The 113,539-nt window shown below is 69.5% G+C and carries 114 protein-coding genes and 2 pseudogenes (1 of these 116 running past the window's edge); 65 read left to right on the top strand and 51 right to left on the bottom strand.

The features are described from left to right. Positions 1-709 precede the first annotated feature (709 nt). Positions 710-985, top strand: a complete 276-nt coding sequence (locus ACFU95_RS18545; RefSeq protein ID WP_383828448.1) for a hypothetical protein — start codon at positions 710-712, stop codon at positions 983-985. A gap of 69 nt (positions 986-1,054) precedes the next feature. On the opposite strand, the gene ACFU95_RS18540 is transcribed toward ACFU95_RS18545, so the two are convergent. Next, the gene (locus ACFU95_RS18540; RefSeq protein ID WP_383828446.1) at positions 1,055-1,303 is read right to left on the bottom strand and encodes a hypothetical protein; all 249 of its coding nucleotides are present in this window, start codon (positions 1,301-1,303) and stop codon (positions 1,055-1,057) included. Between the two features lie 626 nt (positions 1,304-1,929). On the opposite strand from ACFU95_RS18540, the gene ACFU95_RS18535 reads away from it, so the two are divergent. After that, the gene (locus ACFU95_RS18535; protein ID WP_383828486.1) at positions 1,930-2,718 is read left to right on the top strand and encodes an SAM-dependent methyltransferase; all 789 of its coding nucleotides are present in this window, start codon (positions 1,930-1,932) and stop codon (positions 2,716-2,718) included. Positions 2,719-2,731: 13 nt separating this feature from the next. Here the strand turns inward: ACFU95_RS18535 and ACFU95_RS18530 are convergent, their stop codons facing one another. The 3 genes from ACFU95_RS18530 to ACFU95_RS18520 form a co-directional block, all read right to left on the bottom strand. Next, complete coding sequence (locus ACFU95_RS18530; protein WP_383828444.1) at positions 2,732-3,676, bottom strand: helix-turn-helix transcriptional regulator; 945 nt, start codon at positions 3,674-3,676, stop codon at positions 2,732-2,734. A 93-nt stretch (positions 3,677-3,769) separates the two neighbouring features. After that, positions 3,770-4,006 carry a DUF397 domain-containing protein gene (locus tag ACFU95_RS18525; RefSeq protein ID WP_383828442.1) on the bottom strand — a complete coding sequence of 79 codons (237 nt, stop codon included), beginning with the start codon at positions 4,004-4,006 and terminating at the stop codon, positions 3,770-3,772. 592 nt (positions 4,007-4,598) lie between these two features. Continuing rightward, a complete protein-coding gene (locus tag ACFU95_RS18520) occupies positions 4,599-4,829 on the bottom strand; it encodes a hypothetical protein (RefSeq protein WP_383828440.1) in 231 nt (76 codons plus the stop codon). Positions 4,830-4,890: 61 nt separating this feature from the next. Here ACFU95_RS18520 and ACFU95_RS18515 point away from each other — a divergent pair, with 61 nt between their 5' ends. Beyond that, positions 4,891-6,000, top strand: a complete 1,110-nt coding sequence (locus ACFU95_RS18515) for a zinc-ribbon domain-containing protein (RefSeq protein WP_383828438.1) — start codon at positions 4,891-4,893, stop codon at positions 5,998-6,000. Between the two features lie 53 nt (positions 6,001-6,053). Here the strand turns inward: ACFU95_RS18515 and ACFU95_RS18510 are convergent, their stop codons facing one another. Next, on the bottom strand, positions 6,054-6,794 hold the full coding sequence (locus tag ACFU95_RS18510) for a hypothetical protein (protein ID WP_383828436.1): 741 nt from the start codon (positions 6,792-6,794) through the stop codon (positions 6,054-6,056). 207 nt (positions 6,795-7,001) lie between these two features. Further along, positions 7,002-7,073: pseudogene (locus ACFU95_RS18505) on the bottom strand (hypothetical protein); the annotation flags it as partial. 501 nt (positions 7,074-7,574) lie between these two features. Here ACFU95_RS18505 and ACFU95_RS18500 point away from each other — a divergent pair. Continuing rightward, positions 7,575-8,456 (top strand): 6-carboxytetrahydropterin synthase, encoded by an 882-nt coding sequence (locus tag ACFU95_RS18500; protein ID WP_383828434.1) that lies wholly within the window; start codon positions 7,575-7,577, stop codon positions 8,454-8,456. Between the two features lie 131 nt (positions 8,457-8,587). On the opposite strand, the gene ACFU95_RS18495 is transcribed toward ACFU95_RS18500, so the two are convergent. Beyond that, a complete protein-coding gene (locus ACFU95_RS18495) occupies positions 8,588-9,418 on the bottom strand; it encodes a hypothetical protein (RefSeq protein WP_383828432.1) in 831 nt (276 codons plus the stop codon). Positions 9,419-9,884: 466 nt separating this feature from the next. Then, positions 9,885-10,517, bottom strand: coding sequence for a DUF6417 family protein (locus ACFU95_RS18490; RefSeq protein WP_383828430.1), 633 nt, complete (start codon positions 10,515-10,517; stop codon positions 9,885-9,887). 340 nt (positions 10,518-10,857) lie between these two features. Between ACFU95_RS18490 and ACFU95_RS18485 the strand changes: the two genes are divergently transcribed. From ACFU95_RS18485 to ACFU95_RS18465, 5 genes are all read left to right on the top strand, one after another. After that, complete coding sequence (locus tag ACFU95_RS18485) at positions 10,858-12,615, top strand: hypothetical protein (RefSeq protein WP_383828428.1); 1,758 nt, start codon at positions 10,858-10,860, stop codon at positions 12,613-12,615. Positions 12,616-12,750: 135 nt separating this feature from the next. Beyond that, positions 12,751-13,560, top strand: a complete 810-nt coding sequence (locus tag ACFU95_RS18480) for a hypothetical protein (protein WP_383828426.1) — start codon at positions 12,751-12,753, stop codon at positions 13,558-13,560. Between the two features lie 275 nt (positions 13,561-13,835). Then, entirely contained in the window at positions 13,836-14,651 is an 816-nt protein-coding gene (locus ACFU95_RS18475) for an NUDIX hydrolase (RefSeq protein ID WP_383828424.1), read from the top strand. A gap of 363 nt (positions 14,652-15,014) precedes the next feature. Beyond that, positions 15,015-16,550, top strand: coding sequence for a restriction endonuclease fold toxin-2 domain-containing protein (locus ACFU95_RS18470; RefSeq protein ID WP_383828423.1), 1,536 nt, complete (start codon positions 15,015-15,017; stop codon positions 16,548-16,550). A gap of 73 nt (positions 16,551-16,623) precedes the next feature. After that, the gene (locus tag ACFU95_RS18465; protein WP_383828421.1) at positions 16,624-17,031 is read left to right on the top strand and encodes a hypothetical protein; all 408 of its coding nucleotides are present in this window, start codon (positions 16,624-16,626) and stop codon (positions 17,029-17,031) included. A 144-nt stretch (positions 17,032-17,175) separates the two neighbouring features. Here ACFU95_RS18465 and ACFU95_RS18460 read toward each other — a convergent pair whose 3' ends face one another. From ACFU95_RS18460 to ACFU95_RS18445, 4 genes are read right to left on the bottom strand one after another with little or no spacing between them, the layout of a single operon-like run. Further along, positions 17,176-18,588, bottom strand: a complete 1,413-nt coding sequence (locus tag ACFU95_RS18460) for an amidase family protein (RefSeq protein ID WP_383828419.1) — start codon at positions 18,586-18,588, stop codon at positions 17,176-17,178. Continuing rightward, positions 18,585-19,847: an MAB_1171c family putative transporter gene (locus ACFU95_RS18455; protein ID WP_383828417.1), complete on the bottom strand. Its 1,263-nt coding sequence runs from the start codon at positions 19,845-19,847 to the stop codon at positions 18,585-18,587. The genes ACFU95_RS18460 and ACFU95_RS18455 overlap by 4 nt, the downstream gene beginning before the upstream one ends. Then, complete coding sequence (locus tag ACFU95_RS18450) at positions 19,844-20,353, bottom strand: hypothetical protein (RefSeq protein ID WP_383828415.1); 510 nt, start codon at positions 20,351-20,353, stop codon at positions 19,844-19,846. Before ACFU95_RS18450 ends, ACFU95_RS18455 begins: the two co-directional genes overlap by 4 nt. A gap of 41 nt (positions 20,354-20,394) precedes the next feature. Next, positions 20,395-20,835: an XRE family transcriptional regulator gene (locus ACFU95_RS18445; protein WP_383828413.1), complete on the bottom strand. Its 441-nt coding sequence runs from the start codon at positions 20,833-20,835 to the stop codon at positions 20,395-20,397. Positions 20,836-21,827: 992 nt separating this feature from the next. On the opposite strand from ACFU95_RS18445, the gene ACFU95_RS18440 reads away from it, so the two are divergent. The 9 genes from ACFU95_RS18440 (at position 21,828) to ACFU95_RS18400 (ending at position 29,009) form a co-directional block, all read left to right on the top strand. After that, on the top strand, positions 21,828-21,977 hold the full coding sequence (locus tag ACFU95_RS18440) for a hypothetical protein (protein WP_383828411.1): 150 nt from the start codon (positions 21,828-21,830) through the stop codon (positions 21,975-21,977). Further along, positions 21,974-22,897: a helix-turn-helix domain-containing protein gene (locus tag ACFU95_RS18435; protein ID WP_383828409.1), complete on the top strand. Its 924-nt coding sequence runs from the start codon at positions 21,974-21,976 to the stop codon at positions 22,895-22,897. Before ACFU95_RS18440 ends, ACFU95_RS18435 begins: the two co-directional genes overlap by 4 nt. 5 nt (positions 22,898-22,902) lie before the next feature. Further along, complete coding sequence (locus ACFU95_RS18430) at positions 22,903-23,592, top strand: hypothetical protein (protein ID WP_383828407.1); 690 nt, start codon at positions 22,903-22,905, stop codon at positions 23,590-23,592. A 146-nt stretch (positions 23,593-23,738) separates the two neighbouring features. Next, complete coding sequence (locus tag ACFU95_RS18425; RefSeq protein ID WP_383828405.1) at positions 23,739-24,362, top strand: WhiB family transcriptional regulator; 624 nt, start codon at positions 23,739-23,741, stop codon at positions 24,360-24,362. Beyond that, entirely contained in the window at positions 24,359-26,092 is a 1,734-nt protein-coding gene (locus ACFU95_RS18420; protein WP_383828403.1) for a hypothetical protein, read from the top strand. Before ACFU95_RS18425 ends, ACFU95_RS18420 begins: the two co-directional genes overlap by 4 nt. Next, positions 26,089-26,280, top strand: a complete 192-nt coding sequence (locus tag ACFU95_RS18415; protein WP_383828401.1) for a hypothetical protein — start codon at positions 26,089-26,091, stop codon at positions 26,278-26,280. Before ACFU95_RS18420 ends, ACFU95_RS18415 begins: the two co-directional genes overlap by 4 nt. A gap of 43 nt (positions 26,281-26,323) precedes the next feature. Next, positions 26,324-26,611 (top strand): hypothetical protein, encoded by a 288-nt coding sequence (locus tag ACFU95_RS18410; protein WP_383828399.1) that lies wholly within the window; start codon positions 26,324-26,326, stop codon positions 26,609-26,611. A gap of 128 nt (positions 26,612-26,739) precedes the next feature. Continuing rightward, entirely contained in the window at positions 26,740-27,279 is a 540-nt protein-coding gene (locus ACFU95_RS18405) for a plasmid mobilization relaxosome protein MobC (protein ID WP_383828397.1), read from the top strand. Continuing rightward, on the top strand, positions 27,276-29,009 hold the full coding sequence (locus ACFU95_RS18400) for a relaxase/mobilization nuclease domain-containing protein (protein ID WP_383828395.1): 1,734 nt from the start codon (positions 27,276-27,278) through the stop codon (positions 29,007-29,009). Before ACFU95_RS18405 ends, ACFU95_RS18400 begins: the two co-directional genes overlap by 4 nt. Before the next feature lie 365 nt (positions 29,010-29,374). Here the strand turns inward: ACFU95_RS18400 and ACFU95_RS18395 are convergent, their stop codons facing one another. Next, positions 29,375-30,715 carry a tol-pal system YbgF family protein gene (locus ACFU95_RS18395; RefSeq protein WP_383828393.1) on the bottom strand — a complete coding sequence of 447 codons (1,341 nt, stop codon included), beginning with the start codon at positions 30,713-30,715 and terminating at the stop codon, positions 29,375-29,377. 1,006 nt (positions 30,716-31,721) lie between these two features. Between ACFU95_RS18395 and ACFU95_RS18390 the strand changes: the two genes are divergently transcribed. The 7 genes from ACFU95_RS18390 (at position 31,722) to ACFU95_RS18360 (ending at position 39,783) form a co-directional block, all read left to right on the top strand. Further along, positions 31,722-33,512: a 1-deoxy-D-xylulose-5-phosphate synthase gene (locus ACFU95_RS18390; protein WP_383828391.1), complete on the top strand. Its 1,791-nt coding sequence runs from the start codon at positions 31,722-31,724 to the stop codon at positions 33,510-33,512. Next, positions 33,512-34,648 carry a flavodoxin-dependent (E)-4-hydroxy-3-methylbut-2-enyl-diphosphate synthase gene (gene ispG / locus ACFU95_RS18385; protein ID WP_383828389.1) on the top strand — a complete coding sequence of 379 codons (1,137 nt, stop codon included), beginning with the start codon at positions 33,512-33,514 and terminating at the stop codon, positions 34,646-34,648. Before ACFU95_RS18390 ends, ispG begins: the two co-directional genes overlap by 1 nt. After that, positions 34,645-35,709 (top strand): polyprenyl synthetase family protein, encoded by a 1,065-nt coding sequence (locus ACFU95_RS18380; protein WP_383828387.1) that lies wholly within the window; start codon positions 34,645-34,647, stop codon positions 35,707-35,709. The genes ispG and ACFU95_RS18380 overlap by 4 nt, the downstream gene beginning before the upstream one ends. Next, entirely contained in the window at positions 35,706-36,692 is a 987-nt protein-coding gene (locus ACFU95_RS18375; protein ID WP_383828385.1) for a 4-hydroxy-3-methylbut-2-enyl diphosphate reductase, read from the top strand. Before ACFU95_RS18380 ends, ACFU95_RS18375 begins: the two co-directional genes overlap by 4 nt. Beyond that, a complete protein-coding gene (locus tag ACFU95_RS18370) occupies positions 36,689-37,837 on the top strand; it encodes a terpene synthase family protein (protein ID WP_383828383.1) in 1,149 nt (382 codons plus the stop codon). Before ACFU95_RS18375 ends, ACFU95_RS18370 begins: the two co-directional genes overlap by 4 nt. A 93-nt stretch (positions 37,838-37,930) precedes the next feature. Continuing rightward, entirely contained in the window at positions 37,931-38,227 is a 297-nt protein-coding gene (locus ACFU95_RS18365) for a hypothetical protein (RefSeq protein WP_383828382.1), read from the top strand. Next, positions 38,224-39,783 carry a prenyltransferase/squalene oxidase repeat-containing protein gene (locus tag ACFU95_RS18360; RefSeq protein ID WP_383828380.1) on the top strand — a complete coding sequence of 520 codons (1,560 nt, stop codon included), beginning with the start codon at positions 38,224-38,226 and terminating at the stop codon, positions 39,781-39,783. Before ACFU95_RS18365 ends, ACFU95_RS18360 begins: the two co-directional genes overlap by 4 nt. Positions 39,784-39,902: 119 nt before the next feature. On the opposite strand, the gene ACFU95_RS18355 is transcribed toward ACFU95_RS18360, so the two are convergent. The 5 genes from ACFU95_RS18355 to ACFU95_RS18335 are packed head-to-tail and all read right to left on the bottom strand — an operon-like array spanning position 39,903 to position 45,730. Continuing rightward, positions 39,903-40,955: an ImmA/IrrE family metallo-endopeptidase gene (locus ACFU95_RS18355; RefSeq protein WP_383828378.1), complete on the bottom strand. Its 1,053-nt coding sequence runs from the start codon at positions 40,953-40,955 to the stop codon at positions 39,903-39,905. Then, positions 40,952-41,857 (bottom strand): TniQ family protein, encoded by a 906-nt coding sequence (locus ACFU95_RS18350; protein WP_383828376.1) that lies wholly within the window; start codon positions 41,855-41,857, stop codon positions 40,952-40,954. The genes ACFU95_RS18355 and ACFU95_RS18350 overlap by 4 nt, the downstream gene beginning before the upstream one ends. After that, on the bottom strand, positions 41,854-42,894 hold the full coding sequence (locus tag ACFU95_RS18345) for an ATP-binding protein (protein WP_383828484.1): 1,041 nt from the start codon (positions 42,892-42,894) through the stop codon (positions 41,854-41,856). The genes ACFU95_RS18350 and ACFU95_RS18345 overlap by 4 nt, the downstream gene beginning before the upstream one ends. Continuing rightward, a complete protein-coding gene (locus tag ACFU95_RS18340) occupies positions 42,888-44,975 on the bottom strand; it encodes a Mu transposase C-terminal domain-containing protein (RefSeq protein ID WP_383828482.1) in 2,088 nt (695 codons plus the stop codon). Before ACFU95_RS18340 ends, ACFU95_RS18345 begins: the two co-directional genes overlap by 7 nt. Beyond that, positions 44,975-45,730 carry a TnsA-like heteromeric transposase endonuclease subunit gene (locus ACFU95_RS18335; RefSeq protein WP_383828374.1) on the bottom strand — a complete coding sequence of 252 codons (756 nt, stop codon included), beginning with the start codon at positions 45,728-45,730 and terminating at the stop codon, positions 44,975-44,977. Before ACFU95_RS18335 ends, ACFU95_RS18340 begins: the two co-directional genes overlap by 1 nt. A 388-nt stretch (positions 45,731-46,118) precedes the next feature. Between ACFU95_RS18335 and ACFU95_RS18330 the strand changes: the two genes are divergently transcribed. Further along, positions 46,119-46,559, top strand: a complete 441-nt coding sequence (locus tag ACFU95_RS18330; RefSeq protein WP_383828372.1) for a hypothetical protein — start codon at positions 46,119-46,121, stop codon at positions 46,557-46,559. Between the two features lie 96 nt (positions 46,560-46,655). After that, a complete protein-coding gene (locus ACFU95_RS18325; protein ID WP_383828370.1) occupies positions 46,656-47,342 on the top strand; it encodes a hypothetical protein in 687 nt (228 codons plus the stop codon). A 79-nt stretch (positions 47,343-47,421) separates the two neighbouring features. Here the strand turns inward: ACFU95_RS18325 and ACFU95_RS18320 are convergent, their stop codons facing one another. From ACFU95_RS18320 to ACFU95_RS18305, 4 genes are all read right to left on the bottom strand, one after another. Further along, the gene (locus ACFU95_RS18320; protein WP_383828368.1) at positions 47,422-48,495 is read right to left on the bottom strand and encodes a hypothetical protein; all 1,074 of its coding nucleotides are present in this window, start codon (positions 48,493-48,495) and stop codon (positions 47,422-47,424) included. Between the two features lie 177 nt (positions 48,496-48,672). Continuing rightward, a complete protein-coding gene (locus tag ACFU95_RS18315; protein WP_383828480.1) occupies positions 48,673-49,374 on the bottom strand; it encodes a DUF317 domain-containing protein in 702 nt (233 codons plus the stop codon). Between the two features lie 63 nt (positions 49,375-49,437). After that, positions 49,438-49,719, bottom strand: a complete 282-nt coding sequence (locus tag ACFU95_RS18310) for a hypothetical protein (RefSeq protein ID WP_383828478.1) — start codon at positions 49,717-49,719, stop codon at positions 49,438-49,440. A 107-nt stretch (positions 49,720-49,826) separates the two neighbouring features. Beyond that, on the bottom strand, positions 49,827-50,198 hold the full coding sequence (locus ACFU95_RS18305; RefSeq protein WP_383828366.1) for a DUF317 domain-containing protein: 372 nt from the start codon (positions 50,196-50,198) through the stop codon (positions 49,827-49,829). A 178-nt stretch (positions 50,199-50,376) separates the two neighbouring features. Between ACFU95_RS18305 and ACFU95_RS18300 the strand changes: the two genes are divergently transcribed. Continuing rightward, complete coding sequence (locus ACFU95_RS18300) at positions 50,377-50,715, top strand: hypothetical protein (protein WP_383828364.1); 339 nt, start codon at positions 50,377-50,379, stop codon at positions 50,713-50,715. On the opposite strand, the gene ACFU95_RS18295 is transcribed toward ACFU95_RS18300, so the two are convergent. Beyond that, a complete protein-coding gene (locus tag ACFU95_RS18295) occupies positions 50,710-51,441 on the bottom strand; it encodes a hypothetical protein (protein ID WP_383828362.1) in 732 nt (243 codons plus the stop codon). The two genes, ACFU95_RS18300 and ACFU95_RS18295, sit on opposite strands and share 6 nt — an antisense overlap. A 242-nt stretch (positions 51,442-51,683) precedes the next feature. Here ACFU95_RS18295 and ACFU95_RS18290 point away from each other — a divergent pair, with 242 nt between their 5' ends. The 4 genes from ACFU95_RS18290 to ACFU95_RS18275 all read left to right on the top strand — a co-directional run bounded on the left by ACFU95_RS18290 (position 51,684) and on the right by ACFU95_RS18275 (position 58,134). After that, complete coding sequence (locus ACFU95_RS18290; protein WP_383828360.1) at positions 51,684-52,343, top strand: hypothetical protein; 660 nt, start codon at positions 51,684-51,686, stop codon at positions 52,341-52,343. Positions 52,344-52,350: 7 nt separating this feature from the next. Next, entirely contained in the window at positions 52,351-53,871 is a 1,521-nt protein-coding gene (locus ACFU95_RS18285) for a DNA polymerase Y family protein (protein WP_383828358.1), read from the top strand. Beyond that, positions 53,864-57,010, top strand: a complete 3,147-nt coding sequence (locus ACFU95_RS18280; RefSeq protein ID WP_383828356.1) for an error-prone DNA polymerase — start codon at positions 53,864-53,866, stop codon at positions 57,008-57,010. The genes ACFU95_RS18285 and ACFU95_RS18280 overlap by 8 nt, the downstream gene beginning before the upstream one ends. A 176-nt stretch (positions 57,011-57,186) precedes the next feature. Next, the gene (locus tag ACFU95_RS18275) at positions 57,187-58,134 is read left to right on the top strand and encodes a hypothetical protein (protein WP_383828354.1); all 948 of its coding nucleotides are present in this window, start codon (positions 57,187-57,189) and stop codon (positions 58,132-58,134) included. A gap of 176 nt (positions 58,135-58,310) precedes the next feature. On the opposite strand, the gene ACFU95_RS18270 is transcribed toward ACFU95_RS18275, so the two are convergent. After that, complete coding sequence (locus tag ACFU95_RS18270) at positions 58,311-59,297, bottom strand: ATP-dependent DNA ligase (protein WP_383828352.1); 987 nt, start codon at positions 59,295-59,297, stop codon at positions 58,311-58,313. 350 nt (positions 59,298-59,647) lie between these two features. Between ACFU95_RS18270 and ACFU95_RS18265 the strand changes: the two genes are divergently transcribed. The 3 genes from ACFU95_RS18265 to ACFU95_RS18255 all read left to right on the top strand — a co-directional run bounded on the left by ACFU95_RS18265 (position 59,648) and on the right by ACFU95_RS18255 (position 64,084). Beyond that, the gene (locus tag ACFU95_RS18265) at positions 59,648-59,890 is read left to right on the top strand and encodes a hypothetical protein (RefSeq protein WP_216586389.1); all 243 of its coding nucleotides are present in this window, start codon (positions 59,648-59,650) and stop codon (positions 59,888-59,890) included. A 307-nt stretch (positions 59,891-60,197) separates the two neighbouring features. Further along, on the top strand, positions 60,198-62,156 hold the full coding sequence (locus ACFU95_RS18260) for an ATP-dependent endonuclease (protein WP_383828350.1): 1,959 nt from the start codon (positions 60,198-60,200) through the stop codon (positions 62,154-62,156). Further along, positions 62,153-64,084: a UvrD-helicase domain-containing protein gene (locus ACFU95_RS18255; RefSeq protein ID WP_383828348.1), complete on the top strand. Its 1,932-nt coding sequence runs from the start codon at positions 62,153-62,155 to the stop codon at positions 64,082-64,084. Before ACFU95_RS18260 ends, ACFU95_RS18255 begins: the two co-directional genes overlap by 4 nt. A gap of 168 nt (positions 64,085-64,252) precedes the next feature. On the opposite strand, the gene ACFU95_RS18250 is transcribed toward ACFU95_RS18255, so the two are convergent. The 4 genes and pseudogenes from ACFU95_RS18250 to ACFU95_RS18235 all read right to left on the bottom strand — a co-directional run bounded on the left by ACFU95_RS18250 (position 64,253) and on the right by ACFU95_RS18235 (position 68,647). Then, positions 64,253-66,199: a pentapeptide repeat-containing protein gene (locus ACFU95_RS18250; protein WP_383828346.1), complete on the bottom strand. Its 1,947-nt coding sequence runs from the start codon at positions 66,197-66,199 to the stop codon at positions 64,253-64,255. A 362-nt stretch (positions 66,200-66,561) separates the two neighbouring features. Then, positions 66,562-67,597 (bottom strand): annotated as a pseudogene (locus tag ACFU95_RS18245) (SpaA isopeptide-forming pilin-related protein). 59 nt (positions 67,598-67,656) lie between these two features. Further along, positions 67,657-68,148: a hypothetical protein gene (locus ACFU95_RS18240; protein ID WP_383828344.1), complete on the bottom strand. Its 492-nt coding sequence runs from the start codon at positions 68,146-68,148 to the stop codon at positions 67,657-67,659. A gap of 25 nt (positions 68,149-68,173) precedes the next feature. Further along, positions 68,174-68,647 (bottom strand): hypothetical protein, encoded by a 474-nt coding sequence (locus tag ACFU95_RS18235; protein WP_383828342.1) that lies wholly within the window; start codon positions 68,645-68,647, stop codon positions 68,174-68,176. An 85-nt stretch (positions 68,648-68,732) separates the two neighbouring features. Between ACFU95_RS18235 and ACFU95_RS18230 the strand changes: the two genes are divergently transcribed. Next, positions 68,733-68,978 (top strand): hypothetical protein, encoded by a 246-nt coding sequence (locus tag ACFU95_RS18230; protein ID WP_383828340.1) that lies wholly within the window; start codon positions 68,733-68,735, stop codon positions 68,976-68,978. On the opposite strand, the gene ACFU95_RS18225 is transcribed toward ACFU95_RS18230, so the two are convergent. The 23 genes from ACFU95_RS18225 to ACFU95_RS18115 all read right to left on the bottom strand — a co-directional run bounded on the left by ACFU95_RS18225 (position 68,975) and on the right by ACFU95_RS18115 (position 87,579). Continuing rightward, complete coding sequence (locus ACFU95_RS18225; RefSeq protein ID WP_383828338.1) at positions 68,975-69,556, bottom strand: DUF317 domain-containing protein; 582 nt, start codon at positions 69,554-69,556, stop codon at positions 68,975-68,977. The two genes, ACFU95_RS18230 and ACFU95_RS18225, sit on opposite strands and share 4 nt — an antisense overlap. A 54-nt stretch (positions 69,557-69,610) precedes the next feature. Further along, positions 69,611-70,264, bottom strand: coding sequence for an HAD family hydrolase (locus tag ACFU95_RS18220; RefSeq protein WP_383828336.1), 654 nt, complete (start codon positions 70,262-70,264; stop codon positions 69,611-69,613). Then, positions 70,261-71,424, bottom strand: coding sequence for an MFS transporter (locus ACFU95_RS18215; RefSeq protein WP_383828334.1), 1,164 nt, complete (start codon positions 71,422-71,424; stop codon positions 70,261-70,263). The genes ACFU95_RS18220 and ACFU95_RS18215 overlap by 4 nt, the downstream gene beginning before the upstream one ends. After that, a complete protein-coding gene (locus tag ACFU95_RS18210) occupies positions 71,421-72,641 on the bottom strand; it encodes an ATP-grasp domain-containing protein (protein WP_383828476.1) in 1,221 nt (406 codons plus the stop codon). Before ACFU95_RS18210 ends, ACFU95_RS18215 begins: the two co-directional genes overlap by 4 nt. A gap of 94 nt (positions 72,642-72,735) precedes the next feature. Further along, on the bottom strand, positions 72,736-73,074 hold the full coding sequence (locus tag ACFU95_RS18205; RefSeq protein WP_383828332.1) for a hypothetical protein: 339 nt from the start codon (positions 73,072-73,074) through the stop codon (positions 72,736-72,738). A gap of 41 nt (positions 73,075-73,115) precedes the next feature. Further along, positions 73,116-74,357: an MFS transporter gene (locus ACFU95_RS18200; protein WP_383828330.1), complete on the bottom strand. Its 1,242-nt coding sequence runs from the start codon at positions 74,355-74,357 to the stop codon at positions 73,116-73,118. Then, entirely contained in the window at positions 74,354-74,869 is a 516-nt protein-coding gene (locus tag ACFU95_RS18195) for a hypothetical protein (protein ID WP_383828328.1), read from the bottom strand. The genes ACFU95_RS18200 and ACFU95_RS18195 overlap by 4 nt, the downstream gene beginning before the upstream one ends. Beyond that, positions 74,866-75,708, bottom strand: coding sequence for a winged helix-turn-helix transcriptional regulator (locus ACFU95_RS18190; protein ID WP_383828326.1), 843 nt, complete (start codon positions 75,706-75,708; stop codon positions 74,866-74,868). The genes ACFU95_RS18195 and ACFU95_RS18190 overlap by 4 nt, the downstream gene beginning before the upstream one ends. A gap of 31 nt (positions 75,709-75,739) precedes the next feature. Beyond that, positions 75,740-76,162, bottom strand: coding sequence for a hypothetical protein (locus tag ACFU95_RS18185; protein WP_383828324.1), 423 nt, complete (start codon positions 76,160-76,162; stop codon positions 75,740-75,742). A gap of 11 nt (positions 76,163-76,173) precedes the next feature. After that, the gene (locus ACFU95_RS18180) at positions 76,174-76,614 is read right to left on the bottom strand and encodes a hypothetical protein (RefSeq protein ID WP_383828322.1); all 441 of its coding nucleotides are present in this window, start codon (positions 76,612-76,614) and stop codon (positions 76,174-76,176) included. Further along, complete coding sequence (locus ACFU95_RS18175) at positions 76,611-77,069, bottom strand: hypothetical protein (protein ID WP_383828320.1); 459 nt, start codon at positions 77,067-77,069, stop codon at positions 76,611-76,613. Before ACFU95_RS18175 ends, ACFU95_RS18180 begins: the two co-directional genes overlap by 4 nt. Positions 77,070-77,130: 61 nt before the next feature. Further along, entirely contained in the window at positions 77,131-77,475 is a 345-nt protein-coding gene (locus ACFU95_RS18170; protein WP_383828318.1) for an SH3 domain-containing protein, read from the bottom strand. A gap of 201 nt (positions 77,476-77,676) precedes the next feature. Next, positions 77,677-78,237, bottom strand: coding sequence for a hypothetical protein (locus ACFU95_RS18165; RefSeq protein WP_383828316.1), 561 nt, complete (start codon positions 78,235-78,237; stop codon positions 77,677-77,679). A gap of 275 nt (positions 78,238-78,512) precedes the next feature. Beyond that, a complete protein-coding gene (locus ACFU95_RS18160; RefSeq protein WP_383828314.1) occupies positions 78,513-79,526 on the bottom strand; it encodes a terpene synthase family protein in 1,014 nt (337 codons plus the stop codon). A 128-nt stretch (positions 79,527-79,654) separates the two neighbouring features. After that, entirely contained in the window at positions 79,655-80,632 is a 978-nt protein-coding gene (locus ACFU95_RS18155; protein WP_383828474.1) for a tyrosine-type recombinase/integrase, read from the bottom strand. A 1,477-nt stretch (positions 80,633-82,109) separates the two neighbouring features. Beyond that, the gene (locus ACFU95_RS18150; RefSeq protein WP_383828312.1) at positions 82,110-83,309 is read right to left on the bottom strand and encodes a tyrosine-type recombinase/integrase; all 1,200 of its coding nucleotides are present in this window, start codon (positions 83,307-83,309) and stop codon (positions 82,110-82,112) included. 17 nt (positions 83,310-83,326) lie between these two features. Beyond that, entirely contained in the window at positions 83,327-83,521 is a 195-nt protein-coding gene (locus tag ACFU95_RS18145; protein WP_383828310.1) for a hypothetical protein, read from the bottom strand. A 54-nt stretch (positions 83,522-83,575) separates the two neighbouring features. Continuing rightward, positions 83,576-84,256: a hypothetical protein gene (locus ACFU95_RS18140; RefSeq protein WP_383828308.1), complete on the bottom strand. Its 681-nt coding sequence runs from the start codon at positions 84,254-84,256 to the stop codon at positions 83,576-83,578. Further along, positions 84,253-84,714: a GNAT family N-acetyltransferase gene (locus tag ACFU95_RS18135; protein ID WP_383828306.1), complete on the bottom strand. Its 462-nt coding sequence runs from the start codon at positions 84,712-84,714 to the stop codon at positions 84,253-84,255. Before ACFU95_RS18135 ends, ACFU95_RS18140 begins: the two co-directional genes overlap by 4 nt. A gap of 29 nt (positions 84,715-84,743) precedes the next feature. Beyond that, on the bottom strand, positions 84,744-85,463 hold the full coding sequence (locus ACFU95_RS18130) for a DUF3631 domain-containing protein (protein WP_383828304.1): 720 nt from the start codon (positions 85,461-85,463) through the stop codon (positions 84,744-84,746). Then, a complete protein-coding gene (locus ACFU95_RS18125; RefSeq protein WP_216586369.1) occupies positions 85,460-85,948 on the bottom strand; it encodes a hypothetical protein in 489 nt (162 codons plus the stop codon). Before ACFU95_RS18125 ends, ACFU95_RS18130 begins: the two co-directional genes overlap by 4 nt. Next, positions 85,945-86,568, bottom strand: coding sequence for a DUF4913 domain-containing protein (locus ACFU95_RS18120; protein ID WP_383828472.1), 624 nt, complete (start codon positions 86,566-86,568; stop codon positions 85,945-85,947). The genes ACFU95_RS18125 and ACFU95_RS18120 overlap by 4 nt, the downstream gene beginning before the upstream one ends. A 255-nt stretch (positions 86,569-86,823) precedes the next feature. After that, positions 86,824-87,579 (bottom strand): DNA-methyltransferase, encoded by a 756-nt coding sequence (locus ACFU95_RS18115; RefSeq protein ID WP_383828302.1) that lies wholly within the window; start codon positions 87,577-87,579, stop codon positions 86,824-86,826. A 523-nt stretch (positions 87,580-88,102) separates the two neighbouring features. On the opposite strand from ACFU95_RS18115, the gene ACFU95_RS18110 reads away from it, so the two are divergent. The 29 genes from ACFU95_RS18110 to ACFU95_RS17970 form a co-directional block, all read left to right on the top strand. After that, the gene (locus ACFU95_RS18110; RefSeq protein ID WP_383828300.1) at positions 88,103-89,233 is read left to right on the top strand and encodes a C40 family peptidase; all 1,131 of its coding nucleotides are present in this window, start codon (positions 88,103-88,105) and stop codon (positions 89,231-89,233) included. A 141-nt stretch (positions 89,234-89,374) separates the two neighbouring features. After that, positions 89,375-89,692, top strand: coding sequence for a DUF6112 family protein (locus ACFU95_RS18105; RefSeq protein WP_015662377.1), 318 nt, complete (start codon positions 89,375-89,377; stop codon positions 89,690-89,692). After that, the gene (locus ACFU95_RS18100) at positions 89,692-90,372 is read left to right on the top strand and encodes a hypothetical protein (protein WP_383828298.1); all 681 of its coding nucleotides are present in this window, start codon (positions 89,692-89,694) and stop codon (positions 90,370-90,372) included. Before ACFU95_RS18105 ends, ACFU95_RS18100 begins: the two co-directional genes overlap by 1 nt. Positions 90,373-90,407: 35 nt before the next feature. Continuing rightward, a complete protein-coding gene (locus ACFU95_RS18095) occupies positions 90,408-91,766 on the top strand; it encodes an ATP-binding protein (RefSeq protein WP_383828296.1) in 1,359 nt (452 codons plus the stop codon). A gap of 89 nt (positions 91,767-91,855) precedes the next feature. Then, a complete protein-coding gene (locus tag ACFU95_RS18090; protein WP_383828294.1) occupies positions 91,856-93,328 on the top strand; it encodes an SCO6880 family protein in 1,473 nt (490 codons plus the stop codon). Between the two features lie 59 nt (positions 93,329-93,387). Continuing rightward, positions 93,388-93,858 carry a DUF6238 family protein gene (locus tag ACFU95_RS18085; protein WP_383828292.1) on the top strand — a complete coding sequence of 157 codons (471 nt, stop codon included), beginning with the start codon at positions 93,388-93,390 and terminating at the stop codon, positions 93,856-93,858. Between the two features lie 23 nt (positions 93,859-93,881). Further along, positions 93,882-94,424 (top strand): hypothetical protein, encoded by a 543-nt coding sequence (locus ACFU95_RS18080; protein WP_383828290.1) that lies wholly within the window; start codon positions 93,882-93,884, stop codon positions 94,422-94,424. Between the two features lie 46 nt (positions 94,425-94,470). After that, complete coding sequence (locus ACFU95_RS18075; RefSeq protein WP_383828288.1) at positions 94,471-95,985, top strand: ATP-binding protein; 1,515 nt, start codon at positions 94,471-94,473, stop codon at positions 95,983-95,985. Positions 95,986-96,049: 64 nt separating this feature from the next. Further along, positions 96,050-96,817: a hypothetical protein gene (locus ACFU95_RS18070; RefSeq protein ID WP_383828286.1), complete on the top strand. Its 768-nt coding sequence runs from the start codon at positions 96,050-96,052 to the stop codon at positions 96,815-96,817. Between the two features lie 200 nt (positions 96,818-97,017). Further along, the gene (locus ACFU95_RS18065) at positions 97,018-97,791 is read left to right on the top strand and encodes a hypothetical protein (RefSeq protein ID WP_383828284.1); all 774 of its coding nucleotides are present in this window, start codon (positions 97,018-97,020) and stop codon (positions 97,789-97,791) included. A gap of 127 nt (positions 97,792-97,918) precedes the next feature. Beyond that, positions 97,919-98,386, top strand: coding sequence for a hypothetical protein (locus tag ACFU95_RS18060; protein WP_383828282.1), 468 nt, complete (start codon positions 97,919-97,921; stop codon positions 98,384-98,386). A 164-nt stretch (positions 98,387-98,550) separates the two neighbouring features. Next, positions 98,551-99,474, top strand: a complete 924-nt coding sequence (locus ACFU95_RS18055; RefSeq protein ID WP_383828280.1) for a hypothetical protein — start codon at positions 98,551-98,553, stop codon at positions 99,472-99,474. A gap of 17 nt (positions 99,475-99,491) precedes the next feature. Beyond that, complete coding sequence (locus ACFU95_RS18050; RefSeq protein ID WP_383828278.1) at positions 99,492-100,010, top strand: hypothetical protein; 519 nt, start codon at positions 99,492-99,494, stop codon at positions 100,008-100,010. 171 nt (positions 100,011-100,181) lie between these two features. Continuing rightward, on the top strand, positions 100,182-100,604 hold the full coding sequence (locus ACFU95_RS18045) for a hypothetical protein (protein WP_383828276.1): 423 nt from the start codon (positions 100,182-100,184) through the stop codon (positions 100,602-100,604). A 74-nt stretch (positions 100,605-100,678) separates the two neighbouring features. Next, positions 100,679-101,200 (top strand): hypothetical protein, encoded by a 522-nt coding sequence (locus ACFU95_RS18040; protein ID WP_383828470.1) that lies wholly within the window; start codon positions 100,679-100,681, stop codon positions 101,198-101,200. Between the two features lie 79 nt (positions 101,201-101,279). After that, the gene (locus ACFU95_RS18035; protein WP_383828274.1) at positions 101,280-102,020 is read left to right on the top strand and encodes a glycosyltransferase family 2 protein; all 741 of its coding nucleotides are present in this window, start codon (positions 101,280-101,282) and stop codon (positions 102,018-102,020) included. A gap of 43 nt (positions 102,021-102,063) precedes the next feature. After that, entirely contained in the window at positions 102,064-102,870 is an 807-nt protein-coding gene (locus tag ACFU95_RS18030; protein ID WP_383828272.1) for a DUF317 domain-containing protein, read from the top strand. A 52-nt stretch (positions 102,871-102,922) separates the two neighbouring features. Next, positions 102,923-104,110: a hypothetical protein gene (locus ACFU95_RS18025; protein WP_383828270.1), complete on the top strand. Its 1,188-nt coding sequence runs from the start codon at positions 102,923-102,925 to the stop codon at positions 104,108-104,110. 67 nt (positions 104,111-104,177) lie between these two features. After that, the gene (locus tag ACFU95_RS18020; protein WP_383828268.1) at positions 104,178-104,579 is read left to right on the top strand and encodes a hypothetical protein; all 402 of its coding nucleotides are present in this window, start codon (positions 104,178-104,180) and stop codon (positions 104,577-104,579) included. After that, a complete protein-coding gene (locus ACFU95_RS18015) occupies positions 104,576-104,878 on the top strand; it encodes a hypothetical protein (protein ID WP_383828266.1) in 303 nt (100 codons plus the stop codon). The genes ACFU95_RS18020 and ACFU95_RS18015 overlap by 4 nt, the downstream gene beginning before the upstream one ends. Before the next feature lie 178 nt (positions 104,879-105,056). Beyond that, complete coding sequence (locus ACFU95_RS18010; protein WP_383828264.1) at positions 105,057-105,848, top strand: hypothetical protein; 792 nt, start codon at positions 105,057-105,059, stop codon at positions 105,846-105,848. 183 nt (positions 105,849-106,031) lie between these two features. Next, complete coding sequence (locus ACFU95_RS18005; RefSeq protein ID WP_383828262.1) at positions 106,032-107,288, top strand: MFS transporter; 1,257 nt, start codon at positions 106,032-106,034, stop codon at positions 107,286-107,288. 324 nt (positions 107,289-107,612) lie between these two features. Further along, a complete protein-coding gene (locus ACFU95_RS18000; RefSeq protein WP_383828468.1) occupies positions 107,613-107,834 on the top strand; it encodes a hypothetical protein in 222 nt (73 codons plus the stop codon). Between the two features lie 194 nt (positions 107,835-108,028). After that, positions 108,029-109,171 (top strand): AAA family ATPase, encoded by a 1,143-nt coding sequence (locus ACFU95_RS17995; RefSeq protein WP_383828466.1) that lies wholly within the window; start codon positions 108,029-108,031, stop codon positions 109,169-109,171. Further along, positions 109,168-110,967, top strand: coding sequence for a hypothetical protein (locus ACFU95_RS17990; protein WP_383828260.1), 1,800 nt, complete (start codon positions 109,168-109,170; stop codon positions 110,965-110,967). Before ACFU95_RS17995 ends, ACFU95_RS17990 begins: the two co-directional genes overlap by 4 nt. A 120-nt stretch (positions 110,968-111,087) precedes the next feature. Further along, positions 111,088-111,585, top strand: coding sequence for a hypothetical protein (locus ACFU95_RS17985; protein ID WP_383828258.1), 498 nt, complete (start codon positions 111,088-111,090; stop codon positions 111,583-111,585). Positions 111,586-111,692: 107 nt separating this feature from the next. Beyond that, positions 111,693-112,109 carry a hypothetical protein gene (locus ACFU95_RS17980; protein WP_383828256.1) on the top strand — a complete coding sequence of 139 codons (417 nt, stop codon included), beginning with the start codon at positions 111,693-111,695 and terminating at the stop codon, positions 112,107-112,109. Beyond that, the gene (locus ACFU95_RS17975; protein WP_383828254.1) at positions 112,106-112,879 is read left to right on the top strand and encodes a hypothetical protein; all 774 of its coding nucleotides are present in this window, start codon (positions 112,106-112,108) and stop codon (positions 112,877-112,879) included. Before ACFU95_RS17980 ends, ACFU95_RS17975 begins: the two co-directional genes overlap by 4 nt. After that, positions 112,876-113,539, top strand: the 5' portion of a protein-coding gene (locus ACFU95_RS17970; protein ID WP_383828252.1) for a hypothetical protein. Its footprint extends 245 nt past the window's final position; 664 of the gene's 909 nt are visible here — the first part of the coding sequence; it begins with the start codon at positions 112,876-112,878; the stop codon falls past the right edge of the window. Before ACFU95_RS17975 ends, ACFU95_RS17970 begins: the two co-directional genes overlap by 4 nt.

The raw sequence follows: 113,539 nt of genomic DNA, 5'->3' as shown, positions 1-113,539 counted from the left end.
AAGACGGCCGCCTGTCCCCCGTAGGCGCAGTGGCCGATTGGCCTGCAAGAGGGTCAGTCCGGCTGGTCGGGCAGAGCTATCAAGGGCGTCGGCGACCATCTCGATCGACGTGCAGTTCCCAATGGCACGAGCTGGTCGGGCACCTCCGGTAACCGCCCGGACGAACAGCGGGCCCTGGTCGACGCCCTGCCCGGGGAGCTGGCCGACATGGGCGCCGCTTGAGACCGAAGTAGGCCGCCGATCGGCAGCCGCGCAGGAGCAGTCATGGACGTGTGGCCCGACGCCCAAGCCGTCACGGTCCGAAGGCCGGTACGCGACATGCCAACGCATTCCCGTCTGGTCATCCATCGGTGCATTTGCATGAGCGGTCGGGAATCGCACACCCACACCTCACCTGAACGAGTGGCGTTGGCGCTGTGGCTATAGGTCGACTTTCAGGTGATGGTGTCGGTATCTGACCGCCCAGGAGCATTCCGGGGCGGAAGGTGGCACTTTTTGGCATTAGGTGTGCGTGGTGGTTGCTTGCGGTGACCTTCGACGGCGCCTGCTGGGTGAGTTCCGGGTTCCGTTTGCAATTTTGTAGGACGGTGCGAACGGCTGTTGGCCGGACTACGGTTTCGGTCCGGGCATGGGAAAGGGCTTCGAGTCGATTGGTCGTCTGCCTCGAAGCCCTTCGTGCCCGTCTCAACCGAACTGATAGGAGCCCGAATTGATTCAGCACGTCTGCCGGAAGTTGGCGAACCTCCTGCCAGCATCTTCCGACGTTAGCATTCCGCTCCACGCGATTGTTCAAACCGCCCTGTCGAGCGTCTTCATGGTGACGCTGCGCTTCAGTTCCCTGCTGGTCGGAGCGGCCCTTGCCGTGGCGGCCGCGCGCTCCGAGCCGCTGCAGTCGGAGGCGTTGTTGATGCTGACGGCGACGGCTTGGTCGGATCGAAGTGCCGTGTCCTACCTGCGCGTTCGCCGGCACACACCCGGCATGTGAGAAGGCGCGGTGCCTGTTGAGCCGGCCGGCGCGGCCGTATGGCTGAGTGGCCTGCCTCACCGTGCCGGCTCACCGGATGAAGATCCACGCCTCCGGCTGTGAGAGCCGCAAGGGAGCACGCCCGCCGCTCGGGGTGCTCCCTTGTGGCCCCTGCTGCGCGGATCGCAGACGAAAGGCCGCGCCGACCGTCGTCCGGGAGGCCCGGCAGGAGGAGTGCAGCGTGAGGACGATTTCGAGACAGGCGACGCCTGTTGCGGCGGCGAGCACGGTGCCGGCCGGGTCGCGGTCCCGGGCGCGTGATGATGTGATGCTGAGCATGCCGCTGGCGTACGCCGCCTTTTGCAGTGACCGCTGGAGCGTGTACTGCCGCTATGCCGCGGCCAGCGTCGGATCGGCGCATGAGGGAGTCGAGTTGGTCCGGGCGGCTCTGGGGGATCTGGCGCTGGCCTGGTCGCAGGCGCTGCAGAGCCGCTCACCCGCTGCCGTGGCGTGGGAGCTGCTGGGGGCGTGGACGAGTGCGCACCGGACGGAGGGCGTTCACCATCTGCACCATGTCCTGTCGCGGCAGGAGGCGGACGCGTGGTTGCTGAGCTACAAGCTGGGATTGTCCCCGCAGCAGGCCGCTGATGCGATGGGGCTGGACGCCACGGACGTATGTCTTTTACGGAAGCAGGCGCTGGACAAGCTGACTGCCCCTGCCGTCACGCTGGACTGGCATATGCGTCGCGCATCCTCAAGGCGGTCAGTGTCGGTCAGAAGTGCGCCGGTTGTATTCGGGGAGCGACGGCGGCGGGTGTTGTGCGCAGGAGATGTTTCCCCCGTTGGTGGACGTGGGTAGCCCTTGTGGGCTGGCAACTTCTAACATGGGCTACCTACTCGACCAAGGGGCCTGCGCCGTCCGCGGGGAGGGGCGCAGCTGCGAGCGTGGGGAGCAGCTCATTCCTATTAACGTCAGTACACCCAGCGTTGCCAGAATGTACGATTTTCTGCTCGGCGGGACTGACAATTACGTTGCTGATCGCGAGGCATGCGCCGAGCTCCTTCGGATGGCTCCGAGCAGCAGAGAACTCGCGTTGATTAATCGGGCGTTTCTTGTCCGTGCGGTGCGGTATCTCGCGGCCGAGTGCGGTGTGCGCCGTTTCATCGATTACGGATCCGGCTTGCCGACCAGGCCGAATGTGCACCAGGTGGCTCAAGAGGCCGACCCGTCCAGTGAGGTCGTGTACATCGACAACGACCCGATTGTGGTGGCGCACGGCCTGATGATGCTGGCCGAGGATCCCACCACCACTGCGGTGTTACAGGCTGACCTGCGTCACATCGACACCATCTTCGCCAGCCGTGAGGTCAGGCATCTGCTGCGGGATCGGCGGCCGGTGGCGGCGTTGTTCGTCTCGGTGCTGCACTGCATTCCCGACCGCGACGACCCGTGGGCTCTGATTCGCCGGGTGGCCGGCCGCCTGCCGCCGGGCAGCTATATGGTCATCTCGCAGCTCGCCAGTAACGACGCCGAACTGCGTGAGAAGATCACTGCCTTCATGAAGGACATCACGCACGGCGCCTGGGGCAGAGTGCGTTCGCTGCGTGAAGTCAACCGGTTCTTCGACGGACTGGAGCTCCTGGAGACCGACGAACCGGTCGAGGTGTCGCGCTGGAGACCCGACAGCGATCTCGGTCCCCGGCAGGCGACCCAGGAATGGATCGAATACGGGGGTGTCGCCCGCATCCCCTGACCAGCCTGTGACGCTAGTCGGCCAGCTTGTCGATGTACGTCTGCAGCATTCCGAGCGTGTCATCCTTGGTGCCGGCCAGCGTCAACAGCTCCTCCATGGACGCTCTGTGCGCCTCCACCTCATCGGTGTCGGTCAGGTAGGTGCCAGCCTGCGGCCGGTTGGTCGTCTCGACGTAGACCATGTCGCCCCCGTACTCGGCGGGAAGCTTGAAGATGGTCATCGCCGACGTCAGGGGCGTGGCCTGCTCGGCCGCCGCGAACGGCAGGATGCGGATGTGGATGCGTGTCTTGTTCTCGGCCTGGTTGTACAGACTGCGCAACTGGCCGCGCATCACCGCCCGTCCACCGGTCGGCTTGTTCAGCACGGCCTCGTCGATCAACGCGCAGTACTCGGGGGCATGCGGCTGATCCAGCAGATGCTGGCGCTGCATCCGCACATGCAGCCTCCTGCGGACCTGCTCCTCGCTCTCCCGCTGCGCGTGTGCGTCGACAAGCTTGCGATGGGGTGCGCGCATCACCGCCCGGGCGTAGTCCGCCGTCTGCAACAGCCCGGGCACATGAAACGCCTGGTAGGTATGGATGTCGGTCGCGACGGACTCCAGAGCGAACAGGCGGCTCAGCGCGGTGGGCACCACATCCTGATAGGGCGCCCACCACTCCTGCTTCCGCGACTGCTTCACCAAGGCGCGGGCCTCGGCCAGGGAGGCGGTGTCGATAGTGCCGTAGAAGCGGAACAGCCCGACGACGGTGTCCTCATTCAGCTTCGTACGTCCGGTCTCGTACCGGCTCAGCGTCGAGACCGAATTGATCCCCGGCACCTGCCCCACGACATCGGCCAGGCGCAGCCCCCGCTCGACACGGTGCTGCCGCAGCACGGCCCCGACGAGGCGTGCTGCGGCATGCGGATCGGACGGCAGCTCATCGCCGCCGCCCACAAGGCCAAGGGCTCGACCGGCCACAGTGACTACTCCTTGCGCGCGTGCGGCGCACTCCACGCCGCGCGCCAAGCATGAACAGTCACCCCTGCCGCCACAACCCGTAGCCAACCCATTTCAGACAGTCAAGGTATCGAACTCGCCACCGGCGGCACCACTGAGAAACGCCCGCAATTCCGAACACGTGAACACCAGCGCCGGCCCGCCAGGAAAGCGTGAATTGCGCATGGCGACTTCATTTTCACCTAGCCGCGCAACCTCGACACAGTCGGCATACGCGTCACTCGCCGACGCCTTCACCCAGTCCGCCCCGTCAATGCTGTCCGCCGCCACTCCGTTGACGTAGCCGCCCATTGAACACCTTCCCTTCACCGCTGACCAGCGCCGACGCAGCGGCCACAAGCCCCTCGCACCCGACACACAACACCGCCCCCCAACCGGTCGCAGCCACCCCTGCAATTGCACCAGCCGACGGAAGTGATCGAGATATTAGCGGCACCACAGCGCCCGCACCGTCCCTCGAAAGGGCGTACTCATGAAAAGAGAAAGCAGTCGTATGATTTTCCGCTGATCACCTCACGAAGATCAACAAGGCATGTGAGGTTGGCCGAAGTCCCCCCGTTGCGAATGGCGGAATGTTCGAGTATTCGTTCCCATCCGGGCCTGGTCGGGGCCTCCTGGCAGGCGGCGACCATCCGGGCAGGTACGAAACGGGTCCCGGCGGTACCTGAGCACAGCGCCACCGGTAGGTCCCGGCGCGGGCAAGGGCGGCATGGGCACGCTGTGAACGGGAAGCAGGTCGAAGGACGCCCCCCTGACGTTGCGAGGACAAGCGATGTCCCTCACCGTCGGGGAAGTTGGGCCGAGGGCCGGGCCCTTCGGGTCACGGCAGCTCGGGGTTGAGGGCTGCTCGTGCAGCAGCCTGGAAGTCCTCGTCCGGCCGGCGCTAGGAACCGGGCATCGCTCTCTCCAGACGCCCGTGCCCGGCTTCTCGTACGACGGGCAGCCAGTCCATGGCGGCATTTTGAATGTCGGCAGTGCGCAGGACATCGGCGGCGTCGGCCGTGGCGCGCGGTCCGGCGACCGTGACCGCTGCGGCGGCCGTACTGAACTCGGCCCAGGCGTTGTGGATTTCGCAGGAGCGTTGTCGGTGGCGGCTGCTATACCCCGGGGACATGAGCGATAGACCCGTACCGAGGCCCGGAGGGCTCCTCCCGTGCCCCCGAAACGCCAGTGACGTGCCTGAACAGGACGATCCGCAGCGCCGCGCGGCGATTCGGTGGCTACACGACCAGGAGCAGGCCCTGACCGAGGTCTTCCTGCGTGAAGGGGCGCGCGAGCTTCCCGTGGACGGCAACTACCTTCTGTGGCGGCAGGCTCAGCAGCGGCGCCTGGGCCGTGCCCGTCAGGGCTGGGTGACCATGCTGATCGAAGCAGGGTGGACCGGGCTAGCTCCGAGCAGCCGGTCGCTGGCCTACCTGCGCCCCGACCTGCTGGCCGAATACGACGTCGAGCACGAGGAGAACACTCCAGGGGTGGACCTCACCGGCCCGCTCACAACCGTGCAGAGCGTGTGGTGGCGGTGCGCGCGCGACGACAGCCACCGGTGGAAGACCTCGGTCAACAACCGGCACGTGGCAGGCACGGGGTGCCCCCGGTGCGGGAAGAGGGGCATTTCGCGGCGGGAACAGGAGATCTTCACGGCCCTGCGCCGGCGGCTGCCCGCCCTCATCAGCCCAGGCACCGCAATCCGCCATGCCTCTCCCGAAGGGAGCAGACGGCGTCACCGGTCATGGAGGGTCGACATGCTGCTGCCGGGACCCACGCCAGTCGCGGTGGAGTACGACGGCGCCTACTGGCACCGGGACGCCGTCCAACGCGACCTGGACAAGACGGCCGACCTGACCGCCTCGGGCCACCACGTCATCCGCATCCGTGAACAGCCGCTGCCCACGCTGACCCCCAACGACATCGTCTGCACCGCAGACCAGCTGGCCGAGGAGATCGCCGAAACGGTGCACGAGACGATCCTCCGACTCACCGGATCGACCCTCTGCGAGCCCTTCACGGAACCCGACGCCCGTGACGCCACCCAGCTCGGCCTCTTGGGCGACACCGCCGAAACCGCACTGCCAGGCCGGAGCGGTGCCGCGACGCGCGCCGTGGGCATCTTGCTGACGCAGATGGTGCGGGAGGTGCACCGCGGGGACGTTGCCGCGGATCTGGCGTCGGCCCAGCACCTCGTATGGGGTCTGCCGCTGGATGCAGCGCGCACGGCCGCGCAGCAGCAGGCGGGGGCCCTCCGCGCGCTGGCGTCGACCGCCGCGCTGTTGATCGACCAGCCCTGATCCGTCCGACCATCCACGTGCTTGGGAGCAGGCTTACCGCCGTACGCGGGAGGTCAGGGCAACGAGGGTTCGTGGGCTTCGGGTTGCCGTCCTAGCCAGAACGCAGCGACGGATGGCTCGGCCGAGTCCACGGTGGATCCGTCGTGCGGAAGCAGTTCCGTGGGGGCTATGCAGCCGTCGCCCGGTTCGAAGCGTATGCGCAGGCAGCGAAGGCGGTGGCCGGCAGCAACGTAGCGGCGCACATCATCGGTGTGGGGGTAGTGGTGGTCCAGGTCGCGGTAGAGGGTACGGCAGATGTATTGCACGTCGCGGTCGCCGATGAGCAGGTAGCGGGTGCCGGGGCCCAGGTTGAGGCACAGCCGTCGTCGGCCGATGCGGCGTAGGGCGTACGGGAGCCGGTCAAAGTTGTCGACGTGGAGGCCGATGCGGCGACCGATGGTGGAATCTTCGGTGGTCGTGGTCCAGTTGCCGGGGCTCGCGGTGCATCCCAGGAGAGTCGTAGGCCAGCCGCCGTTGAGGGGATCAAGGGTGGCGGCGGCTTCGAGGCGGCCGGTGAGGTCGTCGGGGTCGAGGTTCGGGAGCGGCCGGTGGACGAGTTCGATCAGCGTCTGGTCCGGGGTCGTGTCGTTGGGGCGCAGGTTCTCCGCCTCGGCGGCGGTGAGGGGCTCCCAGTCGTCGCAGGGGATGAGGGCGCCGGGGTCGTAGCCGGGTTCGCTGCCGGTGAGCCGGACGGAGGCGACGTCGCATCGCCGGCGGAGGTCGCTGACGGTCCCAAAGAGCAGTCGTGGTCCCATGGCCGTGCCTTCCGGAGGGAGGGATGTGGGCTACTGGTCGTCGAGGTCTTCGCCGTAGGTGACCTCCAGCTGCGTGGCGAGCGCCTCGGCCAGCTGCAGCGTCTGTGCCCGGTCGGTGATCACGTGCTTGAGCGAGGTGACGCCGGTCAGCCGGGACAGGTCGTTGCCTCGCAGGTCTAGGCCGCGATAGGTACCGCCCTCGAATTCGGCCTGGCGCAGATCACAGTCGTCGAGCAGGGAGTCGGCGAGGTCGGTCGCGGTGAACGTCGCTTCCCGCAGGGAGCATGTTCATCATCGCGGCGCCCGCCCAGACGGGAGCGGTATGCCGCCGACCGGCAACTGGCATCCGGGACTTATGGGTACGCATCCTCACACGCAACTACCCGACGGGCACGGCCGTTCCGTCGCAGACGAGGACATGTCGCCTGATCCGGTGCAACCACACAGGCGGCCGTCGATGCGCTGGGCATCACGGCGCTCCGTGTGCACCGTGCGGCGCACGGCTCCGTACCCAGCCTCCTGGATCGGCCTCCGGCGCGTGTCAACGTACTCCGGGCACTGATCAGCGGCCGACGGTGCTGCCAGGTGACACCACCAGTCACCACTGCGGTCTGACATAAGCATCAGGAAACCTCCGGCGTCCGGTCACCGCGGCGCCTCCTGATCGTCTACCGTCTGGAGCAAGGGAGTTGACGAGCCGCACCCCCGGGATGCCCACACCACGGGCCCTGCGGCGGCTCGTTCAGGCGGGCTGGTTGTGACGGGTGTAGGGAGAAGCTGATGATGACGTTGACCCGCGAAGGCGACTTCGACGCGGTCCATACCCGGCCGACTCTGCCGTCCTGGCACATGTGCCATCCACCGCACCAGCATCGGTGGACGGTGCGGCTGGAGATCGTCGCCGACGACAACCTGACCGACGACGAGTCGGTCACGGTGCACACCGCGTTCGCCGAGTTCGACGCCTGGATCGACGCGTACCTACACCTGCACAACCTGAACACGCTGGACGACTCGCTGGCGCAGGACTGCGGGGCCTGGCACCTGGGCAAGTGGATCTTCGATACCTGGGCGAGCCGGGTCCCGCATCTCGCCGCGGTGCACGTCCAGGGCCCGACGCGTGACCACCCGTTCGACCACCACGAGCGGTCGGTCGTCACCTACCGCCCCGAGGACGATCCGTCCTACGGCCGCTTTCGGCTGGACAACGACGACATCCAGACCGCCGGAGTCGACGTGTCCTGGGAGGAGTACTGGTTCGGGCCCGACGGGGCCCGGACCGGGGAGATGGTCAAACACGTCACGGTGCGCTTCACCGACGGCCATCACCCCTACACCCGCTGGCGTCCGGCCAACATCCTGTCCGAGTGCACCGCCCCGGACGACCAACTGCTGCGCGTGGAGCAGCTCACCATCGAATACCGCTACGCCGCCGAGCAAACGCTCTACGGCACACGGCTCCCTGCGGAGTGGTGGGCCTACGCTACCCACGCCACGACCGTACACGCGGGCGAGTCCGGCCAGGTCATCGAGCCGCGCCGCGAGCAGACGCTGTACACGCTGGGCTCCGAGAACCTTCCCGCGTGGGTGGCGTCGCTGCAGCGGACCCACCTGCCTGCCCCGGACGAGTTGGCGCCACCGCCCGCGACCGCCCGCTCCTGAACACGGTGTGCCTCCTCGGGCGCGATGCCGGGCAGCGGCCCGGCGTCCGGCGGGGCTGTTGCGCCGGGTGAGCACTCAGCTCAGGGGTGTCTGCGCGGTGACGCCGGCGCCCGTGAGCGTCGCGCGGTGTGTCACGCCAGCATGCCAGCGGTAAATCGAGACAGATGGCGCGGGTCGGACCGTTCGTCGTAGGCACTGCTGGGGACGGGGAGGTTGCCCTCGACGGCCACCGCAGCACCGATGGGCACTCCGGCGTACGCGAGGGCGTTGCGTACGCGCCGGACCTCCAGCTGATGGTGGGCCGTGGTGTGTCCCTCGGCGCACACGAAGGTGACCGCGGGGCCGTCCACCCGCAGCACCCCGCCCTCGCACCCGGCGCAGGTATCGCATTTGACCGGTCGGATGGCACTGGCAGTGACGATCTGGACGTAGCGGCCGACCAGGATGGTCAGGGCTCCGAGGGATGACAGCGGTACCGGCGTCTGCCGGATGACAGCTTCGCCCAGTGGGCTGATCACGTCGTGCAGCCCGCGCACGGCCGCCCACAGCACCGGGGGGTGCCCCGGTACGTCGCTCATCGGCTCGCCCGGCGCCTCCAGCCAGCTGCTCATGTCCCTCCACAGGGTGTCCAGCGGGCCGGGACCGTCACCCGCGCCCAGGACGCCGGCGGTTACTCCCGCCGCCTCGATCCGCCGGCTCAGCTCCTCCGGTTCCCCGCCCTGGGCACGCAGGTTCTCGACCGTGACGGCCAGGGGGATGGACTGTGGGGACTGCTCACGCTCGACCGACAGCGTGAGCAGAATGAAGGAGAGCGCCCCGATGTTGCCGGGGTGCTCATCCCAGGTGGGTGCGAGAAGTTGGGCGGCGCGCGCCACGGCGGCCCGCCACACGTCCGGCGCCGTGGTGGGCAGCAGGTAGGCCATCTCGTCCGGCAGCGTCCGTGAAGGCAGGACACCCGTCATACGGTGACTCCAAGCAGGTCGGAGGAAAGGTCAACGAGGCGCGGGGCTCTGCGGGTTCGCCGACCGGTCGAAGCTACCGCGTGAACGCGCGCCCGCGCTGTGCTTCATGGCCACAACCGTGCCCAGCACCATGCCCTCCGACACCTCCGTCCTCCCGGCCCCGGCAGAAGACCGATCGAACTGTCGCCCCGGCCATACGCGGGCTAGGTTCGCAGGCGGCGGTGGCCATGGTGACGCGAACGCCCAAACCGTTCGGCCCGTGGAGACCGCTGACCTGATCATCCCTGGCTCGCACTCCACACTCGTCTACGAGCTTCGCCTCTGATCCCGCTGCCGGATACCGCACACAGCTGGACGGCTCATCGTCGGCATCCGGCGGCGCCGGACGCGCCAACCCGATGGAGAGTCGAGCCTAGCCGTACAGGCGGTGACCGGAGACGGGCCGGACATCGTGGGGTCGAAGCGCTCACCCGCGGCCCACGCTGCTGGTGCACTGGCCCAGGGTGACCGGGACCGGGGTTCCGGTCGTCGGGGAGGGCCGGTAGACGACGCCGTAGTCGCGGGCGAAGCAGTTGGCCTCGGCCTCCGAGTTACTCAGCCGGTGCAGGTAGAGCGCGTAGGCGACCGAGGTGGTCTGCTCCTCGGTCAGGCACAGCCGCCAGCGGTTGTCGGTACGGCTGAACGGCGCGGTGCGCACTCGCTCGGCGAGCCCCTCGGCCGGCCCCGTGGCCAGGTCACGGGCGAGACGGACGAAGACCCGTACCGCGTCCATCTGGGCCGGGCGCAACTCCACGAGCTGTTCTCCGGGCCCTGGTTCGGGCTCACCGAAAGTCTGCGGCGGGCGGGCATGCGCGTAGGTGCGAACGTCACGGCCGCTGGAGGTCAGCCGCGCTGCCCAGCGCACGGGCCGGGACAAGCGCGCGGACAGTTCCGCGCGCATCTCTCGGTCCGCCAGTTCCACCAGCCCCTCGCTCACCAGCGCCTCCACACGCCGCTGGTCCTGTACGGGCACACCGTCCACAACCCACGCCTCGCGCGCGACCTGCTCGCGCTCCCACAGCATGTCCAGCAGGGCGATCCGCTTCTCGGAGTGCCTCAAGACGTCCCCCTGTTCGGTCTCGATCGGCGGCGGGCGAGTCCATCGTCTCTGGCCATGGCTCGTGTTGCGCTGTTTCCCCTTCGCCGTCACTCCGGTGAGCGAGCACCAGGCGGTACGCCGTCGCTCCGGGGCAGGGGCCGATGACACGCTGAGGGGTCCCTTGCCGTCGGCGATCGGCACGCCAGCCGACGACGGCGGCAGCGTTGCCGGCCATAGCTCCGCCGACCGTGGAGGGCGAGGGCCGTCGTCGGCCGGACCGTGGTCTGCCCTGCTGTCCGGGCCGCGTGGGAGCATGCGGCAGGAAGACAGCGTGAACTCGTCGGCTTGAGGAAGGCGCGGCATGACAGGGCAGTGGGGTCTGGCGGTCACCAGGGCGCAGCAACTGGCGTCCGCCGCCTTGACCGTCAGCGACAACAACTGGGAGTACACCGGCACCCGCGACGTGCTGGCCATCTCCCTTGCTGCGCTGGGCCGCCAGAATGCTGGCGGTGTGGAGGCGGTGACGCTCGGGTCGCTGCTGTGGCATCTGTCGCGCCTGGACGGCGGTGTCCGGCAACTTGCCGCCTCTCTGGTCGGCGAGGACCTGGCCCTGTCCACGGATACGGATCCCGCGACGGTGGACGACAGCAGCGATCCGGTGATCGCGACCTGGCTGTGGCTGACCCGTACCTGGCCCGCCGACCCCCACCAGCCCCTTTCGAAGGAGCGGTGGGACGGAATGACGCGTGGTCTCGCCCGCGGTTCTGCGGAACCGGCCATCGTGGTCTGCCATCAGCTTGCCGTGGACGCGGTCTGCCACGCTCTGGAAGAGGAGCTGCACCGTCCCCTGGCTGCCGGCACCGAAGTACAGGGTGTCGGAGGGGACTTCGCCGGCAGCATCGGCACGGTGATCGCCCCCGCCTGGTACTTCGACGACGAACGGCAAGATCTGTCGTGCGGCCCTCTGCCGCACGGCTACGAGGTGCAACTGTCCCAGCCCTCTGCCGACAACACGGTGAACGTCATCTGGCGCACAGCGGCGCTGCAGGTCGTCCTGGACGAAGAGGCGTGGGAGGAGACCCACCGCAGCGCCTACGGTCTGGATTCATGGACGCGGGCCGAACGCCAGGCATGGGTCCTGACCCAACGACACATCGGCTACCACGCGGACGACCTCGACCTGTACGCCTCCGGCGCCTCCTCCACTCCCGAGGCGGTCAGCGAGCGCGACGAGAGGTGGCTGCCCGCGAGCCGGCTTCTGGCGCTGGCCGTGTGGCGTGCGGCCCGACACGAGGGGGTGCTGATCGACGACGTGGATCTGGCCCGGCCGCTGTGGTGGCTGGGCGGCGCCCTCCACGAGCGCCTGTTCGCCGACCCGCTGCCCGCCTGGGATCCCGCTCCCGTTCTCGGCTCCTGGGAGGAGCTGCGGGAGCGGGAGGACGAACTGCTGGAGGCGGCCCGGCGGATCGCGACGTGGCATCAGCTCCGCGACCTGCACGACAACCATGCCCTGCGCGACACGAAGGGCGTCTGCAGCCTTCAACCTCCGCCGCTGCTGCTGGGCGACCGCTGCCGGGACCTGGCGTCCGGACCTTTCCGTGACGGGCAGCCGCCACGCTGGCAGCCCGCCGTCGAGTACGCCACCAAGGCCGTCGCCAGCGCCCTGCACCAGCTGCACGACGGAGAGTGGAATCCCCAGGCCCAGGCCCGGCAAGCTGCGGCCGAACTGCTGCCCACCCTCCAGGCGCCCCCCGACCTGCCCGAAGTGCCCGCCCATATCAGCGAGCCGGCCTGGATCCAGCGGGCCCTGCGGATCGGACACCTCCGCGCCACACTCCGGACCGTCCAGGACCATCACAAGGGTGAGACCGAACTCGACGTCCACCCGGCACAACCCCTCGGCCTAGCGATCGGTCTGGTCTGGAATGCCTTGGACGACAGCGCCCCGGCCCTGTCCGGTCTTGAAGAGCTGTGGGTACAGAGGCAACACGACGTGGCGCGGTGGGAACGCACCCACCTTCCCCACGCACTGCGCACGTACATCCGCGCCCTGGAAGAGCTCGCCTCCACCCTGGGCACTCTGTGCTTCGACCTGAACACCGGCCATTCCAGCCACTAGACACACCACCCGACCAGGCAACTCGATGGTGACGGGCGCCAAGGTTCTCAACCTCCCCAAGGACTCACCCGTCCCGGGAGCACGCCAGGGCGGCCATACAGTGGAGAACACCAACCGCGAAGGGGGCCAGTGCACTTGGACGTCGAGTACGAGTACAGCGAACCGGAACCGTCCGAGCCTGTCCCGGCCCGAACCGCTGCCCAGACCGAGTGGCGCTTTGCCGCTCCGGGCCTGATCCTCGTCGAATGGCATGACAGCCATGCCGACTGGCACAACAGGGTCATGGCCGACGAGTTGTTCGCATCACCGTCCTATCTCCCCAAGGAAGGGGTCGAGGCACTCGCCTGCCCCTGCGGCAACTACAAACAGCTCACCGTCATCGGCACCTGGGGAGGGCCGCTGACCCTGCAATGCCCCTGCGCCAGTCCATTCCGTGCGACCTCCGACGCGCCCTGGGCCGTGAACCTGCTCAAGCGGCTTATCCTGTGGCACGCCGACGCCACCTCGGAACTGCGCCAACTCAACGACCTCATCATCGAACACCACACGGCCCACCAGATCTACCGCGACCGGGTCACCGACCTCGTCGAGAACAGCGCCGCCACCAGCACGGCACACGACCTGCGGGCCCTGATCCACGCGCCGATCCCAGACACCAGCCTTGCGCCCCTGGCCCGCGCGGTAGTACGACGCGAAGAGCGGGAAACACGCGACACGCGACTGCGGCGGGCACTCAGGGAAGTGCGCCTCACACCCGACGGTAAACGCCCCCGCTACGCCGGCGGGCCCCTGACCGGCTACTTGATCCGCGCGATGACCGTACTCGCCAGCTCGGGCAGTCGCGACCTGTGGTACACGGAGGAGGGCCGCCGTCTACTGGAGACCATCGACCGCGTGACCACGGATATCCAGCAACACGATCCGGGTCCCACGACGCATCGGTGACGGCTGAGTCACCCGCCTGCCTCGTTACTCGAAGGCGTGAACCAAGGACGCGAGTTGGTCCGTCGCGGCGAGCAGAACGCGGTCAGCGCAGGGCCGGCCGATATTCCCATAGGCAGCCCCTGGGTGATCGTGACTACCGGCACGACCAAGCTGGGCAGGCCGATGTGGCTGGTGAGGTTGGCCCAGTCGGCCTGGTCGAAAATCTCCACCCCCTGGCACCCGCAGGGTGGCCCGCGCCAACTCCCTGACCGCAGCGGGCAGTAGGGTTCCTCGACATGAATAGCGACGGCCGATGGATCAAGCAGGACAGTCGAGTCCTCTTCGCCGGCGGGCCCGACGATCGCATCCACCTCACCGTGGACCACGCAGTGCGGCCCGACGGCGTCACCGTCGCCTACCCTCACGTAGACGCCCCGGACTCGGTCAGGGTTCTCGCCGTCCGTCACGGTCAGGTGGCGATGGTCACCCAGCACCACTACCTTCACGGCTCGATCACCGATCTGCCCGGCGGGCTCGTCGACCAGGACGAGGAACCAGCCGACGCCGCCCGCCGTGAACTGGCCGAGGAGACCGGGCTGCAGGCCGCATGGCTGTTTTCAGTCGGTGCGGTGGCCACCGCACGCGCTACGAGCACCGAGAAGGCCCATCTCTATCTCGCCCACGGCTGCACCCCGGGCCCCACCTCCCAGGACGCCGGGGAGTCGGTACAACTGCACTGGCGTTCCTGGCACGAGCTGAACGAACCTGATGTCACCGCCTTGCAGGCCGTCATGCCCTTTCCCCTCGGCGACGCAGCGTCGCTCGCCGCAGTGCAGCGCAACGGGATGGCCTTGCGTGCGGTCGGCGGGGCGCTTCCGGCGCGCGGCGACGACCTGGTTGCCGCAGCTTGGGCGGCCTACACGGTCGCTGCGCTGCGTGACCCGATCGCCGACGACCGGCTGAGCCTGGTCTGGCTAGACCTCGCCGTCGGCCGCTTCGCCGAAGGCGGGGCGATCCTGGTCGAGTTGGAGTCGGGATACGAAGGGCCGGATGCCGAAGCCTCCTGGGCCCGAGCCGCTCAGCGCCTCTGGCGGATTGCCCAGCAGCAATAGACCTGGCGGTGTCTCTGGCCGAACATCTCCGTCGGCACGCTCGTGTGGGCGACGGCGCCAAAGCGCACCGAGTAGGAGTCTGCAGGACGGTGCTCGCGCGCCCCATCACGGCCGGGGCGACGCCGAGCTGTTCCGAAACGGAACGCGCGCTGTGTTCCGAGCCGGAGCAGCCGCCTTGTTCCGAAACGGAACGGGCCTTGACGGTGATCATCACGGACTATCCTGACGCCGCTGTCCGAAAAACACCGCCGAGGCCCGCACAGCAGCCCCTCATGTGGCGCACGGGCATCGACTACACCACAGCCTCTGTTCGCAACCGTGTACGGTTTCCCTGAGTGCATGTCAGGGCCACGGGGAGGGGCGTTGGATCTTCAGCATCAGACCTCGAACTTCGTCAACGCGTCCTGGTCGCTGGTGGATCTGCGTGACCTGATCTACAACATGCTGAGCCTGCTCTCCACTGAACTCAGCGAGAACGGGGGCATGGCCGGCGACGACGAGGCGGGCCGCGCCTTCGCCACTGTGTACAAGGAGGCCGTGAAGACGGTCTTCGACCAGTCCGCCTTCGCCCACCAGGTGATGGCCAACGGCGCGGGCGCGCTGCTCAAGTCTGCCGAGGCATACCTGAGGCAGGAAAGCCGTATCGCGGCCGAGCTTCTCGGTCAGAGCCCTCAAGGTCCGGACATCGGTGTACAGCCGTCGGGGCCTGACTGCTCCCCGCGCGGCAGTCACCACGCCGAGGACCTTCCCGAGGTCGTCGGCGAGACCAGCGGTGTCGACCAGTTCCTTTTCAACGAGCGTTTCCTCGGGCACCCAGGCAAGCTCCGTGCCGTGGCGCTGACCTGGCGCAGCGCGGCCAAGATCCTCGAAGGCGCGTACTGGGACTCCGAAGCCGCATGGCAGCGTGCAACGCTCGACGAGGTCGGCCAGACCGCCGACCGGGTCGAGGAGTTCTTCAGGAAGTTCGTCGGCAAGAGCCATCCGCCCAGTGAGGTGAGCGAAGACGAGACCCTCATGGCGAACCTGCCCACCGCCTGCAAGATGATCGCCAATGCCTGCGACGCCTACGCCGATCACATAGAGACCGCCAAGCAGCGGCTACCGATCGAGGAGACCTCCCCCGACGAGGCTCTCTGGCCGTGGGAGCAGCCGCGGTTCGGAGGGGACGGCCACGACGGCGGACTGCACGAACTCGTCACGAGTGACATGCGGATCGCCGCCCTCGGCAAGATCCCGCCAGCTCTGGACAGCTCGAAGGCGAAGGTGAAGATGCCGCGGCCGGACAACGACAGCCCTGTGCCCGGGCTGCCTCCGTTCCTGGCACCGATTCTTCGGGTCCCGCTCCTGGTTCCTGTCGCCTACCGCCCGGCCAACGGCCCGCGCGTACAGCCCATCCCCCCGGCCACGCCGCCCAACCCCCGCTTTCCCCCACTCACGGCCGGGCAGCGGAACAACTTCCAGATGTGGCTGAACTCCCTGCGCCAAGGCGATTTCTCCGGGGGGAGGCCAGCCGAGGTCGCCTACCAGCGGCGCGTCGCTGGCTATCCCGAGTACGAAGTCCACATTCCTCCGGGGATCAGCGCCAACAGCACGCTGATGGTGGACGGATTCCGCGACGTCGACGGGATGGCCGTCGAGGCGAAGTACGTGAACAAGCCGGACCAGCGCTGCTACCGCTCCTTGGAAGATCTCCGCAAGAACCATGCCAGCGGGGACCGAGACTTCCTCTACGACAAGGACCGAGTAGAGCTCCGCAAGTACGCCGCGGCCCTGAATGACCCGCGGAACACGGAGATGCGGGGCGTCGAAACCGTCACCAACAACCAGGAAGCAGTCCAGTACTGGCGCATCATGATGGCCGCGTACGGCGTCAGCGGGCACGCCCGCTACGTTCCCTGACACCGCCAGCACACCGCCGCACAGGAAGCACCAGACCACGATGGAACCCGAAGAGGTCGCGGAACTCCGCACGATGTACGTCTTCACCCCGCCGAAGGGCCAGAGCTGGGGCCTGACGTTCGAGGGCCTCGAAGTCAGACTGCGCGAGCGGAACCCCGACGAGTTCGTCCGTATCGAAGCCGGCGGGCCGGTCAGAGGTTCGTCCATGCATTTCGGCATCACCCTGGGCGACGAACAACTGGAGGGCCTGGCCCGGCTGTCATCGGAAGGGGTGGCGGTTCTGGACTGCAACGCCGACCTGGCGGCCGAGTTCGTCCTCTGGCTCAGGGACCGCGTGGTCCCGACCGGCATGACGGTCATGTTCAACACCGAGTGGGGGCTGGAGGAGGACATGCCGCCAACGCCGGTTCCCGATGCGTCTCGGCCGGATATTGTTGCCGCCTTTGTCGCGCACATCGAGGAGACCGGGGGCCTCGACTGAACTCGCACTTGGTTCGTTGCGTGGAAGCGATCACTGAGCGAGCCGAGCCCTGTTGGCCTCCGGCCCGCCTCACATGCCGTGCAGCGACACAGACGTGCCTTCTGTTTTCCCCGCGGGGGCGCCACGGGAGCGGTGACCGTGTCCTTACTCGAAGGCACCAAGCGGCGTCGTGAGCCGTTCCGCCACTGCGAGCAGAGTGCGGTCCGCGTACGGCCGGCCGATGATCTGGACGCCGATGGGGAGCCCGTGGGTGGTCGTGGCTACTGGTACCACCAGGCTCGGGAGGCCGATGTGGCTGGTGAGGTTGGCCCAGCCGGTCTGGTCGTAGAAGCTCCGCTCCTGGCCGTCGACCACGAGGGTGCGGCTGCCCGCTGGAATCGCGGGTGTGGGTGCGGCTGGCGTGATCAGGATGTCGTGTTCCGTGAAGAACTGTTGCCAGTCCGATCGGAGTCGGGCACGTTCTTCGTTCGCTCGGAGCCAGGTGCGGTGGGATTGAGTCCGGTGGCGGAGGAAGGTCGCACGGGGGCTGGAGTCGTCGTCTTGCAGTTGTCGTGCGGCAGCGGCTTCAGCGGCAGCGGCGCTGTCGTCGGTGGTGGCCGTTGTAGTGGCGTACAGGAGTTGTTCGAAGAGACGCGTGGAGTATGCGAAGCGGACTGGTCCGGGTGTGTGTCGGACCGGGGCTCCGGCTGTGGTCAGGGCCTTCTCAAGGGTGGCGAGGGCCTGGGCCGTGTCGTGGTCGACGGGGCAGTCCGCGTCCTCGGCCCAGATCGCGAAGCGCAGCTGCTCGATGCCCCTGCCGGCCGGCGGGAGATCTACGCGCCAGGGCGTGCCCTCAGCCGGTGCCGGGGTGATGAGTGCGGTGAGCAGCAGGTCGAGGTCGCGGGGGCGGCGGGCCAGTGGGCCCGGGGTGACCATGTCGCTGCTGGTGAGCCAGCCCGGTGGCCGGGGGATGTGGCCGCGGGCGGGGACGAGTCCGTGTGTCGGCCGTAGTCCGTATACCCCGCAGTAGTGGGCGGGCAGGCGGAGTGAGCCCGCGAGGTCGCTGCCGAGGTCAGCGGGGGTGAGGTGGGCGGCGACCGCTGCTGCGGGTCCCCCAGACGAGCCACCGACCGTCCGCGCTGGATCGTGCGGGTTGAGCGTGGGGCCGAAGAGGGCGTTGTCGGTATGGAGGTCCTGGCAGTAGGCGGGGGTGTTGGTCTTGCCCATGATCACCGCGCCCTGGTGGCGGAGCCGTGCGACAGCGTGGGCGTCCTGGTCAGGAAGGTGGTCCGCCAGTTCCTCGGCTCCGCTGGTGGTACGGAGGCCGGCCGTTTCGAAGCTGTCCTTGATGGTGACGGGGAGACCGTCGAGGACCCCAACGGCCTCACCGAGAGCACGGCGCTCGTCGGCGGTGTGAGCGGCTTGCCGGGCCGCGTCGTCGTCACGGGTGACGACGGCATTGAGGGTGGTGGCGTCGATCCGGTCGAGGTGGAGGTCGAGCAGCTCGCGGCTGGAGATCTCGCGGCGGTCCAGGGCGCGCAGTTGGACGTGGGCGGGCTGGCGGGTCAGGTCGGTCATGCGGAGGCTCGCTCGGGGTGGGGGGCGCGGGCACGTTGGCGGGGAAGGTGGCGTGCGACGGCGAGGAGCGCGTCGATGTCGTCCATGGGCTGGCTGGTCTCGGTGGCGGTATCGGCGACAGCGTCGATGTCGCCCATGGGCTGGCTGGCCTTGGGGGCGGTATCGGCGAAGTCGGTGAGCCGGTCGGGCTGGGGGCGCTCGCCCCTCTTGCGGGCGGCGATGCCGGCGACTATTTGGTCGGCGGTGACAGCTGCGTTCAGATCTTCGCCAGAGAGGCCGCGCGCGCTGTGGTGGGCTTCGCTTCTTTCGCGGACGCTCGTCTCGATGTACTGACGGATCACGAAGCGGCCGTCGCGGATCTCCACCGCCCGCCGGTAGAGCTTGAACCCGATCGTGCGGGAGCGGCGACGCTGTGCGGGGTCGCTCCGGTCGATGGGGAGGCGGATCTCGGGCGCCTCGCTGTAGAAGGTCATCCACAGGCGGCGCAGGCGGTAGTAGCTGAGGTGCTGCTTGAACCGGTACCGGATGCTCTGGGCCTGGTCGGTGATCGTGGGCACCAGCCAGCCGATGAGGGTGAGCATGGCGCCGACGTCGCCGCACGTCCAGGCGAAGTTCTCCCAGCCCGCGAGGGAGGCGCCGAAGGCGCTGGCGATGACGTTGCCGATTCGCACGGCGCTGTATCCGAGGGTGATGGTGGCGCCCAGGGCGACGACCCGCAGACCGACCCAGACGGAGGTCTGCTTATGACTCCGCGCAAAGCGCCAGCAGGCCCGGGCGAGGAGCACCTCGCCGATCGTGTACGCGGTCACGTACAGGGTCAGGTACGCGGCGTACATGTTGTCGTGCGCGTAGTACAGCGTGAAGTCGATCGGCCTGGGAGCGCTCGGGGTCAGCAGGGCGAAAAGCACCAGCAGCCCGGCTATCACTGCGAGGCCGGCGCCGAGCCAGGCCCGTGCTCGCCTGCGGGCGATCTCCGGGGGTGACCCCCAGTAGGTAAGGACCACCTGCTGGCAGGCGATCAGAGCGATCACGCACCCCTGCGCCAGCGGGACGGATAGGTTCACGGTGCCCAGGACGCGGTCGATCTGGTTCCACATCGGGGTGATGGAGAACAGGAACGACAAGCCCGAGAGCAGGAAGACGGCGACCAGGGCCATGGTGGCGGGGTCACGTCGACGGGCAGGGACATCCCGCAGGAGGCAGAGGAATCCCAGGACCGCGACCACAAGGCTGATCGGGTGGAGCAGGTCCTTCATCATCGGGCCTCCCGCCTGCGCAGCAGGGTGTGCGCGACCCTGTCCTGGACCTCGTCGCCGGAAGGCTCGTCGCTGCGCAGCCGCCGGTCGATGATCCGGTGCTGGAGGAGCGAGGCGCGAAGTTCGGCATCGCGTTCCTCGGCCTCGTCGTACTTGGTCCGCCCCAGCATCACCTGCACGGTGGCCGGGTCCACGCTGGTGAAGAGCGTGGGCGCCAGGGCGGACAGCGGGCGGGTCTCGTGGTGCTTGAGCAGGAGATGCATGAACTCGTGGGCAATGATCTGATCTTGATGCCAGAGGCTGGTACGGGGGTCGTAGGACACGTAAATCGCACGCTCAAGGACGGCACACGCCCCGCAGACCGCCGGTGCCTGCTCCAGCGGCATCAGGATCACCTCACGGCCCGTGCGACGCGAGACCTCGTCCCGTAGGTCGCGGATGCTCGTGACGTCGGGGAGATTCAGCTCGGCCAGGAGGTCACCCTGGCGCGGGCTAAGTGCGGACCACATTTCCACTCCTTGATCATTTTCTAACTGCCCCCGTAATTCACCTAGTTGGAGGGCGGAAGACCCTCCATCTTCCGCACCCCCTCCACGAGACCAAGCACCGCGTCCTTTCCGTCCGCCGAGACATCGGACAGACGAAGGAGGACGTTCTGCATCTTCGAATCGCGGAGCAATGCCAGCAACTTCAGTTCCTGCGCGGTCTTTTCGGCGACCTCATCGTCGAACCAATAGGCGGGCGACACCCCGAAAAAGGCAGCCAGGGCTTCAAGATGACGCTTCGTCGGATTGTCGCGCTTCCCCGTACGCAGCATCCAAAGATAGGTGTCACTCACCGTTTCCAGCCCTCGCTCTGCCATGAGCTCAGCGACCTCAGCATTGCTGAACGGGCCGCGATCAGGCGGGTGCACCGCGTCAAACAGCTGGTTGAGCCGGTCCTTGAGCTCCCGCGGACGCGGGCCCGTCGGCTCCTCTGGTAGCTCTTTCATGATCCTTTCCTGGATGGGATTCACAGCGGTTCAGTCACTGTATCCCGCCATCAACAAGAGTTGACGCACCGATCTTGCGTATGGAAAGTTCTACCTTGCAAATGCTTTCCGCGTTTGCGCGTCCACCCTTCGGGATGGTCTGCCCGCTTCTACCGATAGGCGCACCCGGCATGCGTGACACGTGTCACTTTCCTTAGCAGCGTTAGTTGCATCTGTGATTGCAGGGCGCATTTGATCTTCGAATGAAGGGGTACGGAGGCATGGCGGGAACGCTCGATCCCGTTCACGATGCCCACGCGGGTAATTCCGTGAGATTCGGCGCTGTGGTGCGCTGCCGGTCCTCGCCATACTCGCGGACGGACGGCTGGCCGTGCGCCGCTGCGCCGCACCGGAACGGCGCGGCCTCTGCGCTGGCAGTGTGGGTTGCTTCACTCCTCCCATCACCTGCGGCGCCAATGCCAGTCGGCGACCCTCCCACGGGCTACCTCGACATGACGGGTACCGCCGAGCGCGCCACCATGATCGGCGCCGCCAACCTGGCGCCGTTCGCCAGTGCACGGCGTCGCGGCATGAGACACGAGGGGGCCCAGTGAAGATCATCTCCGAGTGCGCCGGAGCGATCAGCCTGCTGCCTGTGTCTCGGCCAGCTGCCTCCACTCGCAGACGCAGGTGCCGCCGCCCTCCACTGCGACTTGTAGAGAGTCCTTTAGCAAGGTCTGGATCTTGCCGCAGGGCCTGCATATGTTCGTCGTCCCTCGCCGGGCACCCGCCCGACGGCAGATGACGCCAGGAGACGTATGCGGCAACGCACGATCCAGCCGGGTGAGATAGCCCCGCAAACAGCGACGGCGCCCAGGGAGCGGTAACTCCCGGACGCCGAACGCCACATGGCACTCCTGCCCCGGCAAGGGCGGAGATTACCCACCTTCACCGCGCCGGTCCTTTCCTACGAGGCACACCGGTGCGGGCTTCACTGCAGAGGAGAGTCTTACATGCCGCCTGCCCTGCGCAAAAGGCCGGTCTCCCCGGCCAGCGCGGCAGCCACCCACCTGACCCACCACTCGTCGACCGACCTGCTGCCGGCCACCGTCGCGCCGCAGCCCTCGACGGACACGCGCCTGAAGACGGCGGTGTCCCGATGAGCGGGCAGGCACGCAAGTGGGTGTGGAAGAGCAGCACCAGCCGTGGCACGGCCCGCCTGGTCCTGCTGTCGATCGCCGACCGGATCCCCGACGCGCAGTGCGTCGCCTACGCGTCCGTCGCCGAGCTGATGGAACGGACGAACGCCAGCCGCAACGCTGTGCGCAACTCACTGGACTTGTTGGAGGACGCCGGCGAGCTGGAGATCCTCAACGACTACGAGGGCCCGCAGCACAGCACGGTCTACCGCATGCCACGCCCAGCCGCCTGGCTCGCGAAGGTCGCGGCTGCGCAGAAGGGCGACCCCGACCTGGGCGTCGAGGACGTCCCGCCCCTGACGGACGCCGATCCCGCCCCCGCCCTGAAGGACCTGGACGAGGAGCGGCTGCGCAAGCACCGCATCTGGCGCAAGGCAGGGTCAGAATCCGGCCCCCGTCGTCAGAATCTGGCCGGGTCAAAATCTGCACCCCCTCGTCAGAATCTGACCCCTGGCCGGGTCAGAAACCGACCCCCCTCCGGGTCAAAATCTGACCCCCAGAACTGTAGTGAACCGAAGGTGAACCGTAGGTACAGCAGCAGTAGTGCTGCCGACCTCACCTCGGCCACCGACTGGCAGGTCGACGACGCGAGCCTGTCCTGGGCCCAGCAGCAGGGACACCTGGCACGCCTCGGCGAGCAGGGCCTGCAGGCCGCCGACGCGAAGTGGCGCCACTACCGCGCCGCCTGGAGCGCTCGCCCCACCAGCGCCTGGGCTGCCGACTGGCGGTCCTGGATCGCCCGGGAGCACAGCCCCACACCCCAGCGCCCGAACCTCTACGCCCTGCCCGGCGGCACCCCCGCGCCGCAGGCCGGCATGACCAAAGCCGACCTGCACATGGCCGCCCTGAAGGCCGCACTCGACGAACCGACTGGAACGGAGTAACTACCTTGGACCGCCGCGAAGTTGCTGCCGTGCTCACCTACGTCGGCCGCCTGGACCCGCGCACCATCCGCACCGACGCGGGCGAAGCCCGCGACCAGCTCGCCATGTGGCACGAGCTGCTCGGCGACGTGCCCATGACCACCGGTCAGGGCTGGGACGTGCGCGAGACCGTCCGCAAGCGCATCGTGACCTCGCCGTACCCGATCCTGCCCGCCGACGTGGCCCGCGAATGGCACGCACACCGCCGCGAGCGCCTGGCCCGGCACACCGACCCGACGCCGATGGCCGACCCGGACAACCCGCAAGCCTGGCGGGCGGAGCTGCTGGCGGCGCGCGACGCCGTGGCCGCCGGGCACACCGCGCCTTCGGCGCACCGCGGGATCACCGCCGGGCGCCACCGGCCGGGCCTGAAGGACCAGCTGGCCGCCGTCGGCTCCTACATCCCGGCCGCTGTCCGCGCCGAGCTGGCCCCCTACCGCCCGGCCCGCGCCGCCCGCGAAGCCCGCATCGCCGCCGGAGGCCCCGACGTCCTCGCCGTGCCGTGCGAGTGGTGTCACGCCGACAAGGGCGAGCCCTGCCGCCGCCGACGCATCACCCTCGACGGTGCCGCCCGGGGCAACGCACCGCGCGCCACCGCCCACCCCGGCCGCATCGACCGCGCCCTGGCGGCGCAGGCCCAGGCGCCCGCCGCCTGACCGCAGCCCGCTTCTCCACAGAAACGTTCCGCCTTGCGTACGGCTCACCGCCGTACCCCGAGCCCGCCTCGCAGCGCCCCGCCGCACCCCAGCGACCACCGGTGCCGAGCGGCCCCTGCCGACCGAGGCGACTTCCGGAGACTGCCTTGCGCCACATCACCACCAACGACACCCCGCCCCCGACCATCCGGGGCATCGCTGACCACAGCTGGCAGGCCCGCGGTCTGTGCCACAACATGCCGGCCAAGGACATCGACGAGCTGTTCTTCCACGCCGCCCGCGACCGCGCGGCGATCGACGAGGCCAAGTCGATCTGCGGCCGGTGCCCGGTGAAGAAGGCGTGCTTCGACTACGCCCTCGACAACGAGATCCGCCACGGCATGTGGGGCGGGCTCACCGAGGACGAGCGCCGCCCCTGGCACGCCAAGGTCAACAAGCGTCTGGACTACAGCCGGGTGAAGGCCGCCTTCGAGGGGCGCGACATCCACCTCAGCGACGCCGAGCGCGAGGCCGTCACCCGCCACGCCTACGTCCGCGGCTGGAGCCCTGAGCGCCTCGCGCACACGCTGCGCCTCGACCTCGACTGGGCGCGCGACCTGATGCGCAACGCCGCCCACGCTGTCGCCGACCGCGACCGCTACTGGGACCAGGCCGACGAGACCGAGCCGGCCGACGAGACCACGGAGGACGACGACGTCGCCTCGCCGGTGCAGGTCCCTCGCCAGGTGCAGACCGACTCCCTGATCGCCGCCCTCCGAAAGGCCGCATGACAAACGCCATCGCCATGTCCCTGCCCTACGGCATCGAGCCCGTCTACGTGGTCGCGGCCATCGGGCTGCTCGCCCTCGCGCTTGCCGGCTGGTCGATCCGGCGTAACCGGAACCGGGCTGACGGCAAGCGCGTCGGCACCCCCGCGGTCTGGGTCTCGGCCCTCGCCGCCCTCAACTGCACCGTCTACTCCGGCGACACCAGCTGGCGGTTCGCCGCCGACTACCTCGACATGGCCGGCACCGTCGAGCGGGCCATGATGTTCAGCGCGGGTGAGGCGGCGCTGTTCGCGACCGCGCTGATGGCCCGGCAGAACCTGAAGACCCAGGGAGCGCCCGGCCTGCCCGGCGCCCTGGTGTGGGTGATCACCGGGGTGCAGATCATCCCGGCGTACGCCGAGTCGGGCACGGTGGGCGGCACCGTGCGGGCCTTCGTCGGCCCGGTCATGGCAGCCGTGCTCTGGCACCTGGCCATGGGCATCGAGCTGCGGCTGCACAAGCCGGACGCCACCTCGCAGGGGCTCCTGGCCACGCTCGGACGCGAAGCACGAGAACGGCTCCTGTCCCGCCTGTGCATCGCCACCCGCAACCGCGACGCCGCACAGATCACCAAGGACCGCGCGACTCAGCGGGCAGTGGCCCTGGCCTCCCAACTGGCGTCGATGTCGGCAGCGGATCGCGAGAAGGACACCAGGATCACCCGTCGGCTCCAGTCGGCTCTCAGCCGAGCCGGGGTCGGCAACGATCCTCAGCAGCGTCAGGCTCTCCTGGAGCAGTTGGCCGCCCGCCGGCACGCGGTAGCCCTCGCCACCGTCGAACTGCCGTCGCCCTGGGTGCAGGACATGCACGGCCAGGACGCCGATCGAGAGGAGCGGTCCCCTCTCGGCCCGTCCCCGGTGACCCTGCCGCCGGACGAGAAGCAGGTCGGTCGGCGGCTGAGCGCGGTCCCCAACGACGGTCCCCAAACCGCCGGGGACGGGGACCGTGCGGAATCGGGGACGGGGACGGAGAGCGAGGGGGACCGTCCCCACACCGTCCCCAACACCAACGGGGACCGCGAACACCCCGACACCGAAACGGGGACGGAGACCGAAGGGGACCGTCCCCACACCGTCCCCAACGCCGACGGGGACCGCGTCCACAAGGCCGGCTCAAGCCTGCTGAGCAAGGGCACAGCGGCGCCGATCGGGGACCGAGACGACGTGCCCGCCAGGGCCGAAGCGGCTGATGCCGACGGGGACGGTAGTGCCGCGGACGCCCACGAAGGTGCTGCTCAGGGCGGTACAGGACCGTCCCCGGCAGCCGTCCCCAATGGCGACGAGGGCCGGGAGCACCCGGACACCGAGACGGGGACGGGGACCGAAGGGGACCGTCCCCACACCGTCCCCAACACCAACGGGGACCGCGAACACCCCGACACCGAAACGGGGACGGAAGCCGAAGGGGACCGTCCCCACACCGTCCCCGGACGCCGGAAGACGAAGGCACAGCGGAGTCGGCCGGGTGGCGGGAAGTCCAAGCGCCCTCGGCGGAACCAGATGAGCGTCGAGGAGCGGGTCAAGATCGTCCGTCCTCACGTCCTCGAAAAGCTGGAGCGGGACGGCAACGCCTCCATCACCCGTCCCCAACTGCGCGAGATCTATCGCGACCTGGGGCTGCCGGGCGGCCGGAACGAGAGCCTGACGCCCGTCCTGGAGCGGCTGCGCGCCGAGGCAAGAAGTACGACCCGATGAAAACCTGCCGCAGGTTCGCCACCATCAAGGCCGATTTCGAGCGGGACGTCAGCTTCCTGCGCGGCCACGCCGAGCGCCACCAGGGATCCGCGCCGGCGAAGACCAGCGCGAAGAACGCCGTCTCGGTGAAGCGCAACATGGCGCGGGCCCTCAACACGCACCTCGACCGCTGTCGCGAGTGCGGCTGACACCTGCAAAGCAGCAGGTCACGCCCCTGAATCCACATTCTCCATGGTGGCCCGGCCATGGTCGGGCCACCGCTCCTGCCACGAAGGGATCGCCATTCCTACCCGCCACCCGCGTACGCATATCCCGTCGACCGCCGAGGCCGGCGCCTGGGCGGACGTGCTCGTGCGCCACCAGCTGCTGCACACCGCCGTACTGGCCCCCACCGGCCAGTGGCTCGTCCAGCACGACCCCGACGCGCCCGTCCGCGTGCTTGCCGGCGCGACCGCCATGGTCGACCTGGTCGCCGAGATCCAGCACCGCATCCGCACCACGAGGAACCACACCCGATGACGAACCCGACAACAAACCCGGCTCCCACGCCCGATGAGCCGGAAGCCAACTCGACCTCAGCGCAAGCAAGTTGGTGCGAGAGTAATACTCCCGTTGGGAGTATTACTCTCGCGTCCTCCGCCCCGGGGGTGGCGGAGGCGGTCCAGCGCCGGGGGGCACTGGACCGGGGGGATGCGACCGAGGGCGGCTCGCATCCCGAGGAGGAGACGACTCACCCGTGTCACAACCCGCACTGTGCCCAGCACGCGAGTGCGCCGCCGAGCCAGCCTCCCGCGCGTAATCGAAAGCCGAAGACCAAATCCAGCAAGCGCAAGCACCTGATCGCCAGCCGATTCAACGACGTTGAAAGGCAGTCCGTGCTCGACGCCGCGGCAGCCTGTGCCATGACGCCGTCCGGCTTCCTCGCCCATGCCGCGCTAAGCGCCGCCCGCGATCTCACCCGTACAGAAGCCGAGGTCGCCGGCGAACGCGAAATGAAGCGGCACCTGTTTGCCCTGGGCCCCGCGCTGAGCCGGATCGGCAACAACCTCAACCAGGTTGCGGCAGCCCTGAACAACGACGATCCGGCGCCGCAGGCCCGAGCAGTGCTCGATGGTGTCAACCAGGTTCGCCTGGAGGTGCACGCGTTCATCCAGCGCTACCTCAACAGCGAGCGTCCAGCAGCATGATCCCCTCAGTCAACGACATGGGTGACGACACCTACGGCCTGCTGCATTACCTGTACAGCCCCGGCAAGGCCGAGGAGCACGTCGACCCCCACCTCGTCGCCGCGTGGGACAGCCTGGCCCCCGATCCCGGCCGCAGCCCCGACCTCAAGGCGACACTGCGGGACCTGCAGATCCTGCTCGACCAGCCCGTCATGGCCCTGCCCGAGGACGAGAGGCCCGCCGAGCACGTATGGCACTTGTCCGTACGCGCCGCCCCCGAAGACCCGATTCTCACCGACGAGCAGTGGGCGACCATCGCCCGCCGCATGGTCTCCGCCACCGGCATCGCCCCCGATGGCGACGACGCCGCCTGCCGCTGGGCGGCCGTCCGCCATGCCGACGACCACATCCACATCATCGCCACCGTCGTCCGCCACGACGGCCGTCAGGCCCGCATCCGCCGTGATGGCGCCCGCGCCCAGGCGGAAGCCCGGAAGATCGAAATCGACTACGGACTACGGCGGGTGAACGTCGGCGACGGAACCGCCGCCAAACGCCCGAGCAGCGCCGAACGCCATAAGGCGAACCGCCAGGGCAAGAAGCGCACGCCACGCGAGGAGCTGCGCGAGACGGTGCGCCGCGCCGCCGCCGGCGTCGCCAGCGAGGAGGAGTTCTTCGACCGTCTGACCGCCGCCGGCCTTCTGGTCCATCAGCGCGTCGCGCCCTCCGGTGACCTGCTCGGCTACAAGGTCGCACTGTCCGGCGACCTGAACGAGGACCAGGAGCCGATCTACTATTCGGGCTCCACCCTCGCGCCCGACCTCTCCCTGCCTCGCATCCGGGAACGCTGGGCGGGCAACGCTTCCGAACCCGACCAGGACGCCACCACGGACCGCTCCTCCGGGTCGGGTCGCATCAGGCCCTCGGACGCGCGCCGCCAAGCGACGACGGCGTCCTGGCAGGCCGTGCTCATCATCGACCAGGGTGAGGACGGGCAGATTTCTGCTCTGATCGCCGCGGGCGGCGAGGTCCTCGACGCGCTCGCCAAGACGTCGGCCGCGAACACCCGGCGTGAACTGCGAGACGCCGCCTTCGTGTTCGAACGGGCCACCCGCTCCCATATCCGGGCCGAACGCGAGCACGCCCGCGGTCTGCGGAAGGCTGCCCGCGACCTCGTCCGGGGCGGGCCGGCACTCGGGCGTGTGGAGGACGGTGCCACCACCGCCATGCTGATCGACATGGTGTTCTTCCTGGTCACGGCCGCCGCCCAGTGGCACGCGATGAAGGGGCACGCCCAGCAGGCCGCTGCTGCCCGCCAGGCCGCCGAACACCTGCGCGCCGCCTACCAGGCCGCAGCGCCGATGTATCTGGGCGTCATGCGCGACCGTGGCCGGCGCATGTCCCTGCCTCTGCAGCGCAAGCAGACGGCCTACTTGCGCCAGGCGGTGCCGGAGCTGGCCGAGCAGGTCCTCGCCGAGCCGGGCTGGTACGCACTGGCCTCCACCCTCGCCGACGTCGAGCGTGCCGGGCACGACCCGGCCGCGCTCCTGGCCGAGGCCGCCGAACGACGGGAACTGGGCACCGCCGAGTCGATCAGCGATGTCCTCGTGTGGCGGCTGCGACGCATGGCCGACCTGCCCGCCGACGCATCCCGCCTGCCCGAGCACACGACCGCCGCGCCCAGCGCAACCCGGCCTGCTGTCCCGTCCCGTTTCACCTTCCCTCCGGGCACCTCGCTGACCAGGGGATAGGCAAGACGCGGTGAGCACGACGGCTGACGGAATCCCAGGCTGCGTTGCCGCCGAAAGCGGTTCGGGTGAAGTCGTCCCAGCTCGCATTGTCGGTGAGACGCGATGATGCAGGGTGGGGCCCGAGTAGGAACGGGACAGAGTACCGGTGCAGCTGTCAAATCGGGGTCGGTGAGGGACGTGGCGCTGTCCGCGTGAACCTGCCGCCCGGTCCGGCGAGTCCGCCTCGGCATACCTCTGGTTCCGTCACATTGTCGATCATGCAGGATCCGTTTGATCGTTCTCTTGTTCAGTCGATTCCTGTCCGCCCTGCGGTGCGTGGCGGCGCACACGGTCCGGGGATTGAGGAGCCGCCGAGCGACGCCTGTTCACCGGGGCGTGCTGGTGAGTTCTGTGATGCGGTCGAGGAGGTCGGCGACGTCGGTACGGCGTCGGTGGGGGCGCAGGTGCAGGGCGGCGGCGGTCAGGCGTTGGTCGGCGCGATGGGAGTGGAGGGTGGGGTAGGCGTCGAGGAGGGCGTGCCAGTGGGTGAGGGCGGGTTCGAGGTGGCCGAGGCGTAGGTGGGTTTCGGCGAGGCGGGCGTGAGTGAGCGCGGCGGGCAGGCGTTCGGTCTCGGTGCGCAGGCGCAGGGAGGTGGTCAGTGCGGTCAGAGCGCCGGTGTGGTCGCCCAGGGTGGCGAGGGTCTGGCTGCGCTGGTAGTGCAGGGCGCCAGCCGGGTAGCTGCTGAAGGGGCCTGGTTCGGCGTCGGCCTGGGCGTGGAGGTGTTCGGCGCGGGCAAGGGCGGCCACAGCGGCGTGCCGGTTGTCGTGGGCATTGAGGACAGCCAGGTGGATGTGGGTGTAGGCGCGGACGGCGGGCGGGGCGTTGCGGGCGTGCTGGTCGGCTTGTTCGGCGAGGTTCAGAACGCCCGAGGTGTGCCGGCCGAGGTCGTGGGCGTGGGTGGCCATGGTGCGCAGCGCGATGGCGAGGGTGGTGTGGTCGTCGGCGTCGGTGGCGAGGCGTGCGGCGATCTGGTGGTAGTGCTGGGCCAGGGGGTGGTGGCCGCTGTCGGCGCACATCGAGCCCAGCAGCAGGGCGAGCCGGGCGGTGGCGGACAGCAGGCCGCGGTGCACCTGGGTGGGGGCCGGGCGGTGCAGGAGGGGCTCGACCTCGTGGGTGAGGTAGGCGGCCAGGGTGGCGCGCATGCGCTGGCCGCCGTATCGGTCGGCCCGGGTGGCGAACACCTTGGCCATGTCGCCCAGTTGCTCCACGTCGCTCTCTGTGGCGCGGCGGCCGGGGCGTGCCGGGTCCGCGAACTTGGCCGGGACCCGAACCTCGGCGGGCAGGGCGAGCGCGGTGGCGGTGAGGGCGCCCGCGCCGAGCAGGGCGCGTCGGTGGGGGTCGAGTTCGGCGCGGGTGAGGTGGAAGAGTTTGCGCATGGGGTCGGCCTCCCAGGCGGGATCCACGAGTTGGGCCGGGGCTCGGGTGAGGCCAGCTTCGTGGGCCGTGATGCGCCTGTCCAGACGGCGGGAGAGGCATTCCAGGATCAGCGCGGGCAGCGGGGGCCGGGGCTGGGCGCCCTCCAGCCAGCGCCGCACGGTAGTGAGATAGACGGTCACCGTTAGGCCCCGCTCGGCGGCGACGCCTCGGAGTGCGGCGGCGAACTGGGCAGGGCCCCAGTTCGCCGCCGCTAATAAGGATGTGAGCTGCGTGTTGGAGGTGCGCGGCATCGGTGTCTCCCGAGCGGGCGAGCAGGCGGTGCTCATGCCGGTGTCTCAAGACGGGGTGTGTCCTGCGGCCGTGCGTCATTGCAGGCGGTCGCCGTGCGCTGGGCGCGTGTACGGGAACACGACGCGCGCGGTGGTTATATGCCGCAGGAATCGCCCGGCGAACCCGCACATCGCGCGATCACCGGGCTGCGCGCGGTGTGAGGCGTCGGATGCGGCGATCCCGGTCTGCGTCGGCCGAAGCGGCGCTGATCGCCTCTGCCCTGCTGTCTGGTGGTGCGCGCCGGTCTGATGCCGGGTGACATGCCGCGGCAGTAAAGGAGGGGGGCGTCGAGTCCCGTACCTCGGGCCGGTGACTGCCGGATGCCCTTGCGGTGGTGATGACTTCGGCGCTTAAGAAAGGATCTTGCACGGCGGGTTCCCCTTCCGCTCGCGCGCTGGGTCCGGAAGTGCGTGCGCTGGGCTCAGTACGGCAGTCAAGCGAAGGGGGTGGGCGGAGGTAAGCGTGTGCGACAGGCATGTGCGAATCGCCAGTTCCCACCCCAAGCGCGCTGTGCACACCCCTGGTGAACCCGCACACACGGGTGGGCGACCGGTCGGTGCGGAGGAGTCCGCAGGATGCCCGGAGTGCCGCCGGCACCGGCCGGGCGGCCGCCGGCCCCGCGTTCACACCATCGGCACCATGTGCACCACGGCGCACGGCGCGGACGCGGCGCTCTAGGGAGGCTGGATCCCACATCCGCGTTTCACAAATTCACTAAATTGCGAGTTGTGCTGCTAATCCGTGGCCGCCGCCTCTGGTGTAGTGCGACAGGACGGTGCTGAACTGGCCTTTCACGGCGGCATGTTGGCGTGAGGCCGGCCCAGCAGGGGCTTGCTTCGCCGTGCCCGTGCCGTACTGCTTGCCGCTCATCAGGCGGAAGGACCAGCCGAAATGGCGCACCTACCGGCCCCACCCGGTCGCGCAGAAGTCTCCTCTCCATTCCCGGATCCGGCGCAGCTGAAGGACATGTCCGAGCCGGAGCTCGGCCGGCTCACGACCCGACTCCGGTCGTTTCTGATCAAGCACGTATGCGCGACGGGCGGGCACCTGGGCCCGAATCTCGGCGCGGTGGAACTGACCCTCGCCCTGCACCGCGTCTTCGATTCCCCCCGCGACAGCCTGATCTTCGACACCGGCCACCAGGCGTACGTGCACAAGCTGCTGACCGGCCGCGGCGACCGGTTCGCCTCGCTGCGGCAGGCCGGCGGCCTGTCCGGTTATCCCTCACGGGCCGAGTCGGCGCACGACCTGGTGGAGAACTCGCACGCCTCCACCGCCCTCTCGTACGCGGACGGCCTGGCCAAGGCCCGGGCGTTGAACGGCGAGCAGGACCGCGCAGTGGTGGCGGTCATCGGCGACGGGGCGCTCACCGGCGGCATGGCGTGGGAGGCGCTGAACAACCTGGGCGCCGCCGAGGACCGGCGGGTGATCGTGGTGCTTAACGACAACGGCCGCTCCTACGCCCCCACCACCGGCGCCCTCGCCAAGCATCTGGCCACGCTCAGGCAGGGTGCGGGCGAGGCGGTGTGCCGCAACCTGTTCACCGACCTCGGCTTCGCCTACTTCGGCCCGGTCGACGGACACGACACCGAAGGAATCGAAGAGGCCCTGCGCCGGGCCTGCGCTCTGTCCCGTCCAGTCGTCGTGCACGTGGTGACCGTCAAGGGCAAGGGCTACAACCCGGCCGAACAGGATGCGGCGGACTGCCTGCACGCGGTGGGCACCGTCGATCCTGCCACCGGCCGTCCCGCCACCACACGTTCAAACGGGACACGCTCGTGGACCAGCGTGTTCGGCCAGGTCCTCGCGGAGGTGGCGGCCGAGCGGGAGGACGTCGTCGCAATCACCGCGGCGATGCTACGGCCCACCGGCCTGCACCCCATGGCCCAGCAGTTCCCCGAGCGGGTCTTCGACGTCGGCATCGCCGAACAGCACGCCGTCACCAGTGCGGCCGGTCTGGCGATGGGCGGCTTCCACCCCGTCGTCGCCATCTACGCGACCTTCTTGAACCGGGCCTTCGACCAAGTGCTGATGGATGTTGCCCTGCACCGGCTGCCGGTCACGTTCGTGCTGGACCGGGCGGGCATCACCGGCCCCGACGGGCCCTCCCATCACGGCATGTGGGACCTGTCCCTGCTCCCCGCCGTGCCTGGCCTGCGGATCGCCGCTCCCCGCGACGCCTCCCGCCTGCGCTCCCTGCTGCGCGCAGCGATCGACACGCAGGACGGGCCCACCCTGCTGCGCCTGCCCAAAGCTGACACCGGACCCGACATCGAGACCCTGGCCCGCATCGACGGCCTGGACATCCTGCACCGCTCAACCCGCCGCCCCCTCGACGTCCTCCTGATAGCGGTCGGCCCGATGGCCGGGGCCGCCCTCGATGCCGCCGCCTCGTTGGAGAGGCAGGGTCTCGGTGTCACGGTCGTCGATCCACGCTGGGTCATACCGGTCAATCCGGCCCTGCCCGCGCTGGCCGCCCGTCACCGGCTGGCTGTCACCATCGAGGACAACTCCCGCACCGGCGGCGCGGGTTCGGCCATCGCCCAGGCATGCCGCGACGCACGCGTGGACACCCCGGTGACTGTGCTGGGCCTGCCGCGCGCCTTCATCCCCCACGGCCCGCGAAAAGCCCTGCTCGCCGAAGCGGGACTGGACGCGGCCAGCATCACCCGAGCCGTACGACAGCTGATCACGATTCCCGCCGCCGGGTTCCCCTCCGAATGCCCTGCCCTCTCGCATCCTGCCCGGAGGCCCTGATGGCGGCCATTGACCTCGGCCTGCCCGCCCTGCCCGCGCACACGCCGGTGCGCCGCCGCACACGGCAGATCCATGTCGGCGATGTCCCCGTCGGCGGCGGCGCACCCATCAGCGTGCAGACCATGACCACCACATTGACCGCGGACGTGGACGCCACGCTGCGCCAGATCGCCGAAGTCACCGCCGCAGGCTGCGACATCATCCGTATCGCCGTCCCCTCCCAGGACGACGCCGACGCCCTGCCCGCCATCGCCGCCAAGTCACCGATCCCGGTCATCGCCGACATCCACTTCCAGCCCCGCTACGTCTTCGCCGCCATCGACGCCGGCTGCGCGGGCGTGCGCGTCAATCCCGGCAACATCAAGAAGTTCGACGACAAGGTCGGCGAGATCGCCAAAGCAGCCTCGGCCGCCGGGGTGCCCATTCGTATCGGAGTCAACGCCGGATCGCTCGACCCCCGCCTGCTGGCCAAGCACGGATCCGCGACGCCCGAGGCACTCGTCGAATCCGCGCTGTGGGAGGCATCCCTCTTCGAGGAGCACGGCTTCACCGATCTGAAGATCGCCGTCAAGCACCACGATCCGCTCACGATGATCGCTGCGAACCGGCTGCTCGCCGCCGCCTGCGACTACCCGCTGCACCTCGGCGTCACCGAGGCCGGCACCGCCATGCAGGGCGCGATCAAGTCCGCGACGGCTTTCGCGATCCTCCTTGCCGAGGGCATCGGTGACACCATCCGGGTCTCGATCTCCGACCACCCCGTGCAGCAGGTCAAGGCCGGCAACCACATCCTGCAGTCCCTCGGGCTGCGTCCGCGCAAGCTAGAGATCGTCTCCTGCCCCGGCTGCGGCCGCCTCCAAGTAGACATCCACCGCCTCGCCACCCAGGTCGAAGCGGCCTTCGACGGCTTCCCCCACCCCCTGCGCATCGCCGTCATGGGCTGCGTCGTCAACGGCCCCGGCGAATCCCGCGAAGCCGACCTCGGCGTCTCCTGCGGCAACGGCAAAGGTCAGATCTTCGCACGCGGCCAGGTCGTACGCACCGTCCCCGAGTCCCGCGTGGTCGAGGCCCTCCTGGACGAAGCCCTGCGCCTGACCCGCGAAGCACCCACCGAGCCCGCAGGTGAAACCTCATGACCGCCCCGTCCCTGGACGCCGAACCCATCGACCTCGCTCATGTGCAGAGCCGGATCGACCAGGCACTGCACAACTTCCTCGACGCCAAGACGCGTGCCGCTAGGAACCGGTCCCTGCCCCTGGACGTGCCCACGGCACTGCGGGACTTCCTTGACGCGGGCGGTAAGCGGCTGCGTCCCCTGCTCTGCGTGCTGGGCTGGCATGCCGCCGGAGGCCACGGCGACGATGAGGCCGTGATCCAGACGGCGGCGGCCCTGGAGATGTTCCACGCCTTCTGCCTCATCCACGACGACATCATGGACAACAGCGCCACCCGCCGCGGCCGGCCCACCGTGCACCGTACGCTCGCCGTCCGGCACGGCCACGACCAACTCGGCGCCAGCGCCGCCATCCTGATCGGCGACATGGCCCTGGCCTGGTCCGACGAACTCATGCACAGCGCCGGCCACTCGCCCCACCGCCTCACCGCGCTGCGCCGGATCATCGACGTCATGCGCCAAGAGGTCATCTACGGCCAGTACCTGGACCTCATAACGCCGCTCGGACCGATCACCGACCATCAAGCAGCCCTGCGGGTCATCGAGTTTAAGACCGCCAAGTACACCGTGGAACGGCCCCTGCACTGCGGAGCGACCCTCGCCGACGCCGACCCGGACCTGCTCACCGTCCTGTCGCGCTACGCCCTTCCTCTCGGCGAAGCCTTCCAGCTCCGCGATGACCTCCTCGGCGTCTACGGCCGCCCCGACGACACCGGCAAACCCGTCCTGGACGACCTGCGCGAGGGCAAGCACACCGTCCTGATCGCCCTCGCCGCCCAGCGCGCCGACGCCACGCAGCGGAGACTCCTCGACACCCTGGTCGGCAGCCCGGACCTGGACCTCGACGGCGCCGCACGCATCCGCACCGTCCTGGACGCCACCGGTGCCCGCGCCACCGTCGAGGACATGATCGCCACCCGGCGCGCACAGGCCCTCACCGCCCTCGACGCCGTCCCGTACCCGCAACCGGCCGCCGCCGCACTGGGGCACATCGCCGCCCGAGCCGTGGAGCGCACCTCATGAACCCCCGCAAGCGTGTACTGCTCGCCGCCCCCCGCGGCTGCTGCGCCGGGGTCGACCGCGCCATCGCCACCGTCGAGAAGGCCCTGGAACTGTACGGACCCCCGGTCTACGTCCGCCACGAAATCGTCCACAACACCCACGTCATCAACACCCTCAAAGCCAAAGGCGCCATCTTCGTCGAAGAGACCGACGACGTGCCCGAAGGCAGCACCGTCATCTTTTCCGCCCACGGCGTCGCCCCCACCGTCCGCCAAGAGGCAGCCGCACGCGGCCTGAGGACCATCGACGCGACCTGCCCCCTGGTCACCAAGGTCCACAGAGAAGCCGCCCGCTTTGCCGAGCAGGATTACGACATCCTCCTCATCGGCCACGAAGGACACGAGGAAGTCATCGGCACCAGCGGCGAGGCCCCCGACCACATCCAACTCGTCGACGGCCCCCTCGACGTGGCACACGTCCAGCTCCGCGACCCGGACAAGGTGGTGTGGCTTTCCCAGACCACCCTCTCCGTCGACGAGACCACCGAGACGGTCACCGCCCTCAAGGACCGCTTTCCCGCCCTCAAGTCCCCGCCCGGCGACGACATCTGCTACGCCACCCAGAACCGCCAACAGGCCATCAAACAGATCGCGGCTGAATCAGACCTGGTCATCGTCGTCGGCTCCAAGAACTCCTCCAACTCCGTGCGTCTCGTCGAGGTGGCCCGCGGCGCGGGAGCCGGACAGACGCATCTCATCGACCACGCCGCCCAGATACAGCCCGACTGGCTGACCGGCGTGACCACCATCGGTGTCAGCTCCGGGGCCTCCGTCCCCGACATCCTCGTCCGCGGCGTCCTCACCTGGCTCGCCGAGCACGGCTACGGCGACGTACAGACCGTCACCTACACCAAAGAACAACAGCACTTCGCCCTGCCCAGGGAATTCCAGCGGCCCGGGAAAATGCCGAGTACCACGGAAAGCATCGCAGGGAGGCGGCCATGAGCGCTATAGGGCCCGGCAAGGAACAGCACGCCTCGGATCAGTCCGCGCTACCGCATATCCCTCCCCTGTATTGCCCGATTTCCCTGGCAATACATCCGGAGGCGAAAGCTATCGACGATGCGACTGTCGCTTTCATGGAACGCCACGGCCTGAGCAGCCCCCATCAGCGTGTTCGACTTGCCGCCGTGCTGAACGGCATGGCGGGTCGCCTGGCGCCCCATGGCTCCCGGGAAAAGGTCCAGTTGCTGAGCGACCTCCTTCTGTGGTTCCTCAATTTTGACGACCTGGCGGACGAAGGAGCCCTCGCCGGCCGGCCAGACGAACTGCTGGGCCTCATGCTGCGGCTGCAGCGGACCCTTGATGCTCCCGGGCTACCGATCGACCAGCGGCCCCACACGCTCGCCCTGCATGAAATTCGTCTGCGCCTGGACGAAATCATGCCTGCACAGGTGGAGCACTGGGTCACCGAAATGCGCGGCTTCTTCCTCGCCGAAGCACACAGAGCCGTTGCCAACACTGATACGAACTCCCGCCGTTACGACGTGAGTGACCATGTCCTGAATCGCCTCTACGCTGGCGGGGCACTCGCTGTCGTCGCTCTGCTGCCCGGGGTGGAGGGCATAGTCCTCCCACCCTGGGCTCGCGGTAACCCGCGCTTTCAAGCGCTCGCCGAGATAGCGGCCTGCATCTCCGTGTGGGACAGCGACCTGTTCTCCTACCCCAAGGAACTGCAGAACGATACTAAAATCAACAACATCGTCCATGTCCTTCTCCGCGCCCGCGAGGTCACCGAACAAGAGGCCGTCACTGCGGCGGTTGCCATGAGGAACCAGCTCATGGACCGATTCTTCTCGTTGAGCAGTGCGGCGGCCGACGATGAAACTCTGCCCGTCGCCCGCTACGCACGATGCCTGGCCCAATATCTACGAGGCGCATTGGACTGGTACTTGCTCACCACTCGCTACCAGGCCCCCGCCGGACGCAGCACTCTCCTCCCTGACGTATGCGATTCACCTGCCCCGCCAACGGACTTGAGGACGCCGATGGGAATCCCGTCGATCGCGTGGTGGTGGGACGACGACATCACCTCCGGGCACAGGCCACCGCAACCGGGCGTCCCCACCGACAGAGCCCATCAAGAATGATTGGAGTTCCTCGTGCGAGTCACGCAGTATACACACCAACGCCCTTGGGACCCGTCGGGTTCCCCAATGGAATTACCCCAGGTAGCTGTTGCAATGCGTGATCGAATCATGTGTCGCTTTCTCCTTTTGCGCGAGGAAGTCACAGCTGAGGGCGGCCCGTTGATCAATCGATATGTGCAGCGGCTGGGCCACCATGCCCACGGCCTGTTGGAATGGGCAATGATCACCGACCGGTACGTGTATCTCGACGGGCTCAGCGACGGCAGTCTCGCGTTCCACGGCGCAGGATTTTGCGACACCCCCAGCGACAGCTCCGCTGAGCCGTTGCCAATCCCGTCGATCGCCTGGTGGTGGGCTGTTGGCGCCACGGAGGAGGCGTCGCGGTCATGACCACGACTTCACAGTCCGAGGTATCCCCGGCCGTGATCGCTCGATGCCGCACGATCCAGCGCCAGCTGATCGCTCATCACGTGGGCCTGCTCGACGAGGCAGGCTCTATCCGCGACCAGTGCGGCAGCCGGATCCTGGAATCCGCGCTCCTGCTCGCCCTCCTGCGCAAGGACAGGACGCGCCCAGACCTCCAGGAACGGCTGCTGTCCTACCTCCGCGCCGCCCGCGCCGCCACCCTCCTCGACGCACACGCCCGAGCGACCATGCTCGGCGAGCCCACCGACCACCAACAGCTCGAGACCTATCTGCGCCGATTCCAGCACTTCACCGGCCACCGCAAACACCTGCTGCTGTCCACCCTGCTCACGCTCCTGGGCGCCCTGCCCTCCAACGCCCACCAGCACACCGACCCCGCCCAGTTCCGCTATGGCGGCCAAGCACGCTGGACCGACCTCCTCCTCTGCGCAATGAAGATCCTCCACACCAGTGCCCACGACGGCATCCCCGACGACACCGACCTGACCTACTTGACCGACCAACTACGCAACCACGGCCATGGCCAGCCGGGCGTATGGGAAGGACACCTGCTCGTCCACCTGATCGCCCTGCACGCCCTGCACCCCCATCGCCCCCACAGCGACCTCATCGGCGACGGCATCACCAACCTGGCTGGAACCCTCAACCCCGACGGAGGAATCCCCTTCTGTACCGCCCAGGAAGTCTGGGGCACCGCTGTGGCCGGAGCAGCCATCGCCGACGCCACCCACGGCAAGCACCCAGCCCTCGATCGCATGGCGGTATTCATCACCCAGACCCAGCAAAGCGACGGCGGCTGGGGCTACACCCGCACGACCACCCAAACCGACGTAGATGACACCAGCAAGTGCATCGCCTTCCTCCGGCTGACGGACCGCGGGCACCACCAGCAAGCCCTTCACCGCGCCGAAAGCTACCTCGAACACATGGCCGACCCCGCCGGCGGCTTCCCGACCTACATCAAAGGACACACCCCCGAAGCCGAACTCACAGCCGAAGCCATCATCGCGCTCACCCCGTCCTGGCCGCACCACACCCCGGCCCTGAACCACTCGCTCGACTACCTCCTCGATGCCCAACACGACGACGGGAGCTTCCCCCTCAGCTGGACCCTCAGCAAGTCCGCCGTCATCCTCCACGCCATCGACGCACTCGACACCGCGCGCACCGCAGCATTTCCCAACCCCAGCCGCATGAACCGCATCAACGACGCGATCGCCGCTGCCACCGCGTTCCTGGAAAACACCCAAAACCTCGACGGAGGCTGGGGCCACGGACCAGGCGACCCCAGCGACCTGCTCTCCACCGCCCAAGCACTCCCCGTCATCATCCGCCACACCCAACAACCCCACCTCCTCGCTCGCGCCGTGCACTACCTCATCGACCAACAACACGACCACGGCACCTTCACCTCCCCACCCGACCAAGTCGGCCCCCGCCCGATCCCCTACGACTTCCCAGAACTCGCCAACACCCACACCCTCATCGCCATCAACCAACTCCTCCAACACCACCCATAGGCACCACACCCACCCCACACCAGTCTCAGTGCCGGTCGCGCTGGAGTCGGTCCGGGCCATGCTCCGTAACGAGGGCGCCTGGTGCCGGCTGGAGCAGCAGGGCACGTTCACCGTCCTTCCTACTCGTCGGCAGACGCGGGAGCCGCTGGCACCGTCGCCACCGGCCAGCGAGGAGGTTCGTCGATGTGGAGGGCGGTCAACTCGGCGGCGGAATCGATGGGAAGCCCGCTGGTTCGAAGACAAGCCACGGCTTTGGGCAGCAGCTGACTGTGTTCGTCGGGGCCGGGTCCGGCCGGGCCGTAGGGGGTGGTCTTGTCCCCGAGTCTCTGGATCGTAGATCGGTGGGACCACTCAGGCAGCAATTCCAGGTCGTGCAGGCGGTGGAGGACGCTGGCTGTGGTGACGCCCCATGTGCTGGCTGCTGCCGCTAAGCGGTCCGGAGTGGCGGTGCGGAGCATCGCGGCGATGACGGCGGTGCGGGGCATGAGGAAGGCGGAGGCGAACTGGACGGCCGCGGCGTGAGAGTCGCGGTGGCCGGGCCGACTTTGGCCCAGGACGAGTTGGCCGAGTTCGTACGCGAGGTGCTCCCGTGCCTGTTCGCCGGTCAGATGCGGTGGGAGGAAGACGAACGGTGTGCCGGTGTGGCGTGTGGAGAACGTTCCGACGTCGGCGCAGTCGAGTGGGAGTGCGAAGATGCGGACGCCGTTGGCTTCGAGGAGCGGGGTCAGCGGTCCACTGGGGGCGTCGCCCATCTGCCAGTGTGTCCGTAGCGCCTCGGCGGCGTGCTCTGGGTCATGTTGTGGCCATAGGGGGAGATTGGGGCACGGCAGCCACAGGTGCGTTTCCATCCAGGCAACGAGAGCGACGGTGAGTTCGGCGACGGCAACGGCGCTGTACTTGTTGCGGGCGCTGAGTCTGGTCGGGCTTCTCAGGCTCATCGCCTCGGGCGGAATCCGCCTGGGCGCAGGGGCCAAGAGGAATTCAGGGGTGACGTCCAAGGCGCTGGACAGCCGGTCCAGGGAATGCGGTGACGGATACTTCAGGCGGTTCTCGAAGTGAGTGAGGCTGTGTGTCGTCAGCTTCGAGGCGCGGGCGAGAGCCGCCAGCGTCATTCTGCGGCGGTGCCGCGCGAGGACGAGGCGTTCTCCGGTGAACGCGGGGATCACCGTCACCGGCGTACGGTCATCGGATCGGGGAGCGTGCGCCGACGGCGCTCTTTCGCGATCCAGCGCACCAGCGGGTCACTCTGGTCGTCGTAGTCGTAGTGGTAGTCGGGCAGGACGCGCGTGCGGACCTCGCCGATGAAGCGGCGCATGTCCGCCGGATCGCCGGTGAACGGGAGGTCTCCCAGGCCGGGTGCGGCCAGCAGCCCGGTCAGGGCGACCGTCTCGGGATAGGCACTGGCGATGACTCTGGGATCGTCGTCGTAAGCCGTCCAGCCGGGACCGCACAAAGCGGTCATCCGAATGTGCCGGGTCTGCGCGGGGACGTCGTACTCCCACCAGCCACGCATCATCTCAGTGGCCGCGCGCAGGGCGAGGACGACCGGTCGCCATCCGAGCCGGCGGCTCAAACGGTGATGGCGCCGCTGGGCATGGATGACCTCCGGAAACGTGTGGAGAGCAAATTGCGTAGCCCGGTCGTCCGTCCACCGGCGGTGCCGCACGCAGAGCCGGGTGCTGGCCGGGGCCCAGTGCAAGGGCCGGGGAAGTATCTCCGTGATGCCCTTGCGCCTCAGGCAGCTGCCGCAGGCGGGATGGAGCTTCCAGCCGCTGGCGGCTAGGCGGGCGCTGGCAGGCCCGGCCGGCTCGGTGCCGTCAGGAGGCTGCAGATCGGGGATGGCGCGCATCAGCCGGTCGGGTGGCTGGCCCGACAGGTCGCAGAGAGCATCCAGCAGGCTCCTGGGTTCGGGGGTGATCCGATGGGGATCGTCGAGGTGCTCCAGCAGGACCATCGGGGACAGGCGGTTCGCTCTGGCCAACCGTTTCAGGTAGGCGTCCCAGGACTCCCGGTGCAGTGGGGCGACGGTTCGGGGCAGCGCCGGGAGCCGGCGAGCCCCGAGGAGCCCAGTCATGCCGCGTCCCCGAGATCGCCGTGCCGCTGCTGCGGCCGGGGGTTGTCAGACTGGGTGTTGTGGTCGACCGGGACGGTGTGCAGCAGACGGCGGGTGATCTGCTCACTGCCGTCGGCGATGGCGCTGATCGCGCCAGCACGGATCAGGTGGGACACGCTGCTGATGCTGCCGCCGGTGCGCTGGTGCAGATACTTCGCCTGGCGGGCCAACGCCCCGGGCTCGTGTCGGTGCAGGCGGAGCGCGTGCTCCATGGTGGCGATCATCGAAGCCCATTGACTGCCGTACGGGAAGTTCGCGGTGTGCTGCATGACGCAGCGGGCGGCGATCTGCTTGCCGCGGACCCCGGTGAACAGACCTTCGCGCTCGACGTTGATGCCTGCGTAGACGAAGGTGGCCGGGATGTGCTCGGCGAAGTACTTCAGATGGTCGGACATGTCCTTCCCGGTGGAGGTGGCCATCTGGATGTTGTGGATCTCGTCGACCAGGACCAGGTCGCACTTGGCGTCGGTGAGGATCTCGCAGACCGCGTCGGCGATGTCCATCTCGTTGTGGCGGGACTTCAGCGGCAGTCCGAGGAAGTGCGCGAACCGGGTGGCGAGCTTGCGCGGCGATCCGTTGGGCGGGGCGGATACATAGAGCACCGGGATGCGGTCGTGGTCGGGGTAGCGCTGCCGCACTCGCAGTTCGTGGGCCCGGCCGAGCTGCTTGATAGCCGTGGACTTTCCCGTCGCCCACGGTCCCGAGACGATCAGACCGCGGCGGGCGCTGATCTCCCGCCGGTTCACCAAGGTCAGCAGGCGCCCCTGCCGCATGGTCTCCCGGATAGCCGGGGTCTCCACGATGATCAGCTCGGAGTGATAGTCGACGCGCGTCTCGTCGTACGCGTCCCGTTCCGGGCCTTTCAGCGACGCCCAGTCCTGCTCGGCCAGCAGCTCGAACTCCGGAGGGTCCTCGTTGACGAAACACCGCCAGTTCGGCAGCGTCGTGGTAGGCATCCGCCGTTTGTCGGGCATGCCGAAGTGCTCGGGTACTACCACCAACTCTTCGCCTCCTTGCGGGCATCGAAGACACGTAGCGGCACGACGTCTGCGACTCCCTCGTCGTCGTCAGCCTCCTCCGCTTGAGGTGCAGGCCGGGACACAGACTCCGGATCAGGCCGTGGCCAGGACGGCTCGGAAGCAGCACGGGTGCGGGCAGCTGCCCGCTCGGTCCGGCGGTTCCGGGACCGGCTGCGGCCCGACGCCGCCTCATCCGCATCTGCCGGACCGGTGCCCGCCCGTTCCAAGAGATCGCCCACGGCCTCAGTGATCGCCTCTTCGGTCACCGTGCCACCCTGCCGTTCACGCACATCCCTGGCAGAGTGATCCCAGGCCATCTCCCCGAACGGAACCGGCTGGGACGACAACAGCCTCCAGGGAACCGTGATCCAGGCGCCATCGCGGTGATCGTGCACCCAGACCACCCGGACGTCGTAGGGGTCGTGGCGTACTTCCCAGCGGTCCTTGTGATCGACTAGCCCGGACTTCTCCCGCCGCAGTCCGTCGAGCTCGTCACAGTTGTAGATGCGATGCTTGATCTTGATCCCGTAGGAGTTGACCGCCTGCCACCGCGTCGGCAGCAACTTCAGGTAGTCCTCGCCCGACAACGCCAGCGGCAGGTAACCGGCCGTCTCCACTAGCGCGGCGTACTTCTCGTTCGGTGAGAACGCTCGCCCCGGGGCGAGCGGGTCCCTCAGACCGTCGTGCGGCCGGTTCTGCCACCTTGCAGTGATCCACTCCTCCAGCAGTTCCTGCAACTGCGGCAGCGACCACAACGGCTCGTCCTCGACCCGCCGCCCGCGGTGCTCGGCGGAACGGCCGGTGTGGCCGGCGACGAACTGCGCGAACATCGTGGCCACCGACCCCAGCGTCCGCTCGATGTGAGGCTTGTGCGTCGGCGTCCTGAGCGGCGCATGAATCACCTCGGTGCCGAACGCGTCGCAGGCCAGGTGGAAGTTCTTCGACAAGAACGCCTTGCCGCCGTCCACCACGATCGCCTCCGGGATGATCAGCGGAACCGCCGCCGCGTGCCGCAGCCGCTCGTCCAGCGCGAGCAACCGCCGGTAGGGCAGCACCGACCGCTCCAGCCGCAGAGCTTCTGCCCACCCAGGGCGCATGGGCGCCGGTGTCACAGAGCGCGCCAGAAGCAAGGCCGCGTCGACCGACTTGGTCGTCGGTCGCAGCACCGCCGCGGTGACCGTGCGCGTAGCGACATCGACCAGCCCGGTCAGCTCGACCCTGCCGACCACGCCCTTGTCCAGCCGCACCAACGCGTCGAACGGGGTGGAGTCGATTTCCATCAGCTCACCCGGCCGGCAGACCGCAGCCTGGTCGAAAACCCCCTCGGGCTGGTTCGCCAGGGACCGGCGCGTGCGCGCCGAACCAGTGGTGTGCCGACCGCGTTCCAGACGCTGGAACAGCCGGTAGAACGCCGACCGCTTCGGCACCGCCTGCGGCCCGTACGTGTCCTTGACCGTCTTGCTGACGCGCTCGAAGTAGTAGCTGACCGTCCGGGTCGAGCTGTCCGTGGCCTGGCTCATCAGCTGCTGCAATTCGTTAACGACTTCGGGCCGGAGCTGACCGTGCACCGGCCGACGTGGCGCGTGCCGCCCGTCGACCATGCCCGCGATGCCCCGCTCCTGATGACGGCGCCGCCGCCAGCGCACCGTATGCGCACTGACCGGCCGCCCGAACTCCACCGACAACTCGGCGGCTTTCGCTGCCTCGCGCTCGGCCAGCGTCCGCATGGCCGGGTCGTACTCAGGCCGCGGCAAGGCGCCCTGCGGGGCGTCCGGCGGCAGTCCCGTACGCAGCTCGACCATGTGCCGGTGCCACCGCAAGGCGTCCTTGGCCTGCTCCTCCGGGACATGGTCCAGCAGCCCTGTGGGCATCACCCTCCGGCTACCCGAGCCGAGCACCTGGAAGCCGGGCAACATCATCAGCGTCGGCAGATGCATCGCGCTGGTGCCGCCGGCCTCATCCGCCAGACGTACCAACATGCCCGACAGTCCGGCGATCGTCTGCACCTTGCCGTCGAACCAGACCCGGTCGCCGGGCCGGACCACCAGCGGATTGCGCATCACCACGGCTCGTCACCCGCCTGTGATCGCCGGACCACGCAGGCGGGCCCCAGGACTTGGGACTCCACATCCGTGACCAACATCCCCCGCCAGAGCAGGTGATAGAGCACCGGCAGCACCGCGATCCGGTCCCCGGCCTCCTCCGCCCCGGCGAACAGCCGCCTCGGCTCGGCGAACACCTCCAGCAGCCGTCCGGCCGTCTCCTGCCGCCAGCACCGGGGATGGCCGTAACCCCGCAGCCAGCGCACGTTCGCCAACAAGACCGGACTGATCACCCCCACCCGCCGAAACGACCAGCCCGCCAGTGCACAGACCCGTTCGGTCGCCGCGAACGCCTGGGCGTCGTCCGGTTCGATCCGGTCGTCCGGACGGACGTCGACCACCACCGCGGCGCCACCGGCAAGACGGGCGAAGAAGTCCGGGACGTGTCCCAGCCGCCCCCGGCGCGTGGGCCAGATCAACCGGAACGGCTGCGACACCAGCCCAACCACCTGCGGATCGAAGTCCATCAGCATCGCGTGATCACGCTCCAGCCGGGACTCACACGCCAGCGACTTCCGCATCGTCGTCGACCAGTACTCCCGTGTCACCGACCGTTGCCTGCCGTACGTACGCACCTTCCGCACCGGCCCCAGCGACTCGAACCTCTCCGTCCACACCGCCGACAGAGCCTCACGACGGCGTACGCGCTCCCCATCGACGAACTCGACCTCGAAAGCCCCGTGCCCGACGTCCGCGAACGCCTCGACAGCCACCCAGCCCCCTCAACAGAGCGAACGACACAAGCCCTGATCAAGAGAGAGCCACGCCCGCCTTCCGGTCAGCAATGGATCAGCGTGCAAACCGCCCCTGAGAGCGAATACACGGCGGGACAAGCCGCGACGAGCGACAAGACACCGCGGGACGCCGAGCTCCGCCGTACCCGGCGAACGGCAATATGCCGCGGGACAAACAGGAATCTGAACAACTTCACCTGGGATAACGACAAGGTGACGAGGGACGGGACACCTGCCGCGAAGCGTCCGACGAAGAGCAAGGAGCGTCCCGCCAACTCCCGTTGAATTCAACAATCTTAGAGTTGCAGCAGGTCAGGGACTTGCGGCACTCTCCTTGTGCAGGCGAGACGACAGAGATGGAGACGGCATGTTCCGACGCAACCGAGCGGACCGAGAGTTCCGTGAAGCCCAGCGTGCCGGCCAGGCGCTGCTGGCCATGCACACCGAGTGGCCCGAGGCTCCCGCCCCGGTTGCTGCGCCGACCCCGGCCGCGCCGACCGACGCCACGGTGGTGCCCGACTTCCTGCCGCCGGAGTTCCGGGCACCGTGCCGCCAGGACGTCTCGGGCTTCATGATGCGCTGGGACCTGCCGCTCGTCATCGACGGCGAAGTCCACGCCTGTCACTGCGGTGCGTACCGGAACTGGATCGTCTTCAACATGCGCGACGACTCGGTGTGGCTGCGCTGCGAGGCCGGACACGAAGCGGAGGAGACCCGGCTGGACACCGCCTGGTACAACCGCAACTCCGGTCCGGTCGACCACTTCCACCCCACCCTCGAAGACGGCCTGCGCCACCTCGGCCACTGAAAACGCGAAACCCCTTCCCTCACCCCTGCGTTCGTCGGCACCCGGAGGGCCGACCCGGTCAGACCATCCGTCTCGCATCACCAAAGGGGTTTCCGTATGCGCCGCTCCACCACGACCGCCCTCGGCCTGAGCGCCGTCTGCATCACCTTCGCCCTGACCGGCTGCGCCGGCCATGCCGACTCGGCCGACTCCTCCGCCTCCGCACACCGGGGCGGCAGCACGCCCTCGGCATCCGCGCCGCTGTCGTCGGCCAAGCTGAACCAGCGGCTGCTGAACGAGAGCGACCTGGGCGAGGGCTACACCCGCAAGCCCGAGACCCCTCGGCACAACGACGACGTGACCGTCATCGGCTGCCCGGCGCTGGAGAAGCTCGGCGGCGACTCAGCCACCGGCTCCGGTCTCGACTTCGCCCGCAAGGCGAAGGTGTCCTTCGCCTACACCGGCAGCAGCTCCTCCGAGGTGAGCGAGGAGCTGTTCAGCGACAGCGCCTCGAAGCTGTCCACCGGCATCGGGAAGGTCTTCGACGCGATGCTCTCCTGCCCCTCGTACCAGGTGGCTTCGGGGAGCACGGTCGTCGACATGGGCACCGAGAAGTCGGCCGCGCCGGACCTCGGCGACGAGCAGTGGAGCCAGCTGCTCACCTTCTCCGCCGGCGGGCAGCGCAGCGTCGTCAAGCAGACGGCGATCCGCACCGGCAACGTCCTGGTGATCGTCTCCGGCTCGCCGGGCCTCGTGGACACGCACCTGGACAAGGCGCTCGCCAAGGTGCGCACCGTCCGCTGACCTGCTCCTCCACCTGCCCCGGTGTTCGGGCCTGTCTTTCCGACAGGCCCGGACGCCGGGGCTTTGTCGTACGCGGAGATCAGCCGTCGAGACGCAGTTCGCCTGGCTCGTAACGGAGTTGGAAGGTCTGCGCGTGCTCCCCGTCCATCCAGTACAGGGTCATGGTCGACAGCATGCTGCGCTTGACGTACCGGGTTCGCGCCGGCATTCCTTCGTCCTGCGCGACAATCCAGGCTTCCACCCGCTCTGGCAGACCGAACCGCAACGCATAGGCGTCGGGATGCTCCGCGGAGCGCAGCTCCCAAACAGGGTGTGACGCTGCCTGATTGATACGGCGCAGGCGGACCGCATGCGTGGGGTGCTCTCTCGCGTAGTCCACGAAGCCGTACAGGTCGTCCGAGGCCAGGCCCAGGACAAAGGGCGCGGCAGGAAAGGCCAGTACAAGGCCCAACTGGGAACGGCTGTACAGGGCCTGCGCGAGGTAGTCGAGTGGGCCGCGAATCGCATCGGGCAGTTCCACATCGCCCGAGTCCATTTCCAGCAGCGGGCCACGAAGATACGTCCGTATCTCGCGCACCTTCGGCCGCTCGGTGGGCGGAGTGGCTTCGAGTACCGCGTGAATTGTGTCGGCGGTGTTCTTGACGAGATTCCGCAGCACGTCGAAGTCCGGGGCGGAGAGGTCGATCAGGGATATCTGGTGAGCCAGCGCGTAGTCCTGCGCCTCCGGGCTGAAGCCGGACGTGGAGAAGATCGCGTAGCTGTAGCGGTAACGCGTCCGTGGCCGGCCGGTGCCCGGAGCAGTGAGCGTGGTGGTCTCACCCTCGTTGACGTCGTGGATCACACCGTGGCCGTTGCGGACGGTGGGCAGACCGACCGGGGCAGTGGTCAGGTACTTCGCCTCGACGAACAGGCGGACCGGGAGGGAGAACGGCGGGACATACCGGAACTGTCCGAGCGCGTCGACCTGGTGCCAGGCCCCGCGTCCTCGAACCAGCAGGCCGTTCTTGTCCTCCTTCAGGACCTTCCACGGCTCTTTGTCCTTGTCGTCGTCGGCCGTGAGGACTTCGAAGCCGCTGGAGCGCAACAGCCAGGCCAGCACCTCCTCCAGGAGGTAGCCGCGCAAGGGTCCTTTGCCGATCACTTTGCCTGCCACGGCGGTGATCCTACGTACAGCCTTGATCTTGGTTCCAGAGGGCCGTTCAGTGCGCCGATGCCGGTACGGCGAAGGCCCGGTGATGCCGCCCTCGTGAGGAGAGCGGCACCACCGGGCCTGGAAGAAGGGGCATCACGCCCGTCGATCTCCGCCGCGGTCGGCGGCTATGTACATCTGCTATCCGCGGCGGACGACGGTGAGACGGTCCTCTGCCCCCTCGGGCAGCACCCGGCGCGGTACCGGGCCAGGTGCTGCGAGCGAGGAGGCAAAGGCCGCGACCAGCTCGTGCGGGGCGCTCGCGCTGAAGCTCGCACACCACAGGTACGGAGCCCCCAGTACGGGCTCCGCCCATGCCTGCCACCCCAGAAGGTCATCGCGGGGGTCGGCGTCGTGGATGAGCGGCGGCAGAATCTCCAGCGAGACGTTCGTGGAGAAGCCCGGGTCCGTGGCGGTCGTACGCGGGCGGTCCATGTCGCGCAGCCACCCGCGGGCGGTGAGCGCGGTGAGTACCGCCTCGGCGTTCTCGAGCCCGGCATCGGGGGTCTCGCTCGCGTCGAGCGCGAGCAGGAAATCAGTGAGCGCCTCGTGCGGTACGCCGGCGGTGAAGTACGCGTTCCACTCGGTGAGCGCCGAGTCCGGGTGCGGGCGGGCCGACATCTGCCAGGCGACCGGGAGGCCGCCCAGCTCGAACGGGTAGGAGGCGAGGATCCACTCGGCGCCGCGCAGGCCGTCGGGGCTCACGTACAGCAGGGAGTTGCGGGACGTCGGCCACATGCACCAGCCGAGGTCGGTCAGGGTGTCGCCGATCCGCTCGGCGAGGACGCCGTCATCGCCGGCCAGGTGGCGCGGGACGACCCAAAACCTCGGGTCGGGCGAGATGGGGTGAGAAGGATCGATGGGGTGGTGCGGGTGCAGGGGCGCCTCCGTCAGTTCGAGGGTGGGTCAGTGGCCGTCGTTCGGCCGGGTGGCGCCGCGTCGGCGGCGCGGGGGTGCCTCGACCGGCCCCTGCCAGGCCAGGGCGACGGCCACGGCGGGCGGCAGGGGGCCGAACTGCTCGGCCTCCGGCGACTCGGCGATGTAGACCATCGGTCGGCCGTGCTCGTCCACCGACTTCTCCACGCCGCCCAGGCGGTGGGCCATGGGGAAGAAGGGGTTGATGGCGAGGCGGGCGGGTGTGTCACGGTCGAAGGCTGACAGTGCGTCGATGATGTCGCCGACGGTCATCTCGGGCGAGTGCGGGTCCAAAGCGTTCTCCTAGCAGTAGCGGACGAATCCGCGCGAGCAGGGGCAGGGTACGCGGGGTGCATATATAGGGAGGGCGGACGTGCCCGTCACAGGGGCCGGGAGGTGGACAGGATCCGGGCCGCGGCGTCGGCGACGATCTCCGCCGGCGTGTCCGTGGAGAAGGCGATCCGGTAGCCGGGGACGTTCGCGGTGCCGGTGACCGCGATGACCCAGCCCTCGCCGGTCACCCAGTCCTCGTCGGCGCCGCCTGGCCGGCCGTTCGGGAAGTAGCCGAGGTAGAACCGGCCGTCGCGCGAGCTGATGTGCACGTCGGCGCGGTCATCGACGATGTGGGTGAAATCGGCCTGCGAGAACTGGTCGATCACATCCATCGCCTGGCCGGCACCGAGCCTCCAGGAGCGGAGCCGCAAAGCGGAGACCGTGGTGGCGAATCCGGGTTGCGACGCATCCAATGCCACAGCATCACCTCTCTGACCTGGGATTTTCCGGAAGGTCGTTCAGGTTGGCATGCCGTTGCGACGTCCACCAGTCCTTTGGGGATCTTCCTCGTCTGCCACCGGCGAACTGCCACCCTTCGCGCCCGTCGACCACGGCGCGGGCTACTCGGTGAGACGGGCCCGTTACTCTCTGGCTGCTATGGAGATCCCGGAACCTGCCGGACCGCCGTACATCGATCCGGACCGCGAAGACCCGAGCCGCCCCGTCTGCGGGATCTGCCCAGCCACCCGGTACCCACGCGCGCAGTTCCTGGTCTACAACAGGCCGTCCTGGGAGTGCCCGTTCCATCCGGAGAACGGCCACCGCTACACCCACGACGAGACCGTGCCCGCCTGCGTCCACCCGGACAAGATCGGCCTGGAGCCCGACAGGATCGCCTCGCCGCCGAAGGCGCCGCCAGACCCGGGCGAGGCACCGACCGGCCGCCGGGGCTGGAGCTTTCCCTGGAGCGCCTCGCGGCGGCGCCGTTCCTCATGACGCCCCGGTCCGCCAGGAGGCACCGAGGGCCGCGAGCCGTCCTCGCAGCGCCCCGCGCTGCTCCTCCAGATCCTGCGAGGCAGGGGAGAGCAGATAGACGTTGTCCCGGTAGAGGCGGAACCCGAGGCTCTCCCACCCTTGGGCGATCTTGGCGTTCACGCGGTCCCACTCGGCCTGGTCCGTCAGCCGTCGACTGCTGAGGTCGGTAACGCCGGGCGAGCAGGCAACTGCCCGGCAGCCGGGCATGAGCCGATGGATCACCTCGCTGCCGAGTACGGCGGCGAGTCCGTGTCCACGCCACGCAGGATCCAGCGTCACCCGGTCCATGACGAGCAGCGCGGAGCCGACGTACTCCAGCAGCTCGCTGACCTCTCTGGTGAATGAGCCCGTCTCGGGATCGAGGAGGACCTGAGCGGTCTCGTACAGCTCCTCCGACTCCTCCTCCATGGCCCAGTAGGCGTTCCGGCCGCGGTCAAGGTGCACCCGGTAGAACGTCATCGACCCCACGGCGGCGTCCTCGACCGTGCACGAAGGGCACTCCGCGGTGGTGCAGTTGCTCGTGGCCGCCGACTCCTGGCCCGCGTCGTGCACACGCCGACGGTGGAGGACGGCCACGCTCCATCGCTCCAACGTGTCTGCCTGCGGGGTGTCCCAGAGTCCGTCGTCATAGGAGATGCGCAGGTACAGCTCGGTGGGATCGCCGGGCAGCGAGGAGGACTCGATCACTGCGGCAGCGTAGCGAGGCACGCTCGACTCGCCCGTCCCTCGGCGAGACCGCACGAGCTGCCACCGGCGGGCATACGCCGAGCGATTTCGGACGACGCGAGGCGAAAGGGCGTAAGCGGCTTGGCCGTTCGCAACCAGCGCTCCCCTCGACGGAGCCGTCGTGCAGCCGGCCGCGAGGCTCGTGCGAGCGGTGGGGCGTTCACCCGCTTGCATTTCTCGCACAAGGAATCGAACATGTGTTCATGCACGTCGTTTCGCCTGGTGAGCCAGGGACTCCGGAGGCGACCGGAGCCAAGTCCGGCACGCTCTCCAGCCTGCTCCCCGGCGGGAAGCTGCCCCACGGCGCGGTGGTGAGCGCCGGGGGCGACCTGCCCCTGCTGATCGCGTTGGCCGCGGAGGCCGCCGCAGACGGCGGGGCATGGGCAGCGGTCGGTCTGCCGCAGCTCGGCGGGCTGGCTGCGGCGGATGCCGGTCTGGACCTGGCGTGCGGGCTCGCCGTACCCGAGCCGGGACGGCGGTGGCCCGAGGTACTGGCGACAGTGTGCGAGGCGGCACCGGTGGTCTTGCTCGGCCCCGTGGGGCAGGTGGCTCTGCGGACCAGCCGTCGCTTTGCGGCCCGCCTGCGGCGTTCCGGCACGACGTTGCTGACCTGGCAGGACTGGCCGGAGGCGCAGCTGCGGCTGCGGGTGGCCGAGGCCCGCTGGGACGGGCTCGGGGACGGCTTTGGACTGCTCGCCGGCCGACGTGCCCGTCTGGTGGTGGCCGGCCGGGGTGTTGCGACGCAGCCGCGGCACGCCGAGGTGTGGCTGCCCGGGCCGGACGGCTCGGTGGAGCTGATCGCCGAGCCCGCTGCCCTCGCCGGCGCGGATGTGGTGCCGCTGCGGCCCGTCACCGCGGGGTGAGCCGAAGGTGCGTGCACTAGCGGTCTGGATGATGGACTGGCCCGTGGTGGCCGCGGGCGCGGATCACGACGAACCCGTGGCGGTCATCGCGCGGGAGCGGGTGCTGGCCTGTTCGAGGGAAGCCCGCCGACAGGGCGTACGGCGCGGGATGCGGGTACGCCAGGCATCCGGACGCTGCCCCCAGCTCAGGCTGCTCGACCGGGACCCCGAAGCAGAGACGCGGGCCTTCGAACCGGTGCTGCGGCTGCTGGAGAAGCGCGTCGCTCCGCACATGGAAGTCCTGCGGCCCGGCCTGATCGCCGTGCCCGCTCGCGGACCCGCCCGCTATTTCGGCGGCGAGCCGGCCCTGGTGGAACACCTCACATGCGTGCTCACCGGTGCCGGGGTCGAATCACGTACGGGAGCTGCGGACACCGTGTTCGCTGCCGCCCTGGCGGTGCGGGCCGGGCAGGTCGGGGTCCTGGTGCCGGCCGGGCAGACCGCGGACTTTCTGGCCCCGTATCCGGTGGGGGTGCTGGGCCGCCCGCGGCTGTCGCAGCTGCTGCCCCGCCTGGGCATCACCACCTTGGGGGCGTTCGCGGCGCTACCGGGTGACCGAGTGCTGGCCCGGTTCGGACACGACGGCGCCGCGGCACAACGCACCGCCCGCGGCCAGGAGGCCCGGCCGCTCAACACCTCCGGGGTGGAGAGTGACTACAGCGTGGCCGAGGCGTTCGAGCCGCCCGAGGACAATCTTGAGCCGGTCACGTTCCTCGCCAAAGCCCTCGCCGAACAGCTTCACTCCCGCCTCGCGCAGGCCGGCGCGGTGTGCGCCAGGCTGCAGGTCGAAGTGAGCCTCACGAGCGGGCTGCGCCTGTCGCGGCTTTGGCGACACGAGGGCCGGCTGTCGGCGCTGGCGGTGGCCGAACGGGTGCGCTGGCAGATCGCCGCCTGGGCCGAGACCCGGCAGCTCAACGACGCCGCGGCAGGGATCAGCACACTGCGGCTGGTCCCGGAGGGACTGTCGGCGGCGACCGGGCGGCAGTCGTTGTTGTTCGGGCCACGGATTGCGCCGGAGGAGTTGGAGCACGCCGCGGGGCAACTGCAAGCAATGCTCGGACACCGCGCGGTGGTACGTCAGGAATTCGCCGGAGGCCGCGGTCCGGGCGAGCGCATCGTGGACATCCCGTACGGCGATGCGCGTCCGCGCCCGTTGGTCGAGGGGACGTGGCCGGGACGGCTGCCGGCCCCGCATCCGGCGGTCGTCTACCCCACCCCGCGCCCTGCTCAGCTGGTCGGGGCGGATGGCGGCCCGGTCGGGGTGAGTGGACGCACCCTGCTCACCCAGGCACCGGCCGCGCTGTCCGTCGACGGCGCCGCGCCGGTGGCGGTGACCGGGTGGACCGGACCGTGGCCAGTGCTGGAGGACTGGTGGATCCCCGCCCAGGCCCGCCGCCTTGCGCGTCTTCAGGTCGCCTGCGCGGACGGCCGTGCCTGGTTGCTCCACATCCTGGACGGCCGATGGGCGGTGGAGGCCCTCTATGGCTGACCGTCGCGGGAGGGTACTGAACTTCCCCACCACGCGCACCCTGCCGACGCCCGGCCGGGCTTGGACGGAATTGCACGTCCACTCCGCCGGCTCGTTCCTCTTCGGCGCCAACCACGTGCAGGAGCTGGTCGCCGAAGCCGACCGCCTGGGCATCGAGGCCCTGGCGATCACCGACACCAACGGGCTCTACGGCGCGAGACGTCTGGCTGAGGCCGCGAGCGACTACGGCATCGGCACCATCTACGGCGCCGAACTCACCCTCGACCAGGGCCTCGGGTCGATCGTGGTGATCGCCCGCAGCCTGCTGGGCTTCACCCGCCTGTCTGCGGCCATCAGCGCCGGGCAGCTGGCCGGCGCCAAGGGCGCCCCGCTCTACGACCTGGACGCGCTCTCGGCTGCCGCGTACGAAGGAGAGTGGGCGATCCTCACCGGCTGCCCCGTCATCGGCGAGGCGGCGTACGACACCGACGCCATCCATGCCCGGATGGACCGGCTGGTGGACCTCTTCGGCCGCACCCACCTGCACGCCGAACTCGTCGATCACCGGCTGCCCGAAGACGGCCCGCGCAACGCCGCCGTGCACGCGGTGGCGCAGCGATGGCGACTGCCGGTGGTGGCCACGAACGCGGTCCGGTACGCGGCCCCGCGTTCTGCGCGGCTGGCGGCGGCGCTGACCGCGCTGCACCGCCGCGAGAACCTCGACACCGCGATCGGGGAGTTGCCGCTGGCCCCGACGGCGCATCTGCGCACCGCCGAGGAGATGCGCATCCTCATGGCCCGCTACCCGCAGGCCATCGCATCCGCCGTCGACCTCGCCCGCAGCAGCGTCATCGACCTGAGCAAACTGCGCCCGCAGCTGCCGGACTTCGAGGTGCCCGCCGGGCACACCCCCGACAGTTATCTGCGCCACCTCGCGGAAGAAGGCTGCGCCCGCCGGTACGGGCCGCGCACCGACCCGGCAGCCGGGGCGGCGTGGAAACAGCTCGACTACGAACTGTCCGTGATCACCGACATGGGCATGCAGGGCTACTTCTTGATCTGCTGGGACATCACGCGGTACGCGGCCGAGCAGGGGATCTGGTGCCAGGGGCGCGGCAGCGCCGCCTCCTCGGTGGTCTGCTACGCGCTGGGCATCACCTCCGTCGATGCACTCAAACACGGACTGCTCTTTGAGAGATTTCTGCACGCAGAAAAGACCGACCCGGACATCGACATCGATTTCGAGAACGACCGCCGGGAGGAGGTGATCCAGTACCTGTATGCCAAATACGGCCGGTCGCACTGCGCACAGGTGGCGAACCTCATCACCTACCAACCCCGCCTGAGTGTGCGGGATTCAGCACGCGCCCTCGGCTACCCCATGGCACGGATCAACGAGATGACCCGCCATATTCACCACGAGCCACCCGGACCCGAGGCCGACATCCCCGACGACGTGCGCTCCCTCGCGGGGCAACTGCATACTCTGCCGCGACATTTGGGTATCCATGTCGGAGGGATGGTGCTGACCCGCCAGCCCATCGGGGAAATCATGCCGGTCGAATGGGCCACCCGAGAAGGCCGCTCGGTACTGCAAGGCGATAAAGACGATGTGGCCGCCGCCCATCTTCTGAAAATTGACATCCTGGGCTTGGGCATGCTGGCCGCCTTGCACACCGCATGCGACCTCATTGCCGAACACCACGGAATCAGCCTGGACATGGCCTCGATCCCGCAGGACGACCCGGACGTGTACGCCATGATTGCCGCAGGCCGGACCATAGGCGTGTTCCAGGCCGAGTCGAGGGCGCAGGTCTCGACCCTGCCGCAGCTTCAGCCACGGTGTTTCGAGGACCTTGCGGTGGCCGCCTCCATCATTAGGCCGGGCCCCATTCAGGCCGGATCGAAGCATCCGTATTTGCGGCGGCGGGCCGGCCTGGAGCCCGTCACCTATCCGCATCCGCTCGCCGAACCAGCGCTAGCCAAGACTCTCGGGGTCGCTTTGTGGCAGGAGCAGGCCATGGCCCTGGCCGTCGACTGTGCTGATTTCACCCCGGGCGAGGCGGACCGTCTCCGTAAGGCGATGGCCGCCAAGCACTCTCCCGAAAAGGTGGCACAGCTGCGCGGACGACTGCTTGCCGGGATGGCCGCCAAGGGAATCAGCCAGGCCGCCGCCGAGCGCATTGTGGGCATAATTGAAGCGTTTTCGGATTATGGATTTCCGCAGTCTCACGCCCAGTCGATGGCGGGCATCATTTATGCCAGCGCCTGGGTGAAGTACCACTTTCCGCACGCCATGCTGGCGGGGATCATGGCGCATCTCCCGATGGGGTTCTACGACTCCCAGACCCTCATTCAGGATGCCAAGCAGCACGGCATCGAGGTCCGGGGTGTCGACATTCAGTGCTCCGGTGTGCACGCCACGCTTGAGCTCCACGCCGATCAGCCGGAGCGGCGGCCGGCGATCCGCCGCGGACTGACCTCCGTGACCGGGGTCAGCGAGGAGATCGCCGAGCGGATCCTGACCGCGCGCGGCGCCGTGACGTTCCGCTCGGTGGCCGACGTCGCCCGCCGTACGCGGCTGTCGGCGAAGCTGATGGAGCAGCTGGCCACCGCCGGGGCGTTCGATGGCCTCGGCGTGGACCGGCGCACCGCCCTGTGGTCGACCGGCGCCTATACGGGCGAGATCCAGGACGTCCTTCCCGGGTTGGACAATCTGGCGCCCGCGCCGCAATTGCCGGTCATGACCGCGGCCGAGGCCACTGCTGCCGACCTCGATGCCTCGGGCGCCAGCGCCACCGCCCACCCGGCGCAGCACCTGCGTGCTCTGCTGGCCTCGCACGGGGCGCTGCCTGCGTGCGAGGCCCGTGACCTGGCCGATCAGACCCGGGTGCGGGTCGGCGGACTGGCCAAGTACATCCAACGGCCCCCGACCGCCAAGGGAGTTGCGTTCGGCGCCCTGGAAGATGAGACCGGCATGATCAACCTGGTCTTTTCTCCCCCGGTCTGGGAACGCACGCGAGAGGTGGTCCTCGGCGCCCCTGCGGTGCTGCTGGAGGGCCATATCGAACGTGATCGTGGCTCTGTCAACATGATCGTGCACCGCGCGCACGCCGTGACGGGCCCTGCTCGTGCTCATCAGCCAGGGCGCTTCAGGTGACCATCCATGGGAAGCAGCGGTTCGCCCGCTGCGCCCCACCGGATCTGTGCGACATCCCGGGAGTTCTCCTGAGCCAAATCAGCGCGCTGGCACTGGGCGCGCAGACCTACCTTCGTTCGGATCCTCCAGTCGGTACAGCAGGGCGATGGGCGCGGCCGACAGGCCATCATCAGGGTGTGACCTCCGAGATGACGCCGCACGCCGCGAGCGATGCCGCGGCCACCCGCCTCCTTGCCGCGCACGCCGCCCCGCGCTCGCGCACCGTGGACGACCACATGTTCTGCGGCAGCGAACAGCATCCGGCGCCCGGTACCTTCCGACTGCAGCTGTTCACCGCAGCCGACGTTCGGCCCGTCGCACTCGTCGTCCAGACCCTGGAGAGCGGGCCGAGCCTGGTCAACAGGGCAGAGGAGTACGCCCTTTCAGTCTGGCGATGCCACCGGCCCGACGACGTCGAGCCGCCCCTGTGGATCCAGCGGCAGCTCGACGATCTCGACGATGACACCAGCCCCTTCCAGCTGGTGACCTTCGAGGTCACCAGCGACCACGAGCTCGCCGCCCCCCGCTGGCACCGGCTTACAGACGCGCAGGTCGAACAGCTCCTGGGGCAAAGGGCCGATGGTGGTCGTGGCGACGGCTACCGGCCGCCGGCTGCCGAACCTGAGGAGATCCCGGTCTACGAGATCACGCCCCTCGCCGCACTGCCTCAGCCCCGCCCTTTCCGCCAGCCCTCCTGCATGCCCGGTACGCGCAGCTGGCGCCGCCTGCTGTTCTGGCGCACTTACCCGGCCCGGCCAGCACTGTGTTGCTGGTACCACCAACAGGACTGGACAAGGCTCTCCGACACGGCCACTGCGCTGGTCGAGGCCGCCCAGAATGACGGCGTCACCGGACCCGACATCGCGTCTTACGTGCTGGACAAGGCCCAGGCCGCCGGTCTCAGCGACGGCGATGTCGACGCGCTGCACACTCTGTTCTCCCCCGCCCTGGGCATCTGTGCGACCAGCGGCTTCACCAACGGCCAGCACCGCGTCCAGGCCATGCGCGACCAAGGAGTAAGCCGCACCGTCACCGTCCGCTGGCACACACCCGAACCCCCGCCCTCCGAATCAGAGCCCTGCTGATCCGTGTCGCTCCTCCCGGGCTCCAGCTGGCCCACGCGCGCCGTTCGGTGCAGCTCAAAGAGTGGGCCAGGGGGCGACGCCGTACAGCTGATCCACGACCGCCGGTGACCAGCGGGTGCGCACGTTGTTCGACGGGCTGGGATTTCCGGTCCCTGCGTGACCGCCGCCCGGGGCCATCAGGTGCCGAAGGGCGGAACCTGCTGCACGGCGAGATCGTCGCGCAGCCGCAGAAATCGCACGGGATGGCGGTAGACACCGTCGTCGACTGCGGTGTCGGCCCCGAACTCCGCCACCAGGTCGAGGCGTACGGTGTGGTACTCCAGCTCGCCGCGAGCACCCCAGCCGGCACTGAAGCGGCGCCCGTGCCAGGGGTGATCGAGGTCGGCTGGGTGCAGCCGCCGAGCAAGCTCGCGTCGTACGACGGTGGGCAACGCGGTCGTGCGGGCGATCATCCGCAGACGGCCCACGGCGTCGTACCGGGCCAGCAGCAGCGTGGACGGGGCCGTCAGTGCCCCGGTGACTCCGGCGACCAGCGCCTCGGAGGTGGTGCGAGAACGGATCTTGATCCAGGCACGCTTGCCAGGGAGGTACGGCTGCTCGCCGCCCTTGATCACGACGCCCTCGATCCCGGCCGTCCCCCAGGCCGGGTCCAGCCAGTCCGACGCGGTCGCCCAGTCGTCGGTGGCGGGGCACAAGGCGAAAGGAGCGACAAGCTCGTCTCGGGCAAAAAGGTCCTCCAAGATCGCGCGTCGTTCGCGGTAGGGCCGGGCGAGCAGCTCGGTACCCCCGGTTTCCAGGACATCGAAAACGATCAGGTAGGCGGGGCGTTCGGCTGCGGCTTCGACGGCGCTGCGGCCACGGCGGCGGGCACGGCGCTGCAACTCCGCGAAGTGCAGCCGCCCCTCGTGCGGCACGACGAGCTCACCGTCCAGTACCAGCGCCTCGCTCAACTCAGTGGCCGCGGCGGCGATGTCGGGAAAGGCTCCGGTGAGGTCCGCACCCTGGCGGGACTGGAGCATGATCAGGCCGGGACGAGCGAAGAGAATCACCCGGAAGCCGTCCGCCTTCTGTTCCGCGGTCCAGTTCCGCGGCAGCGCCTGCTCCGGGGGCAGCTGCCGCCGGGCCTCGGCGAGCATCGGCTCGATCGGGGGAATCAGGGCCACACCGTCACATCTACGCGAAACCGCCCCGGCTCGCGCGTTGGCGGACCCGAATGAGCCCAGGCCAGGACCGTGATGATGGGGAGGTGCGCCTGCGGGCCGGTAGGAGACGGCGACGCTGCGCAGGGCATGGCTTTCGAGGGTGAGCTGACCGATGACCTCCCCGTACGGGGTGAGGTTCCGGCACAGGCCGGCGGTCTCCTTCCGTAGCTGGCGGAGCTGCTCCCGCTTCCTCTCGTCGACCTTCGAAAACCCCTTGAACAGGCCCTGACAGAAGTTATCCACAGGGTGGTGCACGGGTGTGGACTAAGTCGTACGGTGCTGAGAAATGATCACGAGCACGGGGGTGTGCGATGCGGTACGGCGTGGTGGTGGAGGAGCTGGCGTCCGACGTGATGGGAGAGCTGCCCTCAGAAGCACGACGCGAGGTCCTGGAACTCGTCGAACGTGTGCGCGCGGCCCCGAGAGCATGGCCGGACGTACGCGACCCCGGCAGCAACGAAGAGATCCGTGAGGCGTTCGGACACCGTTGCTGGATTCAGTACATGCCCCATGACGGGGCCATCGAGGTCCGCGAGATCGGCTGGGCTGGATAGAGGCGCCAGGCCGCTCATGCGTCCGGACATCGTGGGCCCTCCCCATCTGCGACTGCGGGAATCCACTCGCGACACGGCTCCTGAAGGGCCGCCCAGGAGCGTCGATCACGTCCACGAGCCAGACGGGACAAGGCAATCAGCTCGTTCTCCAACCGCCAGTGTGCCGACCGGCCGCGTCCCCGCACGAAGGGATCGCCGGTCAGGTGCCCGATGGTTTTGATCGAACTGGCCCGGAGGCCGCGCGGTTCCGATACCGTCATCCGCGCGGTATTGCCGCTCATGACATCGTTGGACCGGAAAGTGACGAATGTTCATCGAAAAGCTCGTGCTGAAGAACTTCAAGTGCTTCGGACCGGACGGCACCTGCGTCAGTCTGGATCCAGGAATCACTGCGCTCATCGGCGCCAACGGCTCGGGCAAGACCGCGGCATGCGAGGCGCTGCTGCGGCTGTTCGGGATATCCGCGAAGGAGCGGGCCGTACGCGTGGACGATTTCCACGTGCCCCTCGACGAGGCCGCCGTGCCTCCCACCCGCGAGCTGACGATCGAAGCAGTGCTGGCTTTCCCCGAACTCGACGACGCGGGCACGGAGGGCGAGAACCGTGAGGGTCAGGACGAAGTGCCCCGGCTCGTCCCGGAGTTCTTCAGGCGCATGGCCGCCACGGAGGATGGCGACCTGAAGGTTCGGGTGGTGCTCCGGGCTGAATGGGTCGATGACGGCACGGTGGAGGGCGCCATCACCGAGACGCGGCTGATCGTCAGCACCCTTGCCGAGGAGTACGGCGAGGAGGACTACGCTCCGCTCACTCCGGTGGAGCGCAGCCGTATCCAGATGGTCTACATTCCGGCGTCCCGCGACGGCGTACGCCAGGTGACCTCTTTCCTCCGCAGTCGGCTCTGGCGAGCCGCGCAGTGGTCAAGCGGCCTGCGTGACCTCGTCAGTGAGCACGCGGCAGAGGTCGCCGAGAAATTCACCGACGAACCCGTCGTCCGGGCGGTGGAGGTGGCGCTGACCGCACGATGGCAGCAACTCCATGATGCAGGCGTGCACTCGGACCCGAAGCTGCGACTCCTCGACGGCGACTTCGACCAGTTGGTCCGTGATTCCGAACTCGTCTTCGAGCCCGACCACAACGGCCGCCCGCGCCCCGCCCGCACACTGAGTGACGGGCAGCGATCGTTGCTGCACCTCGCCCTGGTGGCAGCTGCCCTCGACGTCGAGGGCGCGATCAACGACGGTCAGCACGCCGAGGACTTCGCGCTGGACGGCGCCCACCTGCCAAACCTGACCCTGATCGCGGTTGAGGAGCCCGAGAACAGCCTCTCCCCCTTCTTCCTGTCCCGGATCATCACCCAACTGCAGGAGTTGAGCGGCAGCCCGGCGACGCAGACGGTGCTCTCCAGCCACTCCGCCAGCGTCATGGCCCGCATCCGCCCCGAAGACGTCCGGTACCTTCGCACGGAGCCCTCCACCGGGACCGCATCGGTCCGCGAGATCACCCTCCCGGACAACACGACGGATGCCGGCAAGTATGTGCGCGAGGCAGTGCGCGCTCACCCAGAGCTGTACTTCGCCAAGTTCGTGGTGCTCGGCGAAGGCGACTCCGAGGAACTCGTGATCCCCCGCATCGCCCAGGCACACGGCGTCCAGCTGGATCCGTCGTTCATCGCCATGGTGCCGCTCGGCGGCCGACACACCAACCACATGTGGACGCTGCTGAACGATCTGGACATCCCGCACGCCACCCTGCTGGACCTCGACTACGGCAAGGACGGCGCCGGGCCGGGCCGGCTGCGCGACGCCTGCAAGCGCCTTGCCGACAGCGGTCTGAAGCCGCTGGAAGGGCTCATCGGCTACGACGAGATCGACGACATCACCGACGACCTCGAAGCCGATGCCATTCTCCCGATCTTGAAGCACCTGCGTACGTTCGGCGTCTTCTACGCCACGCCCCTCGACCTCGACTACGCCATGCTCAGGGCGTTCGAGGACGCCTACACGCACCTCGAAGCGGGCGAGCGCGGACCGGGTGCTGGCGATCCCGTCATCACGGTCATGGGCGAGAACGGGACCAGGGAGGACTACTGGAGGAACGCCGAGCGCCTTGAGTTGCTGGGCTGGTACCGCTACCTGTTCGTGAACCGGTCCAAGCCAAGCTCCCACATGAGCGCGCTCGGCCGCCTGAGCGACGCGGAGCTGAAGGCGGACGCGCCCAACGTGCTCAAGGCCCTCGTGCGTCACATCCAGGAGAAGATCTCCCTGTGAGCGTCCCAAGCCAGCCGGGCCCCACGATCCCGCCGACTGCGCGCGCCACCACATTGATTCCTGCCGAGGAATGGCGGCCGATCGGCATCTCGGACCTCGAACCGGCCGCGTGGGAAGCCCTGCGGGACACCGGCAATGTCGCCGTCGTGGCAGGTCCGGGCGCGGGCAAGACCGAGTTCCTCGCGCAGCGCGCCGCCTACCTCCTGCAAACCGGCATCTGCCCGTGGCCCCAGCGCATCCTCGCCATCTCGTTCAAGAAGGATGCCGCAGCCAACCTCGGCCGCAGGGTCGCTTCCCGGGTCCCGGAACACGCCGGCCGATTCGCGTCCATGACGTTCGACGCGTTCACGAAGAGCCTGGTCGACCGGTTCGCTGCGGCGCTGCCGGCGGACTGGCGGATGAACGACGGGTACGACATCCGCTACACGACCGATTCCGAGGTAAGCCAGTTCCTCAACGGCGTCGCCTTCTCGGCACCGCCGGCCCTGTCCGGGAAACTCGGCTTCCAGCCCCGGCGCTTCGTCCCCGACGTCGTGGGCGGCTGGCAGCTGCCCGAGAGCCTGCCGCCGGAGGACGAAGTCGACGCCGTCTCCTACGCCGTACGCGAGTGGTGGCGCGCACGCTATCTACGGTCAGGAACAGCGGAAGTCGATTTCGTCATGCTCAACCGACTCGCCGAGTTGCTCGTCCGCGCGGTGCCGAAGCTCAGACGCGCCCTGCGCATGACGTACCCCATGGTCTTCGTCGACGAGTTCCAGGACACGACCAGCGCACAATTCTCCTTCCTCACCTCCGTGTTCGGCGAGGAGACCACAGTCACCGCGGTCGGAGACAGCAAGCAGCGGATCATGGGCTGGGCCGGCGCTCTGCCCGAGGCACTCCAGCGTTTCACCGACGCCTTCGACGCCACTTCCTACGCGCTGGCGTGGAACTTCCGATCCAGCGACGGCCTCGTAGAACTGCAGCACGTCATCGCGAGCAAACTGGACCCGGCCACGGTACGGGCCACCTCGAAGGCGACCGCCGAAGTGGGGCACGAGCCAGCCGTCTTGTGGACGTTCTCGAACAGCGACCGGGAGGCGACCTTCATCGCCGACTGGATCGCCCGGGACATCGCCGCCTCGGACCGTACGCCGTCGGATTTCGCGCTTATCGCTCGGCAGACGATCAAAGACTTCGAGCCGCTGTTCCGTGCCCGCCTCGCCGCCCACGGCATCAGGGTCCGCAACGACGACGCCCGGCTCGGCAAGATGACCCTGCAAGACCTCCTGAAGAGCGAGACCGCCCGCCTCCTACTGAGTCTGCTCCGCTTGGCCAACGAACCTCATGGCCTCGCCAAGGTCTGGCGGGACGTAGCGGCAACCATGGAACGCCTCCACGGAGTAACCGAGGACGACACAGCCCAACGCCGCGTCGGCGAGGACCTGGCCGAACTGACCACCCAGCTCCGCACCTGGCTCCGTGCACACCCACCGACGTCCACGTCGGCCGCCGACACCGTCAACCAGGTCGTCGGCCTCCTCGACGGCGCCGCCCTCCGCCGCTACGTGAAGTCGGCAGTCCCTGGGGAGGATTTCGATACCGTCCTTGGCGCATTCGAGGCACGCCTTCAGACCGCGATCGACGGCACTAATGACTGGGGGCACGCGCTCGACGAGTTCGAGGGCGCTGATGCCGTCGTCCTGCTCACCGCACACCGCAGCAAGGGCCTCGAATACCACACAGTGTTCTTCCTCGGCATCCACGCGAAACAGTGGTGGGCGTACGGGAACGACCGGCGCGAAGGAACATCAACCTTCTTCGTAGGCTTGTCCCGGGCTGCTCATCGACTGATCTTCACCACGGACCAGACTGACCGCACCGGCCCCATCGGCGACCTCTTCACGATGCTCGCCGAGGCGGGCGTGCCCGAGGTCCACCAAGAATGACGACGGATTCCGACCGATTCGCCGCCATCCGAGACGACAACGCGTCCGGGACTCGGAATGAACTCCCGGGCCCGGTATCAGCATCGGTGCAATAGCGGCACCGCTCACCCGGCAAAGTGCGCTCACCATCGCGCCGGTGCGTCGGCCCGGCGCTATCGGCATGTTCGGTCACCGCTTGATGCGGCCTCGGATGGCGAGCAGGCCGAGTCCGAGCAGTACTGGTTCCGCTAGGCGAGAGGTCATCTCGGTGTAGGTGCCGGTGGTGGTCAGATCCTGACCGGATGATCGGAAGATCACCGAATTGACAACCACCTGCAAGGACTTGTCGAACCTCTCGCCCGACAGCCGCTCCTTATACGGTCCCTCCGGGTTGACCGGGTCGGGGATGTCGGTGGTCATCGAGATCGTGTGGCCGGTGAGCGTGCCGGTGCTCTGGGTCGTCGGGTCCTGGTGGGGCAGCCCCCACAGCATCATGACGAACACGGTCGTGGCCATGGCCCCCAGCAGCCAGCCGAAGGCCCGGGAGGCACGCATGCCGTAGCCGGACAGTGCCCAGTAGGCGGTCAACAGGCTTCGCTCGCCGCGGGGGATGTCGTCAGCGTGGCGGCGCATCTCCATCTCGCCGTAGTAGAAGTCGGCGGCACCGGGCTCGTGTTTGTTGTCTTCGAGCGACTTGCGCAGCGCCCGGTACACCGGTGCCAGCTCGGCCGGCTCCAGCACGTCCACCTGGGGAGGGGCGGGCGTCCACCCGTTGGCGTCCGGGGTGCGGCTGGCTCGCCAGTGGTGCTCTTCGATCAGGACTCGGCGGGGTGTCCAGTGCACCGGCCTCACGACCCGCCACCGCAGTCCCGGCGGGACGGTGTCCAGGCGGTATCGCCCTTCCAGCCGCACCTGGTCGAGATGGACCGCTCCGGCGAACAAGCAGGCTGAAAGATCCACGCCGTTCAGTACGAGATGCGCCGCGTCCACTCCCCGCAGCGAAACCACCTGCACACGGGAGTCAGCGAGACCGGGTTCGGCCATCTCCCTGCGACCGAGGGCGAAGGGCCGGGGCAGGGCGGCGACGGTCAACGGGTACTCCACCACCGCGTCGCTCAGATCCACCGACGCGTACCTCAGCCGCAGCGTCGCCGACGACATCCACCGTGTCCGCCGGCAGCACACCGCACTGGCCGACGCCTCGATGATCACGGCGTTGTTGAACACCGCCTCCGAGAGATCCAGTGTCCCCGTACAGGCCAGCGGTCCCATACTCATGGCCCGTTCGAACACGGTCTTGCGGAAAGTGATGTCGGTGCCGAACTGAGCCCCGCGGAACCAGACGTCACCACCAATCTCGGTATCGTCGAAGAAGGCACCGCCACCCACGTCGGCCCTTTCGAAGCGGACCTGGCCGCTGATCTTCGCCCCGTCGAAGACGGCTCCCTCGTTGATCGTCACATCGTCAAACAGGACATCTCCACCGATTCGTGTATCGCGGAATGCGACGCCCGCGCAATGTACGGTCGCTGCGGCGAATGAGACGTCGCCCTTCTCGATCTGTGCCTGATCGAAGTACACGTCACCGTAGAGCTGGGCCGTACCGAAATACGCGCCCTCCCGGATCTTCACAAGGTCGAACTGGCAGTCACCCCGGATCTCCGCCTCGGCGAACCAGGCTTCACCCGTGATCTCTGCGCTGGTGAAGTACGCAGCACCACCGATCCTGGCCTTCTGGAACGTCAGGTCGCCGCCGACTGTCGCTCCTTGGAACGAGGCGTGGCCCGTGATCCTCACTCTCTGGAATAGCGCCCTGTCCTTGATCTTCGCCGTGCCGAACTCGGCAGCGCCTTCGATCTCGGCCCCGGTAAATAGAACGGCGCCGCCGAACTCCGTCCCGGTGAACACGGCATCGCCGCTGATCTTCGCCCTGCTGAAGTCGGCATCGACGTCAAACTGAGCCGCGCTGAACTGCGCCTGCCCCACAGCCGGTCGTCCTGTGGCGGGTGCCGTGACGGCGGCGAGGAGTGCTCTCAGCAGCTCTGCCGAAAAAAGGGTGCCGCGGTGGTCGAGATCCACGCCGGGCTGCAGGCTGGCCAGGTAGGCCGAGCGGTCCGCGTCCGGCAGGTGCGCCAAGCAGCGGTCGTACGGCTCGACCTGACGACCGGTACAGCCGCCACGTGAGGAACCAGAGCCGTGGGCGCACCGAGGCCAGGAGGATGCCGCGTTGAGTGGTGAGGAAGCCGTCACATTGCCCAGGACGGCCGACTGCGGCAGGTGGTTGCAGCCTTCAGCGCCTGCAGCGGGCCAGGGGATGCCCGCGGTGCACGCTCGGAGACCGCGCATGCCGCTCGACGGGCCGTCGGGTCACAGACGACGGCAGCCGGGCCGGCTACGTGATCGCTACGCTCCACGTGCGCTGGCCTGGTGAAACGACAACGAGCCCGGGAACCGTTAGGGGGTTCCCGGGCCTTGGTATCAGGGTGTGTGCAGTTGTGTCAGTCTTCACCGGACAGCGTGGTCGCGTCGCTGCCGCTGCGGCGGGCGCGGGCGGCCACGATCGTTCCGATACCGCTGGCGACAAGCAGTCCTGCACCGCCGACGAGCCACGGGCTGACATCGGCCCCAGTGTGAGCGAGGGAGCCGACCGCCGCGGCCTTGGAGGTAGCTCGGTCGGACGCGTCAGCCGTCGGCGAAGAGCCGGTGCCCGTCGTCGGGGAGCCCGCCGAACTTGCCGCCGTGCCGCCACCCGCCGTGTCGCCCGGCGCGGTCGCCGTGTTGGTCGGCTTCTCGGAGGACGTGGGGGCAGGAGTCGTGCCGCTGGTCTTCTTGGCGTTGGTGATGGTCACGGTCACCGGGTCGCCCGGCTTGGCCTTGAACGTCTTCGCGGACGTGTAGATCTCGTAGTCGGTAGGCGCCTTCACCTGCTTGACCCAGAAGGTGCCACCGGTGCGGGAGGAGATGGGCAGTATGCCGCTGGCCGTTCCGTCGGAGCCGGTCGTCAGCGTCAGGATGGTCGTGTCGCCGCTGCCGATGTTGACCGTGGATCCGGCCAACAGCTTGCCGGTTTTGTCGTCCTTGGCCTTCAGCAGAAGTGAGGCGGACTTGAACGGGTCGACGATCGTGAGCGGGGTGTCGGTGCCGGGGGTGACGATGACGTCCTGGTCGTCGACCGTGTCGTGCAGGGTGCTGCCGCTTGTCGGAGATCTCCTTGAGGCGGTAGACGCCCGGTGCGATGTCCGTGAAGGCGAGCTTGCCCTGGGCATCGGTCTTGCCGTTCGCGGCCTCCTTGCCCGCGGAGTCGAAGAGGGTGAAGGACGCGCCGGCGAGTACGTCGCCGCCCGGGTCCTTCTTCAGGATGGCCACGCCGCCGGTCTCCGGCTCGGCCGCGTTGCGCGGAGTCGAGGACGTGGATGCGGACGGGGTGGGATCGGTGCTCTGGGCCGAAGCGGTCGGCGCCCAGGACAGGCTGCCGGTCACCGTGGCTGCGACGGCAACAGCGACTGGGAGGGTGCGAGCGGAGCGGATGCGCAAGAAGGAACTCTCCAAGGGATACAGGCGGGATCAGGCAAGGCGGGCTGCGGGGCGTTGGTTCAGCGGGAGCGGCCCGGCGCGGGGCGCGGGAGTGAAGTGGGCGGTCCGTTTACTGAACGGGAGGGTGCGTTGATCGCGTAGCGGCGGGCGGCTGCGCGGACGAGTTGCTGTTGCTGCTCGACGGGCAGTTGTGCGATGCCGGCCAAGCCTTGGGCAATGGCCAGGCCGAAGGGGGATCCGGCGTCCAGGCCAGCGGCCTGGACGATCTGCGCGGCGGCCTCGGCTTCGACGAGGATGCCGTAGGTGCTGGGGACACCGAGCATGGTCTCGGCATGGTCGCGGGCGCCGTCGAGGATGTCGCTGAGCGCGAGGTCATCGTTGAGGCAGTCCTCGACGATGTCGAGGAGGGTCAGCGTCGCGCTGTGTAGCCGGTCGCGGAAGTCAGGGTCGGTGATCCAGAAACCGTTCGGGCCCGACGGCGCGGGCGGGCCGTGGACCGCGGTGGTAGCCGGTTCCCGTCGGTGCAACGGGAACCAGCGAGGCGGGGGCATACAGAACTCCGTGGCGAAGGGGTGTTCAGCGGGTGCGGGATGCACTGGTGACGGGGGTGGGCTGAGCGACAGGCCGAGCTGCCGGTCGGGACACGGCAGGTGGCGGGAACCAGAAGTGGGCGTACTGCTCGATCGCGGTGCGCAGCCCCGTGCCGTCCGCGCCGTGCCACGGCGGCTGGCTGCTCTGGGCGTGCCAGTCGCGGATGACGGCGTAGCCGTCTCGGCCGGGCACGAGGTCGCGAGCCGTGTCGCGGCGGGCGAAGGTGCCGTGGTCTGCGAAGCGGAGGATCGCGATGTCGAGGACGCCCTGCTCGGGGTGGACGACGCGCAGGCGAAGTCCGTCGTACTCGCTGTGGCGGATGGTGGGGGCGAAGTCGATCCGTAGCCGCAGCGGCGAGTTCGGCTGCGGGGATGCGTAAAGAGCGTCGCCGACGATGACGTACGGGTGGAGAGGCAGTTCGATGACGTCGTCGAAGAACTGCTGGGCGTACAGGGCCAAGGAGCCTCTCTCGGGCGAAGGGGATCTGGTCGGTCAGCGGCGGGGGCCGGGGCGCCGAGCGGGCAGGACTGCCGACGGAGTTGTCGTGGTGCTCCAGCGCGGGATGCTGCGCGTGGTCAGCGCGGGCGCCCGGCGGGGGGCCTCCCGCCGGACGTCGAGCGGGGTCGGAACCGGCGGCGTGGGCGGTGTGACGGGAGTGAGCTGTGCCGCCTCGCGCAGCCCAGGGAGCAACGAGTCCCTCCAGCGCGGCAGGGGTGTCGGGTCGGACACACTCTGGGTGATGGCCTTCACCAGGGCTGTGGGGGTGTTGGTGGTGGCGGTGGCGTACTAGCGGGCGTACCCGTTCTTCGGTCCGCCCCACAGGTGCCATCGGGCCTCAAGGGTGGTGAGTTCCCTGTCGGGATCGAGGCGGCCGGTAGTGTATTCGCAGGTAGCCATCCCGTCGGGTGACTGCAGTTCCATCACGCCCCTGCGTGGGTGCTGGAACTGCCAGCCGTTCTTGATGAGCGGGACGAGGGCGTCGAAGGCGCCGAGCTCGGGGTCCTTGAGGTCCGGCTCGGCGAGGTAGGTGTCGGGGCCTGCGGTGTATGCCTGGGCGAGGGCTGTGGTGAAAGCGGTCACGAACTCGGTCGGGGCAACGTCGTTGAAGGAGACGCCCCATACGGGTGGACCGAAGCGGTCACGGTAGGCGTTGATCCGCCACAGTCCGTCGTCCTCTCCCTCGGGCAGGAAGCCGAGGCGGACGCGGTGGTCGGGCGAGATGGCGTAGGTGTTGTCGCGATCGTCGCAGCTGAAGTCGAAGCCGAGCGCTTGCAGCGGCTCCAGGGCGGGATCAACAGACCACGAGGTGCTGGCAAGGTAGCGGGGAAAGACGTAGACGTCGCCGTCGATCTCTTCGGTGTCGGACACAGGCATCCTGGGGTTGGGGCTGGGCGATGAGCAGCGCGGGGCGGGCGGGACGGGTCAGGATTCGGCACGACCCGCGAGCTCTGGCAACAACTGTCGTTCCAGGTAGGCGTGTTGGCCGGTGTGGTGGTGGGTGCGCAGGCCCAGCTCGGCGGCTGCCCGGCAGTTGTCTGCGCGGTCGTCGACGAACAGCACCCGGCCCGGGTCGGCTATGCCGGTGGCGGCCAGGGCGTGTTCGTACGTGGCCGGATCCGGTTTGCACAGGCCCAGGCGTGCGGAGTACAGGGCCTCGTCCATCAGTTCGCGCCGCCAGTCGGTGGCGTCCAGGACGTTGCTGAGGTGGGCCGGGGCGTTGGAGAGCAGCACCATCGTCAGCCCCGATGTGCGGGCGCGGTACAGGGTGTCGAGGACGCGTGGGTCGGTGCGGGTCCACATGGCGGTGTCGGCATCACGCAGGGTGCGCAGCCATCGCGGGCCGGGGTGGTGACCGAGCACCTTGGCCCAGTAGGCGAGATCGCTCAGTTGCCCTGCGTCGTAGGCGTTGCGGGGAGCCCAGAAGGCGTCCTGGAACGAGGGGAGATGCCGGTCGGGCCACTCGGCGAGGTCGGCCAGGCGGGTCCACATGGCAGTCGGGGGTTGCAGTCCCGCAACCCCGTTGTAGTCGAGGATCAGCGCTTCTACGCCGGTCCGGGAGTCGTGGGTGCGGGTCAAGGGGTCGTTCTCTCCAGGGCTTTGGGGGCGAGGGTGGCGACGGTCACGGCGAGGAGGGCGGGCAGCAGCAGCGCGTGCGGGAGCGCAGTGACGGTGGCGAGGGCGCCGATGACGGCGGGACCGGCGAGCAGGCCGACGTAGCCGGTGACCGCGACCGTGGCGACCGCGCGGGGTCCGCCAGTGCCCGCGGCGGTGATCAGGCTGGGGATGGTGACGGACAGGCCCAGGCCGAAGGCCGCCCAGCCGAACAGGGCGCAGGCGATAGTGGAGCCGGCCAGTCCGGTGGCAAGCCCGAGCGCGGCCAAAGCGGCGCCGGCGCGTACGACGGCCGAGGCGCCGAAGCGGGCGGTGAGCCGGTCACCAGCGAGGCGGCCTGCGGCCATGGCGGCGCTGTAGGACCCGTATGCCGCAGCGCTGGTCGCGGCCGTCGCGCCGAGGTCGTGCAGGTGGACGGCAGCCCAGTCGGCAGCAGCGCCTTCGCCCAGCAATGTTGCCGCTGCCAGGACGCCCAGCAGCCACACCCGGGGCCGCGACCGGCCCCCGCGTTCGCCCGAGCCCTGTGCAGCAGGATGGTGCACGGGCTTGAGTCCAGAGCTGGCGAGTGTCCGGGCCAGAGCCGTCGTGGCTCCTGCCGCCGCGGCGGCGCAGACGGCGACGCCTGTGAACAGAACGGTGTGTGAGGTGTGAGCGGTGGCCGCGGCCAGCGCGGCGCCGAGGAGGGCGCCGAGGCTGTAACTCGCGTGCAGCCGCCCCATGATGGGGCGGCCGTGGGCGTCCTGGCAGCGGACCGCCGCGGCATTGGCCGCGACGTCGAGGACGCCGTGCGCGACGCCGAAGACGAACGCCGCCGCGAACAGACTCTCCAGACTGGAGCAGACCCCGAGGACAGCGAGCCAGGCGGCGAGAGTGATGGCGCCGCCGGTCAGCAGCGCGGGCAAGCGGGCCGGACGGGCAAGGCGCCCACCCGCCTGGAGTCCGGCGACCATGCCGAGGGCGGCGGCCAGCAGGACCAGGGCAAGCCCACCGGTGCTCAGCTCGGCGGCGGACTGGACGGCGGGCATGCGGGCGCCCCAGACGGCCATCACCACACCCAGGCCGGCGAAATACCCGATCAGCAGGCGGCGGCTGCGCACCAGCTCGATCGCTACGGTTGTCCTCACGTGGCGTGCTCCCCGGTGGCCGGAGCCGTCTGCGGGGCAGCGGCCACCTGGACGTCGAGGTGGCGGTACGCCTCTTGGGCGCGGTCCTGGGCGGCCGTGGCGGTCGGCCCTGCGGTGATGAGAAAGCCGATGCGGGCGGTGAACAGATTGCCGCCGTCCTGGGGGAGCACGAGTTGGTCTCCGGGCTGTCGCTGGAAGCGCACGCGCTCCACTCCCCCAGTGGGCTTCACGACACTGCGGGCGGTCAGAGTGCCGGAGTAGGCGGGGTAGATGAAGCGGATCGCCGCAGCCTGGCGGCGGGTGGGCGTCAGGTCAGGGGTACGTCCGCAGGCGATGTCGGCGGCGGCGCGGGCGAGATCGACGCCGGTGGCCAGGTGGACGAGGTGACCGATCATGTCGCCGGCGATGCGCGCGTTGACCTCGATCAGGCGGGGGCGGCCGTCGACGATGCGGATCTCGACGTGGCTGACGCCGTGGGTGATGCCGACGGCGTCGAGGGCCGCGACGGCGACCGGCGCCACGGTGGCGAGCAGCGGGTCGTTCGCGTCGACCACGTGCGCCAGCTCCTCGAAGAAGGGCGGCATCCCGACGGTCTTGCGGGTGACGGCGACCACGGTGGTCTGCCCCTGATGGGTGACGCACTCGACGCTCACCTCCGGGCCGTCGAGGTACTCCTCGACCAGGACCTGAGTGCTCTCCACTCCGTGGCCGGCGGTGCGCGCGGCGAAGGCATACGCACCCGGAAAGTCGTCGGCCGTGTCGACGCGGATGACGCCCATGCTCGCGGCGTGCGCGGCGGGCTTGAGGACGACGGGATAGCCGATCAGTGCGGCGGCATCGGCCGCCTCCCGCTCGGTGCGCACGCTGACAGATACGGCGGAGGGCACTCCGTGGCGGGCGAACAGGCTCCGACTGGTGTGCTTGTTGCGGCAGCCCTGGAGGGTTTCTGGAGCCGTGGTGGGCAGGCCGAGCTGGCGGGCGAGTCGGGCGACGGGGACGAGGTACCACTCGGTCCAGGTCATAACGCCGGCCAGCTCGTAGCGTTCGGCGAGCGCGCGCCCGGCCGCGCCGAGTGCCGCCTGGTCGGTGGGGTCGGCGACGGCGTAGTCGAGGAGGAAGTCCTTCTCCCAGGTCGGCTCGGCGCCGGAGATCAGGACGACGTCGTAGTGGGCGCGGACGTTCTCAAGGCAGTAGCCGCGATATGCGTGCGCCTCCATGTCGGCGGCTGCAACAACCAGGGCGACGGGGCGAGAGGACAACAAGGCTCCAAACAGTGGCAGGACAAAGGAGGTTGACGGCAGACGGCCGGGGTCAGAGGGTGCGGCGACGTCGCAGCTCGAAGGCACTCGCCCAGTGAGGGTGGTCCTCGATCAGCTTTCGCGCATACAGGGCGGTGAAGTTGTTGTTCAGTCCGCGCACGCCCGCGGGCAGTTGCCAGCGCATGTCCTCGAACAGCGCCTTCAGTCCGACCCGGGTGGCCCCGGTGGCGAGCCGGTCGGCGGTCAGGCGCTCCAGCGCGCGGTAGACGTACGGGTGCTCGGCGTCGAAGGCGAGGAACCGGTCGGTCAGCGTGGGCCGTGATCCTGCTCGCAACGAGGGTCGGGATATCGGCAGGACCGACTGCTCGGCCGGGGCGTGGGACGTGGGCATAGCGGGTCTCCGTGAGGTGGGCAGGAAGGCGACCGGACCGGTCAGGCGAAGGAAGTGCGCAGGGCGGGCGTGGCGCGCAGCCGGGCGAAGGCGGTGAACAGGCCCGCAGCCTGGAGCACGGCGCAGAGCGTGATGACGTGGCCGAGCTGGGCGGGCGGCACGAGGGCGACGAGGACGCCGGCCACGGGGAAGGGCAGCAACAGCAGCAAGATCGTCAGGGAGAGGGTGGCGCCGAACACGTCCGCGGGGATGAGGCGGGAGCGAAGGGTGCGCAGCACGACGGTCATGCCGCCCTCGCCGGCCATGAGGACGGCGATCAGGGCGAGATAGGCGTGGTAGGTGCCGGCGACGGAGACTGCCAGGCACGCGGTGGCGGCGATCGTTGCGGATACGACGCCGACCGGCCACAGGCCGACGCGGTCGATCCCCTTGCGGCACAGGAGGACCGCGCCGAGCGAGGCGACCGCGGCAACCGACCAGATGAATCCGACGTCGGCCGTGGAGTGGCCGAGCTGCTTGACGATGATCACCGGGGCGGCGGCCTGCAGCAGGCCCACGGCCAGGTTGGACACGGTCAGTCCGGCCACCAGCCAGCCGAGTGCCGGCAGGGCGCGCAGGGTCGACCATCCGGTGCGCAGTCCCTTGCCGACGGGCTGCGTTGCGGCGGGCTCGGGGCGCAGGTGTTGGCGCGGAGCGAGGACGCTGGTGAGCAGGGAGAAGACGGCGATCACCAGCAGCATGCCGGTGGCGCCGGTCCACTGGAGCAGGAGGCCGGCCAGTGCGGGTCCGGAGAGGGTGGCAACCTGGTCGATGCCGAGCAGCACCGACTGCACCCGGTGGGCGCGGGCGCCGGCCTCACGGCTGGCGACCCCGCCCGCGGTCTCGGCCGCGATGTACGAGCACTCGGTGAGGATGCCGGTGGACGCGGCGAGGACCATGACGGTGACCGTTGCCCCCAGCCCCGCTTCCTGCTGCGGCAGGAGGTACGCGGCGGCCAGGACGACCAGGGCGCGGGCAACGGAGGCGTAGCGGAGCACGGTGGTAGTGCCATGGCGGTCGACCAGGGCCCCGGCGAAGGCGAACGCGCCCAGTCGCGGGATCCATTCCAGCGCGAAGGCGAGGCCGGTCAGGGCTGCGGAGTTGGTGGTGGCCAATACCAGCAGCGGGATTCCGTAGGTGGCCATGGCGAACGCGGCGGCGTCCGTGCTGCGCGGCAGGTAGATGCCGCGCAGCACTGTGGGGACCAGGCGGCGGGCATGCCGCGGTCCGACACGGGATCTCACGCAGCGCGCCCCGCTTCCGCCCTCTCCTGCGCGGAGCGGGCATCGGTGTGGTTGAGGACGCGGGGGTTCGCCTGCAGAAAATCGGTGAGGACCTGATGCGGCGCCGACGGCTCCAGACTCGAGCCGAACGCCTGCGGGCTGCGGCTGCGCAGCTGGAGCGTGTGCTGGACGCGGGTGACGAAGTCGGTGCTGGTGTCGGGGAACTGACGGGCGCGCGCCCAGCGGGCCGCGGTGTCGTACACCTCGGCCAGAGCCTCGCCGCTCACGGTGAGCCGGTAGCGGTCGGGGGCCTGTTCGTCGGCGTGGACCAGGCCGAGGTCGCGGGCGACGTCGATGGCGTGGCGCAGTTGCCCGGCGGTGAGGTCGCCGAAGGCGCCCTGAAGGCTGCCGCGCCGGTGGCTGATGGGGCCGTTGTCGTCGATCTCGGTGACCAGGCGGATCAGGCCCGGCAGGGTCAGGGTCCGGATCGCGCGGCGCTCGTGCAGGAGGTTCTCGGGCAGGGAGCGGGTCATCGGCGCGGGCCTCCTGCCGGGGAGATCGGGCGGGCGGGTATCTGGTGGGAGAAGAGGTCGCCGGGCTGCCACGCCGGGCCGCCCGGGGGCGTCGTGGTCAGCGCGGGACGAACTGCTGGCGCGGCCGGAACCGCCGGTGCGGGAAGGCGGGTCGGAGTGGTCGCCCACGGGCCGGAACGGTTCTGCGACGGGGCGGTGGCCCAGGCGGAGATCGCCTGGAAAACGGGGGCGAGTGCCCGTCCGCTCGCGGTCAGCTGGTAGCCGCCGGTTCCGCTGGCCGTGACGAGGCCGTCGGTGACCAGGCGTTCCAGGGGCTTGTAGACGGCGGTCAGCCCGTAGCCGGGCATGGCCTCGGTCGCCAGCGTCTTGGCCGTCGCGATGCCCCGGGCCTGCAGGGAGAACAGGATCGGGGTGGCGTGCCGCGGCACGAGCAACGCGACCGCGTCGTCAATGTTCTGGGCCGGCGCGATCCGCTCGGGCTCCAGCTCGCCGGTGTGCTTGTTGGCGACCAGCTCCTTCTCCAGATACGTGTCGCCCCAGGACGCGATCACCGAGAGGACGGGCAGCAGCGCGGCACCGCGGCCGGTGAGGCCGTAGGTGACGTGGCGCGGGGCGTACTCCGTACGCTCGATGACGCCGGCGTTGGTGAGGTGACGCAGCCGGGGGTGGAGCTGCCCGTCCGCCAGCCACGAAAGCCTCGGCTTGAACTCGGCGTAGCGCAGCGGCTGGGAGGAGACGGTCATCAGCACCCACACGCTCCAGCGCGGAGCGAGCAGGTCCAGGGTCTTGGTGACGCCCAAGAGATCGTTCGGTGTGGCGGGCGGCGCGGTGGTGGCCAAGAAGGTGGCTCCTCAAGCGGTACGGGGGGGGTCAGCGGGTGCGGGAGGTGGTCGCCGTCGGCGTGGCGGGGGCCGGTACAGCCGGCAGGTGGGTGTCCGGGGCGGACACGCGGCGCAGGCCGCCCAGGACCGCGCTGATGCTCTTTGCGTAGGCGTCGCGGGTGGCGACGGACTCGGCGATGCGACGGGCGCAGTCGAGGATGTGGCCAGCGGCGAAACGGCCGATCTCCTGGTCAGGGCCGGTGAGTTCGCGCAGTCGCTGCAGCTGGAAGGCGATGTTGCGTTCGGCGAGGGCCAGGTCCCCGTGGGTGCCGGTCAAAGCGGCGAGCAGCGTGGTCTCGGGGGTGGCATCGGCGATGGCTTCGAGTTCGGCGAGCGGCTGTCCGTACAGCGCCTCGATGCGCTCGGCGACGAGCTGGGAAACGGCATGGGACGGGATGTCAGGCTGGGGCAATCGATGGACTTTCAGGGACGTCGTATCCGCACCGCCCCGGCGCGGGATGCTGCCGGGGCGGGCGGAGCGGTGGCGGCGATCTTGGGACTCAACCCGGCGCGTGATGCTGCTACTTGGTTCGGCGCCGGCATGGTGCGCAGCACCTCGTCGAGTGCGGCGATGCAGCCGTCCCGGCCGGCCAGAGCCGCCTCCAGCCACTGGGCGTCCCACCGCAGGCCCTCAGCGGACAGGTCGTCCATGTCCCCGTCGGATTCCGTCGCGGAATGGACGCGGTCACGGACGCGGGCCACCTGCTCCTCCGCAATGGCGAGGAAGCTGCGCAGTTCCAGCGCCCGCTGAAGTGCGGCATTGGCCTCGCCGCGGGCGGCCTGCGCGTACAGCTCGGCTACCTCGGCGCCGAACGCTTCCTGCAGAGCCGCATCACGGCTGCTGGACTTGTCGATGACGCTCACCGCGTGGCCCCGCGCGCCGTGGTGTTCCGCGCGCTGGGCAGCGTAGGCGGAGAAGTAGGCAGGGCCGGAGCGCGACGAGCAGCCGGGGAAGCGCCGCGCCACACCCCGGGTCCGCGCTTGCCGGGAGCGCTGGGGTCGAGGAGGTACTTCACGACCATGGCTCGGCCGTCGCGGGAAGCGACAGCGGCGTTGACCTGGTGGGCCAACTCCATGACGGGATCGTCGAGTACGTCCGGCGGCTGAGTGCCCAGCGCCTCGACGAGCGCGTCCTCGGCGACGTCGAGGGCCTGCTGCGTTTCGGCGAGCAGGCCGTACCAGTGCACGACGGTGGTGGCCTCGGGATCGGCCTGCGGTGCCGCCTCAACAGCCCGGCGCAGGTCGGCGAGCGGCATCTGGAATCGGTCCTCGATTCGCTCGGTAATGACGCCCATCACGTCATCGCTGGCGTCGAGCACTAAGAGCTACCCTTCGTTTCGGAAATTCCGGTGTGGGAATGGGAAATGGGGTGACGGTGGGCTAGTCCAGGCACATGCCGGCCGGGCGGTAGACATACTTGGCGGAGACCCAGCCCTTGACGCCGGTCGTCCTGTCGGTGATGTAGCGCCACTTTCCGCTGGTCTTGTGCACGGTGAACTTGTGGCCCCGATACAGAATCCCGAGTGCCTTGGAGTTGGCGGACGCCTTGGCGCGGATGGTGACGGCCTTGGTGCTGAGCGTCCACGGTCCGGGCTTGCTGCAGGTCGGGTCGGTCATGGAGGTTGGCGCCTGCGCGGGTGCGGCGCTCGCGGTGGCGGTGGAGACCAGCGGCAGCGCGAGGGCACCGAGCAGGGCAGCCGAGACGGCTATGCGGGTTGAGCGCATGGGGGATTGAGCTCCATTTCGAGGAAAGGGCATACGGGAGAAGCAGCCCCAGGCGGGTGCCGTGCGGGCTGAGAACAAGAGTCCGGAGAATCCCCGGTTTCGGTAACCGGGGATTGCGTGCTATGTTCCGCGCCGCCTCGCACACGGCTGATGGCAATTCGCCGGGGCAGGAAGGCGAAATGCCGTCGGGTTAGCGGGAGTTCAGCGGCCCGGCCCGCGCGGCGGGGCGGGGCGTGCCGGCAGGGCAGGGAGGGCGGTGACGGGCCGGGTTGCCGGCGAGGCCGTCGGCAGCGAGGGCTCGTCGCCGTTCCAGTGCGCTTCCCACCACTGAGTGGCGGCCTCGAAAGTCTGGAAGCCGCCCTCGCGCAGAGTGTGCGTCCACGCGGTGGTGTCGACCTCTTCGAGCAGGACGCGGAAGGGCAGTGCCGCCTTCTCGTCGACGGCACGCAGCATCACCGTCGTCTGGATCGGGTCGTCGTCGCGTGTGTAGCTGGTGAGCAGGGCGAAGTGGTCGCCGTCGCTGCGCAGACGCTGCTCCAGCACGCGGGTGGCGTCGTTCGCGGCCGTGGTGCCCATGCCGTCGGGCAGGAGGATCTTCTCCTCGGGGCAGCCTCGGGCTATCAGCCAGGACTGCGCCATGGACGGCAGTGGCAGCTCTGCGTGGTCAAACTGGTAGGTGCACGCGGCCGGGTCGCGTTTGAGGTGCAGGGCGACCAGCTGCGGTTCTCCAGGGATGCCCCAGGTGACGGCGCGGTTGTGCATCACGTAGATTCTCTGCACTTCACTCTGCAGGGTGAACAGGTGGGTGAGGTTAGACGAGGTATTTCGAATCTAACGGTTTGTCGGCAAAAGGCGCGCTCGGTCAGCGCGTCAACTGATCGAATCCGCGAACGACGCCCTGAAAGGTCTGCTGGAACTCCAGCAGCACGACGGCCGCACCCATGAAGGCGTCGCTGTCCACGTCGCCCAGCGCCTCCTCGCGTTGTCCACCACGATCTGGGACAACCACAAGACCGGCCAGACCATTGCCCGTTCGCTTATTGCGTACGATCACCGAAGGTGAAAAGACCACCGTGTTCGAGGGCGCGTTCGGGCGGGTTGGTATAGCGAGGCGTTTGGTGGTGATAGTCGAAGTTTGCTCGGACGTAGCGGAGATAGTCGTCGGTGGTGCGGAGCGCGTCGGCACGGGCCTGTCCGGTGATCTGGGCAGCGTCCAACTCGGCCGGCAGCCGCTGTTTGGCAGCGCGCATGCGGTGGATGCAGGCGGTGAGCATTTCGTTGACGATCTGCATGGCTTGCTGGCGCGGGTGCCGATGGTGATGTTCGAGGAGCAGGACCGCGTTGTAGAGGTAGCCGACGGCCTCATCGCTGGGAAGAGAGTAAATGTCGTTGTAGAGCCCCATGTGCTCCTCAGCGGCGTCGCGTAGGTCGCGCAGAGCGGGCAGGTGCCGAACCCCCGGGGCAAGGTCAAGGCCGGATGCAATCTCACTGATGTCCATGAACATGTACAGCGCCACCCCATCCCGCCGGTGCGCCCGATAGTCCTCCAGTTGCGGTAGGTATCCGGTGCTCGATCCGACGGCCTCCCGGTAGTAGGTCCACCACCAGGCCCGGACTTCGGTACGGAATGCTTGGCGCCACCCGGCCGAGCGACCGGGCGACAGCCTCTGCCACAGGTCAGCGAAAGCTTCTACCAGCGGACCGGAAGGCTGACCGGACATGTGGCCCGGCCGGTCGAACACAGCGTCCAGCGCGGTGATTACGTCCAGGCAGCGTTGCGGGTCGGGCGCGTGGATGTCGAATTGGTCGTCCACGATGAAGGCCCACGCCAGGTATTGAGTCAGCAGGGACAACACTTCCGGCGCGGCTTGCGGACACCACCGCGCGTACATCGAAGCGGGGCGGGTCCGCTCAACCCGGCGTCGATCCGCTTGTGTAGGCAGTAACCCGTTCGACTCCAGCCAAGTCCACATCGTCGCCTCGGCCTCACTGGCAGCTGGGTTGACACCTTGATCTCGGAAGGGCATGTAGAAGGTGGGCAGCTCAAGCATGTCCTGGTCCCCGTTGCCTCAGACTTTCGTGGCCTTGCCATTTTCTGCCCGTTATCCAGACTCGCGAAGCTCAAGGGGCCCTTTGGGAGTTGCAAACCAGCTCCCAATCTCACTTCGGAATAGCTCGTCTAGTTCTCGACCGAGCGTGGGCGGGGAAACCCGAGGTCGACTGGGGCTCGTCGCGTGAGCCGTGCAGAGTCGGCTTGTTTGGTGCGGAGGAAGGTCAGGGTCAGGTCGATGCCTTCGATCTCGCCGAGCCACTGCTCTGCCTCGGCGCGCTTGCGGCGGACAAGGAGATCCTTCTCCAGGTCGGTCAGTCGGGGCAGCATCTTGGGGTTCACCTGGAGCATCGGGCAGCGGATGCAGGCGTGCTCATGCTGACAAGGTGATCCATAGGGGCGGGCGCAGTTGCCGAGTTCAACCTTGCGCTTGTCGAAGTGCTCCTCGAACTCCTCCCACTCGCCAGGCGCGATGTCGACGTACTCCCCCTCGGGACGGAGGGACCGACGGTGATTGAGGAACTCCTGGTAATGCTTGACGACGTCCTCGGCGAACACCGCGACGTAACCCTGAGTGGTTTGCAGATTCAGGTGTCCAAGCAATGCGGCTCCGATGTGGATAGGCAGGCCGCCGTTGACGATGTCGGTGGCGAATAGCCGGCGGAAGTCGTGCGGGGTGAACTTGGCGAACGCCGGGTTGGTCGCGCCGATCTCCGCACAGGTTCGGGTGAGCATGTTGAGGACGGTGCCGGCGGCCATGACACCCCGGGTCGTGCCGAGCTGGCGTTGCAGCAGGAACGGCATGGGCTCGGACCAGATTTTCTCGTGGGGGTCGTAGCGGCTGACTAGCGGGATGGTCCGCTCGCTTCGGGTCTGGCGGCGGACGATCTGGGCGACCGCGTGGAAGAGCTCGGCGGACATGGGAATGACGCGCTCGCGTTCGCTCTTGGACGGGGCGATCACCAGGAGGGCGATGACCTCACCGTTGGGCCGCTGGTATTGGCGGATGCTGAGGTGGGTCAGCTCGCAGAGCTCCTCGACCCGAATGCCGCTGTGCCGCAGGACCTCGACGGCCGCCCACTCCCAGAATGCCGCGTCCTCGGCCATGGTCAGGTGGATGGTCTCGCCGGTGCTGTGGTCGATGACCCGGACGGACGGGGCAGAGAAGATCTTGACCCGGCGCCGGTCATCCCGGGAGTCGGTGCGGCTGTAGCGGCGTCCCTGGTGCACGAAGGGTGCGCCCAAGGGGACCGGCGTGGCGGCCTTGAGGAGGCTGTGGAGGTGCTCATAGCGTGCCTCGACGTGCTGGACGAGCACGGGCAGCAGCGGCTGGCGGACTCGAGTGCGGTCGGCCATCCGCCGGTTGATCTCCCGGCGGCTTTTGGCGAAGCCCTTGAGATCGCGCGGCATGATCGGGCAGGGAGCGACCCACTGGGCCCACTGCTCGGGTTCGGCGATGGCCCAGCTGTGCAGGTCGATGTAGAGGCCGCGGACGGCCAGCAGGATGGTGGCGGCGCCCTTGCGGAGCTTGGTCCGGTCCCTCTTCTGGTACCGGAGCTCGGCTCGCCACTGGTCGTAGACCTCTGGGCTGAGCGCGAGGTCCTGCTGGTTGGGGTTGATGCGCTCGACGGCCGCCCAGAACAGGCCGGCGAGGTTGCGGGAGAGCGCTTCGATGGTGATGTAGTCGGTGTCCGCGCGTCGCCGGATGAGGTAGTCGATCAGGAGCTGTCGGACGCCGGCGTTCCTGATGCCGTAGCGGTCGACGAGTTCCTCGACGGTGTACTGGCCGTTGTAGATGAACATCCGCAGCGTCGGGGCCGTCCCGGGCGGGAAGTGCCCCATGCGATGCAGGATCTCCCAGGCGCCCAGGGCCGCGAAGCGGGTGGTGTTGTTGTTGGCTCCGTGAGTGAGGCCGAGCTGCTTGTTCTCCAGCGAGTAGTGCAGCAGGGCGGACGGCGTCAGGTGTTCCAGTGCGATGCCCTGTGTGGTGAGCGCGCAGGTGAGGTCGAACTTCGCCCGCTGGCGGTGGACCAAGTGCAGGTGCGGCTGGGCGTCGACCGTCTTGAAGAACTCGTCCAGCCGCGGGTCGTTCTGAATGATGCGGAACGGGTCGGCGTAGTCGGTGAACTTGTTGGCCCTGAACCCTGGCACGGACGGCTGGATAATCCGCAGGGAGAATGCCATCTTGAGCGCGGAGGTCAGACAGCTGCTGTGGTAGCGGACCTCAGGCCGCCCCAGGATGGTGACCGACGGAGCGTTCACGTCGTTGAAGCCGCTGGCCTCCCACCGTTCCTGCCACGTGTTCCCCGGCAGGGTCGTCAGATGGTGGAACAGCATCCGGATGCCGGCCCGGCGCTGCTCGGCTGACGATCCGCTCTGGCCCGGCAGGATGTCCCTGGCCATTCCGCACAAATCGACGACCTCCGCCTTGGAGAGGTCCCCGAACGGGGCCGGCGGGTTCTCCGGCCGTGGGGCTGGTGCCGCTTTGATGGCGGCGCTGGTGAACCGGGTCGGCTCGGGGCCGGGTTCCTCGCGGAAGGTCTGCCGACGGTTGCGGGCCGTGTAGGTGTCGACCGGGGTGCGGCTAACCACCGAACACCGCCTTGACATCGTCGGGGTGGTATCCCGGTGCGAAGCTCCGCTCGACGCGGGGCCGGTTGTAGTGCTGCTGCAGGGCGTCGAAGAGGTCCTCGACACGGGCGTTGAGGTAGCGGCCAGTGGTCGCCAGGTCGGCGTGCCGCATGATCGCCCGCACTTGGGCGAGGGTGAGGTTGGGGTCGTTGGCCATCCGGTTCGCGGCGGTGTGCCGCAGGTCGTGCAGGCTCCAGTTCGTCTGGAGCCTCTCGTTCGCCCGCTGCAAAACGCGCCGCATCGCCCAGTAGCTCAGCGGTTTGTCGGCGCCGCGGAGGGTGCGGAAGACCGGCTCGTGGGCCGGCGGCAGACCTGTTTGGTCGAGGTAGGCGGCCAGGATGACCAGGGACTGCGGGCTGGCCGGGACCGGTTCGCGGTCGTCGGTGCCCTTGGTCACGACGTAGATTTGCTGACCGGGCCAGTCGATGTCGCCGGGCGTGACGCCCAGGAGTTCACTGGCCCGCGAGCCGCTGGAGACGTAGAGCAAGATCGCCGCGCGGTCCCGGTTGTGTGTCATCGCTGCGAAGAGTTCGCCCCACATCGCGTCCGGGATCGCGCGCGGGTCGGCCTGCCTGACGCGCTGCCGCAGACGGGCCCGCCGGAACACCGGCATGGCGGCGTCGGGCGTGCGGTGGGCCAGGACCTGGCGTTGCGCCCGCGATTCCGGCACTGGATTCACCAGCGGACCGCGGTTGTGGTGCCGGTGGAAGGCGTAGAAGCTGCTGACCACAGTGAGGTTGTGGTTGATCGTGGTGGGCGCGTAGCCGGCCTTGAGGTAGCGCTTGCCGGTCCGCAGATTCACCGAGCCCGGTGGCGGAGCATCGGGGTTCTTCCGGCCGCGCTGCGGGTTCTCAGCGGCACGGAGCCAGCCCACCAGCGCGGAGGCTTCGGCCTCGGTGGCCCGCTCCCAGGCCACTCCGAGGAACCACAGCAGCCTGTACCAGCGCAACATGTCGTACGCGTAGCTACGGCTGGTCAGCGGCCGGTTGTCATCGAGTGCGAGCTCGCGCAGGTACGACGCGATGGGTTCGACGACGACGCCGGAGGCATCGAGGACGGCGTATCTGGGATGTACGGTCTCCAGCTCGACAACTGAGCCGACGCGGGGCACGCTGGCCTGCCCCTCGATCAGCTCACGATGTAGATCCTGCAACTCTGGCTCCCTGGTGTTCAGCTCATCCCGCTCAACGAGCCAGAGAAGGTGCAGTTAACGCACCAGCTGTGCTCGGCATCGTCGCTGTGGTGCTCGGCGAGGACAGTCATCGAGTCCTGCTCGATGCCGATGTGCCCCCAGAACTGATCGGCGACGTGGTCGTTGACGGCTTCGTATCCGTCGAGGCGGAAATCGGGTTCGTAGGTGGGCATCGGTACTTTCGGTCGTGACCCCGGCGGCGCCGTGCGCGTAGCACGGAGCGCGGTTCAGCGGCGGGTACGGGAGACGGCAGGGAGGGTCGGCGGCAGGGGCGCGGGCGTGGTCCCGGGCGGTCCCGCGCGGCGGGGTGCGGTCAGTACGGCGCGGCCGGCATCGGTGAGAGTGACGGGCTGCCCGGCGTGCACCGGGTGCGCGGTGTCGCGCGCCACCAGGCCCATCTCCTCCAGGTGCTGCAGCTGGGCGTAGGAGATGCGGGTGCGGGTGGGCGTCGCCACGGCGAGGCGATGGGTGACGAGGTGTTCATGCAGCTTGGCGCCCTGGGCGATGGCGAGCAGAGCCGCCACATCCTTCGTCGCGATCTGCGGTGGCGCCTGCCGAGGAGCGGCGGCCTCGATCGGCTCCAGCACCGCGGCTGCCACGGATCGCTTCGCATCGCGTACGGCGGCGGCCGTCGCCAGCCGATCGAGGGTGCGCTCGATTCGGGCGAACAGCGCCTGGTCCACGGGCAGTTCACTGGAGGCGAGGCGAGCGAGACGGACACGGTAGAAGGTGACGTCCCGCTCAGCCGCCACCAGCTCGCGGTACGCGTCGGCCAGGGCGGCGTGCGGTGCGTCGAGGAGTCCGCTGTCGCGGTGCCGGCGCAGCTCCTCGACTCCGTAGCCCACGGCGGCTTCGATCCGCTGATCGAAGGCGGTGGGCATCAGCCCGTCGGGCTGTGGTGCGGTCATGGCGGAGCGGTTCCTGGGTCCGGGGCGAGCGCGTCCAGGGCGAGTCGGACCTCGACGTACGGGCCGTCGCGGGTATGCGACGTCGGGCCGAGGCGGTCGAGGAGCCGGAGCATGGGCGCATTCGCCACCTGCGTGAACGCGGACAGGGCGTGGGCTCCGCGCGCGCGGGCGAGGCGGGCGGATTGGCAGGCCAGGGCCGTGCCGATGCCCTGGCGCTGACGGTGGTCGACGACCTGCAGTCCGAGGTCGAAGACCCCCGGCTCCCGGCTGACGGGCCCGACACAGGCAAGGGCCACGGGCCGCTCATCGGCGCCGAGCCCGATCCAGCACTGCGCGTGGGCAAGCAGCCGGGACAGGTCGCGGGGCGTCAGTCGCGTACGGCCCCAGCGGCGCAGCAGGTTCTGCTCGGAGCACTGCGCGTGGAAGGCGGCGACCAGGTCCCAGTCCGCCTCCGTCACCCGCCGACTCCGCGCGAGGGCGGGGTGCCTCAGCAGGAGCAGGTCGGGCGGGCGGCCAGCAGGTCGGCGCGCCGGTAGGCCCGGTAGCGGCTGCCGTCGGCCGCGCGCGGCTTGCAGGGCCGTACTCCGTAGCCGCGCAGGAGCAGACCCAGCCGCAGCGGGTTGAGGTCGGCGTAGCTCCAGCGCCCCTCAGCCTGGCCGGGCAGACCGCGCAGGCGCTCGACCAGCTCCGCGGTGCTCACATAGTCCGGGGCGCCCTCGTCGTCGAAGACGGCGAGGCAGGCGTGCACAATCGTCTGCGGGCTGCTGGGGCAGGACAGGAACTCCTCGCACGCGTCCTCGTGGACGTCGTCGAAGTCGTCCAGGCCGTCCGGCTCTTCGAAGTCGTCGAACCCGTCGAAGTCGTCGAAGTCCGGGTCGAAGCCGGGCTCCTCGTCCTCCAGCGGTTCGTACTCGGACGGGGGCTCAGCTTCGTACGCGGCTGCGCAGCAGCAGGAGGTGGCCAGGAGCGCGCTCAGTTCCGCCCCGGCTGCCATCCGTTCGACCAGCAGGTCGGTCAGGGTGCTGAGCTGCTCGGTGGGGCTGACGCCGGGAGGCTCAGTGCCGGCGAACTCGGCGAGCTGCTGGTCGAGTTCCTGGATCTCGACGAACACGTCGAGGATGGCGCGGTGGTGCGGGTTCTCGGTGACCTGGGCCGGCGCGAGTACGGCGGTGGCGACCTGGTCGATCAGGGTGGGGAACTGCGTCAACGAACGGGGCCCTTCAGGGTCGGGGGCAGTGCGGGTCGGGGAAGGCCGGGCATCACATAGGGCGGTGGTCCCGGCTTGGGGACGGGCGGGCGGGTGCCCAGCTGCGGCGAGCGGGTGCGGGCCGCGTGGGTGCGCTCGCCCAGGGGGCGCCGGCGGATGCCGAGGCGTGCGCGGGCGGTGTCGTACACGTCGTGCGCCTCGCGCGGTCGCACGGCCACGACGTGGATTTCGGTGGTGTGCGTGGAATTCGCGGGCGCCGGCCGCTGGGCGTAGACGATGCGCCAGGCATTGCGGTGATCGACATAGACCTTGCGGCAGCCGGCGAGGTCGCGGGTGAGCTTGGCGCCGAACAGACGGGCGTTGACGACGTCCTGGAGCTGGGCCAGTGCCAGGTCGCGGATGTCGCCGGGGGCCTGCAGGAGATCGGTCAGGGCGCGAGGGTCGAAGGACAGTCCGAACGCCGGCCGGTCCTCGTGGCCGGTCATCCGCCGGCCTGGCCCAGCTCGCCGGACTCCTCGTGGTCCTCGTTCTCCTCGGTGGCGGAGGTGTTCCGGTTCGAGGGACGAGGGCCGGGCAGCAAGCGGTGCGCGGGCCGGTCCGGATCGGTCATGCACGCGGACAGCGGACCGCCAGCGGCCCGGACGGTGGCCATGGCGTGGGTGAGGAAGTCCCGGTGCCACACGAACAGGCCACTCAATCCGGCCTCGGGATCCTTGTGCTGCTGGTAGGCCAGCCACAAGGCGTGAAGCCAGGCGACGACGTCGGCGTGCTCCTGCCACTGCTCGCACCACGGGGCGGCGGTGGTGACCTCTGCTCCGTAGACCCGGAGGAGGAAGTCGTCGACCCAGTCGGACAGGGCGTCGAGTTCGTCCTCGTACTCCTCGTCCTCCAGCTCGAGAATCGGACGCGGCTCGGGGGGCGCGGGGGTGGGCGGCAGGCCGGCGAACCCCGGTAGTCCGTAGGCGGCGAACGGCGAGTCCGGTAGCGGCGGTGCGGCGGAGAGGTTATCGATCTGGCGGCCGTGCTCTGCGGATCGATCCAGCAGCATGGCGACGTTCGCCTCGACTCTCGCCAGCTCGGCCTCCGGCAGCCGAACCGGCTCCATCTCTTCCTCTTCCGAGGGGAGATGGCGGTCGGATATCTGGACCGGATCCTTCTCCGCGTCGTCCGGGGGGTTTATGGATTCAGGCACGAAAAGGGGTCTCCTTGGGCCGCAGCCATAGGGCGTTGATTGCGGCTCCAACCATCCGGAGAATCCCCGGTTTCGGTAACCGGGACTTCGCTGCTATAACGCTGCACGCAACGCGGCGGGAGCACGTACGAGGCGCACCCATAGCCGCGTCGCGCGCCAGGATCAGCGTCAGACGGTCAGCGTCAAGTCATCCTGGGAAAGGGTCTGTTGCAGCGTCTCGGTGAGGCGGTCGGCGGCGATCTCGGCATAGTGCTTGGTCTTCTCGACGCCGATGAAATCGCGGCCCTCCAGCAGGGCCGCGACCCCGGTCGAGCCGGATCCGCAGGTGAAGTCGAGCACCGTGCCGCCCGGTGGGGCGATCTGCACCAGCTCACGCATGACGGAGACGGGCTTCTGCGTGATGTGCTGGCGCGCCTTGCCGCTGGGCTGCGAAGCGCTGTAGAGGCCCGGCAGGTAGACCGGATTGCGGGCGGCGTCAATCGGGCCGTTGGACGCCCAGACGATGAACTCGCAGTTCTGGGTGAACCGGCCCTTTTGCGGCCTGGCCTGCGGCTTGTGCCAGGCCAGGACGCCCCGCCAGAGCCAGCCGGCGGCCTGGATGGCGTCCGTGGTGATCGGCAGCTGGCGCCAGTCGGTGAACAGCAGGGCGGTGCCGCCGACCTTGGTGAGCCGGTGCGCCTCGGTCATGATCTGGGTCAGCCAGAAGCCGTAACTGCGCTGGTCCATGTTCTCGCCGGTGAAGTCCGGCAGCTCGTGGCCGGCGTCGGCGGAGGTGTACTTCTGCTTCGCGGACCGGGAGGTGCGCTCCTTCGCCGTCCGCCCGCCGCTGTTGTACGGCGGGTCGGTGATGACGGAGTCGACGCAGTTGTCGGGCAGTTCGGCGAGGACGCTGAGCGCGTCGCCCTGGTGCAGGGAAAAAGGCAAAGAGATACCCCGATTCGGGTCGTGTGAGATGGGGGAGAGACGCTCCAGCTCGCCTGGATGACCCCACTGGACCGAATGCGGGCGGACGGCTCCGCGGTCTGCGACGTGAGGGGGCGAGGGGAGGAGCCAAAACTGTAGGGCACGATCCCCGGTTGAGCGCTATCGCCGCCAAAAACCCCGAAATAGAGCCTTGATCACGAAGGATTTCGGCAACCGGGGATCCGCCCTTACTGTTTTGGAACTGCCAGGCGGACACCGCCGATGGCGCATCCCCGCCCCCTGCCTCGTGGAGGTATTCCCATGTCCTGGCACACCTGACCCGACACCCCGTGCCGGTGCGAGCGGCAACTCGCAATGGCACCTGGGCCACCCGAATTACCCACCACCCGGACGTCGCGCCCTTTCCTCAACGACGCACGCGCCGCCGGGATTTCACCAAGGACCACGCTGTGACATCGCTCTATCCTCCCCTGCCCGCGATCCGTCCGCCGGCCCGTGACCGCCTTCCGGGAGGCGGACCGGATTGAAGGGCATAGCCGCCGGGATCGGCGTCGTCGTCCTCTCTCCGCTTCTGCTCGCGGGCACCGCCATGATGATGGCGACCTCCAGCGAAGCCTCGACCACCGCGTCCTTCAGTGGATGCCTGACCGGCATCGACACCGGTGAGGTGACCAAGGAGGTAACCAAGCTCCTGGACGGCGCGTCCGGTAAGGATGTCCACATCCAGGGCCTGGACCTTCCGGCCGAGCAAATCCCCAACGCGCAGACCATCGTGGCCACCGGCATCAGCCTTGACGTGCCCAAGAAGGGGCAGATCATCGCGATTGCCACCGCGATGCAGGAATCGCGGCTGCGCAACCTCAACTCCGGGGACCGAGACAGCCTCGGCTTGTTCCAGCAGCGCCCCAGCCAGGGTTGGGGCACTGCGCAGCAGATCCGCGATCCGGTCTACGCCTCCGAGCGCTTCTACAAGGCGCTGCTCAAGGTCGACGGCTGGCAGCAGATGAAGGTCACCCAAGCCGCCCAGGCCGTCCAGAAATCCAGCTACCCGGACGCGTACGCACAGTGGGAGGACCTCGCCACGGCGCTGCAGAAGGCCATCGCCGCCACGTTCCCGAACGCCGACAAGGACGAGACCGCCAAGGACTCGGCCAAGGACAAGGATGCCGAGTCCAGCTCCGGCGGGTGCACGCCGGACAAGGACGGCACCTCCTTCGGGCGGATCCCCGAGGGCAGCGTCCCGAAGGGATACAAGATCCCCAAGGATGCCGACCCGAAGGCCCGCAAGGCCATCGAGTGGGCCATGCACCAGCTCGGCACGCTCTACCAGTGGGGCGGCTCGTGCACCGATTCCCACGGGCCCGACCCGATGGGCCGCTGCGACTGCAGCTCGCTGATGCAGCAGGCGTATGCGCACGCCGACGTCAAGCTCACCCGGACCACGTACACGCAGGTCAATGAGGGTAAGGCCGTCTCGGCGAAGAGCCTCAAGCCCGGTGACCTGATCTTCAGCCGCGGCACCGCCGCCCGGCCCGAACACGTCGGCCTCTACATGGGCGAGGGCCTCGTCATCGAGGCGCCGCGCACCTCAAAGCCCGTCCGCATCACACCGATCAAGGACTGGGCCATTTTGGCCGTCCGCCGCGTCCTCTGACGCCGCGCGCCGCCCGGACGTCTCCCGGGCCGCGCCCGCCGGGCCCTCTTCTCGCGCCGCCAGCGCACCCCTCCCCTCTCTCTTTCTTCCCTTCCGCCGGCCCCTGCACGGCCCGCGCACGCAAGGAGCCCCGCCACACCTATGCCCATACCTCTCGCAGACCGCGCCGCCGTCCTCCTCGCCTACGACCCAGGCATCTCCCCCAAGGGCGGCGGCCTCCCCGGCCTGTCCGTGCTGAAGAACGTCGTCAACTCGATCAACATGTTCGGGATCATCGCCGTCGTCGGCGCCCTCGCCGTCTCCCTCGGTGTGTGGGCCTGGGGCCACCACACCGGCGGTCACCAGGCCGAGGCCAACGGAAAGAAGGGCGCGGTCGTCGCGGCCGGCGCCGCCCTCGGCCTCGGCGCCGCGAACGGCATCGTGGCGTTCTTCTCCGGCCTGGGGTCGCAGGTCCACTGATGCCGAATCGACTCCCCTCCCTGTCCGGCTACGGCGTGACCTGGTCGGCCAACAAGCGCGTCGCGATCGTCGCCCTGGTCATCACCGCGCTGCTCGCCCTCGCCGCGACCGCCGCCTGGTTCACCGGCCGCGGTGAACACCACGACAACGGCAACACGCCCTCGCAGGCGAGCAGTTCCTCACCCACCGAAGCCGCGCCGAAGCCCTCGGCCGGGTCGGGGTCGGTGCCCAAGCCTCCGCAGATCGCCGAACCGGTCGCCTTCGCCAAGGCCGCGGCGGCGATGCTCTGGTCGTACGACACCCGCGACACCAGCCGTGACCAGCAACTCGCGGGCATGCGGGCGTGGATGACCAAGGAGACCAAGTACAACGACTGGGCCTCCGTGTCCGGTCAGGTCCCCGACCCGCTGCTGTGGTCGCGCATGGCCGACCAGGACCAGCACGCCAGTGCCACGGTCACCGAAGGCCACTACCCAGGCGCGTTCAAGCAGGCCCTCGCCGAGGACCCGTCCGCGATCACCGAGGCGTACATCTACGTCGTCACCGTCAACGGCAAGCAGCAGATCGAGTGGAAGAAGGGCGGCGGCGGAGCCGAGGACCGCGCCGTGACCCTCGCCGTGCAGTGCCGGCCCAACCACGACTGCACCCTCGCCGCCATCGCCCCCAGCGTCACGCAGTGACCCACCTCACCGATAGCTAAGGAGGCCACCTTCCCTTGGGTTTCTGCGACTTCCCCGTAGCGGACAAACTCTGCGCCGTCGGCGAGGCCGTCGACTTCGCCTCCGATCCCGGCAAGGCGATCGGCGACTGGATGGCCAAGAGCGCCGGCGAACTCGCCGCCGCCGCAGCCGACCTGGCCGCCAAGGCGGTCGACGCCACCACCAAGGTCGACTTGAACGCCGGCTGGTTCCGCGACAACTACGAGATGCTGCTGCCGATCGGCCTGGTCATCCTGGTCGGGACATTCTGTGCACAGCTCATCCGAGCCGCCGTCAAACGCGACGGGCAGGCCCTCACCCAGGCGTTCACCGGCACAGCCTCGGGCGTGATCTTCGCGTTCGCCGCCATCGCCCTGACCACCGTCGCCATCGAGGTGGTCGACGCCTTGTCCGCCGGGCTGTTCAAAGCCTCACACCTGTCCATCGAATCGGCCGTACGCCGCATCGTGAAGGTCTCCCAGATCCCCTCCTTGGCGGGCCTGGGCTGGCTGGTGGCCGTGTTCGCCGGGCTCGGTGCCGCCGTCGGCGCGTTCCTCTACTGGTGCGTGATGATGGTCCGCAAGGTCGGCATCCTCGTCATGGTGACCTTGGCGGTATTCGCCGGGGCCGGCGGAGGCTGGGAGGTCGCCCGCCGCTGGCGGCGCGGCTGGATCGAGGCCACCGCCACCCTCGTCGTCAGCAAGTTGCTGATGACCATCATCTTCGTCCTCGGCATCGCCGCCATGGGCAGGACCGAGGCCAAGGACGGCCTTGGCGCACTCGCCGACGTCATGGCAGGCATCGTGATCATGGTGTTGGTGCTGCTCTGCCCGTACGCCACCTTCAAGTTCGTCCACTGGGCGGCCGAGGGCACGGACGGAGAATCGATTCACCGCGCCGCTGGTGCCGGCGCCCAGCTCGCCCGGCAGCACGCAGAGAAGGCCACCCGCAAGGCCGCCGCCGCAGTCGCCACCGCCGGAACGGGCGGCGCGGCAGCCGGAGCGAGCGCCGCGCAGGGGCCCGAAGCTGCGGGCGGCGGATTCCCCGGCGACATCGCCGCCAACCCCACCGGAGGAGGCGGCGGCCAGGAAGGCCAAGGCTCCCCGAGTTCCGGAGGCGACGGGATCAAGAACGGCCTGGAGAAGGCCGTCCAGCCGCCCCCGACCAGCCCTCGCGACGACACCAGCGGCCAGGTAGGCGGCGCACCCGGAGGCGGCGGCGGTTCCGCATCGGCCCCCAGCGGCGGCAGCGGCTTCATGTCGCAGCCCGGCGGCGGCGCCTCCACGCCCCCGCCGCAGGGTGCTCCGCCGGCACCGAACGCGGCCGGCACCTCCAGCGGGACCGGTACACCGCCGCCCTCGCCCACCGGCCTGTAGCTCCTGCCCGACTCCGGGGCGGCACGCGCTGCGCACCTCTTCGCCGCGTGCCGCCCCGGCCACCGCCCCGCGCACCCCCGGAACGGCCCTTGTCTGATCTCACCGTCACACCGCTCACCGTCAAATTCCCCCACCGGTCCAGACGCGGTATCCTCCTCGGCCTCTCGCTGCCCCAACTCGTCCTCGTGTCCTGCGCGTTGGCGCTCCTCCTGGTCACCGTGGTATCCACTGGACTGCTCGGTGCCATCGCCCTGACACCGCTGTGGGCCGCGGTCGCCGCCCTGGTCGCCATCCGCCGGCACGGCCGCTCGCTGATCGACTGGACGCCGATCGTCCTGCGCTTCGCACAGCGGCGATGTACCGGGCAGACCCTGTGGCTCGCCCGGCCCGTCACCCGCCCCCGCCAGGACGGCGTCCTGCACCTGCCCGGCACCGCCGCCTCGCTGCGGGTGGTCACCCCCGGCGACTCCGCCAACGGCGCCGCCGCCATCCACGACCCGCACCACCAGACCCTGACCGCCATCGCCCGGGTCTCCAGCCGGGCCTTCGCCCTGCTGGACCCTGCGACCCAGAACCACAACGTCGCCGGGTGGGGCCGGGCCCTGGCCGGCATCGCCCGTACCGGACACGTCGCCACCGTGCAGGTCCTGGAGCGCACCGTCCCCGACAGCGGCGACACCCTCGCCCGGCACTGGAGCCAGCAGGGTCACCCCGAGACGCCGGTGGCCGGGCATGTCTACAGCGAACTGGTCGCCTCCGCCGGACCGGCCGCCGCCCCGCACGAGGCGTACCTGGCCATCTCCCTCGACCTGAAAGCCGCCAAGCGCCTCATATCGCAGGCCGGCGGCGGCCTTCCCGGCGCCTTCACGGTGATGGAGCAGACCACCAGCTCGATCGCGCAGGCCGCACGCAGCGCCGGACTGGTGGTGACCGGCTGGCTCTCGGCGCGCGAGATCGCGGCCGTCATCCGCACCGCCTACGACCCCAAGGCGCTGTCCGCCCTGCAGCAGTGGTCGGAGTCCGGTCGGGCCGAGGCCGACCCGGCCGCCGCCGGGCCGGTGGTCCAGGTCGAGGAGTACGACCGGCTCGCCACCGACTCCGCCCGGCACGCCACCTACTGGGTCGAGGACTGGCCGCGCACCGAAACCTCGGCGGGCTTCCTCCACGGGCTGATGTTCACCGCCGGAGTCCGCCGCACCCTGTCCCTTATATACGTGCCCCAGGGGCTCGAGTCCGCGATGCGCGACGTGCAGCGCAAAAAGGCGGCGATCATCGCGGACGCCAACGAGCGCTCGCGCCGCGGGCAGGTCGACTCCGAAGCCGACAGCGTCGAGTACGCGGACGTGAAGACCCGCGAGCGTCAGCTGATCGCCGGGCACGCCGACGTCGCGCTGACCGGGCTGCTCACCGTGTCCGCCGAGACCGACGCCCTCCTCGACGCCGCCTGCGCGCAGATCGAGACCGCCGCCGTCACCGCCCAGGTCGACCTGCGGCGCCTGAACTTCCAGCAGCCCGACGCGTTCGCGCTCGGCGCCCTCCCCTTGGCCCGCACTGCCCTGTAACCCCCGCACCCGGCCCCCGCCGACATCCTGCCGCCGCGGCAGGAAGGAACCTTTCCCCTTTGACCTCTGCCATCCCCGACGGTGACGCGTACCCGTACCTACGGGCCGCCAGCGCCGGCATCCGCCACCACTCCCGCACCCTCGCCCCGCGCGCCCAGCACCCGGCCTCGGCCGCGGACCGCGTGCACCTCGACGTGCTGCACGCCCACCTGACCGCGCTGCACCAGCTGCTCGACCAGCTCGCCGAGACCACCCGGCCCCCGCATCCCGCCGCCGGCCGGCAGCTCGCCACCGCGCATACCCGGCTGTGGCAGGCCGCCGCTGCCGTCCACGACGCCTTCCACCTCCTGCCCGCGGTGGAGGCGACCGCGGCGGGCACCGAATGCCACCCCGAGCGCCTCCCCGAGGGACCGCCCGTCCTGACCATCTGCCAGCGCCACCTCGCCGCCGGCCACGTCGTACGGCGCAAGACCACGCCAACCGACCTCAACACCCCAGCGCCTGGCCACACCACGACCTGCGCCCAGTAACCCCCACCACCGAAAGGCCCTGCATGCGCAAGCTCATGCGCTCCACCTCCACCGCCGTCATCGTCGCCACCCTCGCCGGCACCGCCGCCCTGGCCACCGCCGCGCCGGCCTCCGCCGCCAGCTACCACTGCACGACCAGCACCAAGTCCATCGACGACGCCGCCTACGACGGCGCGTGGGCCGACAACTGGGACTTCACCGTCAAGCTGTGCGCCAAGCAGTCCGGCGACTACCTCTACAGCTACGCGTCCCTCTCCTGGGACGGCCCGGCATACGGCCAGGTCGACGACCCCACGATCTTCGACGGCGCGTACTTCAAGGTGCAGGCCAAGAAGTCCGTCTCGGGCACCGACCCGGTCCTCAAGCAGGCCAACTACCACGGCATCGAAGCCGCGTTGGAGAACAGCGACTCCAACGCCAACTACAACAACCACTACACGACGCCGGTCATGAAGACGAAGGTCGGCGCGGCCCGTGTGCTCACCGACGGTGAGCTGTACCTCGACTGGAACAACGACGGCAACGGCTACGGACGCCACCAGTTCACCGCCTCACCGGTCGTGTGACCCCGCGCCCGCCCCACGACCTCCGCCCGCCGAAAGCCACCCCGTCATGAGCCACCGGCCCGCGCGCCGCGCCCGCCGAGCCAGCGCAAGCCCCCTGTTCACCCCGCACGGCACCGACCGCGCCTCCCGCAAAGCCGCCCGCCGCCAGCTCGCCGAGGCCGCTGCGAAGGCCCGCACCGAAGCAGCCGCCCACACCAGCGGCGCAGGCGTGCAGGAACAGCAGATGCCGGCGCCGCTCTACCCGTCCGCAGGACGGCCCGGCCCCGCGTCCTCACGCAACAACAAGATCAAGTTGCCCGCCCACCGCATGACCACCGCCACCGCTTCCGGGGCGTACCCGTTCCTGGCCGAGGGCGGACTGGGCGCCGAGGGCATCTACATCGGCCGCGACGTGCACGCCGAAGCCTCTTTCTGTTTCGACCCGTTCGCGCTGTACGGCAAGGTCGAGGGCTTCACCAACCCCAACGTCCTGCTGGCCGGGGTGATCGGGCAGGGCAAGTCGGCCCTCGCCAAGAGCTTCGCGCTGCGGTCCATCGCCTTCGGCTACCGCGTCTACGTCCCGTGTGACCCCAAGGGCGAATGGACTCCCGTGGCACAGGCGTTGGGCGGCACCTCCATCGCCCTCGGACCGGGCCTGCCCGGCAAACTCAACCCGCTGGACGCAGCGCCGCGCCCCAACAGCGTGTCCGAGGCCGACTGGGCGGGCGAGATCCGCAAGAGGCGTCTGCTGCTGCTCGGCTCCCTGGCCCGCACCGTCCTCGGGCGGGACCTGCTGCCGATGGAGCACACCGGCCTCGACGTCGCCCTCGACGCCGTCGTCACCAGCGCCGCCGCGAGCGGACGCACTCCACTGCTCGGCGACATCGCCGCCACCCTCAACAACCCCGACGAACTCGACCGGGTCGGCGGCGTCATGTCCGGCCGCCTCGGCGACGCGTCCCGCGACCTGGCCCACGCCATGCGCAGGTTGGTGCACGGTGACCTTGCCGGCATGTTCGACGCTCCCAGCACCGTGGCCTTCGACCCCAACTCGCCGATGCTGACCATCGACCTGTCACGTCTGGGCGGATCCGGCGACGACACCGCCCTCGTCCTCGCCATGACCTGCGCCTCCGCGTGGATGGAATCCGCGCTGTCCGACCCGAACGGCGGCCGGCGCTGGATCGTCTACGACGAGGCATGGCGCCTGATGCGCCACCCCGGCCTCCTCGCGAGGATGCAGTCCCAGTGGAAGCTGAGCCGCGGCCTGGGCATCGCCAACCTGATGGTCATCCACCGGCTGTCCGACCTGCTCACCGCCGGTGACGCCGGATCCCGCGGCCGGGCGCTCGCCGAAGGTCTCCTCGCCGACTGCTCCACCCGCATCGTCTACCGCCAGGAGACCGACCAACTCCACGCTGCGGCAGCGCTGCTGGGACTGACGTCGGTGGAAGCCGACGCGATCTCCCACCTCAACCGAGGCAGAGGGCTATGGAAGGTCGCGGGGCGCAGCTTCATCGTGCAGCACCTCCTGCACCCCCACGAGCTGGCGCTCTTCGACACCGACGCCCGTATGCACTGACCCCAAGATTTCCGACCGCACCAGCCGCCACCTGCGACTTTTCAGCCCTCACCACCGGGAACCCATGCCCCCAGCCCGCACCGACCTGAACGCCTTCGCCACCGACCTGGCCTTCCGCCTGCCCGGCATCTGGAACAGCGAGTACCTCCACCACGCCGCCTACAAAGACCAGTTCCCCATCGCAGAGCAGCTCTGGGACCGCGGTCATGTTGACTGGGTCGTCAGCGAGTTCGTGCTCGCCCACGCCGCCGTCCTGCACGGCCCCGGCGGCAGGCGCCTCTACATCACCGACCGACCGCTGCATCCGAACCAGTTCGTCGTCGCCCCGCTTGAGCCGGACGACGCCCACCTCAAGCCGCACCACTTCGTCGGCGTCGCCGAGCCGAACGGCATCGCCGTCCCCAATGACCTCGTGCGCGCGTCCACCCGGATCGCCCGCCGGCTCCTGCCCCGCTATGAGCGAGCCCTTGAGGCCGTACGCCGCAACGCCGCCGAGCAGCCCGAGCCGCCGCACCGCCCGCCTCCGCCGCAGGTTGCCCAAGTGGTGACGCTGACCTGGTACGACGACGGGGCACTTGGGGCGCCGTACGCGAGCGTGCCGGAACAGGCGCGGATGACGCTGTACGCCCACGGATTCCAGTACCACCCGCACCAGGCGGCCTTCCTGCTGCCCGCAGCGTACGGCGAGGACGGCCGCGCTCTGCGGATCCAGGCGGTGGCCCGCCGCCTCGGCGAGCAGGGCATCGGCGTGAACCTGCGTCATGCCGCCCCGACCACGACCGCCGTGCTGCCGCCCTCGCCACCCACGGCCGTCCGCAGCCATCACCGGTGACCGCACCTTCCCGCTACCGCGCACGTCCAGGAATCCGTGTGCCCTTCTCGTACAGCGCCAACAGGCAGGTGCACTCGCTGACCAGCGCATTCCACTCCACGCGGCTGCAGGGGCGGCCCCGATGACGGTCCGCGTCACCACCGGGGAGGTGCACATTGCGCTACCTCGGCACCCCCTCGGGGCCTGACATACGGGCCGCGATGAGCGCTGGGCGCATCGGCTGTATGACCACCCCCGCGCAAGGCAGCCGCATCCCCGAGGGCTCCCTGTATGCCTGCGACAACTCCAAGTTCGGCAGCGACGGCAAGGGCCGCTACTGGCCCGGCGCCGAGGCGTGGTTCGCCTGGCTGTCCCGGACCATCGAGAGGTACGGGCCGGATCGCTGTCTGTGGGCGCTCGCCCCGGACCAGCCGTTCGACGCCGCCGGCACCCTCACCGAGTCGCTGCCGTGGCTGGCCCGCATTCGAGAGCTGGGCGTCCCCGCGGCCTTCGCGGCACAGGACGGCTGCGATCAACCCGGCCTGCTGCCCTGGGCCAGCTTCGACGTCCTCTTCCTGGCCGGATCGACCGAATGGAAACTCGGCCCGGTAGCCGAACGGCTGGCCCGCGAGGCGAAGGCCCGGGGCAAGGGCGTGCACATGGGCCGCGTCAACTCCCGGTCCCGACTGGGGATCGCCGAGTGGTTCGGCTGCGACAGCGCCGACGGCACCTACCTCGCGTACGGGCCCGACAAGAACCTCCCCAAGCTCCTCAAATGGCTCGACGAACTCGACGGCAACCCCTCCCTCCTCGGCGGCTCGCACCCCTTCGGCGCTCCCGACGCAGCGCCGAGCACCTCACCCCCGCGCCCAGCAGCTCGCCGCCGCGCACCACCAGGTCAAGCGGCTACCGCCAGAGCACAGATGTCCCCGCTCGCGGGGTCACACGCTCCTGCCGTACCGCCGGCCGGACGTCCAGGCGCCCGAACCCGCTGACCGCGCCGTCACCCGCCGCACACGCTCAGGAGTCCATCTGCCCTTCCCTTACGACCAGGTCAGCCACCTGCACTCGCTGGCCGAGCGCATCCACAACGCGGCCGACGAGCTGCCGCTCACCGACTCGGTGCACTCCGGCGCCGACAACCTCGATGACCTCGACGACAGGACTCGCGACGTCGCCGGACTGATCACCCACCTCACCACCGCGGCAGCCTTCGCCGCGCGCACCGTGCGACGCGGACGCGACCCGGAATCCGACATCACCCGCCGTACGGTCGCCCAGCTCACGCGCACGGCGGGCGCCCTGGGGCACGCCCTGGCCGACCTCAGCGAAGCCGTCGCCCATGCCGGCGCCCTCCACCAGCTCGGCTCTCTTCCCCGCTCCGCGCAGCGCACCACGGCCATCGAGTCCGAGCGCTCCCAGCTGCACGCCCGGATCGACAGCACGCGCCGCCGACTGAACCAGGCCGGCGGTCGGCTCCATCAGCAGGCCGACCGGCTCGCCGCTGCGCCGACGCCGAGCCGCAGCCCCAGCACGACCAGCACGATCCCTGTCACCCCGCCCAGCCCTGCCATCTCCCGCAACCGCTGATCCCTTCCCGACCAAGACCCTGGAGCACACCCATCCACACCGCCCGCCGTGTCCTTCCCCTGCTCGTCTGCGCCGCGCTGCTCACCGGGGCCGCCACCGCCTGCAGCAGCGACGACGCCCCATCCACGAAGAAGAACGCCACCACTCCTGCCGCGCCGAAGCCGGTGCCCGCGCTCAGTGACGCGCAGGCCCGCGCCGTCATCAGCAACTACTCGAAGATCAACAATGAGGCCAACGCACAGCGCGACCGCACCCTGCTCGACACCGTCGAGGACGGGCCGATGTATGCGATGTCCGTCTCCGACTACACCGAGACCGAGGGCCTGCCCAAAGCCGACCGCAAGCCGTACAAGCCCTGGTCGTACGACACCTCCAGCGCCAAGCTGTACATCCCGCGCTTCACCACCGTCCAGAACCGCTGGTTCGCCGCCGCGCTCTCCGGCGAGAAGGGCAAGGACCCGAGCCGCATCGCCGTCTTCGCCGAGCAGCCGAAGGACAAGCGGTGGGAGCTGGTCTCCGTCGTCGACCTCGACAGCACGACGCTGCCGGACATCGCCCTCGACAAGGACGGCTACGCCACCGCGGTCGCCGCCACCGGCAACAAGCAGCTCGCGGCCGACGCCAACCTGCTGCGCACCGCAGTGATCGACAACTTCGCGACCGGCGGGACGAACACCGGCACCAAGGTCTTCGACCCGACCAAGGCCAGCAAGCAGCAGATCAAGGTCCACGACGAAACCACCCGCAAGTTCGGGAAGCTGGGCACCACCGTCTTCGCCGGCGGCACCAACCGGTTCAAGGACGCCTACGCGCTGAAGACCAGCGACGGCAGCGCGCTGGTGCTGTTCGCCCACACCCACACGCAGACCGACGCCGTCGCGCACTCCGGGCTGCAGATCAACCCCGACAAGGACGACAACGCCTGGCTCCACGGCATCCCGCGCACGTCGGTGACGTACACGTTCGTCTGCTCCGACGCCGCCACCGTGCCCGCGAAGGCCGCCCCGTCCCGCCTGATCGGCTACACGTGCGCCCGCACCGACGCCTCCGGCCCGCCCGTCGGCTCCGAGCCGACGGACCGCGCGTAGCCGACCGGAGGAGTCCCTTGTCCCTGCCACACCCCGACTTCGAGCTGTACGACAACGTCGGCCGCACCACCCAGCAAATCACCGCCCATCGGGACAACCGCCCTACCGCCGACGACCTGCATCGCTGGGCCGCCCACGACGCACGGGAGTTCAGCACCTCGCTCCCAGACGAAGAGGCCGGTCAGAGCATCACCGACTGGACCCGTCAGCTCTACCGGGTACGCACAGCAGCCGAGTTGAACACCGTTGCGCAGGCAGTCCTCGGCGACGGACGCAGTGGCCTCGGCGAGCTGCACACGTTCCTGGAGACCGCGGCCGAATGGTGCGAGCACAACCAGGAACCAGGCATCGCCGCGCGCTACCGCCAGCACGCCGAGGAGCTGTCAGCACTCGGTGACCGACTCGCCTACTTGAGCGAGGACCACCTGGCCAGCATCTACCGGCGCACGAACCGGTCGGCATCCGCGCAACCCCCGCGGGCCGTACCGGCGGCTCCTGTCGCGCCGCCAGCGCCCGCACGCCGATCCGCCCGCTGACCCCGCCCACGACAGGAAGATCCTCTGTCCACTCGTTCTGTCATCGCCCGCCCCACCGGCACCGGATACGCCGGCAGTTACGTCCACTGGGACGGCTACCCCAGCCACCACCTGCCCCTGCTGCTCGCCGCACACCAGCACCGCTTCGCCGGGGACACCGACGCCCTGACCGTGTACCTCATCGACGAGGCGCCGGAGGGCTGGTCCTTCCTCGGCACCGACCTCCTGGACGGCGCACCCGATGCGCTGCGCGAGCACCTGGCCGACGGGCGTAACGAACCCGGCCGACGCTACCCGGCTCACCCGACGTTGCCCCCGTTCACCTGGACCGAGCGAACGGCGTCCCAGCTGAGCTGGGGCTACGTCCTCCACCCGGCGGGCATCGAAGTGATCAGCGCGCCCGGCGCGGCACGCGGCCCGGTCGTCGCGTGGAGCACCGACCCCCGCGCGCGGTTCCGCGACACCGCCAGCCTGTGGGCGCCCGACCGGCCGATCCCGGCCAGCATCCCGCCGAAGACCACCGTGCGCACGGCGACGCCCGGCCCCACGCCGTCGCCCATCGCGGCAGCGCCGACGCGTCCCCGCGCGCACTGACCACCCCAATTCAGGAGACCGACCTGTCCACCCGCTCTGTCATCGCCCGCCCCACCGCCGACGGCTACGCCGGCATGTACGTCCACTTCGACGGCTACCCCGACAGCAAGCTCCCGCTGCTGTTGGCTGCCTACCAGCACCGGTTCGCCGGCGACCTGGAGGCCATGGCCCGCCACTTGATCGACGACGTGGAACACGGCTGGGACGAGCTGGGCACCGACCTCCTCGACGGCGCACCCACCGCCCTGCGCCGCTCCCTGACCGGCGGCGACGAGTACCCGAGCCGTCAGATGACCAACGTGATCAATGCGGACGGCAGCCCCGCCGAGCGTGAGCTGATCACGCAGGACGGCACCGGCGAGCTGGAGTGGGCGTACGTCCTGCACCCGCACGGCATCGAGGTGATCGCCCTGCAGGCGTACGACCGCGGGCCCGTCGTCGCGTGGGACACCGATCCGTGCAGCCAAGTCACGGCGAATCCGAGCGCGTGGCACCCGGGCACCCTGGCTCCGATCGTTGCGCCGCGCACCGCCCCGCGCCTGTCCACGACCGCGTCCGCGCCGACGCCGGCGCCCCGCAAGACCGCCCGCCGCTAGCACGGGCTCCCCGCACCGTCCCCGACCGCCACCCCGCCCGGAGAACCCGCTGTCCCCGCACTCGCGCCCGAAGATCACCGTGGTCATCGCCACCCAGCTCCGCCCGGATCGCCTCGCATTCCTTGCGGCCATGCACGCCAGCCTGTGCCGCCAGAGCGTGCCGTGGGAGGCCGTCGTCGCCCTCGACGGAGCCGACTCCGCCCGGCTGCCCGGCGCCCTCGCCGCCGACCCGCGCGTGCGCATCCTCGCCCTGCCGCGCCCGGTCGGTGCGGCCTGCGCCCGGAACTTCGCGCTCACCGAAGTTCGCACCGAGTACCTGAACTGGGCCGATGACGATGACGAGTTCACTGACTGGGCCATGGCGCTGCGGCTGCGCACCCTGGAGGAAACCGGGGTGGGCTGGTGCGCCGGATACAGCCAGGACCTCCACCCTGACGGGGCCACGACCCTATGGCGGCCCCCGACTCCGCCGGGCCGGCACGAGGCCGGGGACGTGTGGCGGTATTGGAAGGACCCCGCTGACACCATCCCGCTCGGCCCGACCACCATCCTCGCCCGTACCGACCTGGTGCGTGCGGCTCCCATGGGCGGGCTCGTCCAGGGCGAGGACTACTGCACGCTAGCGGTCACCTGCCTCGCCCCGGGCATCGTGCTGCCCGTGCCGGTCTACCGGTACCGCAAGCACGCCGGGCAGATGACAGCGCAGGACTCATACGACCACCTGGAGGCGAGGGCGCGGGCCTTCGCCCACCGGTTTGGTGTCAGCCTGCGCGCCGCGTCCTCGCCGCTACGCGAAGCCGCTTCCGCCGCGCGTAGTTGAGACGGCCCTCGCCCCGCCCCACTCCTACCCACCAAAGGCACCTATGCCCGACACCCCCGCTCAGGACCACGCCCCGCAGAAGGTCCTCATCTCTCCCCGCTACCTGGCCGCCAGCCTGCCCACCACCCACCACGACTTCCTGGACGTCTTCGCCGAAGAGACAGGGTGGAGTGCGCAGAGGGACAACTCGTCATTGACCGTGACCAGTCCCTGCCGGCGCGTCACCATCCGCCACGACCAGACGGCCGTGGGCCGAGGCCCCCACCTGGTGGTCTCGGCCCGTAGCGAGGAGGACGCGTCCGAGCGATGGCGCACGAGCGTCAGCGGCGCCGTGCCGGTCGAGTTCGTCTCCACGCTCCTCGGCACCCTGGCCGCCGAACTGGAAGCCGACCCGGATCACGTCGTCTACGGAATCGGCGCCGAGCCCGGCCAGTTCGAGCTGCTGGTCGACATCGACGCCTGGAACCACTTCGAGGCTTCCGGACTCTCCGGGTTCATCTCCCGCGACGGGCAGGCAGCCGTGATCGGTCGGCCGCCGGACTCATCGGCGCCGCCCATCCACGGCGACGCCTCCATCGCCTGGCACGTGGCCGCCTCCCCGGACGACCTCGGTCACCTGTGGGACATCTCGTTCACGCAGAAGGCGCCCGACTTTCTCATGCATGCGACCGTCGCCAAGACCCTCGATCCCCGGCCCATCCTGCGCTCCACGTCGTTCCCGTTCCCCAAGGCCGTCGTGCCCCTGGTGACCATCACGCACGTTCCGTCGGCTCGGCCTCCCGCGGCGCGGCCGTCACCCGCCGGCCCGGCGCGCAGCCCCGAGCCCAAGCGCGCCCCGAAGACCCGCTGAGCCCCGTCCGCCTGGACGACGTCGCCTGCGGGCTTGACCCACCAGGACCTTGATGCCCACCCCCTCCACCGAGATCGCCCTCAGCACCAGCCGGACGCTCGGCCTCGTCGCCATCGCCTCCGGTGAAAACTACGAACAGGCCAACCAGGCCCTCGAAGCTGCCGGGTTCAGCCGCCTGTCCAACGGCGCGTACACCGCCTCGCTCGCCGACGCGGAGGCCGCCCGGCACACCGCGAGCGCTCTGGTGCACCGCGCCCACGAACGCGGCGCCACCCTCGTCACCAGCTCTCGGCCCTACCTCGGCGACGTCGGCATCGAGATCGCCGCCCGGCTGCCCGGCACCTGGAGCGCCGAGCTGGAGATCTACGCCCACCCGCTGTGGCAGGAAGACCTCTGGTACGGGCTCTGGGAAGCCGGCGAGATCCACCAAGCCCTCGAAGACCACCGCATCCCGTTCGCGTCCGTACTGAAGAACGGCACCGGCACCGAGCTACTGCTGATCGAACGTCCCGGCCACCGCAGCGGCTACCTCCTCGGCGCGCTCACCGACCACGAGAAGGAAGACGTCCGTGAAGATCCGGCCACGCCGGGCAGCATGGTGCTGCCCGCCGATCCCGGCCTCGCCGCACATGCCGTCACCCATACGTTCCTGCCCGCCTACCGTCGCGCCCTGCACCACCGGGACCTGAACACCGTCCTGTCGGCGCTGGAACGTATCCGGGAAGAACACCAGACCCTGAAGGCAATCAAGGACTCCGGCCGGTACAGCGACGCAGTGCCGCTCGGCGACTCCCGCCTGATCGCCGGAATGGAACGGGACTTCGCCGACCACGCCTGGCTGGAGTTCCGTCACGTGCTCGAACATGCGCCGCTTCTCCTCTCGCGCTGCCGTCCCGCCGCCACCGCCTGGCCCGACGACGGTGCAGCACTGACCCGGCTGCGCGAGGCACTCGCCCACAGCCAGGACACCTGGGACGAGTGGCGCGACCTGAGCCACGAGCTGCACATGGTCCAGCGCAGGACGCTGCCAGCCCACGAGTGGAGCCAGGTCCGCGGGCAGATGGGCCTCGCCGTCCTGCCGGCCATCGAGACCTGGCTCGCCGACAGCGAGGCGTTCGAGCGCCAGGTCCGCGCGGCCGTACCGGGCGGACCGGCGGCTCTGTCCGCGCCCAGCCCACGGCTGCTCACCGCCCGCACCGTTCCGCCGCCTGCGCCCCGCGCCGCGGCAGCGCACCGCTGACCGCTCCAGAAAGGAATCCTCTCTGTCCGACCACTTCCGGTTCGGCGCCCACCCCGACCACGGATTCGTGGCCGCCGCCACCGCCAACATCCCCGCACACCTGGCCAACTGGTACCTCGTGCGCGAGCAGTTCGAGCCCGTACCCGACACCCCGGGCCTGTACCGGCTCACCAACCCCGAGCAGGATGGGATCCGCCGCACCCGCCAGGCCGTTCACGACCTTCGACGCCACGGCTACGAAGTCCACGCCGACTACAGCCTCGACCCCGGCCGCAGCGCCTCCCCGCCCCGGCCGGCCGTACGCAACGGGCTGATGGAGCGCCGCAACCGCATCGCGCAGGCAGCCGCCACCCGCTCCCCGCAGCAACGCGGCGCCCCGACCACCGCGCTCCCCGAGTTTCTGCCCCAGCCCGGCGCCGTACCGGTGGGCGGGCAGGCTCAGGCAGCCGGGAAGGGACGGAGCCGATGAGCGACGAGCCGATCCGCATCACCCGCGGCCAGGGCGGCGAAGTCGACGTCGAGGGCCCGGTCGACGGCTTCGCCGCGAGCGTCCTCCAGCGCGCCGGATTCGACACCTACCCCACCTTGCGCGGCGTCTGGATCCGCCTGCCGTTCGACCTGGGCCGCACCTGGGAGAACGAACACGCCACCTGGGCCGCGGAGATGCTCGCCGCCGCCCGCTACAGCGTCGACTCGACCCCGATCTGCGCGCCGTCCCGCCCGCCGCGTCCGCGCCATCGGCGCCACGCCGCACGAAGACCGCCATGACCGCACAGTCCGCACCCGCCGGCACCCCGCGGCGGCAACGGCGCTGACCGCCGATTCGACACGAAGGCCCTCCGCCCTGACTTCCTCCGCCGCCATCTCCCTCCACCTCAGCTCCGGCAACACGATCGTCGCGCTCCCCAGCGGAAATCGGCATCAATGGGCCACGACCGCACTGGAGTTGGCTGGGTTCACCCGCAAGCACCAGGACGACGCCCACAGGCTGTCCCTCGATGACCACGCCAGCGCACGCGAGGCGCTCAACCGGCTACACCAGACCGCTCAGGACTGCCAGACCAAGGTCATCACCAGCGAGCGGCCCTACTTCGGCGACATCGCACACGCCGTCGCCGAAGCCCTGCCCGGCCAGTGGGAGGTGAGCATCGAGCACTATCCAGACGGCGCCATCCCCGCCGATGTCCTCGACTGGGTGTGGGAGGCCGGCCCCGCGCTGTCCACGCAGCCCGCGTACCGCACCCCTGGCGCGGCATTTCTCCGCGACGGCGGAGGAACCGAACTCCTTCTCGTTGAACGTCCCCGGGACGGGCGGTACTTGATCGGCGCCCTTATGCCGTCGCCGGACCATCTGCACGTGGTCGGCGCCGGGCCACGCACGGTAAGTGCCGCCACCGCCCGCGAGGCAGCCGCCGACGTGCGCTCCCGTCTGCTGCCCGAGTTCGAGCAGCTGATGCATCTGTCCCGGCTCCGCGAAGTGCAGCAGGACCTCGACTGGGTGCGGGGCGCCGAGCCCGGCACCGTGGACGCCGTGGAGCTGGACGCCGCGCTGGACCGGTTCCTCACTCGCGCGCCCTACCTGCTCGCTGCCACCCGTCGGGCCGACATCAAGCCCCTGGACGCCAGCGAGACGGCCGTCCTCATCCGCTTCGAGGCCCTCCTCGCTCGAGCCCCGGCCGATACCGACACCCGAAGCGGGTCCGAGGCGGACGGCATGGACGAGGCCCTGGCGCTGTGACTCGAAGCCGGCGAAGACCTGCTCGACGTGGTCCGCACCGCCACCGTCAGGCCCGCCGGGGAGCCCGCCCGTCCGGCCATCACCGCCGCCACGCCGCCGAAGCCCCCGGCAGCGGTCGCCGCCGGACGCACCCGCTAGCCCTCCCTGTCGCCCCAGCCAGAAGCCCACGGAAAGCACCCCGCGTTGAACTCCGACACCCGTTGCCCGCCGGACCGCACTGCCTCCCGGCCGCTGCTCGCCGAGCGGCATGTTGCCCGGCTGCTGCTGGGCACCCTGATCGGTCGCCTGCCCAACGGCATGGTGCCCGTCGCGATCCTTCTCCTGATCGTCGAGCAAGGCGGATCCCTCGCGGCCGGCGGGCTGCTGTGCGCGCTGTACGGGCTGGCCAGCGGCGTCGGGCAGCCGGTGCTGGGGCGGATGGTCGACCGACGCGGCCAGACCCGTGTCACGACGGCCGCCGTCCTGGTCACCACGGCCTGCCTCCTGCTGCTGTCGTACGCAGACGCCCTCGCCCAGCCGGGGCTCGCGGCGGGGCTGGTCGTCCTCGCGGGGCTGAGCACGCCTCCGTTGGAGGCGAACCTGCGTGCCCTGTGGGGCGCCGTACTGAAGGACCCGGAGCGGCGCCGCGCCGCGCTCGCGCTCGACACCGGCGCCCAGGGGCTGATCTACGTCGCCGGACCGCCGCTGGTCGCCGCTCTGTCCGCCCTTCAGGGGCCCGGCGCCGCGATGACGGTCACCGCGGTACTCGGGCTGCTCGGGGCGGGCGCGGTACTCAGCGCCGCACCGTCCAGGCAGTGGCAGCCCGAGGGCACGCACGCGGGCGGGTTCCTCGGCCCCCTGCAGCACGGCGGGCTGCGGCTGCTGTTCCTCGCCGTCTCCGGGGTCGGCTTCTCCCTGGGCGCGATGAACGTGTGGGCGGTGTCCATGGCCGACCGGCACGGCATGGCCCTGCTGTCCGGGGTAATCCCCGCAGCGCTGTCCGTCGGCAGCCTCCTCGGCGGCATCTTGTACGGCCGACTTCGCCGACCTGGCCAGCTCGGCACTCAACTCCGCACCGCAGCCTTGCTGTTCACCCTCGCCTGGGTGCCGCTCGCCGCTCACCCCGGCCCGATCGCCGCGACCGCGCCCACGGCACTGCCGGGCCTCTTCCTCACCGCACTGATCACCAGCGCGTTCCTCACGGTAGATGCACTCGCGCCCGCCGGCACCCGCACCGAGGCGTACGCCTGGCTGATCGCCGCGGTCGGCACCGGTCAGGCCGCAGGCACCGCCCTGGCAGGCGCACTCTCCGCGCACCCCTCCACCGCCGCGCTCCCGGCCGTCGGCGCTCTGTCCTGCCTGGTGGTGTTGCTCGGCGCCCGCCGCAGCTTCTCCGTTCCCAGTGCCGCACGCCGCCGGGGTCGGCATCGCCGCAGGCCGGCCCACGCCGCGCGCCGATAAGCCCCAACCATCTGTCGGCGCGCCCCACGCATATCCGGCCGTAACCCCTGAACTGCCCGTCACCGCAAGGAGATCACCCAGAACATGGCCGTTGTTGGTACACCCGGCTTTCAGAACGTGCGGAAAGGCGAGTCAGGTAGCTGCGGGGCGGTGAGGCCCGCCCTGGAGCATGTCGGCAGTCATTGCCCATGGTTCGTGGTCCAGCCACGCACCGTTGATGTGCTGGAAGCTCCGGGCCCGCCTCGCCTTCGCCCAACACCCCACTGCTTTCCCGCCACCACCGATAGGAGATCCGCCTTGCCCGAAGCACCAGCAGAGCCGTTCATGACGATCCGGCACAACATCACCGGCGAGATCACCACCACCGGCTACAACGCCGCAGCCCGGCGGATCCTGCTCCAGGCCGGCTTCGAAGAGACGCCAGGCTGCGCCTGCCAAGCGACGGAACCCGGTACGGAGCGGACGCACGGGCCTGCTCGGCAGCCAGCGAGCTGCTCGTCGCCGGCCATCCCCTGCACCTGGACCGAGCCCTCGGTCGGCCGGTGAGCGCCGACGGTACGCCCCGGTTGGCCCGGTCGCCGATGTCGGCACAGTCCGTGATCCGCTCCGAGAGCGGCCAGCCTCTCCAAGACATCGCCAACCCCGCCCGCACCCGCACCTGTTGAAGGACCCTCGTCTTGACCACACCCGGACCGCCTACCAGTCCAGCGCGCACCAAGGGCGGCGAACTACGGGCCAAGGTGGCCCGACTACTAGCCGACCGGCCGTCGGACTCGCTCACCATCGGGGACATGGCCAGGCAGCTGGGCCACTCCCACGGCGCCGTCCGCAACGCCGCCCTCACCCTGGTGCGACGCGGCGAGGCCGACCAAGGCGGAACCGGACAACCGGAGTTCCGCGCGAACGCGAAAACCGCCGCAGCCGCGCAGACCGCTGTGATCAGCCCACCGGGCACCCACTCTCCCCGCGCCCAGACGACCACGGCCCGCACGACCACTCCCGCAGCAGCCACGCCCAGGCAGACCGGCCCGATCCGCCGCGCGGGGGGCCAGCTCTACCACCCCCGGGAGCTGGCCGATCTGCCCGACGTCGAGGCGTTGAATCGCCTGCGCGACGCCGACGTGCCGGTGCTGCTCTACGGCCCTCCGGGCACCGGCAAGACGAGTCTGGTCGAGGCGGCGTTCCCGGACCTGCTCACCGTCGCCGGTGACGGCGACACCACGGTCGGCGACTTGATCGGCGAGTACACGCAGGACGACGCGGGAGGCTACGTCTTCCAGTACGGTCCGCTGGTCACCGCGATGACCGAGGGCCGCGCCCTGCTGATCGACGATGCCACCTTGATCTCACCGAAGGTCCTGGCGGCGCTGTATCCCGCGATGGACGGGCGCAGGCAGATCCAGGTCAAGGCCCACAAGGGCGAGACCATCAAGGCCGAGCCGGGCTTCTACGTGGTGGCGGGCCACAATCCCGGCGTCCACGGGGCGGTGTTGACGGAGGCGCTCGCGAGCCGGTTCAGCGTGCAGATCCAGATCGGCACGGACTATGACCTCGCCCTGGCCTTGAGGATCGATGCCCGGGTGGTCCGGGTCGCCCGACACCTCGCCCACCAGGTCGAACTCGGCGAGCTGGGCTGGGCCCCGCAACTGCGGGAACTGCTCAGCTACCAGAAGACCGAGGCCGTCCTCGGCACCAAAGCCGCGCTCGCGAACCTCGTCGGCATCGCTCCTGTGGAGGATCGCGACACCGTCGCCGCCGCCGTCATCAAGGCAGTCGGCGTCAAGAAGATCGCGCCCCTCACCCTCGGCAAGCAGCTCCCCGCCTCAGCCGCCCGGCAGCCCCCGGGCAGCACCGTCTCCGCACACCGGGGCCGCTCGCGATGAGCGCCCACCACCACGTCCAGTCCCCCGCCACCACGCCGGACGACGACGCCGACCTCGCGCGATGGGACGACGACGGCGCCCCACCCGCGCAACCCCGTTCCTCCCCGGACGCGTGGCTGCGCGTGGGAGCCGAACTCGGCGACCGGCTGGTCGCCCTCTCCGGCCGCCAGGACCTCCTCGTCACCTGCCGCCCCGGCACGCGCAGCGGCGCACCGGCCGCGTTCTTCCCCACTCTGGGCGAGGTCGAGTTCGACGCCGGCCTGTTCGCCCCGCTCCAGCCCCACGAGATCCATCCGCGGATCGTGGGCGACGAGGACCGGTATCCCGCCGCCTGGGGAGTGTTCGTCCACGAGGCCGCGCACGCGGCCCACTCCGTCTGGACACAGCCTGCCGGAGCAAACCCCCGTGTCGTCGAGGCCGCGCTCCTGCTGGAGGAGAGCCGTGTCGAAGGCGCACACCTGATCACGCGGCCCACGGACCGCACGTACCTGCGCACCAGTGCCCGAACCCTGGTCATGCCCGACATCGCCCACCCCACCCTCCAGGGCATCGAGCACGCCGCCGCCGTGGCGGCCCTGATCCTCGGCCGCCGTGACGTCGGCATCCTGGACGCCGGCGAGACCCGGGCCGTCGCCGATCTGTGCGAAAAGGTGCTGGGCGCAAACCTGCTGGCCACACTCACCCGCATCTGGACCGCAGCCCACCAGTGCGCCGACCACGACGCCACGACCATGCTCGCGCACGCTCAAAAATGGTGCGACGCTCTGGACACCGCGGCCCCCGCCCTGCCCGTGCCGGAGAACCTCACCGATCTGCTGTCCGGCGCCGTGGGGGTCGTCATGGACAGCACGGCAGCCACCGACGCCGCCGACCTCGCGGCACAGGCCGCAGCGACCAACGCCATGGCCGCGCAGTCCAAGGCGCAGGCTCAGGACCGCGCCCAGCGGGCCGGCCAGCGACGCAAAGCCGCCGCCACCGCCAAGTCGGTCTTCAACGCCCGTGGCACCACCGTCAACCCCGACGGCACACCGGCGCCCTACGGCAACCCGGTCACCGGCACCCGCAGGCCCACCGCCGCCGAGCAGAGTGCCGCCGCGCGCCTGAGCCGCGCCCTGCGTGCCGCCGCTTACCGCGAGCGGACCGAGGAGCGGACCACCAGCCCCACCCCGCCCGGCCGCCTCAACATGCGCGCGGCCCTCGCCCGCGACGCCCAGCGCGCGGCCGGGTCGGTCCCCACCGCGGAACCGTTCACCCACACCCGCCGCCGGAACACCCCCACCCCACCGCTGCGTGTGGGTATCGCCGTCGATGTCTCCGGCTCCATGCGTGCCGCCTGCGCGCCCGTCGCGTCCGCTGCCTGGATCGTGGCACGCGCAGCAGCCCTGACCGACCCCGACTCCCTTACCGCCACCATCGCCTATGACAGGCACCTGACCGCATTGACCCGACCCACCCACCGAGCACCAGAGCGCGTGACGACGTTCGATGCCAACGGCGGCCACCACAACCTCGGCGACGCCATCGACGCACTCGACCACGGCCTCGAACTCAGCCGCCCCGGCGCCGGCCGCCTCCTCGTGATCGTCACCGACGCCCGGTACGGCAGCGACGAAACCGCTCAAGCCGTCACCCGCGTCAAGCAGCTCACGACCGCCGGCTGCGCCGTACTCCAGCTCACCCTCACCGCGAAGTCCCACCACTTGCCGGGGACCACCTTGCTGCACCTGCCCCAGCCCTCCAGCGCTCCCGTCGCCATCGCCACGGCGGCCACAGACGCCATCCGCAGGACACGCTGAGACGACGCAGAAGGCGGAAGCGTCCCCGAGACCACCGCCAAGCACTCCAGACCACCTCCGCAGGCCAGCCCCGGCCTTAACCCCTGAACCGCCCGCCACGGCAAGGAGATCACCCAGAACATGGCTGTCCGTACGACCTGGAAAATTGTCCACAGCTGTGGACACGAAGTGACGCATAACCTGTCCGACCGACCTGCCGACCGGCGCGCCGGATTCGCCCGCTGGCTCGAAGGCCGCGACTGCACCGACTGCTGGAAGGCCGCCCGCGACGCCGACACGGAATCGAAGGAGGCGTGGCTCGCCGCCAAGCGTGCCGAGGAGCAGCAGGCCGCCCGCGAGTGGGCCGAGCAGTTCGACATGCCGCCGCTCGAAGGGCCCGAGAAGGCCCTCGACTGGGGCGAGCGCTCCCGCCACCAGCTCGTCACCGCCGCGTACAGCGCGCTGGTGAGTGAAGGCACCTGGGACGAGGCCGACTGGGCCGTCCTGGAAGACAAGATCCGCACCGTCGCCCGCGCTGGATGGTGGATCGATCAGAGGGACGCTGAGGGCTCTGACCTGCCCGAACTCCTGGACGCCGCCGCCTCGGACGACATCGGGACGGAGAACCCGTTCCGGTAGGACGCGGGGCTGTATACCCGACGATCCCCGGTTACCGAAACCGGGGATCGTCCGGATCCTTGTTCCTCCCACCGCCTCCCCGCGTCCCTCGTGGAAGGAACCCAGCCGTGCCCGCATCCCGCCATCCGCATGCCCCCGGTGACATCGTCACCCCCGACCGGGACATCACCCACGCCCACTTCCGGCCCGGTGACCAGGTCGTCATCCTCAAGGGCGCCTCCGGCAGCGAACTGTGGGGCGACGCCTACAAGGTCGTCACCCCGTCGTGGCACACCCCGACCGACGAGGACGGCTGGCGCCTGTACGACCCGGCCGGCGGCGAGCGCACGTACATCACCGCGCACCCGCGCTACCTGGTCCACCTCTCCAGCCGCTGCCCGGACTGCCTCATCTACCAGCAGGCGCTGCGCACTTACCTCATCCCGCGCCTGGCCGACGCCCACGAGGACGTCGACTGCGGCTGGTACTCCGTCACCCGCCTCAACCAGGTGGTGCACGTCGCCGACGCCCGGGGCGGCCAGTGACACAGGCACTCGGCTCGGAGCGCGCCGCAGCCCTGACGGGTGCGGCTTCAGCAGCCATCGAGGCGATCACCGGGAGCGAGTGGCCGACGCTGCTCGCCGAGGCCCTGCGCGAGATGGACGCGACGTGGCAGGAGTCGGCCGAAGTGTGCGCCGACGTCGCCTGGCAGGCCCGCGCCGCCGGCAACAGCGCGCTGGTCGTGCTCACCTCCGAGCACGTCACCGACGCCGGCCCGGACCCGGTGATCTGGCGGACGTACCGGCACCTCTACCTCAGCACGCTGCGCTACGACTTCCGCTGCCGCGACATCGAGTCACTCATGAACAAGGTGCCGGTGAGCGTGCTGAACGAGGACCCGTACAGCGAAGCCCTGTACGGCTTCGCACGGTTGGGGCAGTCCCGCTCCGACGGCCTCGCCGTCCTGCACCGGGTCCTCGTGGCCGCACCCGGCCACCCCAAGACCCTGCACGTCCTGCTGCACGGCGTGTGGCTGGGCACCTTCCTTCCCGGCCGAGCACCCATGCTGCTCGCCCTGGTGGGGCTGCTCCCCGAGGGCGGGCTGAACGATCCGATCGCGCTGTTCCGCATGGCCTCGGCCCGGCGGAGTCTGGGCCAGTACCCCGAGGCCCTCACCGCCATCGACCACGCCCTGGAGCTGCTGCCGCCCGGCGAACTGGCAGTCCACGCCGACCTGGTACGTGAACGCGCCCTGATCACCACGGCGCACGACCTAGCCCTCCTCATCCCCAACCGCCCGGATCCCACCCCATGATCATCCGTATTGGACCGCGCGACCTCAGCGCCGGCGAGGCGCTCGCCGAAGCCCTCGGCCGCCCGGTCAGCGACCGCGAGGGCCTGGCCGACCACACGGTGGTCGCCCACTGGAACAACCTCGATGTATACACCCCCCTCGACGAAGGGCAGACCTGGACGACCGCCGAGTTCGCCGAGCACTTGGACGACCCCAACTGGCGCCACCCCGTCCCAGTCAGTCCGCACGGCGACCGCCGCGCCATCTGGCACGCGGACGTGCGGCTGCACCCGGACGACCGGGACCTGACCCGCCCCGAGTGGACTGAGATCGCCCACCGGATCGCCCGCACCGCCGGCATCCAACACCCCGGCGACGACCACGGCTGCCGCTGGATCGCCGTGCAGGCGCAGCCCGGCCGCCTCGATCTGATCGCCAACCTCATCCGCCCCGACGACACCTGGACCACACAGCCGCACCGGCTGCACGCGCTCCTGTCCGCCGAGAGCCGACGCATCGAGGCAGAGCTGGATCTCATCTCGCCCCGGACCGGCCCCGATCCGCAGCAAGCCGTCCAGCAGGCCCGGTTCGCGGGGCGCACCCGGCAGGCCGGCTCCGCCGAGACGGCGTCTCAACTCGCCGCCCTGCTGCGGCAGCTCGCCGACGAGCGCACCGGGCCAC

This window comes from Streptomyces sp. NPDC057623 (assembly GCF_042800355.1).
In the GTDB taxonomy this organism is placed as follows: Bacteria; Actinomycetota; Actinomycetes; order Streptomycetales; family Streptomycetaceae; genus Streptomyces.
The sequence above is the reverse complement of the archived record's forward strand: the minus strand, read 5'-3'. Positions and strand labels throughout refer to the sequence as shown.

Bases quoted from the DNA above. Each gene is read 5' to 3' on its own strand.
- ACFU95_RS18540 (WP_383828446.1), bottom strand. From the start codon at position 1,303: ATGCTCAGCATCACATCATCACGCGCCCGGGACCGCGACCCGGCCGGC.
- ACFU95_RS18525 (WP_383828442.1), bottom strand. From the start codon at position 4,006: ATGGGCGGCTACGTCAACGGAGTGGCGGCGGACAGCATTGACGGGGCG.
- ACFU95_RS18520 (WP_383828440.1), bottom strand. From the start codon at position 4,829: ATGTCCCCGGGGTATAGCAGCCGCCACCGACAACGCTCCTGCGAAATC.
- ACFU95_RS18510 (WP_383828436.1), bottom strand. From the start codon at position 6,794: ATGGGACCACGACTGCTCTTTGGGACCGTCAGCGACCTCCGCCGGCGA.
- ACFU95_RS18500 (WP_383828434.1), top strand. From the start codon at position 7,575: ATGATGACGTTGACCCGCGAAGGCGACTTCGACGCGGTCCATACCCGG.
- ACFU95_RS18495 (WP_383828432.1), bottom strand. From the start codon at position 9,418: ATGACGGGTGTCCTGCCTTCACGGACGCTGCCGGACGAGATGGCCTAC.
- ACFU95_RS18485 (WP_383828428.1), top strand. From the start codon at position 10,858: ATGACAGGGCAGTGGGGTCTGGCGGTCACCAGGGCGCAGCAACTGGCG.
- ACFU95_RS18475 (WP_383828424.1), top strand. From the start codon at position 13,836: ATGAATAGCGACGGCCGATGGATCAAGCAGGACAGTCGAGTCCTCTTC.
- ACFU95_RS18465 (WP_383828421.1), top strand. From the start codon at position 16,624: ATGTACGTCTTCACCCCGCCGAAGGGCCAGAGCTGGGGCCTGACGTTC.
- ACFU95_RS18460 (WP_383828419.1), bottom strand. From the start codon at position 18,588: ATGACCGACCTGACCCGCCAGCCCGCCCACGTCCAACTGCGCGCCCTG.
- ACFU95_RS18455 (WP_383828417.1), bottom strand. From the start codon at position 19,847: ATGATGAAGGACCTGCTCCACCCGATCAGCCTTGTGGTCGCGGTCCTG.
- ACFU95_RS18450 (WP_383828415.1), bottom strand. From the start codon at position 20,353: ATGTGGTCCGCACTTAGCCCGCGCCAGGGTGACCTCCTGGCCGAGCTG.
- ACFU95_RS18445 (WP_383828413.1), bottom strand. From the start codon at position 20,835: ATGAAAGAGCTACCAGAGGAGCCGACGGGCCCGCGTCCGCGGGAGCTC.
- ACFU95_RS18440 (WP_383828411.1), top strand. From the start codon at position 21,828: ATGCCGCCTGCCCTGCGCAAAAGGCCGGTCTCCCCGGCCAGCGCGGCA.
- ACFU95_RS18435 (WP_383828409.1), top strand. From the start codon at position 21,974: ATGAGCGGGCAGGCACGCAAGTGGGTGTGGAAGAGCAGCACCAGCCGT.
- ACFU95_RS18420 (WP_383828403.1), top strand. From the start codon at position 24,359: ATGACAAACGCCATCGCCATGTCCCTGCCCTACGGCATCGAGCCCGTC.
- ACFU95_RS18415 (WP_383828401.1), top strand. From the start codon at position 26,089: ATGAAAACCTGCCGCAGGTTCGCCACCATCAAGGCCGATTTCGAGCGG.
- ACFU95_RS18410 (WP_383828399.1), top strand. From the start codon at position 26,324: ATGGTGGCCCGGCCATGGTCGGGCCACCGCTCCTGCCACGAAGGGATC.
- ACFU95_RS18400 (WP_383828395.1), top strand. From the start codon at position 27,276: ATGATCCCCTCAGTCAACGACATGGGTGACGACACCTACGGCCTGCTG.
- ACFU95_RS18395 (WP_383828393.1), bottom strand. From the start codon at position 30,715: ATGCCGCGCACCTCCAACACGCAGCTCACATCCTTATTAGCGGCGGCG.
- ACFU95_RS18390 (WP_383828391.1), top strand. From the start codon at position 31,722: ATGTCCGAGCCGGAGCTCGGCCGGCTCACGACCCGACTCCGGTCGTTT.
- ispG (WP_383828389.1), top strand. From the start codon at position 33,512: ATGGCGGCCATTGACCTCGGCCTGCCCGCCCTGCCCGCGCACACGCCG.
- ACFU95_RS18380 (WP_383828387.1), top strand. From the start codon at position 34,645: ATGACCGCCCCGTCCCTGGACGCCGAACCCATCGACCTCGCTCATGTG.
- ACFU95_RS18375 (WP_383828385.1), top strand. From the start codon at position 35,706: ATGAACCCCCGCAAGCGTGTACTGCTCGCCGCCCCCCGCGGCTGCTGC.
- ACFU95_RS18370 (WP_383828383.1), top strand. From the start codon at position 36,689: ATGAGCGCTATAGGGCCCGGCAAGGAACAGCACGCCTCGGATCAGTCC.
- ACFU95_RS18365 (WP_383828382.1), top strand. From the start codon at position 37,931: ATGCGTGATCGAATCATGTGTCGCTTTCTCCTTTTGCGCGAGGAAGTC.
- ACFU95_RS18360 (WP_383828380.1), top strand. From the start codon at position 38,224: ATGACCACGACTTCACAGTCCGAGGTATCCCCGGCCGTGATCGCTCGA.
- ACFU95_RS18350 (WP_383828376.1), bottom strand. From the start codon at position 41,857: ATGACTGGGCTCCTCGGGGCTCGCCGGCTCCCGGCGCTGCCCCGAACC.
- ACFU95_RS18340 (WP_383828482.1), bottom strand. From the start codon at position 44,975: ATGCGCAATCCGCTGGTGGTCCGGCCCGGCGACCGGGTCTGGTTCGAC.
- ACFU95_RS18330 (WP_383828372.1), top strand. From the start codon at position 46,119: ATGTTCCGACGCAACCGAGCGGACCGAGAGTTCCGTGAAGCCCAGCGT.
- ACFU95_RS18325 (WP_383828370.1), top strand. From the start codon at position 46,656: ATGCGCCGCTCCACCACGACCGCCCTCGGCCTGAGCGCCGTCTGCATC.
- ACFU95_RS18310 (WP_383828478.1), bottom strand. From the start codon at position 49,719: ATGACCGTCGGCGACATCATCGACGCACTGTCAGCCTTCGACCGTGAC.
- ACFU95_RS18300 (WP_383828364.1), top strand. From the start codon at position 50,377: ATGGAGATCCCGGAACCTGCCGGACCGCCGTACATCGATCCGGACCGC.
- ACFU95_RS18290 (WP_383828360.1), top strand. From the start codon at position 51,684: ATGCACGTCGTTTCGCCTGGTGAGCCAGGGACTCCGGAGGCGACCGGA.
- ACFU95_RS18280 (WP_383828356.1), top strand. From the start codon at position 53,864: ATGGCTGACCGTCGCGGGAGGGTACTGAACTTCCCCACCACGCGCACC.
- ACFU95_RS18265 (WP_216586389.1), top strand. From the start codon at position 59,648: ATGCGGTACGGCGTGGTGGTGGAGGAGCTGGCGTCCGACGTGATGGGA.
- ACFU95_RS18260 (WP_383828350.1), top strand. From the start codon at position 60,198: ATGTTCATCGAAAAGCTCGTGCTGAAGAACTTCAAGTGCTTCGGACCG.
- ACFU95_RS18240 (WP_383828344.1), bottom strand. From the start codon at position 68,148: ATGCCCCCGCCTCGCTGGTTCCCGTTGCACCGACGGGAACCGGCTACC.
- ACFU95_RS18210 (WP_383828476.1), bottom strand. From the start codon at position 72,641: ATGGAGGCGCACGCATATCGCGGCTACTGCCTTGAGAACGTCCGCGCC.
- ACFU95_RS18205 (WP_383828332.1), bottom strand. From the start codon at position 73,074: ATGCCCACGTCCCACGCCCCGGCCGAGCAGTCGGTCCTGCCGATATCC.
- ACFU95_RS18195 (WP_383828328.1), bottom strand. From the start codon at position 74,869: ATGACCCGCTCCCTGCCCGAGAACCTCCTGCACGAGCGCCGCGCGATC.
- ACFU95_RS18170 (WP_383828318.1), bottom strand. From the start codon at position 77,475: ATGCGCTCAACCCGCATAGCCGTCTCGGCTGCCCTGCTCGGTGCCCTC.
- ACFU95_RS18165 (WP_383828316.1), bottom strand. From the start codon at position 78,237: ATGCACAACCGCGCCGTCACCTGGGGCATCCCTGGAGAACCGCAGCTG.
- ACFU95_RS18160 (WP_383828314.1), bottom strand. From the start codon at position 79,526: ATGCTTGAGCTGCCCACCTTCTACATGCCCTTCCGAGATCAAGGTGTC.
- ACFU95_RS18155 (WP_383828474.1), bottom strand. From the start codon at position 80,632: ATGGCCGAGGACGCGGCATTCTGGGAGTGGGCGGCCGTCGAGGTCCTG.
- ACFU95_RS18145 (WP_383828310.1), bottom strand. From the start codon at position 83,521: ATGCCCACCTACGAACCCGATTTCCGCCTCGACGGATACGAAGCCGTC.
- ACFU95_RS18140 (WP_383828308.1), bottom strand. From the start codon at position 84,256: ATGACCGCACCACAGCCCGACGGGCTGATGCCCACCGCCTTCGATCAG.
- ACFU95_RS18125 (WP_216586369.1), bottom strand. From the start codon at position 85,948: ATGACCGGCCACGAGGACCGGCCGGCGTTCGGACTGTCCTTCGACCCT.
- ACFU95_RS18120 (WP_383828472.1), bottom strand. From the start codon at position 86,568: ATGGAGCCGGTTCGGCTGCCGGAGGCCGAGCTGGCGAGAGTCGAGGCG.
- ACFU95_RS18105 (WP_015662377.1), top strand. From the start codon at position 89,375: ATGCCCATACCTCTCGCAGACCGCGCCGCCGTCCTCCTCGCCTACGAC.
- ACFU95_RS18100 (WP_383828298.1), top strand. From the start codon at position 89,692: ATGCCGAATCGACTCCCCTCCCTGTCCGGCTACGGCGTGACCTGGTCG.
- ACFU95_RS18080 (WP_383828290.1), top strand. From the start codon at position 93,882: ATGCGCAAGCTCATGCGCTCCACCTCCACCGCCGTCATCGTCGCCACC.
- ACFU95_RS18075 (WP_383828288.1), top strand. From the start codon at position 94,471: ATGAGCCACCGGCCCGCGCGCCGCGCCCGCCGAGCCAGCGCAAGCCCC.
- ACFU95_RS18070 (WP_383828286.1), top strand. From the start codon at position 96,050: ATGCCCCCAGCCCGCACCGACCTGAACGCCTTCGCCACCGACCTGGCC.
- ACFU95_RS18065 (WP_383828284.1), top strand. From the start codon at position 97,018: ATGAGCGCTGGGCGCATCGGCTGTATGACCACCCCCGCGCAAGGCAGC.
- ACFU95_RS18040 (WP_383828470.1), top strand. From the start codon at position 100,679: ATGTACGTCCACTTCGACGGCTACCCCGACAGCAAGCTCCCGCTGCTG.
- ACFU95_RS18030 (WP_383828272.1), top strand. From the start codon at position 102,064: ATGCCCGACACCCCCGCTCAGGACCACGCCCCGCAGAAGGTCCTCATC.
- ACFU95_RS18025 (WP_383828270.1), top strand. From the start codon at position 102,923: ATGCCCACCCCCTCCACCGAGATCGCCCTCAGCACCAGCCGGACGCTC.
- ACFU95_RS18015 (WP_383828266.1), top strand. From the start codon at position 104,576: ATGAGCGACGAGCCGATCCGCATCACCCGCGGCCAGGGCGGCGAAGTC.
- ACFU95_RS18000 (WP_383828468.1), top strand. From the start codon at position 107,613: ATGACGATCCGGCACAACATCACCGGCGAGATCACCACCACCGGCTAC.
- ACFU95_RS17990 (WP_383828260.1), top strand. From the start codon at position 109,168: ATGAGCGCCCACCACCACGTCCAGTCCCCCGCCACCACGCCGGACGAC.
- ACFU95_RS17985 (WP_383828258.1), top strand. From the start codon at position 111,088: ATGGCTGTCCGTACGACCTGGAAAATTGTCCACAGCTGTGGACACGAA.